This window comes from Amycolatopsis sp. NPDC051372 (assembly GCF_040682095.1).
Classification (GTDB): Bacteria; Actinomycetota; Actinomycetes; order Mycobacteriales; family Pseudonocardiaceae; genus Amycolatopsis.
Window position 1 is genome coordinate 55,419 of sequence record NZ_JBFBAF010000002.1, and the last position, 115,343, is coordinate 170,761.

Below are 115,343 nucleotides of genomic sequence, written 5' to 3' on the forward strand. Positions count from 1 at the left end.
GGCTCCGACGCCCCCGCGACGCCGGGCGCGGCTGGTGAGTCCCACGCCACGGACCCCGGCGCGTTCCCGGTCACCATCGAGCACAAGTACGGCTCGACCACCATCGAGAAGGCACCGCAGCGCGTCGTCACCGTCGGCCTGACCGAGCAGGACTCGCTGCTCGCGCTCGGCGTCGTGCCCGTCGGCACCACCGACTGGCTCGGCAACTTCCCCGGCGCCATCGCGCCGTGGGCCAAGGCGAAGCTCGGCAACGCGCCGCTGCCGACCGTCCTGAAGGACGCCGACGGTCCGCAGTTCGAGAAGATCGCCGCGCTGAAGCCGGACCTCATCATCGGCCTGTACTCCGCGCTCACGCAGGAGCAGTACACCACCCTGTCGAAGATCGCGCCGACGATCGCGCAGCCCAAGCAGTACAACGACTACGGCATCCCGTGGCAGGACACGACCAAGACCGTCGGCAAGGCCGTGGGCGAGGCGAAGGAAGCCGACGCGCTTGTGGCCGGGGTCGAGGACCAGTTCGCCAAGGCCCGCGCCGCGCACCCGGAGTTCGCCGGCAAGAGCGCCCTGATGGCCACCCAGTACGACGGCTACTTCGTCTACGGCAGCGAGGACCCACGCTCGCGCATCCTGACTTCGCTGGGCTTCAAACTGCCCCCGAACCTCGACCAGCTCATCGGCGACAAGTTCGGCGCGAACATCAGCGCGGAACGCACCGACCTCCTCAACGTCGACGCCCTGGTCTGGATCGTCGACACCATCCCGGGTGGCCAGGCGACCCTGGCGAAGGACAAGCTGTACTCGGGCCTGAACGTCGCGAAGCAGAAGCGTGAGGTCTTCATCGAGGACCCGAGCACCTACGGCAGCGCCACGTCGTTCGTCAGCGTGCTCAGCCTGCCCTACACGCTCGAGCGGATCGTCCCCCAGCTCACCGCCGCCGTCGACGGCGACCCGGCCACGGACGTGAAGCCCGCGGCCTGATCGCCGCGCGCGCCCCAACGCCCGGCCGGGAGACGTCCTCCGGCCGGGCGTTGTCGTGTGGTGCGCGGAATTCCGTTCTGGGTTCAGAGATTCGGCGACGCGGGAGCTCGGGCCGAAGATACGCAGCAGCTGCGCGTTCGCCGGACTGCCTGCTGAGTCAACTTGTGGGCGAGGCAGCGGACTCAGTCCGCGGCGGGGTACACGAGCCGATCCACGTGGTGACGATTTCGTCGAGAACGGACAGCGGCACCTGACCCTCGGAAGCACTGCCGCGTGGAAAGCGCGAAGGTCGAACCGGTTGCCGAGCGCGTGACTGGCCTGGTTGCGCAGTCGGCCGATCTCACGGCGGCCCACCATGTACGCCAGGGCCTGCCCCGGCTCCGACAGGTAACGGTCCACTTCGGACTCGATCAGGGCCGGCCGATCCGGTGCAGTTCGTCCGGCGAATGCCGGACCCACTCATGGTGTCATCCCGATCCTGATCGGTCGCGGGCACGCCCACAGCGTGGTGAGTCGTCCTCGACTGCGGTCCGGCGCACCGTGCGAGCCCCAACCCGAGAGAAGCCGTCGTCGTGTGGTGCGAGGGAATCTGACTCTTGTGCGGCCGCCACCGAGCCTGAAATACCAAACCGCCCGGCCGGATGTTCTCCGGCCGGGCCGTTTCGCATTGCCGTGCTAGGACTCCATGGCCTCGATGAGCGACTTGGGCCGAAGGTCGGTCCAGTTTTGTTCCACGTAGTCGAGGCACTGCTGGCGGGCGTCGGGGCCGAAGGCGGTGGTCCAGCCGGCCGGAACGGCCACGAACTGTGGCCACAGGCTGTGCTGGCCCTCGTCGTTGACGAGCACGAGGTAGGTGCCGTCGGGGTTTTCGAAGGGGTTGGTCACGGTGTTTTCCTTTCTCACTTCGAGTCTGGTCGATCAGCGGAGGCGTGGCGCACCAGGGCGCCCAGCGCGCGGAACCACGTTTCGGCCAGGTCGCGTACCCGCGCTTCGGGTGCGAGGGCCTCGGGCCACGACCAGTGGGCCGCCAGGGCGGGGCCGTCGGGCCGGTCTTCGGCCAGGGCGTTGACGGTCAGCGCGTGGGAGACGCGCTTGCCGGGATCGGCGCCGAGGTCGGCGGCGTCGCCCTCGGGGGCGTACTCCCAGTCGCCCTGGTCGGCGTGGCCGAAGCGGCCCATGTAGTTGAACTCGATCTCCGGGTCGGGCAGCGCGGCGAGCTCCGGCCCGGTCACGGGATTCAGGTGTCGCAGCAGCCCGAAGCCTGTGCCCGCGACGGGTGCGGCGTCCAGCTCCGCCCGCACGCGCTCGAGTGCCGTGCGCGCCGCCGGGCCGCCTGCCAGGGCGTCGGCGAGGTCGAGTTCGCCCAGGTCGAGGCAGACCGGCACGACGCTGGTGAACCAGCCGACCGTGCGCGACAGGTCCGCGCCGCCGGCGAGCTCGTCCTCGCGGCCGTGGCCCTCGAGGTCGACGAGCGTCGCCGTGCCCTCGCCCGCGCCGTGGCGGCGGCGCCAGTCGGCCACCGCGAGCGCGAGGCCGGTGAGCAGCACGTCGTTTACGGTCGCTCGCAGCGCCGCCGGCACGCGGCCCAGCAGCGGGCCCGTCACCGCCGCCGGCAAGGTCAGCGACAGAGCCGCCAACCCCGAATCGACGTCCACCTCCGGATCACGCGGACGCAGCAGTGGCAACGGATCTCCGCCGGCGAGCACCGAGCGCCACCGGTCCAGCTCCGCCTCGCGAGCCGGCTCCACCGCGCGCGCCGCGAGCTCCTCCGACCACTGCCGGAACGACACGTCCACCGGCGGCAGTTCGGGCTTACGCCCGGCGGCCACGGCCTCCCACGCCACCGCGAAGTCGGGCAGCAGCACCCGCCAGGACACCCCGTCGATCACGAGGTGGTGCACCAGCACCAGCAACCGGCCCCGCTCCGGCCCGGCGTCGAACCAGGTCGCCCGCAGCATCGCGCCGACGTCCGGGTCGAGCCGCGCCCGCGTGGCCAGGGCCTCCGCCGCGATCACGCTCTCCAGCTCGGCACCCGCGAGCCTGCGAACGTCCACTCGCGACACCCAGCCGCCCACGTCCACCGGCTCCGGGACCCGCAACGCCCACCGCTCGGGCTCCCGGTCGAGGCGCGCCCGCAGCATCGGGTGCCGGTCGACCACGGCCCGCAGTACGGCCGAAAGGCTTTCGCCCGTGACCTCGGCCGGCGTGATCAGCAGCGCCGCCTGGTGGTACCCGGCGATCGGCCCGCCCAGTTCCCGCATCGCGTGCATGATCGGCGTCAGCCCGACGGTGCCGGTGCCGTCGTCGGACACCGGCTTCACGACGCCGGCCTCGGTGGCCACCGCCGAGAGCCCCGCCACCGTCCGGTGCCGGAAGATGTCGCGCGGCGAGATCCGCAGTCCACCCGCGCGGACGCGGGCCACCAGCTGCATGGCCACGATGCTGTCGCCGCCCAGCGCGAAGAAGTCGTCGTCGACGCCGAGCCCCGGCACGCCGAGCACCTCGCCGACCATCGCGCACAGCTCGCGCTCCCGCTCGGTCGACGGCGCGCGGCCGCCGACCTGGGCCGAGAAGTCGGGCGCGGGCAGGGCCGCGCGGTCGAGCTTCCCATTGGCCAGCACCGGAAGCCGCTCAAGCACCACGAAGGCCGCCGGGACCAGGTGGTCGGGCAACGTCGAGACGGAGTACTGCCGTAGCTCCGCGGCGTCCACCGGCGCCGCCGGCACCACGTACGCCACCAGCTGCTTCACGCGCGCCTCGCGCACCATGACCACCGACTGCGCCACGGCCGGGTGCCGGTCGAGCGCCGCTTCGATCTCCGCGGGCTCCACGCGGAAGCCGCGGATCTTCACCTGGTCGTCGGCGCGGCCACCGAAGTCGAGCCGGCCGTCGGGCGTCCACTGCGCGAGGTCGCCCGTGCGGTACATGCGCGTGCCGGCTTCGCCGTACGGGTCCGCGACGAACCGTTCGGCCGTCAGCGCCGACCGGCCGAGGTATCCCCGCGCCAGGCCGCCACCGGCGAGGTACAGCTCGCCGGTGACGCCCGGCGGGACGGGCCGCAGCGAACCGTCGAGCACATACGCGCGGGTGTTGGCCACCGGCCGGCCCACGAGCGGCCGGTCGCTTTCCGCGATCCGCGCCACCAGCGCGTCCACAGTGGACTCCGTCGGCCCGTAGAGGTTGACCGCCTCGGTCCCGTCCAGCTCGGCCAGCCGGCGCCAGAGCGCGTCCGGCACCGCCTCGCCGCCGACGCCGACCACGGCCAGCGGGCACCGGTCGCCCTCGACCAGCCCGGCGTCGGCCAGCTGCGTGAACAGCGACGGCGTGACCTCGATGAAGTCGAGCCCCTCGCGCCGGATCAGGTCGGCGAGCATCTCCGGGTCGCGGCGCACCTCGTCGGGCACCACGTGCACGGCGTGGCCGTCGAGCAGCCACAATTGCGGCTGCCACGACGCGTCGAACGAGAACGACCACGCGTGCCCCACCCGCAGGTGCGCCCGCCCGGTGCGGGCCACGGCCGGCCGGTGCAGCATCGCCCGGTGGCTGTGGAACAGGTTCACCAGCCCCGCGTGCGGCACCACGACGCCCTTCGGCGTGCCCGTCGAGCCCGACGTGTAGATCACGTACGCCGGGTTCTCGGGCCGCAGCGGGCGCAGCCGGTCGGCGTCCGTCAAGTCCACTTCGGACGCGTCGGACACCTCGGCCGCCAGGAGATCCGGCAGCAGCACTGTTTCGTCGAACTCAGGCAGGGCACCGCGAACCTCCGTGACGGTGACCAGCAGCCCGGGCCGGGCATCCGCCAGCATCGCGGCGAGCCGTTCGGCCGGGTACTCCGCGTCGAGCGGCAAGTAGCCCGCGCCGGCCTTGTGCACGGCGAGGATCGCCAGCAGCACGTCGACCGACCTCGGCAACGCCAGCGCCACCAGCGTCTCCGGCCCGGCGCCGCGCTCGACCAGAGCCCGCGCGAGCCGGTTGGCTCGCGCGTTCAGCTCCGCATAGGTCCACTTCGCCCCGCCGACGACCGCGACGGCGTCGGCGTCGGGCGAGCGCCGCACCTGCGCCTCGAACAGCCCGGCGACGGTCGATGGCTCCACCGCTAGTGCGTTGTCGTTCCAGTCGAGCAGGATCCGTCGCGACAGCTCGGCCGGCAGCACCTCGACCGTCCCGGCCGGACGGTCCACTTCGGACATCATCGCACCCAGCAGCAGTTCCATGCCGGCGAGCAGGCGCTGCGCGTCGTCGTCGGTGAACAGGTCCGCGCGGTACTCGGCGGTGAGCCGGAGCCGCTCGGCCGGTTCGACGGCCCACGTCAGCGGGTAGTGCGTCGAGTCGCGGTGGTCCACGATCGTCGCCCGCAGCCCGTCGTCAGGGTCTTCCTCGGCGCCCGGGTAGCTCTCGAACACCACCAGCGTGTCGAACAGCTCGCCCAACCCCGCCTCCCGCTGGATGTCGGCCAGTCCCACGTGCTGGTGCGGCAGGAGCGCGGCCTGCTCCTCCTGCACGCGCTCCAGCAGCACCGACAGCGGTTCGGCCGGGTCGTGGCGCACGCGCACCGGCACGGTGTTGATGAACAGGCCGAGCATCCGCTCCACTCCGGGCAGCTCCGGCGGCCGGCCCGCGACCGTCGCGCCGAACACCACGTCGGTGCGCCCGGTGAGCGACGCGAGCAGCAGGCCCCACGCCGTCTGGACCAGCGTGTTCACCGTGAGCCCACGCTCGCGCGCCAGCTTCGTCAGCTCGGCTGTCGCTTCGCGGGGCAGCTCCAACGTCCGCTGCTTCGGCAACGCGGGCGCCCGATCCGGGTCCACGGGCGCGAGCCGAGTGGGCTCGGCCAGTCCCGCGAGCGAGTCGCGCCAGGCCGCCTTGGCCGTGGCCTCGTCCTGGTCACGCAGCCAGCCCAGGTAACCGCGGTACGGCAGCGCGGGTGGCAGCTCCCGGCCGGCATACAGCGCGGACAGCTCGGCCAGCAGCTGCGGCACGGACCAGCCGTCGAGCAGCAGGTGCTGGTGCGACACCACCAGCCGGTGGCGCCCGTCGGCGAAGCGCACGAGCAGGAACCGCAGCAGCGGCCCGGCGCTGACGTCGAACCGGCGGTGCTCGTGCGCGAGCTCCGCGTCGAGGGCGTCGTCGGTCGCTTCCCGCCACTCGGGCTCGGCCGACCGCGCGACGAGCGCGACCGGACGCCCGGAAACCAGGTACCGGTAGCTCGTGCGCAGGTTCGGGTGCCGCCCCAGCAAGTCCCGCGCCGCCTGCCGCAGCCGGGACGGGTCGAGCGGGCCGGTGAGGTCGAACCCGAACTGCACCGTGTAGACGTCCGGGCCCTCGGTGTCGGCCGTGGCCAGGAACAGCAGCCCTGACTGCAGCGGTGTGAGCGGCCAGACCTCGGCCGCGTCGGGTGCGCTCGCCTGCAGCTCCGTGCGTTCCGCCTCGGTCAGGTCCAGCAGCGGCCGGCCGTCGTCCGACGACGGCGTGGCCAGCACCTCCCCCGCGACCTCCGCGAGGCCGGTGACCGTGCGGTGGCGGAACACGTCCCGCGCGCCGAGCAGCAGCCCGGCGGCCCGGGCGCGGGCCACGAGCTGCATCGCCACGATGCTGTCGCCGCCCAGGCGGAAGAAGTCGTCGCGCACGCCGACGCGCGGCAGCCCGAGCACGCCGGCCACCAGCTCGGCGAGCACTTCCTCGCGGGGCGTGGCCGGAGCGTCGTCGCCGGCCTCGAACTCCGGTGCGGGCAGCGACCGGCGGTCGAGCTTGCCGCTCGGGGTGAGCGGCAGCGCGGCCAGCGGCACGACTGCGGCCGGGACCATGTGCTCGGGCAGCGTCTGCGCGACGTGCTCGAGAACGGCGCTGTCGAGCAGGTCGTCCGTGGCCCCGCTCGCGACGACGTAGGCGACGAGCTGCCGTCCTTCGTGGACGATCACGCGCGCCTGGGCGACGGCCGGGTGCGTGCCCAAAGCGGCCTCGATCTCGCCGAGCTCCACGCGGAAGCCGCGGATCTTGACCTGGTCGTCGGCCCGGCCCAGGAACTCGAGCTCCCCGTCCGCCGTCCAGCGCGCGAGGTCGCCGGTCCGGTACATCCGCCCGCCGGGCGCGCCGAACGGGTTCGCGACGAACCGCTCCGCCGTCAGGCCCGGGCGCGCGTGGTAACCGCGCGCCAGCTGCACGCCGGACAAGTACAGCTCCCCCGCCACGCCCGGCGGCACGGGCCGCAGGCGCGCGTCGAGGACGTGGGTGCGGGTGTTCCACACCGGACATCCGATCGGGACGCGGCCCGACGGCGCCACCCGCGCGGGCGCCGCGGTGACGTCGACCGACGCCTCCGTGGGCCCATAGAGGTTGTGCAGTTCGGCGTCGAGGTCGAACCGCGCCACGACCTCGGCCGGCAGGGCCTCACCGCTGCACAGCACGCGCCGCAGGCTCGGGCACACGCGGGCGCCCGGTTCGCCGAGGAACATCTCCAGCATCGACGGGACGAAGTGGACAGTCGTCACGCCTTCACGCCGGATCAGTCCCGCGAGGTACCCGGGATCCTTGTGCCCCTCGGGTTTGGCGACCACCAGCGTCGCACCGGTGACGAGCGGCCAGAAGAACTCCCACACCGACACGTCGAAGCTCGACGGCGTCTTCTGCAGCACGCGGTCGTCGGCGGTCAGCGCGTACTCGTCTTGCATCCACTGCAACCGGTTCACGATCCCGGCGTGCGGGACCACGACGCCCTTGGGCCGCCCAGTCGAGCCCGAAGTGTAGATCACGTACGCGGGCGCGTCCGGCGCAACCGTCAGCTCCAGGTTCGTGCTGTCTTGACCGGACGCGTCGACCGGGCCGTCGAGCACGACGGCCGGAGCGGTGTCGGCGAGCATGAACTCAAGCCGGTCGGCCGGGTAGTCCGGGTCGAGCGGCAAGTAGGCCGCGCCCGCCTTGTGGATCGCGTAGAGCGACACCACGAGGTCCAGCGACCGCGGCAGCGACACCGCGACCACGGATTCCGGCCCGGCGCCTTGCTCGCGCAGCCACCGGGCGAGCTGGTTGGCCCGCGCGTTCAGCTTCGCGTACGACAGCGACGCGCCCTCGAACACCACCGCGGCGGCATCCGGAGTCCGAGCGACCTGCGCCTCGAACAGCTCCGGCAGTGTCGCCGTGACCACGTCGTGATCGGTGGCGTTCCACGTCTCCAGCAGCGCCGATTCACCGTCCGACAGCACGTCGACCAACCCGACCGGCACCGAGGGATCCGCGGCCACCTGCTCCAGCACCCGCACCAGCCGCGTCGCGAACGACTCCGCCGTCGCGCGGTCGAACAGATCCGCGTTGTACTCCACCGCACCGGCGATCGCGCCGCCCGGCTGCTCCAGGAACCCGAACTCCAGGTCGAACTTCGCGACGTCCTGCGTCACGTCCTCGCGCACGACCTCCAGGCCCGGCAACTGCGGCGGGTCCGCGCCCTCCGGCAGGTACACGACCATGGTCTGGAACAGCGGGTGCCGCGCCAGGGAACGCTCCGGGTCCGCCGCCTCGACCACGCGGTCGAACGGCAGGTCCTGGTGCGAAAACGCGGCCAGGTCCGACACCCGCACCCGGCGCAGCACCTCGCCGAACGCGGGATCGCCCGCGAGATCCGTGCGCAGGACCAGCGAGTTCACGAAGAACCCGACCAGGTCCGTGAGCCGCTCGTCCGTGCGCCCGGACACCGGCGCGCCCAGCGGGATGTCGGTGCCGGCGCCCAGGCGGTGCAGCAGCGCGGCGACCGCGGCCTGGCCGAGCATGAACATGCTGGTGTCGTGCTCGATCGCCAGTGCGCGCAGCCGCGCCGTGAGCTCGGCCGGCACCTCGAACGTCACGGTGCCGCCGCGGTGGCTGGACTCCGCCGGCCGCGGCCGGTCGGCGGGCAGATCCAGCTCCTCCGGCAGCCCGGCGAGCGCGTCGCGCCAGAACGAGCTCTGGCTCTCGTGCTCGCCGTCGAGCACGGCCTGGTGCCACAACGCGTAGTCCGCGTACTGCACCGGCAGCGGTGTCCACTCGGGAGCGACACCGTCGAGCCGCGCGCGGTAGGCCGTCGCGAGATCGGCGAGCAGCGGGCCTTCCGACCACTCGTCGGTGACCACGTGGTGCAGCAGCACCAGCAGCACGTGCTCGTCGTCGGCCGCGGTGAACACGCGCACGCGCACCGGCGGGGCCTCGTCGAGCCGGAACGGAACGTCCACTTCGGACCGGATCCGCGCGGCCACCTCCGACACGCGCTTGACGGCGAAGTCCAGCGGCGCGCCGGCGAGGATCCGCTGCGCGGGGACCCCGTCGTGTTCTTCGAAGACCGTGCGCAGCACCTCGTGCCGGGTGACGACGTCGCCGAACGCCGCGCGCAACGCGTCGAGGTCCAGCGCGCCCCGCAGCCGCCACGTGTGCGGCACGGAGTACGTCGACGTGGGGCCGTCCAGGCGGTAGTGGAACCAGAGCCGTTGCTGCGCCGCCGAAAGTGGGAGCACCTCCGGCCGCGTCGCCGCCACCAGTTCGGGCCGCCCGGCCGACAGACCGTCGAGGCGGGTGGCCAGCTGCGCGACCGTCGGCGCGTCGAACACCGTGCGCAGCGGGACGTCGACGCCGAGGGCGCCGCGGATCCGGCTCACCAGCCGCATCACGAGCAGTGAATGCCCGCCGAGAGCGAAGAAGTCGTCGTCGACACCCGGCTCGGCCACGCCGAGCACCTCGGCGAAGAGCTCGCACAGCTCGGTCTCGCGCGCCGTCCGGGGCGCCCGGCCGGACCCGGCCGAGAACTCCGGCGCCGGCAGCGCGCGGCGGTTCAGCTTGCCGTTCGGGGTGAGCGGCAGCTCCGCCAGCTCGACGACCGCCGCCGGAACCAGGTGCGCCGGCAGCGTTTCCGCCGCCCGCGCCCGCAAACCGGCCGCGTCCAGCGCACCGGCCGGGACGACGTAGGCGACCAGCAGCCCGTCGCGCGCGGCCACCCGGACCTGCGCCACCGACGGGTCACCGGCCAGCGCGGCCTCGACCTCACCGGGCTCGATCCGGACGCCGCGCACCTTCACCTGATCGTCGGCACGGCCCGCGAACTCCAGCACGCCGTCGGCGCGGTGGCGGGCCAGGTCGCCGGCGCGGTACATCCGCGAACCCGGCGGGCCGAACGGGTCGGCGACGAAGCGGTCCGCCGTCAGGCCGGGCCGCCCGAGGTAACCACGGGCGAGTTGCGCGCCCGCGAGGTACAGCTCGCCGATCACGCCCGGCGGCACCGGCTGCAGGCGCGCGTCGAGCACATACGCGCGCACGTTCCAGCCCGGCCGCCCGATCGCGATCGGCCCGCCGTCGTCGGTCCAGGCCAGCACGTCGATCGACGTCTCGGTCGGGCCGTAGAGGTTGTGCAGCGGGATGCCGAACACCTCGCGGAACCGGGCGGCCAAGTCGCGTCCCAGCGCCTCGCCGCCGACGACGATCCGTGTGAGGCTCGTGCACCCGGCCGCGGCGGGTTCTTCCAGGAACAGCTGCAGCATCGACGGCACGAAGTCGGCGGCCGTCACGCGCTCGGACTGGATCAGCTCGGCGAGGTACCGCGGGTCGCGGTGCCCGTCCGGGCGCGCGACGACCACGACGCCGCCGACCGTCAGCGGCCAGAAGATCTCGCTCACCGACACGTCGAAGGTGATCGGTGTCTTGTGCAGCATGCGGTGCGTCGCGTCCAGCGGATACGCGTGCTGCAGCCAGCGCAGCCGGTTCACCACGCCTTCGTGCGGGACCACCACGGCCTTCGGCCGGCCGGTCGAGCCGGACGTGTAGAGGACGAACGCGGGGTTCGCCGGGCGCGCCACTCGCGTGGGTGCCGTGGCGGGGTAGCCGGCCAGCCGCCCGAGGAGCGCCGGGTCGTCGAGGACGCACACCGGAGCGGCGTCGGCGAGCAGGTACTCCACGCGCCCAGCCGGCTGGCCGGGGTCGAGCGGCAGGTAGGCGGCGCCCGCCTTGTGCACGGCGTACAGCGCCACGACCAGCTCGACCGAGCGCGGGAGCGCGACCGCGACCACCGATTCGGCTCCGGCGCCCTGCTCCCGCAGCCAGTGCGCGAGCCGGTTGGCCCACGCGTCCACCTCGGCGTAGGTCAGGGAAGTGCCCTCGAACACGACGGCCACGCCGTCCGGCGTCGCCGCCACCTGGGCTTCGACCAGCTCCGCCACCGTCGCCGGTTCGCTCTCGTGCGTGGTGTCGTTCCACTGGCGCACAACGAGATCGCGTTCGTCGTCGCCGAGCAGGTCGTACTCGCCAATCGTGGCGGTGGGTTCGGTGGCGACCTGGCCGAACAGCGAGACCAGCCGCGCCAGCACCCGCTCCGCCGTGCCCGCGTCGAACAGATCGGTCGCGTACTCCAGCTGCAACGTGATGTCGGCACCGGCGCCGTCGACCATCGTGAAGCTCAGGTCGAACATCGCGGTCTCACCGGGCACCTCGAGCCACTCGGTGGGCAGCCCCAGCACGTCCGGATCGCCGTCGGGCCGGTAGTGGTAGCCCGTCATGACCTGGAACAGCGGGTTGCGCCCCGGCACGCGGTCCGGGTTCAGCTGCTCGACCAGCCGGTCGAAGGGCAGGTCCTGGTGCGAGAACGCGGAAAGGTCCGCGTCGCGCAGCCGGGCGAGCAGCTCGGCGAACGTCGGCTCGCCGGACAGGTCGGCGCGCAGCACGAGCGTGTTGACGAAGAACCCGACCAGCTCGTCGAGCGCGGCGTCGGTGCGGCCCGCGATCGGCGCGCCCAGCGGGATGTCCTCGCCCGCGCCGAGCCGGTGCAGCAGCGTCGCGACGGTCGCGTGCAGCACCATGAACATGCTCGCGCCCGACGACGCCGCCAAGCCGTGCAGCGCCCGGGCGACCTCGGCCGGCAGTCCGGCGCGCACGGTCCGGCCGGCACCGCTCGGCCGCGCGGGCCGGGGCCGGTCGGCCGGCAGCGCCAGCTCGTCCGGCAGGCCGCGCAACGCCGTGGTCCAGAACTCCAGCTGCTCGGAACCGAGCCGGTCGAGCAGTGCCTCCTGCCAGAGCGCGTAGTCCGCGTACTGCACGGGAAGCGGCGCGAGCTCCGGCGAGCGGCCGGCCACGCGCGCCTCGTACGCGGCGGTCAGGTCCGCGAGGAACGGCCGGTCGGACCACTCGTCGGTGGCGACGTGGTGCAGCACGATCGCCACCACGTGGTCACGATCGCCCAGCCGCAGCACTTCGGCGCGCAGCGGCGGCTCGCGACGCAGGTCGAAGCGGTACCGGGCCAGCTCGCGCAGCCGCTCGGGCAGGTCGGCCTCCGCGCGGTCCCCGACCGTGAGCTCCGGCTCCGCCGCGGGGAGAACCCGTTGGTACGGCGAGCCTTCGTGGTCGGCGAAGACGGTGCGCAGCGACTCGTGCCGGGCGACAACGTCGCCGAGCGCGGCGCGCAGCGCCGCCATGTCGAGGTCCCCGCGCACGCGGAAGAACAGCGGGAAGTCGTAGGCCTCGCCGACCTCGCCCAGCTCTTCGAGCAGCAGCAGCCGGCGCTGAGCCGCCGAAAGCGGCACGCGCTCGGGCCGCTGCGCGCGCACGACCGAAGGCCGCGCGGGTTCACCACTCCCGGCCCGGGCCGCCAGCTCCGCGACGGTCGGTGCCTCGAACAGGTCCTTGATCGCCAGCTCGGCGCCGAGCTCGGTCCGCGCGCGGCTGATCAGGCGGGTGGCGAGCAGCGAGTGCCCGCCGAGGTCGAAGAACGAGTCCTCCACACCCACGCGCTCGAGGCCGAGGACCTCGGCGAACAGCTCGCAGAGCACCTCTTCCTCGCGCGAAGCCGCGGGCCGGCTCTCGGCCAGCGACACGGCGGGTTCGGCATCGGGCAGGGCACGGACGTTGAGCTTGCCGTTGTCGGTCAGGGGCAGGCTGCCGAGCGTCACGAACGCGGCCGGGACCATGTACTCGGGCAGCTGCCGCTTCAGCTCGTCGCGCAGCACCTGCACCAGCTCGGCGCTGCTGCGCGCGGCGGTGGGGCGGTTGGCGAACCGCGGGAGGTTCGTGCCGGTCGCCGCGGGCACGTACAGGCCCGAGACCGGTGCTTCCGCGCGGGCGAACACGGCGTCGAACACCCCGTCGACGCCGGTCGACCACGTCGTGTGCACGGCATAGCCCAGGCGCTCACCCAGGCGGTGCACCGCTTCGGGTTCAACGCCGTCACCGCTGCTGTGGAAGCGATCCAGCACGTCGAGCAGCGGCGCGCCCGCGTCGAGCGCCCGCATCGCGGCGAACTCCGCGGCGAGCCGCGCGTCCGGGATCCGGCTGACGCGCAGCTGGTCGCCGGTCAGCCTGTTCTCCAGCTCGGTGAGCGACCCGACCTCGTCCCACAGCACGCGCGGCGCCTGCGCCACCGGCACCTCGCCCGTGGTGTCCTTGGTGAGCACGACGTCGTAGCGGTAGCGGCTCAGCTCGTTGTGCAGTTCGGCCCGCTTCACGCGAATGCGCGCGCCGACGCCGGGCAGCGTGTGCGCGAGCGCCGTGAAGTAGTCCGGGTCGAGCAGGAGTTCCTTCTCCAGCGCCACACCGCGTTCGATCGCGCGGCGCAGCTGGGCGACGTCGGACGTCGCGTCGGCGCGTGTGAGCTGGATGGCCGTGTGGAACGACCTCGCCAGCCGCAGGTTCCGCACGTCGCCGACGAACAGCGAACCGCCCGGCGCGAGCAGATCGAGCGCCGTGCTCAGCACCTGCGTGAGGTAGTCGACGCTCGGGAAGTACTGGATCACGGAGTTGATGACGACGGTGTCGAAGTGGCCACGCGGCAGGTCGCCGAACTCGTGCGCCGGCTGCGCCCGCAGCGTGACTTTGGCGGCCAGCTGCGGGTCCCGCTCCAGCTCTCGCGTGAGCTTGCCGATCACCGGCGCGGCGAGGTCGGTGCCCCAGTACTCCTCGGTGTGCGGCGCGAGCTGCCCCATCAGCAGGCCGGTGCCGACGCCGATCTCCAGGATCCGCCGCGGCGCCAGCTCCCCGATGCGCGCGACGGTGGCCGCGCGCCACTCTCGCATGTGCGCCAACGGGATCGGCGTGCCGTCATAGCTGGAGTCCCAGCCGGCGAAGTCCTCGGTGAACAGCGCGGTCGGGATCTCGGTGTACTCGTCGGAGTAGATCTGCTGCCATTCGCCGACCTGGTCGGCCTCGGCCGCGTCGCGCTCGTCGCCGCTCAGCTCGGCCGGCACGACGTAGCCGACGAGCCGTTGCAACCCCGGCGCCGACGGGTCCGGCCGCGCGATCACGGCCGCCTGCGCGACCTGTGGGTGCCGCGCCAGCGCCGTCTCGATCTCGCCCAGCTCGACGCGGTAGCCGCGGATCTTCACCTGGTCGTCGGTGCGGCCGAGGAAGTCGAGGTTCCCGTCGGGCCGCCGGCGCACGAGATCGCCCGTGCGGTACATGCGCGCGCCGGGCCCGCCGAACGGATCCGCGACGAACCGCTCCGCGGTGAGGGCCGCCCGCCCGAGGTAGCCGCGGGCCAGGCCGGTGCCGGCGATGTAGAGCTCGCCGGGCACGCCGTCGGGCACCGGCCGCAGCCAGTTGTCCACGATGTATGCGCGGGTGTTCCAGATGGGCTTGCCGACGGTGGGTGTGTCGCTGTCGGTCGTGCCGCCGCCGAGGGTGTTGATCGTGTACTCGGTGGGGCCGTAGAGGTTGTAGCCGTAGACGCCTTCGGTGTCGCGCAGGCGGTTCCAGACCGATTCGGACACGGCTTCGCCGCCGAGCAGCACCAGCGCGGGCCGGTGGCTCGCAGTGTCTTCGTCGAGGGGACCTTCCTCGAGCAGGCCCTCCTCGATGAGCAGGTGCGCGTAGGTCGGCGTCACGTTCACCACGTCGACCTGGTGGCGGTCGCAGTACGCCACGAGCGCGCGGGCGTCGCGGCGCAGCTCCTCGTCGCACACGTGCACCTCGTGGCCCTCCACGAGCCACAGCAGCTCTTCCCACGACATGTCGAACGCGAACGACACGGTGTGCGCGATCCGCAGCCGCCGCCCGCCGGCCGACGCGATGGCCGGCCCGAAGATCGCTTCCTGGTGGTTGAGCTGCATGTTCGTCAGGCCGCGGTAGGGCGTGACGACGCCCTTCGGCTTCCCCGTGGAACCGGAGGTGTAGATGACGTACGCGGGGTGCTCCATGCGGCCGGCGCGGTCGCGGCCGAACAGCGGGCGCTCGGCGTCCACCAGTTCGCCGCCGGACAGCGCGCCGAGTTCCGCGCGCGTCTCCTCGCTGTCGAGCAGTACCCACGGCAGGTCCTCCGGCAGGTCCTGCGCGACGGCCGTGGTCGTGACCAGGCAAAGGGGGCCGGCGTCGTCGAGCATCAGCGCGAGGCGGTCGGCCGGGTAGTCGAGCTCGAGCGGCAGGTACGCGGCTCCGGTTCGCAGTACGGCGAACAGCGCCACGACCATGTCGATCGAGCGCGGCAGGCCGAGCGCGATCACGCGTTCCGGCTCGGCGCCGCGGGAAAGCAGCAGCCGCGCCATACGGTTCACGGCTTCGTCGAGCTCCGCGTAGGTCAGCGTCTGCTCGCCGAACACGAGGGCGGTGGCATCCGGTGTGTGGGTGGCCTGGGCGGCGAGCAGGTCGGCGATGGTGTCCCGCACCATCGGGTGCTCGGTGGCCGACCAGATCTCCGCCAGCTCCGCGCGGCGCTCGGCGGACACCGTCTCCAGCGAGCCGACGGGTGCGGTGAGGTCGCCGACGAGCTGCTCGACGAGCGCCGTGAACCGGCTCAGCAGCACGGCGGCCTCGTCGGCCGCGATCACGTCGTCGCGGTAGGACAGGGTGACGCGCATCGGCTGCCCCGGCGTGACGACCAGCGTCAACGGGTAGTGCGTGGCGTCGACGTTCACGAGGCTCGTGATGCCGTGGCGGTGGCGCAGCCCGGCGTAACGCTCGTCGCCGTCCGCGCCGCGGAGCACGAACAGCGTGTCGAACAGCACGCGGTGGCCGGCCTCGCGCTGCAGCACGCCGAGGCTCATGAACTCGTACGGCGTGAGGTCCATGCGCTCGGACTGGATGCGGCGCAGCAGGTCGAGCACCGGCTCGTCCGGTACGAGCCGCACGCGCGTCGGCACGGTGTTGAGGAACAAGCCGATCGTGGTCTCGATGTCCGGCACGGCGGCGGGCCGCCCGGCGACGGCGGCGCCGAACACCACGTCCTGGCGGCCGACCATCGTGGACAGCACGAGCGCCCACGCGGCGTTGAGCACCGAGTTCACCGTGAGACCGTGGCGCCGGGCCTCTTCACGCAGCCGGTCGGTCAGCTCGGGCGTCAGGTGCGCGTCGAGGTTGACCGGCGTGACGGGTTCCAGCCCCTGCGTGTCGGGGCCGATCAGCGTCGGCTCGCCCAGCCCGGACAGCGCCGAGCGCCACGCCGCCGTGGCGTCCTCGACGTCCTGACGGGACAACCACTCCAGGTAGTCCACGTAGGACCCGCTCGCCGGCTGTTCGCCACCTTCGTAGTGCGCGAAGAGCTGCTCGATGAACAGCCACGCGGACCAGCCGTCCCACAGCAGCAGGTGCCGGTTGAGCACCACGCGGTCGCGTTCGTCGCCGAGGCGCACGAGCGTGATCCGGAACAGCGGCGGGGTGCCGAGGTCGAACCGGGTCGTCCGGTCGCGCTCCATCAGCTCGGCCAGCCGCCGCTCACGGTCCGCTTCGGACAGCCCACGCAGGTCCACTTCGGTCACCGGCGGCGGGAAACCGGCGGTGACGAACTGCACCGGCCCGCGCAGTCCGTCACTGGTGAAGCCCGCGCGCAGGCTGGGTGTGCGGTCCATCAGCGCCGCGCACGCGGCACGCATGCGGGCGGCATCGAGGTGCCGGGCGAGGTCGATGGCCTCCTGGATCGTGTAGACGTCGATGCGCGACTGGTCGTAGCTGGAGTGGAAGAACAGCCCTTCCTGCAGCGGCGAAAGCGGCCAGATGTCCGACAGCGGCAGCGGGCTCAGCCGTTCGACGTGCTCGATCTCGTCCTGTGCCAGTTCGATCAGCCTGAGGTCCGACGTGGTCAGCCCGGCCGCGGCGACGTCCGTCGCGGCGAGGTCGGCCAGTGCGACGACCACGCGGTCGACGAAGTCCGGTGTGGCACCGGCGAAGGTGAGCACCAGCACCGGTCCTTCCGGCGTGTCCTCGCAGACCGCGCCGATGCGCAGCGCGTGCGCGCCGACGGGTGCGCCCGGGCCGGCCGCGAAGTCCCAGTCCCGCGCGCCGAACGGCACGTGGCCCGCGTACCGCAGCAGCACGTCGGCGCGGGCGAGCTGGGCGAACAACGGCGCGGCCTGCGGGTTGAGGTAACGCAGCAGCCCGTAGCCGACGGCGTCGGGGGCCGCGCGGACGAGGTCCTTCACCTGTTTGAGGTCCGGGTCGGTCAGCCGCACCGGACGCACGGTGTGCAGTGCGCCCACCGCGGCGGGTGTACCTTCAGGACGGTCGAGCACGTCGACGATCAGCTCGCCGCCGGCCTGCGCGAGGGCCGTGAGCAGCACGTCGGTCACGTCGCCGCGCACCGACGCCGGCAGCTGTTCGACGAGGGCCCGGCTCTTGTCGAGTGGGAACCGCACGGTGCGTTCGATCGGCGTCCCTGCGACGGGGACCGTCGCGGCGCCCGGTGCGAGCGTCGCGGCCCAGTGTTCCAGGTCTGCCAGCAGCTCCGGCGCCTGCGCCCGCTCGGTGACGGCGCGGGCGTGGGTGCGCAGCGAGGTTTCCACCGGGGCGAACACCGGCGCCCGCCCGGCCTGCACCGCCGTCCACGCCGTGGCGAGGTCGGCGGCGATCGTGCGCCACGACGGCGCGTCGACCACCAGCGGATGGGCCGCGAGCAGGAGCCGGTCGCCGGACCGGACGGCCTGCAGCAGGATCCCGGCGTCCGGGTCGAACTCGGCCGTGGTGTCCGCGGCCGTGGTGTCCGCGGCAGTGGTGTTCTCGGCGAGCAGCACCTCGGCGGCATCGACCGCGCCGGCCGGGCGCGTCTCGAGCGACCACAGCACGGACGCGACGCGGCTGCGCTTGAGCCGCAGCCCGTCGTGGTGGTCGAACACCGCCTGCAGTGCGGCCGCGAGACTTTCGGTGTCCGCGTCGGCCGGCAGGCGCAGCTGGATCGACTCGGCGCCGGCGTCGCCCAGTTCACGCAGGCGGTGGACCTCAGGCAGCAGCGGCACGTCGCCGACACCGTCCGGGTCGGACACCGGCCGCTGCACCACGGGCGTTCCGCCGAGCACCGCCAGCGCGGCGGGTGTGCGGTGGGTGAACACGTCCTTCGGGCTCAGGTCGAACCCGGCCCGGCGGGCCCGGCTCGACACGCTGATCGACGTGATGCTGTCGCCGCCCAGCAGGAAGAAGTCGCCGTCCGCGCCGACCTCGGCCAGCCCGAGTACGTCGGCGAAGATCGCCGCCAGGGCGGACTCGCGGTCGTCGCCGCGCTGCACCGTCGCCGCGGCCGCGGGGACGGCCGGCGCGGGCAGGGCGCGGGAGTCGAGCTTGCCGCTCGGGGTCAGCGGGAGTTCGTCGAGCACCACGAGGACGTTGGGCACCATCGTCGCGGGCAACGCCGCGGTCAATGCGGCCCGGAGCGCGTCGGCGTCCACGGCACCGGCTGCGTAACCGACCAGGGCGCTGTCGCGCACGACGACCGTGGCCGCCTGAACGCCCGGCTGCGCCGCGAGCACGGCTTCGATCTCGCCCAGCTCGATGCGGTTGCCGCGGATCTTCACCTGCCGGTCGGTGCGGCCGAGGTATTCGAGCTCGCCGTCCGCGCGGCGCCGCGCCAAGTCGCCGGTGCGGTACATCCGCGCGCCGGGCTCGCCGAACGGGTCGGCCACGAACCGTTCCGCCGTCAGCGCGGGCTGCCCGTGGTAACCCCGCGCGAGCTGCACGCCCGCGAGGTACAGCTCCCCCGCCACCCCCTCGGGCACCGGGCGCAGGCACGTGTCCAGCACGAGCAGGCGCGTGTTCCACACCGGACGTCCGATGGGGACAGTCGTTTCCGGACCGTCGCGGAACGGGAAGTACGACACGTCCACGGCCGCCTCGGTGGGGCCGTACAGGTTGTGCAGCGGCACCCCCGTCAGCCGCCGCCAGCGTGCCGCGACCTCGCCGGGCAGCGCCTCGCCGCTGGTGAACACGTGACGCAGCGACGCGGCCCAGTGCCGATCGTCGGTGACCTCCTCGACGGAAAGGAACGCGGCCAGCATCGACGGCACGAAGTGGAGCGTTGTCACACCGTGGGTGCGGATCACCTCGGCGAGGTACGCCGGGTCGCGGTGGCCGTCGGGCCGGGCGAACACCACAGCCGCGCCTTCCCGCAGCGCCCAGAAGAACTCCCACACCGACACGTCGAAGCTCGACGGCGTCTTCTGCAGCACGCGGTCGTCGGCGCCCAGCCGATACTCGTGCTGCATCCACGCCAGCCGGTTGACGATCGCGCGGTGCGTCACCACAACGCCCTTGGGCCGGCCGGTCGAACCGGACGTGTAGATCAGGTAGGCGGCGTTATCCGGCCCCGTGACCGGGCCGAGCTCGGCCGCGACGTCCGGACCATCGACGGGCACCTGCTCCGGGCCGGCCGGAACCTGCGCCGCCGTCGCCGGTTCGGTGACCACCAGCGTCGCTCCGGAGGACGCGAGCATGTACTCGAGCCGTTCGGCCGGGTAGTCCAGGTCGAGCGGCAGGTAGGCCGCGCCGGACTTCACCACGCCCAGCAGTGCCACCATCAGCTCGGCCGAACGCGGCACCGCGACGGCGACCACCGACCCGGGCCCGGCACCGCGGGCCCGCAACCGCCGGGCCAGCGCGGCCGCGCGCGTGTCCAGGTCCGCATAGGACAGTCGCTGGTCCTCGAACAGCACGGCCGTCACGTCCGGAGCCTCGGCCACGTGCCGCTCGAACGCCGTGAGCAGCGTCTGCTCCGGCATTGACACGGCGGTCGCGTTCAGCTCGCCCAGCCGTTCCAGCTCCGCGGCCGAGACGAGGTCCACGTGCGCCACCGGCACGTCCGGGGCCGTGGCGAACGCTTCGAGCACGCGCACGAACCGCTCCGCGAGCTGCTCGGCCGCCCGCGCGTCCAGGCGCGCCGCGTCGAACTTCAGCCCGAACTCCAGCGTGTCGCCCGGCGTGGCGATGAGCGCTACCGGGTAGTGCACCGCGTCCACGACCTCGACGCCGGTCACGCGCAGCGCGCCCGCGTCGTCGTTCTCGCGCGGGTAGTTCTCGACCACGACGAGCGTGTCGAAGAGCTCTTCCTGGCCCACGCCGGCGATCCGTTGCAGCTCGGCGAGCCCGAGGTGCTGGTGGTCCAGCAGCGCGGCCTGCTCGTCCTGCAACCGCCGCAGCAGCCCGGCGACGGTGTCGCCCCCGGTCCAGCGGACCCGCACGGGCAAGGTGTTGATGTACAGGCCGACGGCGTCCTCGATCCCCGCGACGCCGGGGTCGCGGCCCGACACGGTGCTGCCGAAGACCAGGTCGCCGCGGCCGGTCAGGCGGCCGAGCAGGAGACCCCACGCACCGTGCAGCACGGTGCCGAGCGTGAGCCCGTGCTCGCGCGCGAACGCGCCCACTCGGGCGGTGGTCGCCGCGTCGACGGCGAAGTGCACGCGCGAAGGACGCCGTGGTGCCACTCCGGCGGGCGTGGTCACCAGGCGGGTCGGTTCCTCGACGCCCGCGAGCGCTGCACCCCACGCCCGCTGTGCCGCGTCGTGGTCGCGTGCGGCCAGTCGGCGCACGTGCGCCGTCCGCGAGGCGGGCTCGGGCCGAAGCGCTTCGGTGGCGCCGTAGCGGGCGAGGATCTCGCGCACCATCACGGCGACCGACCAGCCGTCGGCGACGATGTGGTGGAACGTCAGGGCGAGCCGCTCGCGCCCGACGAGCGTGGCGCGCAGCAGTGGCGGCCGGTCGAGGGTGAAGCGGCGGTCGCGGTCGGCGGCCAGCGCGTCGGCGGCGGCCTCGGGCGAGACCTCCCGCCACGGCAGCTCGGCGTGTGCGGCCACGACCTGGACCACGCGGCCGTCGTCGAGCTGGCGAAAACCCGACCGCAGCGACGAATGGCGGTCGAGGAGGTTCTGCACCGCGCGGCGCAGCGTCGGCGGGTCCACCGGTCCGGCGAGGTCGAAGACCTCCTGGACGGTGTAGACGTCGTCGTCCTCGAATGCGGCGTGGAAGAAGAACCCTTGCTGCAACGGGGTCACCGGCAGCACCTCGGCGTGCGGGCCGAGGGCGGCCGAGTCCGTTTCCGACAGCTCCAGCAACGGCTCGGCCGAATCGTCGGCTGTGGTCACTTCACCGGCGCACGCGGCGAGCGCCTCCGCCGTGCGGTGCTGGAACACCTGCCGTGGCGTGATGGCGAGGCCGTGCCGGGCGGCGCCGAGCACGAGCCGGATCGACGAGATGCTGTCGCCGCCGAGCGCGAAGAAGTCGTCGTCCGCGCCGGCGGTGGCCACGCCGAGCACGTCGGCCATCACCGTGCACAACGCGACCTCGCGCGGAGTCCGAGGCGAGCGTCCCTGCGCCAGCGCCCCGAAGTCGGGCAGGGGCAGCGCGGCGCGGTCGAGCTTGCCGTTGGTCATGATCGGCAGGCGGTCCAGCGGCACGAACGCCGAGGGCACCAGGTAGTGCGGCAACGCCTCTTCGACGTGGGTGCGCAGATCCTTCATCAGCGACGCGGGATCGCGGTAGGCCACCGGCACGTTGGCGAGCGGACCGTCGGTCGCACCGAGGTACGTCGCGACCGGCTCCTCGCGCGACAGCACGAGGTCGAACGCCGTCGCCGTCTCCCCCGACCACGTGGCCGCCGCGCGGTAACCGGCCGCGCCGGCCAGCTCGGCCAGCACGTCCGGGTCCGTCGCCGCACCGCCGGCGGGCGCCGGCTCCCCGTCGAGCGCCCGCAACGCCGTGAGGTCCGGGATGAGCCGCTCGTTCGGAATCCCCGTCACGCGCAGCGCGGCCGGCTGGCGCTCGCCGAGGTGAGCCGAGAACGCCCCGGACGAGCCGAGCTCGGCCCACGGCACCGCCGGGACCTCGCGCGGGCCTGCGGATTCCGTCCGCAGCACGACGTCGTAGCGGTACCGGCTGAGCTCGTTCTCGTACGTCGCGCGCTTCAGCCGGACGTCGGCCTCGGTGAACGCACTGATCCGCCGCGGCAGCGCGGCGAAGAAGCCCGGGTCGAGCACCAGCTCGTCCTCGCGAGCGACACCCGCGTCGACCGCGGCCGGCGTCGCGTCCCCCTGCGCGGCCGCGATGCCTGCGCGCAGTACGCGCTGCAGGCTCAGGTTCCGCACGTCGCCCACGAACACCGAGCCACCGGGTGCGAGCAGCCCCGTGACCTGCCGCAACACGTCGACGAGGTAGTCCGCGCTCGGAAAGTACTGCACGACGGAGTTGATCACCACGGTGTCGAAGTGCCCCTGTGGCAGATCGCCCAGCTCGTGCGCCGGGCGCGCCCGCAGATGTACCTTTCCAGTCAGCTCCGCCCGGTCCGCGACGCGGCTTTCCAGCAGCCGCACCACTTCTTCGGACAGGTCCAGCGCCCAGTACTCGTCGGTGTCCGGCGCGAGCTTCGACAGCAGCAGCCCGCTGCCCACGCCGAGCTCCAGTACGCGACGCGGCCGCAGCGCCCGGATCGAGTCCACAGTGGATTCCCGCCACGCGCGCATGTCGCCCAGTGGCAGTGGTTCCCCGTCGTAGCTGGAGTTCCAGCCGGTGAACCCCTCGTCGAACTGGTCGCGATCGGCGACCGAGTAGAGCAGCTCGTGCACGTCCTTCCAGCGGTCGACCTGCGGAGCCTCCCGCGCCGCGTCCCGGTCGGCGCCCGGCGCCTGCTCCGGCACCACGTACGCGACCAGCCGCCGATCACCAGGCTTGACCTCACGCGGCACCACCGCCACGCGTGCGACGCCGTCGTGCGCCGCGATCACCGATTCGATCTCACCGGGTTCGACACGGAAGCCGCGGATCTTGACCTGGTGGTCGGCGCGGCCCAGGAAGTCGAGGTTCCCGTCGGCGCGCCAGCGCACGCGGTCGCCCGTGCGGTACATGCGCTCGCCCGGGCCGGCGAACGGGTCGGCCACGAACCGCTCGGCGGTGAGCCCGGCACGCCCGACGTACCCGCGCGCGAGGCCGCGGCCGCCCACGTAGAGCTCGCCCTCGAGGCCCGGTGGCACGGGGTTGAGCGCGGTGTCCAGCAAGTAGCAGCGGGTGTTGGGGTCGGGGCGCCCGATCGGGATCGGCCCGGTCCAGTCCGCTTCCGCGAGCCACAGTGTGGAGTTCACCGTCGCTTCGGTGAGCCCGTATGCGGCGACCACGCGCAGGTCCTTCGCCCAGCGCGCGATCAGCTCGGGCGGCACGGTTTCCGTGCCGATGATGAGCACAGCGCCCTTCGGCAGCTCGCAGTCGGCCGGCAGCGCGGCCACCAGCGAGGGCGGCAGGATCATGTGCGTGGCGGCGTTGTCGGCGATGTAGCCGGTGAGCTCGACGCCCGCGACGCGACGGTGCGAGGGCACCACGATCACGCGCCCGCCCACGCACAGCGACATCACGAGATCCCACACCGTCACGTCGAACCCCGCCGACGCGAACTGCACGACCCGGCTCTCGGGAGTGATCCCGATGCGCTCGGTGGCCGTGACGATCAGGCTGCCGATGCCGTCGTGCGAGAGCACCACGCCCTTGGGCTTGCCGGTGGAACCGGAGGTGTAGATGACGTACGCGGCGCGGTCGAGCCGCAGGCCGCCAAGGTCGACGGGCCCGCCGTCCAGAGCGGTGAGCTCCGCGCGCACGACAGGGTCGTCCAGCAGCACGACGTCGCCGACCACGGGCAGGTGGCCCGCGGATCGGGCGACCGACAGGACCACCCGCGCGCCCGCGTCCGTCAGCAGGTACTCCAGGCGGTCCTCGGGCAGGTCCAGGTCCAGCGGCAGATACGCGGCACCGGCCTTGAGCACGCCCAGCAGGCCCACGACCAGGTCGATCGAGCGCGGCAGCGCCACGGCGACCACGTCTTCGGCCCCCGCCCCGCGGGCGGCGAGCAGGCGCGCCAGGCGGTTCGCGGCGGCGTCGAGCTCGGCGTAGGTGAGCTGCCGGCCCTCGCACACCACGGCGACGGCCTCTGGCTGCCGCGCGACGACACGGGCGAAGGCCTCGGGCCAGTTCAGCTCCGGCGACTCCGCGGGCGAGGTCGCGAAGTCGGTCAGCACCAGCTGCCGTTCGCGTTCGGTGAGCAGGTCGATCGCCGCGATCGGACGGTCCGCGTGCGCGGCCATCGCGTCGAGCACGGCGAGGAAACGGCGTTCGTGCTCGGCGAGGGTTTCGGGCGTGCCGGCCGCGGCGAACTCGAGCCGCAGCGCGCCGCCCGCGCCGGCGTCGTGCGCGGTCACGGCGAGGTCGGTGACGGGGCCGAGCGCGACGCTGTGCACCGTCGCCGCGGCTTCGCCGAACGCGACCGAGACCTCTGGCAGGAAGTTGAGGCTCAGCCCGGTGAGCTCGTGCATCCCGCCGGTCAGGTTCGCCTCGCGCGCGAGGTCCTCACCACGGTAGCGGCCGTGGTCGAGCAGGTCGGCGACCTCGCGGGCGACCGCGGCGACCAGCTCCGCTGGCGTCGTCGAGGGCCGCGCGGAAACCCGCAGTGGCAAGAGGTTCGACAGCATTCCGGGCCGGTCGCGCAGCGCGACGTCGGCACGCGCCGCGACGGGCAGGCCGAGCACGAGGTCCTCGGCGCCCGTCACCCGGTGCGCGTAGGCCGCCAGCGCCGCGAGTGCCACGCGCGACAGGCGGGTGCCGTGGTTGCCGGCGAACTTCCGCAGCGCGTCGGCGCGGGCGGCCGCCAGCGTGACCGACCGCCGGACCACCTCACCGTCGCCGCCGGCCAGCCGCACCGAGTCGGGCCGACCGGCGAGCTTTTCGCGCCAGTACGTGCGATCCGCTTCGTAGGCGGCCGATTCCCGGTACTCGCCATCGGCGGCCACGAGCGGCGCCACCGACCAGTCCACAGTGGACTCGGCGCCGTCGTAGAGCTCCGCGGCCCGGCGGGTGAGCACCGCCTGGCCGTACGCGTCGGTCACCAGGTGGTGGAACGTCTGCGCCCACCACACGCGATCCGGTCCCAGCACCAGCACCGCGTGCGCGGTCAACGGCCCGCGCGCGAGGTCGACCGGCTCGGCCAGCGCCGCCCGCGCCCACGCGTGCGCCGCCGCTTCGGGGTCGGGCTCGCCGGACAGGTCCACCACGGGCACCGCGGCCGCCCACGGCGCCGGGTACTGCCGCGGCACGCCGGTCTCGTCGGCCTCGGCCCTCACGTGCAGCCCCTCGGCTTCGCCGACCGCCCGGCGCACCGCGTCCGCGACCCGTGCCGGATCGACGCGGCCGCGCACGTCGGCGTACCAGCCGATGCGGTACGCCGGGTCCGCCGGGGCGAGCGACTGCGCGAAGAAGACCCCGGCCTGCGCCGCGGTCAAGGGGGAACCGGGCACGACGCCGGTCATCTGGGAGCCTCCACCGTTGGACTGAAGCTGGACTGACTCTGGGCGCCGCGCCGTCAGCGCGTGCCGCTCACCGCGTACTCGGCCAGGTGCGCCACGGCGGCCCGGCGATCCACAATGGACCGCAGGATCTCACCGACGCGCACCGCGGTGTTGGACAGCAGCGACGACGTGATGCCGTGCGTGTGCTCGGTGCCGCCCTGCAGGTAGAGCCCGCCGCGCACGGCGGCGTCGGTGGTGATGCGGTAGTCGCGCTCCACGCGCAGCCGGCCTTCCGCGTCGCGCCGGCAGCCCGCGGCGAGCTCTCCGAGCAGCGGCGTCGGGTCCGCGGGCAGGTACCCGGTGGCGTAGACGACCGCGTCGGCGTCGAGCACCGCGCGTTCACCGGTGGTCAGCGATTCGACGGTCGCGCGCACGTGCGTGCCGTGGTCGGTCACGTCCACGGGCCGTGAGACGTTGAACAGCCGCAGCCGCTCCACGCCGAGCACCTTCTCCTGGTACACGCGGCGGTAGAGCTCGTCGATCAGGTCGAGGTCGACCGCGGAGTAGTTGGTGGCACCGTGGTAGCGCATGAGCCGGTCCTTCACGGGCTCACTGGCGCCGTAGAAGTGGTCGACCGCCTCCGGGTCGAAGATCCGGTTGGCGAACGAGCTGTCGTCGGCCGGGCTGTAGCCGTAGCGCGCGAAGACCGCGCACACCTCGGCGCGAGGGAACTCGTCGTGCAGCAGGGCCGCGACCTCGGCCGCGCTCTGGCCCGCGCCGACCACCACGAACCGCTTCGGTTCGCTGCCGCGCAACCGTTCGACGCGCGGCAGCAGCTGGCTGTTGTGCCAGATCCGCTCACCGCCGGTGACGCCCTCGGGCAGGTTGGGCCGCAATCCCGTGCCCAGCACGAGGTTGCGGGCGCGCAGCTCCACGATCTCGTCGCCGGATTTCGCGCGGACGTCGAAGAAGACCACCTCGTCGCCGTCGCGGACCGGCTCGACCGAGAGCACCTCGGTGCCGTAGGACACGACGTCGTCGACCTTGGCGGCCGCCCACTCGAAGTAGTCGTGGAACTCGATCCGCAGCGGGAACAGGTTCTTGTGGTTGATGAAGTCGATCAACCGGCCCTTGGCGTGCAGGTAGTTCAGGAAGCTGAACCCGCTCGTCGGGTTGCGCATGGTCGCGAGGTCCTTGAGGAACGAGACCTGCATCGTGGCGGTGTCGATCAACATCCCGCGGTGCCAGCCGAAGCGCGGCTGGCGCTCGAGGAAGTGCGCGGTGACCGTGTCACCGGACCCGGGCGCGGCGTTGTACTCGGTCAGCGCGATCGCGAGGGCGAGGTTCGATGGTCCGAACCCCACCCCGACCACGTCATACACCGGCACCCGGCCATCGACCACTGCTCGTGACATGAAAGTCCCCTAGCGCGGCACTGCCGCATCTCGGTTCGGCTCAGCTCCACTCGAAAAGCTCAAGCAACCCTAACCTAACTTAGGAGAGGCTCAGCTAGTACCTTGTGGGTGATGTTCGTCCCCTCGACCGTGAAAGGGATTCGCCGATGCGCGTGGCCATGTTCGGCTACCAGACCTGGGGGCACCGCACCTTGCGGGCCCTCATCGACGCTGGTCACGAGGTCGTCCTCGTGGTCACGCACCCCAAGAGCGACCACGCGTACGAGAAGATCTGGGACGATTCGGTGGCCGAGCTCGCCGAGGCCCACGGAATCCGCGCCCTGCTGCGCAACCGCCCCGACGACCCGGAGCTGCTGGCGGAGCTTAAGGCCGCGGAGCCGGAGCTGATCGTCGCGAACAACTGGCGGACCTGGCTGCCGCCGGAGATCTTCGACCTGCCGCCGCACGGCACGCTCAACGTCCACGACTCGCTGCTGCCCGCGTACGCCGGGTTCTCGCCGCTGGTCTGGGCGCTGGTCAACGGCGAACCCGAGGTCGGCGTGACCGCCCACATGATGAACGCGGAGCTCGACGCCGGCGACATCGTGGTGCAGCGCGCGGTGCCGGTCGGCCCGAAGGACACGACCACGGATCTGTTCCACCGCACAGTGGATCTCATCGAGCCGATCGTCGCGGAGGCTCTCTCGCTCATCGAGACCGGCACCGCGGTGCCGATCGCCCAGGACCGGTCGAAGGCGAGCTTCTTCCACAAACGCGCGCCACGGGACAGTCTGATCGACTGGACGTGGCCCGCTTCGGACATCGAACGGCTGGTGCGGGCGCAGTCCGACCCGTACCCCAACGCGTTCGCCTACCACCGCGGGGCGCGGCTGCGGATCGTGCGGGCGTCGGTGTCGGCCGGGCATTACGGCGGCACGCCGGGCCGCATCTTCATCAAGGAGGGCGACGGCGTGGTGATCGTCGCCGGTCCCGCGGCGCGGCGCGGTCACTCCCCCGGCCTGCTGGCGGAACGCGTGCGCACGGAGGACGGCACGGAGCTGGCGGCGGCCGACTACTTCACGACGATGGGCGGGTACCTCACCGACCGGCCGTGAGCGCGTTTTGGCGATCGGCTGAAACTGCCGGGTGAGCCGGGTTTGTCGGTGCGCCGGGTTACCGTGGCCGCAACCGTGACCCGGCGTGAGCGCGCCGGGCCCGACCACTGGAGGAACCCGAGATGGCCACCCCGATGTCCGCCGAACGCGCCCGCACTTTCCTCATCGAAGGCAGCCGCAGCGCCATCTTCGTCACCGTCCGTGCCGACGGCCGCCCGCACGCCGTCCCCGTCTGGTTCGCCGCCGACGGCGACGACCTGCTGGTCAACATCACCCAGGACAGCGTGAAAGGCCGCGCGATCGCCGCGTCGGCCGAGGTCGCGCTCACGGTGCACGACGACGTGCCGCCCTACAGCTTCGTCTCGGTGAACGGGACGGCCGAGATCGTCACCGACCCCGCACGTGTGCGCAGCGGTTCGGAACTCATCGCGCGCCGCTACCTGCCCGCCGAAGGAGTGGACCAGTTCGTCGGCTACGCCACCTCGCCGGGCAAGGTCCTCGTGGTGGTCCACCCGTCGCACACCACGGGGGTCGACGCCGTGGCCGGCTGACGCGTCTCGATCCCCGGAACGTCGCGCGGCACGCTCGCGCGCGGCCGATCCGCCGCCGCGCCGGACACGGCTCGCGAGGGCAGAACGGGCTTCACTCGCCGCCGCGGTGTTTCGCGCGACCTGACAAGCCTTCCGCCCTACGCCGTGGCCGGCTGACGCGTCAGGACTCGGTGACTTTCCCGTCCACCACTTCGAAACGCCGCGTGACCGAGACGGCGTCGAGCATGCGGCGGTCGTGGGTCACGAGCAGCAGTGTGCCGGGGTAACGGTCCAAAGCGGACTCGAGCTGTTCGATCGCGGGCAGGTCGAGGTGGTTGGTGGGCTCGTCGAGCACGAGCAGGTTCACCCCGCGCGCCTGCAGCAACGCGAGAGCGGCGCGCGTGCGCTCGCCCGGCGAGAGCGTGGCCGCGGGGCGCAGCACGTGCGCGGCTTTGAGGCCGAACTTCGCGAGCAGCGTGCGGACCTCGGCGTCGGGCAGTTCCGGGACCTCGCGCGCGAACGCGTCGGCCAGCGGGACGTCGTCGAGGAACAGCCGGCGCGCCTGGTCGACCTCGCCGACGACGACGCCGGGGCCGAGCGCCGCGCTGCCCTCATCGAGCGGCAGCCGGCCGAGCAGGGCGGCCAGCAGCGTGGACTTGCCCGCGCCGTTGGCGCCCGTGATGGCGACCTTGTCCGCCCAGTCCACCTGGAGGTCGACGGGACCGAGCGTGAAGGGGCCGCGGTGCACGACGGCACCCCGCAGCGTAGCGACGACCGCGCCGGCACGCGGGGCCGCCGCGATCTCCATGCGCAGCTCCCACTCCTTGCGCGGCTCGTCCACGACCTCCAGGCGCTCGATCATGCGCTCGGTCTGGCGCGCCTTCGACGCCTGCTTCTCCGTGGCCTCGCTGCGGAACTTACGGCCGACCTTGTCGTTGTCGGTCTGCTTGCGCCGCGCGTTCTTGACGCCCTTCTCCATCCACGAGCGCTGCATCTGCCCGCGCGCCTCCAGCGCGGAGCGAGTGGTGGCGTACTCCTCGTAGTCCTCGCGCGCGTGGCGGCGCGCGACGGCGCGTTCCTCCAAATAGGACTCGTAGCCGCCGCCGAACGTGTTCACCTGCTGCTGCGCGAGATCCAGCTCCACCACGCGGTCCACGGTGCGGGCGAGGAACTCGCGGTCGTGGCTCACGAGCACCGTGCCGGCGCGCAGGCCGGTGACGAACCGCTCGAGACGGGTGAGGCCGTTGAGGTCGAGGTCGTTGGTGGGCTCGTCGAGCAGGAAGATGTCGTACCGGCTCAGCAGCAGCGACGCGAGCCCGGCGCGCGCGGCCTGCCCGCCCGACAGCGAGACCATCGGCTGGTCGAGGTCCACGGCCAGCCCCAGCTCCGCGGCGACCTCGCCCGCGCGGTCGTCGAGGTCGGCGCCGCCGAGGGCGAGCCAACGGTCGAGGGCCGTCCCGTACGTGTCGTCGGCGCCGGCGACACCCTCGGTCAACGCTTCGGTGGCGGCGTCGAGTTCACGCTGCGCTTCGGCGACCCCGGTGCGCCGCGCGAGGAACTGCCGCACCGACTCCCCCGGCCGCCGCTCCGGCTCCTGCGGGAGGTGACCGACGGTGGCCGTCGGCGGGTTCAGCCGGATCCCCCCCGACTCGGGCGGCTGCAGGCCCGCGAGGGTGCGCAGCAGCGTGGACTTGCCGGCGCCGTTGACGCCGACCAGCCCGACGACGTCGCCGGGAGCGACGACCAGGTCGAGGCCGGAGAACAGGATGCGGTCGCCGTGGCCGGAGGCCAGGCCCTTCGCGACGAGTGTTGCGCTCATTTCCCGGCTGATTCTACGGGTGCCGCTCCGCGCCGCCGACGCGCTCCCAGTGTGTCGAGTGTCGTCTCGGTCACTGAACGTGGGTAGCCTGGGCGGGTTACGTACCACGGAGCAGTGAGGTCGGTGAAAGCGATGGCGGAACCCGCCACGTCGGTCACGCTCGGCCAGCGCACGAAGCAGCGGGAACCCCGCTCGGCGGCGCCGCGGCCGACGGTCAGCAGGCGCCGCGAGGTCAGCCACGCGAGTGCCCGGTCCCTGTTGATGACCGTGCTGGGCGAGTACGTGCTGCCCCGCGACCGTCCCGTGTGGACGTCCATGCTCGTCGAGGCGCTGGGGATACTGGACATCGAGGAGAAGTCGGCGCGCCAGGCACTCGCGCGCTCGGCCGCCGAGGGCTGGCTGGTGTCCGAACGCGTCGGCCGGCGCGTGCGCTGGTCGCTCACGCCGCCCGGCCGTCGGCTGCTCACCGAAGGCGCGGAGCGGATCTACGCGTTCGGGCGCGAGGCCGTCGCGTGGGAGGGCCGCTGGCTGATGCTGATCGTGTCGGTGCCCGAGGCCAAACGGGACCTGCGCCACCGGCTGCGCACGCGCCTGACGTGGGCCGGGTTCGGCTCGCCCGTCGCCGGCGTGTGGGTGAGCCCGGACCCGGGCCGGCAGCACGAAGCGCAGCAGATCGTTGCGGAGCTGCAGCTCGACGCCCAGGCGATGTCGTTCACGGCCGCATACGGCGAGGTCGGCGAGCAGGAGAGCATGGTCGAGCGGTCGTGGGACCTCTCGGAGCTGACCGACAGCTACGAGGACTTCATCGACCGCTTCACCGGCCTGCGCCCCACGGGCGACCCGGCCGTCCTGCGCGCGCAGACCGAGCTGGTGCACGAATGGCGGCGCTTCCCGTTCCTCGACCCGCGGCTGCCGGCCGAGCTGCTGCCCGCCGAGTGGAGCGGGCGCAAGGCGAGCGAGCTGTTCCACCGAAAGCACGTGGAATGGCGGCCCGCGGCCCAGGCGTACTGGGACAAGCTGCTGGACAACGAGGAGAACGCGTGACCCGGCTCGACCGCGAAGACGGCCTGGCGGTGCTGACGATCGACGCGCCGCCGCTCAACCTCTACACCGCTTCGCTGCAACGCGACTTGCTCGAAGCCGTCGCCGCCCTGGAAGCCCAGCCGGCGCGGGCGTTGCTCATCCGGGCCGAGGGCCGCGTCGTCAGCGGTGGCGTGGACGTCGCGCTGTTCGACGCGCAGGGCTCGCCGGCCGAGGCGAAGGTGTTCTTCGACGAGCTGCTCACAGTGCCCGACCGCATCGCCGCGCTGCCGTTCCCCACGGTGTTCGCCGCGCACGGCCTGTGCCTCACGTGGGCGTTCGAGGTCGCCGTGGCGTGCGACCTGCTGCTGGCCGCTTCGCGGGCCAAGTTCGGGCTCGTGGAGAAGGTGGTGGGCCTGACGCCGACGATGGGCGGCACCCAGCGCCTCGCCGCCCGCGCGGGAGTGGCCCGCGCCAAGGAGTTCGTGTTCACCGGCGACACCTACTCGGCCGAGACGCTCGAACGCTGGAACGTGGTGAACCGCGTGCTGCCCGACGAGGGCTTCGACGCCGCGGCGCGCTCCTTCGCGCGCGGGCTGGCCGAAGGCCCCACCCGGGCGCACGCGGCCACCAAACGTGTGCTGGCGCACTTCGAGCACGGTGGTGTGCCTGAGGCCAACGCCCACGTCACCGCGATCGCCGCCGAGCTGTTCGACACCGACGACCTGCGCGGCGCGGTGAAGTCGTTCCTCACCGAAGGGCCCGGCAAGGCGAGCTTCACCGGCCGCTGAGGCCTCAGCGCGGCAGCTGCCCCACGTGGTCGACGATTCCGTAGCCGACCACGGCGCCCTGCGTGGTGCCGAGGTAGGTGAAGGTCTTCGCGTCGAAGACCAGGGTCACGCCGTTGCCGGGCCAGGTGATGCCGACGCCCGGGCGGCCCGCCGCGTCGGTCACGTGGTCCACGGCCTGCAGCCCGGGCACCTTGGCGGCGGCGTCGAACAGGGCGGCCTTCGTCTGCGGCGGCAGGTAGGTCTCGCCGACGAGCATCTGCACGTCCTTGCCCATCGCGTTCACGTCGCCGGCGTCGCCGCTGTGGTTCTTGTTCAGGTAGCCGATCATCGCGGCGGTGGTGGTCGGCAGGTCGGTCCGGTACGCCGGCACCACGACGCACGGTTCTTCCGTGCCGTTGGCGGCCGGGTTGTTGGCGCCCTCGACGCGGTACTCGCCGTCGACGCAGGCCGGCAAGGGGAAGGCCTGGCCGTCCTGCTTGACGTAACCGTCGTGCTTGCCGTCGGCGGAGATCCAGGCTTCGCGGTCGCTGTAGGCGTACTGCGTTTTGACGTACACGAACTGGTCAGGCCGCGGCGGCGTGTCGGGCAGCTTCAGGGCCTCGGCCGCGGCGCCGTGCAGCACGCGCACGGGGTCGGCGGCCGCTTGCGGAGGGGTCAGCGGTCCGTCTCCGGTGGGCGCGAACGAGACTACGGCGGTGATGGCCGCCGCGAGCCCCAGCGTCGCGGCACCGGCCCGCCGAAGGCGTTTCCCGGTCTTGCGGCGAGGTTCGCTCGCGGCAGCCGAGAGCAGCCGGGCGCGGGCGGCGCCCAGCTCGGCCAGGTCGGGCAGCGGGACGTCGGCCGCGCGGTCGCGGACCAGCCGCAGCTCATCCATGGGACGGAACCTCCTTCACGTCGGGGTGTTCGGCACCGCCGAGGGCGGCGCGCAACTGGCGGCGGGCGCGGTTGAGCCGGGACCGCACGGGCCCGACGGGTATTCCCAGCGCCTGGGCGACCTCCTCGTAGGAGAGCTGCTCGGCGGCGATGAGCAGCACGACGTCGCGGTCTTTGGCGTTGAGGGCCGCCAGCGCCGCGCCGAGTTCCGGCCCGCGGGCCTGGGCACTGACCTGCACGGCCACGCGGTCGGCGTGCCCGTCGACCGCGGCCTGCGGGCCGACTGCGCGCAGCAGGCGGTACTGGCGCACCTCGTCGCGGCGGTGGCGGCTCACGATGTTGGTCGCGATGCCGTAGAGCCACGGCCGCGCGTCGGACCGGGTGCCGTCGTAGTGAGCCCGTTTGCCGAACGCGACCAGGAACGTGTCCGCCAGCGCGTCGTCGGCCACGTCCCGGCCCAGCCGCCGCGCGAGGTAGCGGTGGATGTGCGGTGCGTGCCGGTCGAAGATGGCGGCGAACAGGTCGGGCTCGGCCACGGACCGGCCGATCACCCCCGCGTCGTCCATCGATCACCCCTTCTCGGATGCAGTGTCACGGGTTATCCGCAGAAGCCGCCATTCGAGTTCATTCAGCGGGCTGAACACGTTTTTCGAATGCGAATTATGTCCACGTTCCTGCTTGACGTGAGGTGGTCTGGACCATGACACTGGTGCGCAGCGCTCACCGGTGATCGAGATCGACGACGACCTCCCTTCCCCCTCACCGAGGAGAGCCATGTCCTTTCGGGCCCGAAAACTCGCGTCGCTGGTCGCGACGATCCCCGTTGCTCTGGGACTGCTGGCGGCACCGGTCTCCGCCGCTCCGGCCACGTTCACCCACCCGGGCGTGCTCGTGAGCCGTCCGCAGCTGGACTTCGTGCGCGCCAACGTGAACGCCGGCGCGCAGCCGTGGAAGAGCGCGTACGACCAGATGATGGGCAGTAAGTACGCCTCGCTCACGCGCACGGCGAAACCCCGCGCCGTCGTGGAGTGCGGCTCGTACTCCAACCCGAACAACGGCTGCACCGACGAACGCGAAGACGCCATCGCCGCCTACACCGACGCCCTGGCCTGGTACATCACGCAGGACGCGCGCTACGCACAGAAGGCCATCGCGTTGATGGACGCGTGGTCCGCGACGATCACCAGCCACACCAACAGCAACGCACCCCTGCAGACGGGCTGGGCCGGCGCGTCGTGGTCGCGCGCCGCGGAGCTCATCAAGTCGACCTACACGAGCTGGCCCAACGCCGGCCGCTTCGCGACGATGCTGCGCAACGTCTACCTGCCCAAGCTCCTGGCCGGCTCCAACAGCAACGGCAACTGGGAGCTCGTCATGACCGAGGCCGCCGTCGGCATCTCCGTGTTCCTCGACGACAAGTCCAGCTACGACTCCGCCATGACCCGCTACCGCAACCGCGTCGCGGCGTACGTGTATCTGTCTTCGGACGGCGCCCTCCCGAAAACGGTGCCCGGCAGCGGACTGTCCACCCGCGACCAAATCGTCAACTACTGGCAGAAACAGTCCACCTTCACCACCGGCCTCACCCAGGAAACCTGCCGCGACTTCGTCCACACGGGCTACGGCATCGCCTCCATCGCCGACGTCGCCGAAACCTCGCGCATCCAGGGCCAAGACCTCTACGGCACCGACATCGGCGAACGCCTCCGCCAGGCCCTCGGCTTCCAATCCAAGTACGAACTCGGCGCCGCAGTCCCCTCGAACCTCTGCGGCGGCTCGTTGAACCTCGGCCTGGGCCCGGTGACGGAGGTGGGTTACAACGCGCTGCATGGGCGCCTCGGCATCGCCATGACCAACACCCAAGCCCTGACGGAACGCCAACGCCCGGCGGGGACGAACAACCTGTTCGTCGCCTGGCAGACGTTGACGCACGCTGAGAACCCGAACTGAGGTTGGGTGGTCGACGCCCCGGGGTTCACCCTCTGTGGCCGGGGTTTCCGCTGCTCAGGCCGCAAATATGGACCTCCCTGCAACCCCCCGATCGCGACCCGCTACAGTACTCACATCGCGCTTCACGGAGCACCTCCGAGGAGCACGGGTCCGGGCTGTGGCGCAGTTTGGTAGCGCACTTGACTGGGGGTCAAGGGGTCGCAGGTTCGAATCCTGTCAGCCCGACCGGGACAAAAGGGACGCTTGAGCGGTAAAACCGCAGCTCAAGCGTCCCTTTTGCGTTCATGGGTCATCGCGGTCATGATCCCCGCTGGGGACCATTTGGGGACATGCCTGACTAAGTGCCTGACTACGGTGCCCGGACCCTTCTGCCCACGATGCCGTCCATCGCCGTCGCAGCCTCAACCATCACCGGCCGAATCTGGCGCCTGCAGACCTGCCCAGTCACCGCCATCCCGCTGTGCCCGCACAGCCGCGCGACGCACGGGTTGCACACCGTAGACTTTACCGCTTCTGACCTGATCCACTGTTGGGCGGTCAGTACCGCAGCTGATCGGGAAGCACTGGACCGGCTGCCACCTGCCCCGTACGGGGATCGACCGTGACGAGTTCGGTGGATCCATCGTGATCACCAAGCCACGCGTGGCAGTGGATGCCCTCGGAGTCCGCGCCCGTGATGCTGAGGCCGTCGAGAGCCAGCCGAGGCGATTGCCATGCCAGGCCATTGACGCCGACTGCTACCAAGTCGAGGTCATTGGCCAGCAGCAGAAGCTGGTGTTCCTCGTCGGCGACTACGTGTTGCACCTGGTCCTGGACGATGACGGCACCGTCGATCGGCGAATCGACGCGGATGAGGTAGGCCATCCCTTCCGCGACCACACACAGCTGCCCGGGCCCGGGGCAGGCGAAGGTCTCATCGACTTGACCGAGCCCGCCGTTGGCGAACATACCGAGCCACGCTGGCCCCTCCGCGGGCTCGACTCGCGCGATCAAGGCCGTCCGAGATTCGAACACCGCGCGCGGGTGCGCCCGGCCGTCGGTGTCCACCTCGACGATCGGGCAATCCCAGGTCCCGTCAGGCGGGAACGGCGGGTCCACCTCGACCGTGTAGTTCGGTTCGAAGCCGAAGGTGTGGAACCGGCGGCGGTCATAGCTGTCCATCAGACGCTCTCTTGCTGGGTCTCTGGCATGAAACCTGTGATCCGACCGGTGATGTGCGACAGACTTCCGCCATCTGATGTGCATCGCCTAGCGTGATTGCAGGCGGTGATGTCGCGCTGTGGGGGGAACGCGCCCCCGGCTGCGCATCGCGTTGGTGGCGGGTGTTGAGGATGGCTTGGAGTTGTAGCCAGGTCGGGTCGGTCGTGGTTGCAGTGGTCACGGTTGCTAGGTCGTCTGCCGCCCACGCGCGGGTTCCGTCGGTCGTGACGAGCTGGTCCCACAAAACGCCATCGTCGGGAACCTCGGACGTGGCGTCCACAAAAGCTATGACGGCGTCTCGCATCGCACCACCGTTCAACGCTTCCGCATTCGCGGCGTCAGTGCGCACGGAGACGAGCGCCAGATCCCCCGCACCGCCGGCGACGACGAGGTCACCGCTGCTGAGAGCGCACAGCCCTGTCACCGGGAGTCCCCCAGTACGTCATGCTCCACGGCCTGCTGATCGTCCACGCCAGCAGGTCGAGGCATCCCGGGATCGAGGCGAGATCAGCGTGGAGGTACCGCTGCCTCAGTTCGCTGCCCGATCGCCCACCCTGTCGCATGTCGGTCAGGGAGTGCTCCACGTCGCTCGCCTCCAAGGCAACCCCTACCTGGGCGTGTCTTCATAGAAGACTGGGTGATGTCCCAGAAAGTCAGCATTCCAGACACCAGCTTGTCGCGCCGGCTCCTCGAGCTGGCCGAGGATTTCCCGGGCCTCTTGGTCCCAATCGGGACCGTGCATCAGGAGGTACCGGGCATAACAGAGCCTGGAGCGCACATCCTTGACCCCGAGCGCGAAGAGTCTTTCGTATGTCGTCTTGACCACATTCACTGGGAGACTGAGCCCGACGTCGTAACGCAATACCTCACCGAGGCGGTATGCGGGGGTTTCAGCCTTCACCAACCTAAGAAGCGCATCGGAAGCGCGGTCCCAATCCTGTGGCGTCCAGGTTTCAGAGGGGTCTACGTGTTCAGCCTGCCGCGAATACTCCCGGGCAAGTTCGATGGTGTCGTTCCACATTGAGTCATGTCCTTTTAATTCATGGTGTCGAAGATCGATTCGCCACGGCACAACGCAACACGATCCGCGCTCGCAGAGCGGCCCCGTTCATCCTACACCGACAACCTTTCGATGTTCGGTATCGAAGTTTTGGAAGGCTGCCAAGAAGTCTCATGCCAACATTCTTCCCCACGTCGTTGAACAAGTTTCGTTATGGCGAATATGAAGGCACATACATACAAGATGGCGAAGATGACTATCCCCCACGTCGGAACATTCCACAAATGTAGCGTGTGCCTGATCGGCGCGAGTGACTCCGATAAGATGCCAGCATGAACGATACATGGCGACGTGTGGAACTGCCAGGCGGGCGCTCCTTCCAGGCCCGCCGGGACAGTCCGGTGGACGCAGCGTTTCCCGAACACGGTGATGCTGACGTGCCGATGCCATGGAGCCTGGGCATGCTCGGCGACCTCATGTGGATGCGCCTGCCCGAGACCCGCCCGATCCTGGCCGAGCACATCGCTCGAGAGGTCGAAGACGCGATGGACGCGGGCCGCGAGCTCATGATGCTGGTCGGCAGCATCGCCCCGGACGCCCTGTGGTACCCCGTGATGGAGCCAACGCTGGAAGCCTACCCTCACACCAGAGATCGGGTCGCGGCCCAGCTGATGGTTGTCTGGGAGGCTTATCACGCCGAACACCCTGATCGAGACGCCACACAGTACGCGCTCGAGCAGTACGTTTTCATCAATCTGCAATATCCCCCGTACCGCGGCATCGTCGAAGAAATCCTTCCAGATCTGGCGACCCTGCTGGCGTCGCGAGAGTGGATGTGAACGACGCTCCGGGGAATTCACGCCTCGACGAGAGGTGTCGGGGTTCCCGCATACTACTCGTCTTCCTTTGTTGCGCGCCAGGTAATGACCAAAGCCGCTGCCCCGCACCCTCGGCACCAGCCGCTTCTCAACCACGTATAAGTGGGGCTCTTCGTCCATCCCGTCGACCTGGCGCCAGCCCGATCAGGTCTGTCAAGGGGGCACCTTCCACCTGTTGTGAGCGTGCCTGCGGTCCCCTTGACAGACCTGATAGCCCTTGTGGAGGTCGACGGGATGGACGACAGGCACACACGAACGCAACCGTCCTGCTCTTCTCGACCATCCTGGAGACCTGCCAGTCCGGCGAGGACATATCATTTTCTTTTCGCCTCTCCGGCCCACACGGAATCACGCTTTCGGCCCACATATCCCCTGCTCGGTAACAGTTCTTTGTCAGTGCCTGGTGTCGCCATCGACAGCATCGGAGCTGACGGGCAGCGATTTCGACAAGATCCCGCCGTCATGGGCACGCTTCGGTGTAGAGCAGACGTGCCGCTGGGTTGGTTGGCGACCGCGTCGGTGCGACCGGCCACTGGGAAGTGGCACATGGCGGACACCCCGGTCACGCAGCGGTTCGAGTCGGCGATCAAGGAAACGATCCTGGAGGAGTCGCCGGCAGCGGCGAAGCTACTCCAGCGTCGTCCGGTGCCGTACTGGCTGACGAGGCGGCCGGGCTGGCTGAAGCAAGGTTGCGACCTCGTCACACTGGTGCAGTGCCGCCAGGTCCGCGGCCTGCTGCTTGGCCACTTCGGTGAGGTCGTGCTCGCCGGTGACGTCGCGGTGCGCGTCCTCGACGGCAATGTGCTCGTTATGGGCGTCGATGCGCGCGCCGAGCTCGTGCCGCCACTCGCGCGAGAGCCGCCAATGGGTACCCGCCACGGCATGTACCACCGCGCGTCCTCGTCGGGGCTCACGGAACCGGCTTCGTTTACGGACCTGTCAAGACGCGCTTGATTTCCGAAACCCTCGGAGTTTCACGCTGGGTGAGCTCGTTACCGAAGTTTGGTTCCGTCCGGCATCCGGGATACGGCGGAATGGCGAACTCGGAAAGAGCGACGAACAAGAAATTGATTCACCTTCGTACGAGGGGTCGTAATCCCGCTGGAACAGGTGTAGGCAGGAGTCGCGGTGGGTCGTGGAGGTGTCGGATGGACACTGGTGGGCTGCCGGGGCGCGGTTCGTCCGCCCAGGTTGCCGTGCTGAGCGAGACCGGGCGCACGCGCGTCTGCCGAGTGTCCCTCGGGAAGCGGACCGTGGTGTGCAAGCAGCCGCTGGGCCCGGACGCACCCAAGCGGCTGCGGCACGAGCGCGCGATGCTGGAACGGCTTCGCGGGATTCCGAATGTCGCACAGCTGCTGGACGCGCCACGCTATGCGGGGTCGATCGTGCTGGCGGACGCGGGCGGCCGAAGCCTGGCCGGACGGGCGGAGCCACTTCCCGTCGACGTCCTGCTCGGGGTCGGGCTCGGGGTGGCCCGAGCCGTGGCGGCGATGCACCGGCGCGGGGTGTTGCACCGCGACATCACCCCCGCGAACATCGTGCTCTCCCCCGACGGCACTCCGTGCCTGCTCGACTTCGCGCTGGCCACCTCCCTCACCGACCCCCCTCCCCCCTCCCCCGGCCGCAGCGACATCGTCGGAACACTGGCCTACCTCGCGCCCGAGCAAACCGGGCGGACCGGCCGTCCGGTCGATCAACGCAGCGACCTCTACGCCTTGGGGACCACGCTCTACGAACTGGCGACGGGCGCGCCGCCGTTCGGCTCTGGGGACCCGCTGCGCCTGGTCCACGACCACCTGGCCCGGGTGCCTGCACCCCCGGTCGAGGTGAACCCGGCCCTGCCCTCGCCGCTGTCCGAGATCATCCTGCACCTGCTGGAAAAGGAGCCGGACAACCGCTACCAGACCGCGGAGGGTGTCATCGAGGACCTGGAACGGTTGCGCGACGCCTCGGCCGGGCGAGCCACGGAACCGATCCGGATCGGGCACCACGACTTCCCGCGCCGGCCCGTCGCCCCGGCCCGGCTGGTGGGGCGCGATACCGAGGTGACCGCGTTGCAGGCGGCGTTCGAGGACGCGCTGGCGGGCCAGTGCCGGGGAGTGCTGATCGGCGGCGCGGCCGGAGTCGGCAAAACGGCGCTGGTCCACGAGCTACGCCCGGCGGTCACCAGCCGAGGTGGCTGGTTCCTGGCCGGCAAGTTCGACCAATACCGGCGCGACCTGGAATTCGACGGGGTGTTCCAGGCGTTCCGCGCGCTGGGTCGGCTGCTGCTGGCCCAGCCGGAGAGCGAGCTGGCCCAGCTCCGGCATCGGATCACCGCCGCGATCGGCCCGAACGCGGGCCTGCTCACCGCGATCGTGCCGGAATTCGCCGCGCTTCTGGCCGTGCCGCCCGACCCCGGCGACCCGCTCACCGCACAAGTGCGCGCGCAGCACAACAGCGTCCAGCTTCTGCGCTCGATCGCCTCCGCGGACCGGCCGGTGCTGCTGTTCCTCGACGACCTGCAATGGGCCGGCCCCGGCCCGCTCGGCTTCGTCGATCTCCTGCTCGACACCGACCCGATCCCCGGCCTGCTGCTGATGGGCGTGCACCGAGGCAACGATGAGGAAACGGCACAGCCACCGACGCTGTCGCGATCACGCGACCGGCCCGGCGTGCGGTACCTGCAGCTGGAGAACCTGCCCACCTCAAGCCTGATCGCCCTGGTCGCCGAAATGCTGCACGCCGACGCAGCCGCGGCGGCGGGCCTGGTCGAGGTGATCGCGCCAAGCACGCGCGGCAACCCCTTCGAAACCGTGCAGCTGCTCACCGCGCTGGCTCACCACGCCGTCCTCACCGCGACCTCCGCGGGATGGCAATGGGACCCCGCAGCGGTGCGCGCCCACCTGGGCCCGGCGGAGGGCGGCCACCTGCTGACGTCGCGGATCCGGGCCCTGCCGCCGCCTTCGCGGCAGCTGGTGGAGGCGATCGCCTGCCTGGGTGGGCAAGTCGAGACAGAGGTGCTGCAGACCGCCACCGGCGAGCCGGCGAACGTGGTGGCACAGCGCCTGACCCCGCCAACCGATGAGGGTCTCCTCCTGCTGGAACGCGGCGCCGTGCGGTTCCGCCACGACCGCATCCGCGACGCCATCCTGCGCGGGCTCAGTCGCCGGCGGCGAAGCGCCTTGCAACTGGCCATGGCACGACGGCTGGCAGGAGCACCCGGCCTGTTCGCGGTCGCCGCCGAGCAGTACCTGCCGGTGCTCGACGCGGTCGAGGACCTCGCGGAGCGGCGAGAGGTGACCGAGCTGCTGCAGCGCGCGGCCGGTCAGGCTGCGCTGATCGGCGATCACACGCTGGTGAACGCGCTCCTGGTGGCCGCGTTGCAGGTGGTCGACCCCGCGGAGACCGCCTTGGCGCTCGAGCTGCGCACGGCCCGGCAGGCAGCGCTGTTCAGTTTGGGCCGCCTGGTGGAGGCCGACGAGGAGTACCGGGAGATCGAACGGGTCTGCCCGAGCACGCTGGACCGCGCGGGCCCGACCGCGATCCACGTGCGCAGCCTCAGCCACCAGGGCCGGTTCGGGGAGGCGATCCGCCTGAGCCTGCAGTCGCTGCGAGAGTACGGGCTCGTCGTCCCGTCGGCGGAGCGGCTCCCCACCGAAATCGACCGGCGGTTCGCCCTCCTGCACCACTGGCTGGAGCACAGCGAACCCGCCGACGACCTGGCCCGGCCGGACCTCACCGACTCCGTGCTCCTGGCTGCGTCCCACGTGCTGGACGCGGCTTTCCTGGCGGCCTACTTCGCCGCCGATTACGCCTCGGTCGCGTGGGTCGGACTGGAAGGCTTGCGGATCTGGATCGAGCACGGCCCCTGCCCCGCCTTGCTCGGACCCGCCGGCGCCGCTGCCTACTGCGCCGTCGCGCAGCGCGGCGACTACGTCGGCGGATACCGGGCGGCACGGCGGCTCCTGGCGTGGGCCGAGGCCCGCGGCGCCGAGCCCGGCACTTCGCGGGCGCGCCACAGGTCCGCCCTCCTCAGTTGCTGGCTGGAGCCGATCGAGAACGCAGTCCACGAAGCCCAGCGGGCCCGGGAGGGGCTGATCGCCGGGGGCGATCTGACGAACGCCAGCTACACCTACCTCTTGACAGTGCGGTCCCTGGCGGACTGCGCCCCCTCGCTGGAAAGCCTCCTCACCGAGGTCGACGGTGGGCTGAACTTCGTCCACCGGACCGGCAACGAGCAGACCGGACAGGTACTCGAGACCTACCGTTGGCTGGCCGACGTGCTCTGCGGCGAGAGCCCTGCCGACCCGATCACCCTCGACCGGTTCACCGACAACCCGCTCGCGCTTCTCCACGCGTATCTCGCCCGCGCGATCGCCGCCGCCGTCTCGGGGGATCTGGCCGGTCTGGTCCGAGAGAGTGCGGCGGGAATGCGGCTGCTCCCGGTTGTCGCCGGCTTCTACCCCGCCGCCGTGGTCCGCGCGCTGCACGGGCTGGCCCTCGCCGAGCGGGCCCGCGCGGCCGACGGCGACGAACGCGCCGCGCTGCTGTCCGACCTCGACGAGGTGACAAGCTGGCTGGCGGCCCGCGCCGCGGACGCCCCGGACAACTTCCTGCACCTGCTGCGGTGGGTGGAGGCCGAGCGGGCCTGGGCGGCGGGTGATGTGCAGGCCGCCGAGCTGGCGTTCGACGCGGCCCGCAGCGAGGTCTCCCGCCGCTCCCGGCCCTGGCACCGTGCGTTGATCACCGAGCGCGCCGCACGCTTCCACTTGGCCCGCGGCCTGGACCACGCCGGTCGCGAACTGCTCGCCCAGGCCCGTCGGCACTACGCCGCCTGGGGCGCGAGCGCCAAGGTCACCCAACTCGACTGGGCCTACCCCACCCTGCGACGACACTTCGAGGCGAGCCTCGGACCGGCCGTGAACCAGCCCGGCGAGCTGCTGAACCAACCCGGCGCGGTTACCACGGGCACCCTCGACCTGCTCGGCATTCTCTCCGCGTCCCAGGCACTGAGTTCCGAGACCAGCATCGAGCGCCTGCACACGCGAGTCGTCGAGGTGCTCAGCGCGATGACCGGGGCCACCGGCGTCCGCCTGCTGCTGTGGAGCGACGAACTGCAGAACTGGTTGCTGCCCGAACCCACGGGCACCCCTGGTGACGACCGCGCGGTGCCGATGTCGGTGCTGCGCTACCTCCGCCGGACCGAAACACCACTGGTGGTCGACGACGTCACCCACGATGAACGCTTCGCCCGCGACCCGTGCTTCACCGACCTCCCCGGCTGCTCGCTACTGGCCGTACCCATCCTCAGCCGCGCCACCCTACGAGCCGCGCTGCTGCTGGAAAACCGCCTGATCCGCGGCGCGTTCACCACCGACCGGCTCGACGCCGTCAAACTCATCGCCGGCCAACTCGCCGTCTCGCTTGACAACGCCCAGCTCTACGCCCAGCTCACCGCCTCCCGAGCCCGCATCGTCACCGCCGCCGACCAAGCACGCCAACGCGTCGAACGCGACCTGCACGACGGCGCCCAGCAACGCCTGGTCGCCCTCACCCTGCGCGTGCGCGCGATCCAAGCCGAAATGCCACCCGACGCCGGCCCCCTCACCACCGAACTCGACAACCTCGCCACCGAAACCACCGGTGTGCTGGACGAGCTACGTGAAATCGCCCATGGCCTCCACCCCGGCATCCGGGCCACCGGCGGACTCGCACCGGCCGTCCGCGCTCTCGCCCGCCGCTCACCGATCCCGGTCGAGCTCGACCTGCACCCGCTGCCACCCCTACCCGAACCCATCGAAGTCAGCGCCTACTTCATCATCGCCGAAGCGCTTACCAACGCGGCCAAACACGCACGCGCGTCCTCGGTCACCGTCACCATCGATCCCGACCCACCCACCGGCATCCTGCGCATCACGGTTCGCGACGACGGCGTCGGTGGCGCCGACCTCACCCAAGGCACCGGGCTGCTCGGCCTCAAAGACCGCGCCGAAGCCATCGGCGGCCGACTCCACCTCCAAAGCCCACCCGGCGCGGGCACCACCCTGCACGTGAACCTTCCCCTCGCGGGACCGGACCAGAGATCACCCCGACCAACCAGGGCACCGTCGAACCATGACCTGGGCTGACATGTACCGGGCGCGGACACTAGCGATCCTGACCGTGCCGATAGTCACTGAACTGCGGCGGCGAAATCACTGATTCGATTTTCGACAGCCGCGCCAAGAGCCGCGAAACGGCGAACAAGATCAACGGGAACCATCTTCAGGGAGATAACTGCCGACTACTTCTGCTCCATCTCGCCCGATGCGCTCTACAACGTCTACGAAGAGCCCAAAGAGCTCACCATTGGGCAGTTATCGGAGTCCGAAGAGCAAGTTCGGCAGCTTTTGGAGGGCGAGCAACCCCTCTTGCCTACTACCCTGTCTGGCCGGCGACCTGCTGCGCGCGCTGGGGTACACGGTGTGGACGAGATCCTCGGTGGCACTTCGCCGCTCGACCGCCTGGGCGAGCTGCTCACTGCCGCGGGGCCGCCGGCCGAGCGGGTCAACGCGGCGTGGCGGCACATCGCGGACCCGGCCCGGCTGCCCCACCTGCAGCTGTTCTTCGCGCGGTTCGGGATGGCCGCAGGCGTGCCGGGCCGGCACCCGGAGTTCCTTGCGCAGATGCGCGACCGGTGGATCGACGTCGTTGCGGACGCGCTGCGGAAGGACGCCGCGATCAGCCGGCCCGAGGACACCGCCACCGCGGTCGTCGCGTTGTGGCGGGGGCCGCAGATGCTGCTCATCTGCGGTACGCCGCAGGTGACGGTCGACGACGTGCACGCGCACGGTTGTGGTCGCCAGCGTCGTCCACTCGTGAGAACGGGCGGTGAACCTCCGTTGCTGGCCGCAAGGCACCCGGATTAGCTGCTGGTGCCACGGACGGGCACACCTCGCGCGCCTACGCTGAGGTCCACTGTGGACTCGTCCCTCAGAGGTTCTCGGTGAAGAAGCCCGCCAGTTTGTCCACCGCCGGGCCCACGTACTGCTCCTTGTCGTAGAGGTCGACGTGGCTCGCGCCTTCGACGTGGTGCAGTTCCTTGGGTCCGGTGGCCTTCTGGAACGCCTCGACGCTCATCCACGCGGTGATCGCGCGTGTACCGACGATCATCAGCAGCGGGCGAGGGCCGATCAGCGGCACGGCGGCGAAGGCGTCGAACGTGGCGAACTTGTCGACGCTCGTCCAGTCGAGGAACTCGGCGGAGCGCGGGTGGTGTCCGCGCGTGGTGCGGTAGTACTCGAAGCCCTCCGCGCCGTGCTCCCCGCCGAGGGCGCGGGCCTGTTCGACCGTCTCGGGGAACAGCGTGAGCGGCGCGGGCTTCTCGCCGGCGGCCGCCACGGTGCGGGCGTGGGCGGCGGCGTCCAGCATGCCTCCGAATACGGCCGCGTCCTGCGTGCCGTCGGCGCCCAGGCGGAACTGGCGGGCGATGTCGACGCCGCTGACCGTGGCGACGGCCTTCACGCGGCGGTCGCTGCCCGTGGCTGACAGCACGTAGCCGCCGGACGCGCAGATGCCGAGCTCGCCGATGCGGCCGGCGTCCACTTCGGAACGGGTGGTCAGGAACGACACGGCGGCCTTGAAGTCCTCCACGCGCTGGGCGGGGTCTTCGAGGCCGCGCGGCTCGCCGCCGCTCTCGCCCTGGAAGGCGGCGTCGAACGCCAGCGTGACGAACCCGCGTTCGGCCAGGCGGGTCGCGTAGAGCCCGGCGGCTTGCTCCTTCACGCCGCTGCCGGGGTGGCCGACGATCACGGCCGGGCTCGGGCCGTCGGCCTCGGCCGGAACGTAGAGGTGGCCGGCCGAGCCGGACGCCGGCGCTGTCGAAGGTGACGTCGATCTTCGGCACGGGGTGCTCCCTGGGAATCTGGGCCCGGCGGGGTGCCGGGGCCTTGCTCCACGATCCGGCCGTATCCGCGGGGCCACCAGAGACGGGTTTCCGGGTGGTCAAGATCCTGGCCCTCTTGCGCGCGGCGGGCCGGGCGCAGAATGAACCCATGACCACTCCGTCCGGCTGCGCGCGGCTCGGCGACTTCCTCAAGGCGCGCCGCGCCCAGCTGACCCCTCGCGACGTCGGGCTGCCCGAAACCGGCACGCGCCGCAAGGTCGCTGGGCTGCGCCGCACCGAGGTCGCACAGCTGGCCGCGATCAGCGTCGAGTACTACACGCGGCTGGAACAGGGCCGCGTCCAGGCGTCGGCGACGGTCCTGGCCACGCTCGCACGCGCCCTGCTGCTCGACGACGACCAGCAGACCTACCTCTACGACCTCGCCGGCAAGGCCGACGCCCGCCCGCGCCGCCGTCGCACGGTCCAACGGGTGCGGCCCGCCATCCGGCGCCTGCTCGACCAGCTCACCGAGACCCCCGCGATCGTCCTCGGCAAACGCCTCGACATCCTGGGATGGAACACCGCGGCGACCGCCCTGTACGTCGACTTCGCCCAGGTAGCGTCGGCGCGGCGCAATTACGTGCACCTGATGTTCAGCGAGCCGGCGTTCCGCGCCCTCCACCCGCACTGGCAGAACGACGCTCGGGTGGCCGTGTCCGCCCTGCGGATGGAAGCGGCCACCGACCCCGAGGATCCGGAGCTGGCGCGCCTGGTCGGCGAGCTTTCCGTGCAGGACGGCGACTTCCGCACGTGGTGGGCCGAACACCGGGTGACCAGCGCGGGCTTCGGCACCAAGAACTACCGGCACCCGCTCGTCGGCGACCTCACGCTCGACTGCGACACCTGGCTCAGCCCCGACGACTCCGGCCAGCGCCTGATGGTCCTCACCGCCGAGCCCGGCACCCCGTCGCGCGACGCGCTGGACATCCTGCTGTCCTGGAACGCCGAACACTCAGCGGCCGAGCGATGACCTGGACCGCTTCGGAACTGGCTGCACTTTCGGCCTCGGACTTGCTGAAGCTCAGTGCGGGGTCCTACGGTGACGCCTGGGTGGAGGTCGGTTTCGTCCTCGTCGACGGCGCGCTGTTCGTCCGCGCGTTCCGTGGTCCCGGGTCCCGGTGGTTCCAGGCCGCGTCGAACCACCACCGGGGCTGCATCCGGATCGCCTCGCTGAGCCGCGCCGTCGCGTTCGCTGCCGACGGCGAGGATCCGGTCGATATCGACGAGGCTTACCGCGCCAAGTACGGAGCCGCTTCGCTCGTCACCACTGCCCCCGCGCGAGCGGCGACGCTCCGGATCACCCCGGCGTAGCGCGATCGGCCGGCAACGACAGCGCTCAGCAGTCCTGCTCGTCGACGCGGTCGACGAGCAACGTCCGGAGGAGACTCACCGATGCGGGAGGCTCGGGGTGGGCCCGGCCCCACGCCGTGATGGCCCCGGCGACGGCTTTGATCTGTTCCGTGGTGGGGGTTATCGAACACGATCGCGGTCCCCAGCAGTCGCCACGCCGACTGCTCCACCACGGCATCGTCACCTTGCTGAACTGCGCGAACGCCGTGCCGATCACGGCCATCACCGCACCGGCCGTGAACATCGAGCCCTGCCCAGCGCCCCGACCATCCCGCACACCAGCGCCACCCCGGCGGCGACGGCGACCTGACCCGCCACGGCGCCGAGTCCCGGACACAGGACGCGCCGATGACTCCGCTCACGTCCTCACCTCCCCGATCCGCAGCAGAAACAAGCTACGCGGGAACTGGTATTTACTCCACTGTGGACGGACGCGGCCGGCAGGTCAGCACGTGAGACTGCGCGCGAGGACGTCCTTGCGCACCTTGCCCATTGCGTTGCGCGGCAGCTCCGGCACCAGCTCCAGGCGCGTGGGCCAGTACCACTCCGTCATGCCGAGCGTGGCGAGGTGGTCACGCAGGCCGGCGAGCGTCGGCGGCTCGGCAGCGGCCACGACGACCGCCGCGGGCAGCTCGCCGCCGGAGGTGTCCGGGTAGCCGACGAGCGCGACGTCGCGGACGGCCGGGTGCTCCAGCAGCGCGGACTCCACGTCGGCCGCCGGGATCATGAGCACGCCGCCGATGCGGTCGGCGTCGCGGCCCAGGAGGCGGATGCCGCCGCGGCCGTCGGGGATCGCGAGGTCACCCGTGTCGTACCAGCCGTCGTCGTGGTCGGCCGGCACGGTGAGCTCACCGGTGTCCCGCCCGACGGTGGCCAGGCAGACGGTGGCACCCCGGACGTAGAGCCGGCCCGGCCGTTCCGCGGTGATTTCCCCCAGGTCGGACCGCAGATCGAGTTCGCTGCCCCGGGAGATCCGGCCGACGCTGTGCAGCGCCCAGTCCGGCGGGTCGTCGGCGCGCATGAGGGTGCCGCCGCACTCGGTCATGCCCCAGCACGTGCGCAGCGGCACGCCCAGGACGCGGGCGACGTCCGTGACGAGCGCGGGGGGAGTCGCGGTGCCGAGCGTCGTCACGGTGCGCAGCCGGCCGGGCCGCGCGTACGGCAGCAGCTGGGTCAGGAACACCGGCGCGATCAGCAGCTGTGTCACGGCGGTGTCTTCGAGGTAGGCGCCGATGGCCTCGGGTTCCCAGCGGTCCGAGACGACCCCGCAGCCGCCGGTGAGCAACGGGCGCATGAGGCAATGGAAGATGCCGCCGGTGTGGGTGAGGGAGTGCGGGGTGAAGAACCGCTCGGCCGGCCCCTGGTCGTCGGCCGTGACGTGCGCGGGGGCGGTGGCGTACTCGGTGTTGAGCGTGTGCAGCGCGCCCTTCGGCCGGCCGGTTGTGCCGGAAGTGAACAGCACCAGGCACACCTGGTCGGGATCCGGCCGGGCGTCCTCCAGGGCGACGGCGTGCCGCGTTTCCCACGGTTGTCCGAAGTGCTTCGTGAAGTCGACCTCGTCCGCCGCGACCCGCGAGCCCAGCACGACCCGGTGGCGCAGCTTCGGCAGCCGCGGGGCGATCTCCGCCAGCGCCGCCGCGTGGTCGTAGCCGTCCCAGACGTCGGCCGTCACGCACACCGAAGCGCCGACCCGGGCGAGCACGCGCTCCAGCTCCCGCGACCGGATCGCCGGCATCACGGGCGCCACCAGCGCGCCGACCCGGAAACAGGCCAGCAGCAACGGATTGACCTGCCACACGTTCGGCAGCTGCACAGCCACGACCTGCCCCGGCCCCACGCCCAGCTCGGTCAGCGCCCCGGCGTACCGCTCCACGCACCGCGCGTACTCGCGATAGGTCAACCGCGTCGTGTCGCCCGTCGTCGTCCGAAGCGCGACGAGGGCGGTCGCGTCCGGAGTCTCGTCTCGCCACCGCACAAGGTCCTGCAGCGGATTTCCTTCCCGCCACACCCCTTCCGCGTGAAACCGGTCCACAACGGACGGTGGCGGTCTGAGGCTGAACACCGTCCGTCCCGGTCCTGGCGTGAACACGTCGGTGATGGCCGGCCCCTTCGGCTCGCAGGCGGTGAACGGCACGACCACGCTACGGTCCCCGCCCCACCCGGCCCGAGGCCCCGCCGGGCAGAGTTTTCCGGCCGACCGGGCAACGCGATCCGCCCTTCGCACGGATACCTCTCGAATCGAGGGGGGAACCGATGCCGACCCGACCAACGCCGAGATCAAGGCGGCCGGACGATGGCTGGAGAAGCACGACGTCCCGGCGAGTCGGCTTCACGCCGTTGCTCGCGCGGCGGCTCGGCGTGCGCGCAGGTGCGCGACCCGGGCCGACGTGGTCCGGAACGCTCGCCGGCCTGCTGGTGATCGCGTTCGGCTCGTTCGCGATGCAGTTCTTGGCACTGCTGCCCGGAATCGACCACGACGACCTGCCCGAGGGCCGCGCCACCTTCTGCCTCTTCGCCGGGCTGCAGCTCACCCTCTGGCTGCCCGTGCGGTGGGCCGACCGGCGAACCGCGGCCTGGCTCGGCGCCACGACGCCCGCGCAGCGACCTTCATGGCACGAGGTGCTGAACGGGTGGTACGTCGCGGCCGCCGTGGTCACGTTCGGCGGCGGCGCGGGCCTGGCGGTGGCGATGGTCGTGTCGTCCGGCAGCGTCTGGGCGCTGCTGTGGCTCGGGCTGCTGACGCTCGGTGCGGTCGTGGTGGCGGCGGTGCTGATCGGCGTACTGACGCGGCCGGTGCTTGCCGGCGACGAGCTCTCCCGCTCCGTCGACGGAATCCTCCGCCGTAACGAGCCCTACCTCGCGCTGCCGGCGTTCTACGCGCTGCCAGTGCTCGCCGACCTGGCGACGACCAACCGCCAGCCGCCCGGGTTCGTGCCGTGGCTGATCGCGTACGTCGTGGGTCGCCGTCGGCGCGCAGGCGGCAGGGCTGGTCCGGCACCGGCGCCGGGCCCTAACCGTGGCCGCGTGAGGCGATGGCGGGCGTCTCGGACCGGAAGCTGTGCCCGAGCTGCTCGCCGAGGCCGAAGTAGTGGCGGAAGTTGTAGATCAGCGGGCTCCACTTCGCGGGATCCACGTGCTGGGTGGCGGGCACGACCAGCTCCGGCGAGCAGTGCACCCGCAGCACGTCGGCCTCGATGACGAGGAACCCGGCGCGCTCGCGGACGGCGGCCGCGCGGGCTTCCGGCTGCAGCGGGCATTCGGCGATGCGCGGCGGCCGGACCAGCTCGGCCGGTTGCGGCCGCAGACCGGCCGCGGCGAACTTGTCCGGCTCGTGCCGGAATCGGTCGCGTTTGTGCTCGGGCACCGGGTCCGCGCCCGTGAGCGGGGCGAGCCGCTCCACCACGGCCCACTGGCCGGGGCCGGGCAGGTTGATCACGAGGTCGGGACGCGAGGTGAGGTTGCGCGCGCCGTGGCCACTGCGGGCCAGCCCGAGCACCACGACCTCACCGAGCGCCCAGGCCGACGACATCGGCGTGATGTTCGGGGAGCCGTCGGCGTTTTCCGTGGTCAGCAAGGCGACCGGAGTCCCGAAGTACAGGATGCTGGGGGCAATCGCGACATGATCGTTCACGAGCGCCCACGCTAGGGGCGCGGCGCTTCGGCCCCGGCCGAAGCGATCGGCGGCCTCAGAACTCCTCGGCGATCGACGACCAGAAGCGCAGTGCCGCTCGTTCCATTTCCAGCCCGAGCCGTAGCGGGATCATGCGGCGCGCGTACTTGGCCTCGGAACCGAACCGGCGCTGCATGTCCTCGTACACGGAGATGCGTTCTTCGTGCTGTTTGATCTGCTCGCGCGCCAGGTTCACGATGTTGCCGGAGTCGCCGAGCTCGTTGAAAAAGAGCTTCATCTCGGCGATGTCGCGCATCTCGAAATGCTCGTGCGTGGGCGCGGCGAGCCACGCGCGCACGGCTTCGCGACCTTCGTCGGTGAGGCTGTAGACCTTGCGCCGGCGCCCGGTCTGCTCGGTCTCGACCTCCAGCAGCCCCATGCGCTCCAGCCGCTCCGGCTCCGAGTACAGCTGCGCGTGGGGGAAGGACCAGAAGTACCCGACCGAGTGCCCGACGGCGCGCTTGAGGTCGTACGGCGTGGACGGGCCACGCAGCCCGATCGTCCCCAGCACGACGTACGAAGTCGTGCTCAACCGTCCGCTTGACATGCCTTCGACCCTACCGTAATTTCGCCAATAGTCCGAAACAGACGATGCGAATCGGACTGTCGATCTCCGGATCTCCGGGAGTGAGAGTGCGCCGATGGACTTGGTGAGATCTTTCCGTTGGACGGCCGAGCGGTACCCGCACCGCCGGGCCGTGGGTGGCCGGCATCCGATGACGTACGCCCAATGGGACGACCGCACCGACCGCCTGGCCGGCGCGCTGACCCGGCTGGGCGTGCGCCCGGGTGACCACGTCGCGCTGCTGCTCGCCGGCGGGGAGCCGCTCGCCAGCCTGCACCTCGCCGTGCAGAAGACCGGCGCGATCTCCGTTCCGCTGTCCACGCGCTTCAGCGCCGACGACGTGGCCTACTGCCTGCACGACTGCTCCCCCGCGCTCCTGATCACCGACAGCACCACCGACCACACGGTCGCCGGCCTTCCCGAACTGCCGGCCCGGGCGCATTCCGGAGCCGCGCTGGACACACCCGACCGGGTGACGCCGCTGGCGCGGCTGCTCGACTCCCCCGCGCCGAAACACCAGCCGGCCGAGGGCGACACGAGCGTCATGCTCTACACGTCCGGCACCACGGGCCGGCCGAAAGGCGTGCCGCGCCGCCACTCCGCCGAGCACGCGGCCGCGGTGGCGCACCTGATCCAGACCCAGCACCGCCCCGGCGAGGTCGCCCTGGGCGTGATGCCGATGTTCCACACCATGGGCATGCGTGCGCTGCTGGCCAGCATCCTCGCGGCGGGCACCTGGGTGCCGCAGGAGAAGTTCGACGCCGAGGAGTCGCTGGAGCTCATCACCGCGGAGGACGTGAGCGCGCTCTACCTGGTGCCCACCGCGTACTGGTCGCTGGTCCACACAGGACGGCTGGCCGAGGCGAAGTCCGTGCGGCGGCTGGCCTACGCGGGCGCGTCGATGACGCCCGCGCTCGCCGAGCGGCTCGACGCCGAGTTGCACCCGGAGGTGTTCGTCAACCACTTCGGCAGCACGGAGATCTACACCTTCACGATCGGGCCCGACGTGCGCCGCAAACCGGGCTGCGCCGGCCGCGCCGGGGTCTTCTCCCGCGTCCGCCTGGTCAGCCCGGCCGAGGGCGCGTCCCCGGACGACGTCGTCGCGCCGGGCGAACCGGGCCAGGTCGCGGTGTCGCTCGAGAGCCCGGAGGCGTTCAGCGGGTACTGGCACCGGCCCGACGCCGACGCGAAGTCGCTGCGCGCCGGCTGGTACTTCACCGGCGACCTCGCGACCGAGGACGAGGACGGCGACCTGTGGGTCGCGGGCCGCGTCGACGACATGATCAACTCCGGCGGCGAGAACATCTACCCCGAGGACATCGAAGACGCCCTCGTGCGCTGCCCGGCCGTCGCCGAAATCGTGGTCGCCGGGCTCCCCGACGACCGCTGGGGCAGCGCGGTCACGGCGTTCGTCGTGCCCTCGGCCGGGTACCGGCCCGAGGAAACGCTGGCACAGCTGGAGTCCTACGCGCGGGAACACTCCGGACTGCCGTCGCTGAAACGGCCCAAGCGCTACCTGGCCGTGGCCGGCATCCCCAAGTCGGCCGTCGGCAAGATCCTGCGCCGCGAGCTGACGGCGGGCCACTACCGCCGGCTGGCGCAGCTCGTGCCGGGCAAGGAGGAGCGCGCATGACAGCGGCCCGCATCGAGGACGTTCCTTTGCTGTGCGGCAAGGGGAAGTTCCTCGACGACCTCGACCCGATGCGCGGCTCGCTGGTCGCGGCGGTCGTGCGCAGCCCGCACCCGCACGCGCGCATCCGGTCCGTCGAGCTGTCGCGGGCGCGGGCGCACCCGGGCGTCGCGGTGGTCCTCGGCCCGGACGAGGTGCTCGCGGCGCTGAAGCCGTTCCCCCTCTCGCTCAAGACACCGATCCGCTACTACCCCACCGGGACCGACAAGGTGCGGTTCGTCGGCGAGCCCGTGGCCGTCGTCGTCGCGACCGACCGCTACACCGCCGAGGACGCGGCGGAACTGGTCGAAGTGGACTACGAGCCGCTGCCGCCCGTGGTCGACTCCCTGCGCGCGATCGCCGAGGACGCGCCGCTGCTGCACGAGGAGCTGGGCAGCAATGTCGCCACCGACCGCACTTTCAGCTTCGGTCCCGTCGACGAGATCTTCGCCGCCGCCGCGCACGTCGTGACCGGCGAATACCGGTTCCCGCGCTACACGTCGGCGCCCATGGAGTGCTATTCGGTCGTCGCGGAGTGGCTTGAGGACGCCGACGGACCGGGTGTCACGGCGTGGGCCAACTTCCATGGGCCCTTCTCCATGGTCCCGGTGCTGGCGGCGGGCCTCGGGCTGCCGACGTCGCGAGTGCGGCTGCGCGTGCCCGCGGACATCGGCGGCAGCTTCGGCATCAAGTCGGGCATCTACCCCTACGTCGCGCTGATGGCCTTGGCCAGCAAGCACTGCGGCCGGCCGGTGCGCTGGACCGAGGACCGCGTGGAGCACCTGCTGTCGAGCTCGGCGGGTTCGGACCGGTGGATGCGGTTCGAGGCCGCCGTCGACGCCGACGGCAAGGTCGAAGCCCTGCGCGCGGACCTCGTCGACAACGTCGGCGCGTACCTTCGCCCGCCCGAGCCCAGCACGCTCTACCGCTGCTTCGGCAACATCACCGGCGCGTACGGCATCGGCGCGGTGGCGATCCGGGCCCGGGCGGTGGTCACGAACAAGACGCCCACCGGCCTCAACCGCGGCTTCGGCGGCCAGCAGCTCTACTTCGGGCTCGAGCGGATCATGGATCGCGTCGCCCGCGAGCTCGACCTCGACCCCGCGGAGATCCGGCGGCGCAACCTGATCCAGGCCGGCTCGTTCCCGTACCACACACCCAGCGGGGGCGTGTACGACTCGGGCGACTACCCGCGGGCGTTCGAGCTCGCCCTGCGCAACGCCGACTACGAGAAGCTGCGCGAGCGCCGGCGGCACGCTCGTGAAGCCGGCGAGTACTTCGGCATCGGCATGGCGACGATCGTCGACCCGTCGGCGACCAACATCGGCTACGTCGGTCTCGCCACCCCGGCCGAGCAGCGCGCGAGCGGGCGCGGGAAGTCGGGCAGCACGGAGCACGTCCGGATCAGCGTCGACCCGCAGGGCGTGGTGTCGGTGCTGCTGGGCACCGTGCCGCAGGGCCAGGGACACGCCACCGTCGCGCGCCAGCTCGTGGCGCAGCGGCTGGGGCTGACGCAGGAGTCCGTACGGCCGGTGGTCGAGATGGACACGGCCACCACGCCCTGGACGATCACCTCAGGCAGCTACTCCTCGCGCTTCGCTCCCCTGCTCACCAGCGCGCTCGTCGCCGCGGCCGACAAGATCGCCGAGACGATCCGGGCCGCGGCCGGGGTGCTGCTCGACACGGATCCCACCGGGCTGGAGCTGGCCGACGGGTTCGTGCGCGAACGCGACGCACCCGATCGGCGCGTGGCCTTCCGGCACGCCGCCGGCTTGGTGCACTGGGACCCCGGGTCGCTGCCGGAAGGGGTGCCGGCGCGGCTGTACGAGGAGGCGGCGTTCAACCCGCCCCAGGCCAAGGCACCGTCCACAGGGGACCAGATCAACTCCAGCCTGTGCTACGGATTCGTCGCCGAGCTGGTCGCGGTGCGGATCGACCCGGTGAGCCTCGCCGTGGAGGTCGAGCTGGTGTCCACGGTGCACGACGCCGGCACGATCCTGAACCCGAAGCTGCTGGAGGGCCAGGTGCACGGGGCTCTCGCGCACGCCCTCGGCGGCGCGCTCTACGAAGAGCTCCGCTACGCCGATTCGGGCCAGCCCACGTCGGCGACCTTCATGGACTACCTCTGCCCCACCAGCGCGGAAGCCGGCTATCCGCTGATCAGCGACCACCTCGAGACGCCCTCTCCGTTCACCACGCTCGGCGCGAAGGGCTGCGGCGAGGGCTCGAGCATGAGCCTGCCGGTGGCGATCGCCAACGCGGTCACCGACGCACTCGGCGTCGAAGTCACGACCCTGCCCCTGCACGGCAATGTCGTGCACGAACTACTGGAAAGGAAGGCCTGATGGCGCTCACCGGAGGCGAGATCCGGCTCGGCCGCACCCACGACGGGCAGGTCGCCGAGCTGACGCTCTCCCACGGCCGCTTCACGATCATCACGTGGGAGATGCGCCAGCGGATGGCGGAGCTGTTCGCCGAGATCGACGCCGACGACGACGTGCGCGTGGTGGTGCTGAAGTCCGACGGCGAGCACTTCTCCTCGGGCGGTGACATCCCCGGCTTCATGGAGGTCGAGCCGGTCGGCTTCACCGATCTCGGCCACAACGTCACCGCGCCCGCGCGCAGCAGGAAGATCGTGGTCGCGGCCGTCGACGGCTACTGCTTCGGCGTGGGCCTGGAGCTCGTGCTGTCCACGGACATCCGCCTGGCCACGCCGCGCAGCCGCTTCGCGCTGCCGGAGATGAAGCTCGGCATGATCCCCGGCAGCGGCGGCACTCAGCGGCTCGCGCGGCTGATCGGCCTTTCACGCGCCAAGTTCCACATCCTCACCGCAGAGCGGATCACCGGCGAACAGGCGCTGGACTGGGGCCTGGTGGCCAAGCTCGCGGCCGACCGCGACGAGCTCTACGCGGAGACGGACAAGGTCGTCGAGACGCTGCTGGGCTACTCCCCCATGGCGGCGCGCACCGCCAAGGAGGTGCTCGACAAGGGCGTCGACGGGCCGCTCTACACCGGCATCGAGCTGGAGCGCAAGGCATACGCGATGCTGCGCGCGAGCCACGACTTCGCCGAGGGCGTGGCGGCGTTCAGCGAGAAGCGGCCCGCGAAGTTCCAGGGGCGCTGAGCCGTGAAAGCCGCACCGTTCGCCTACGTCCGGCCCGCGACGCTCGACGACGCCGTCGCCGAGCTCGTGCGCAGCGCCGGTGAGGGCAAGGTGCTCGCGGGCGGCCAGTCACTGGTGCCGATCCTGGCGATGCGGCTGGCTCGCCCGTCCACCGTGGTCGACATCGGGGCACTGTCCGAACTGGACTTCGTGCGCCGCGACGGCGACGAGCTCGTGATCGGGGCCCTGGTGCGTCAGCGGACGCTGGAAGGGCACCCGCTCGCCGCGGCCGTGCCCCTGCTGCGCCTGGCGCTGCCGTGGATCGGGCACCGCGAGCTGCGCAGCCGGGGCACCGTGTGCGGCAGCATCGCGCACGCCGACCCCGCCGCCGAGCTGCCCGCGGTGGCCTGCGGCCTGGGCGCGTCGCTCGAGATCGCCGGTCCGCACGGCCGGCGCACCGTGGCGGCGGCCGAGTTCTTCCACGGCGCCATGGCCACCTCCGTCGGCGCCGAGGACGTGCTGGCCACGGTGCGTTTCCCCATGGCCCGCCCGGGTGAGGGCTTCGGGTTCGCCGAGATCGCGCGCCGCCACGGCGACTTCGCGCTGGCCGGGGTGGCCACGCGAGTCCGCGTCTCGAACGGACGAGCGGCAGAGGCCGTGCTCACCGCGTTCGGCGTGTCCGATCGTCCGGTCACGCGCGACGTCACCGGTCTCGGCGACGACGAAGTGGCCGACCTGGCCCGCGACCTCGTGGACACCGCGGGCGATACCCACGGCTCACGCGAGTACCGGCAGCGGCTCGTAGCGGCGCTGGCCGTGCGCGAGCTGGCCCGGGCCCGGCGAGCGGCGGAAGGAGGAACGTCATGACGCTGCCGCGGCCGGTCCGCGCGGAAGCCGGCGAGCCCGTTGACGTGACGATGACCGTGAACGGCACGGAGGTGTCACTGTCGCTGCCCGCGCGCGTGACGCTCGCCGACGCGCTGCGCGACCACCTCGGCCTCACCGGCACGCACCTGGGCTGCGAGCACGGCGTGTGCGGGATGTGCACCGTGCTGGTCGACGGCTCCGCCGCCCGAGCGTGCCTGTTGTTCGCCTGCCAGCTCGACGGCGCGGACATCGTGACGGTCGAGGGCCTCGGCCGCCCGGACGACCTGCACCCGTTGCAGGAGGCGTTCGGCTCGCACCACGCGCTGCAGTGCGGCTTCTGCACGCCGGGGTTCCTGCTCAGCTCCTACGACCTGCTGGCGCACAAGCCGGACGTCGCCGAGGAGGACCTCCCCGTGGAGCTGTCCGGCGTGCTGTGCCGGTGCACCGGCTACCGCAACATCCTCTCCGCGGTGTCCGAAGTGGCCGGTGCGCACCGCGACGGGATCCCCGAGCCGCGCAACTGCGGGCACCACGTGCTGATGGGCCACACCGCGGCCAAGCCCGGCGCCGAGTCCGCGCCCGAGCCGGCGGGCGTCAAGGAAATCGAGCTGCCGCAAGGGGATCCGACGTTCACCGTCGAGGTCACCCAGGAGCTCACCGCGTCGCCGGAGAAGACGTGGGCCGTGCTCGACGACATCGACCTCGTCGCCGCGTGCCTGCCCGGGGCGGAGATCTCCGAGCACCTCGGCGACGACCGCTACCGCGGCCGGGCGCGCGTCGCCGTCGGGCCGATCCGGCTTTCGTTCGCGGGGCTGGCGCAGGTCACCGAACGCGACGCGCAGGCGCACCGCCTGCGGGTGATCGGCCAGGGCGAGGACGCCGGGGGCGGGCGCACCCAGGCCGACATCCTGCTCGTCGCGGAGGAAACCGGTGCCGGGACGAGGCTGCGGGCGACCGCGCAGGTGTACCTGACCGGCCGGATCGCGCACTTCGGCCGGGCGCTGGCCGGCGACGTCAGCCGGCGGATGTTCGAGCAGTTCGCCGCGGCCGTGGAGGAGACCGCGGTGTCCGGGGTGCGCACGACGGCAAGGAAGCCGCCGGGCGCACTGGCCCTCCTCGCAGCCACTCTCGCGGCGAAAGCCCGGGAATGGGGCCGGCGCCTGCGCCGGGCCGAGCACAACCCACCCACACATCCGAAAGGGACTCAACGATGAGTTCGACCGCCCCGATCGACAAGATCCTGAGCGACGCCGTCGACGCCGGCGACGTGCCCAACGTCGTGGCCATCGCCGCCGACGACAACGGCATCATCTACGAAGGCGCCGCCGGCCCGCGCGCCGCCGGCAGCGCCGACCCGGCGTCCGCGGACACGCACTTCCGCATCATGTCGATGACCAAGATGGTCACGACCACCGCCGCGTTGAAGCTGGCCGACCAAGGGCAGCTCGACCTCGACGCGCCGGTCGAGCGGTACCGGCCCGAGTTCGCCGAGATGAAGGTGCTCGAAGGCTTCGACGGTGACCAGCCGAGGCTGCGGGCGCCGGCCTCGCAGGCGACCGTGCGGCAGCTGATGACGCACACCTCGGGCCTGAGCTACTGGTTCTGGAACGACGACATCGTGAAGTGGGAGAAGGCCACCGGTATCCCCAACGTGTTGTCGGGCCGGAAGATCGTGCTGACCGCCCCGATGATCGCCGATCCCGGCACGAAGGTCGAGTACGGCACCAACACCGACTGGCTGGGCCAGGTGGTCGAGGCCGTCGCCGGGGTGACGCTGGACGTGTTCTTCAAGGAGCACATCACCGGGCCGCTGGGGATGACCGAGACGTCGTTCGCCCCGACCGGCTCGCAGCGCGGCAACCTGGCCCCGGTGCACGTCCTGGGCGAGGACGGCAAGTGGCTGGCCACCGACATCAACATCCCCGAGCAGCCCGAGTACTGGGCCGGGGGCCACGGCCTGTACTCGACGCCGCGCGACTACCTCAAGTTCCAGCGGATGCTGCTGGGCGGCGGCACGCTCGACGGCACCAAGGTGCTGGAACGGTCCACTGTGGACGCCGCGTTCACCAACCAGATCGGCGACCTGGACTTCCCGGCGCGCATCCCGACCGCGGACCCGACGTCGTCGTTCGACTTCGTCGCGGGGCCGGGCCACAAGTGGGGCCTCGGGCTCGTGCTCAACAGCGAGCAGCGACCGGGGATGCGCGCCGCGGGCAGCGGAACGTGGGCCGGGTTGTGCAACTCGTTCTTCTGGGTCGACCCGGTGAACCGCGTGACGGGCGCGATCTACAGCCAGTCGCTGCCGTTCGTGCCGCCGCCGTTCGTCAAGCTGTACGAGGACTTCGAGCGGGCGCTGTACGCGACGCGCTAGCTCTTGAGGCGGCGACGTCCCCGGCCGGGTGCCGCGACCATCCGGCCGGAGTCGTCCGACTCTTCGGGTCAGGCGGCCAGCGCCAGCCCGCCGTCCACGGCGAGGACCTGACCGGTGAGCCAGGCCGCGTGCGGGTCGGCCAGCCGGACGATCCAGGCGGCGACGTCGGCCGGATGACCACGCCGACCCAGCGGGATGCGCTCGGCCTCGGCCGCCTTGACGCGGTCGACCTCCTCCGGCGACAGCCCCGCCGACACCAGCGCTTCGCTCTCCGTCGGCCCGGGGGCGACCGCGTTGACGCGCACTCCGCCGGGCGCCAGCTCGAGTGCCCAGCTGCGCGTGAGGGATTCGACAGCCGCCTTCGAGGCGCCGTAGTGGGCCGCCCCGGCCAGCGGGCGGTGGCCGAAGGTGCTGGAGACGTTGACGATCGCGCCCCGGCTTTCCCGCAACGGCTCCAGCGCGGCGCGCGCGAGCAGGCTCGGCGCGACGACGTTGACCGCGAACAGGCGCTCGACACCCTCGGCGGTGGTGTCTGCGAGCGGCATCCCGGTGAAGATCCCGGCGTTGTTGACCAGCACGTCAAGCCGGCCCCAGCGGTGCAGTGCGGCGTCCACAACGGACTCCGCGGCCCCGGTCCGCGCCAGGTCGGCCGCGTGGACCTCGATCGCCGGATGCCGGGTGGCGGTCTCCGCGAGGGCTTCGGCCCGCCGGCCGACGACGAGGACTTTCGCCCCCGCGTGCGCGAACGCCTCCGCGCTCGCGCGGCCGATGCCCGATCCGGCACCGGTGACGATCACGACGTGTCCGGACAGGTCGCTCGACGTCGGGTCCACGGGCTCACTCCTTCGTTCGATGTTCTGCGAACGTCGAACGTAGCACGTTGTTCGACCGTCGTAGAATGACGGACGACGCTCCCCCGACGAACGGATCCGCATGAGGCACCCGACGCCCCCGCCGGCGCCCGAGGACATGAAGCTGGCCGAGGTGCTCACCGCGTTGAGCGACTCCGTCCGCCTCGGCCTGGTGCGCCAGCTCGCCGACGGCGCCGAACGCGGGTGGGGCGACCTGCGCGCGCCCGTCGCGAAGTCCACGCTCAGCCACCACCTGAAGACCCTCCGCGGCGCCGGCGTCACCGAAACGCGCGAAGACGGCACCCGCTGCTTCGTCACCCTCCGCCGTGGCGCGCTCGACCAGCGGTTTCCCGGCCTCCTGGACGCAGTGCTGAAGGCTGCCGACGAAGAGCAGATCGGCGAAGCGCCCGCGCTCGACAGGACTGCCCCGCGCCCCTAGCCTGACTAGAGCGATCGCTCTAGTGGGAGGCGCCATGCCGACGATCGAACTGTCCGCCGGGCCGATCGACTACGCCGACACCGGCGGCCCCGGGCCGGTGGTCGTGTTCACGCACGGCTTTCCGATGAACGAGACGCAGTGGCGCAAGGTCGTCCCACTGCTGGCCGGCTACCGCTGCGTGCTGCCGACGCTCCCCCTCGGCGCCCACCGCAAACCGATGCGCCGCGACGCGGACCTGTCCCAGCGCGGCCAGGCGCTGCTGCTCGGCGAGTTCCTGGAGCGCCTCGGCCTCGCCGATGTCACCCTCGTCCTCAACGACTGGGGCGGCCCGCAGTTCCTCGTGTCCGAAGGCCGCGCCGACCGCGTCGGCCGGCTGGTGCTCGTCGCGTGCGAGGCGTTCGACAACTTCCCGCCGCCACCCGCCCGGCCGCTGGCGCGGCTGGCCGAAGTTCCCGGCGGCGCCTGGCTCCTCATGCGACTGTTGCGCACGAAGTTCTTCCGCCACAACGAGAAAGCCTACGGCGGCCTCGCCAAGCACGGCATCGCCGACACCGTGCTCGACGACTGGTTCGCCCCGGCCACCCGCGACCGCGCCATCCGCCGCGACCTCGCCAAGTTCGCCGTCTCGACTCCGAGCCGCGACGTCCTGCTGCGGTGGACGGCACGGCTCTCCGACTTCGACCGCCCCGTGCTGGTCGTGTGGGCGCCGGAGGACCGCATGATGCCGGTGTCCCACGGCCGCCGCCTGGCCGAACTCTTCCCAGGCGGCCGGCTCGTCGAAATCGCCGACTCGTGGACGCTCGTCCCCGAGGATCAGCCGGACCGCCTGGCCGAAGTACTGCGGGAGTTCCTGCCCGCGGCTGGCTGAGTCGCTACTGCTGATACGGCCGGTGCTGCGGCTGGTATCCCGGCGGCGGCGGTTGCTGAAACCCTCCCTGCGGCGGGAATCCCGGCGGCTGCTGGTACCCCGGCTGTTGCTGGGACCCCGCCTGCTGCTGGTACGCCGACTGCTGCTGGGACCCCACCTGCTGCTGGTACGCCGACGGCTGCTGGGACCCCGGCGGCGGAGCGAAGCCGGGCTGCTGCACGGGCACGGGCTGGGAAACCGGGCCGGACCCCTGGTTGGCCCTGCGCCGGATCGCGACCACCAGCCGCCAACCGCACGCGGCCGCGATCCCCGCGCCGATCCCGAACGTGACCCACCGGCCGCCGCCCTCGAAGGTCTTCGCGTCGTCGATCGACTCCTGCAGTTTCTCTTCGTAGGTCTCGCTCGACGTCACGCCGTACTGGGTCCTGTCGCAGGTCTGCCCCGGCCGCATTTCGTCGCTGCCGCACAGCACCTTGCCGGATGACCCGGTGCCGAACACGCCGAGCGCCATCAACCCCAGCCCGAACAGCAGGCCGACAGACCACCAAACCACGCTTTTCATCCATCCCCCACTGCGTCATATCGGATAGCGAGGCATATCAGACCACAAATCGAACTGTGACGCACAGGCTTCCGACGTAACTTCCGAAAGAGTCAACCGCTCGTGTCCGTTTCGGTCCTTCCGCACGGGGTAAGCCGCGAAGGAACGCAGAGACGACGAAGGGAGCCCCATGAGCACCATCACCGAGTTCGTCGACGTGCACGTACCGGTTTCCGCGGCGTACAACCAGTGGACGCAGTTCGAGTCGTTCCCGCGCTTCATGGACGGCGTCGAGGAAGTACGCCAGGTCGACGACACGCACACGCACTGGAAGATCGCGCTGGGCGGGGTCACACGGGAGTTCGACGCGACGATCACCGAGCAGCACCCCGACGAGCGCGTGGCTTGGGCGTCGGACTCCGGGCCGACGCACGCCGGCGTGATCACGTTCCACCGGCTCGACGACGAGACCACCCGGGTGACGGCCCAGATGGACCTGGATCCCGACGGGTTCGCCGAGACCGCGGCCGACAAGCTCGGCATCCTCGACCGCCGGGTCAAGGACGACATGCAGCGGTTCAAGACGTTCATCGAGCACCGCGACGGCCGCGAAACCGGCACGTGGCGTGGTGACGTCGCTCCTCCGCCGCAGCGTTGACCCGGTTTCACCGTCCGTGCGCGGTGGTAACCGAGAGGCAGGAAGGGAGCCACCCATGACTGCCGACGAGAAGCAGCTGGACGAGCAGCTCGAGGAAGTGCGCCACGCGATCAGCGAGGCCAAGGACGCCGCCCAGGAAGCCCACGACTCGCGCCCGGACCCCATGGGCTCCGGGTCCGGGTCGGCGGACCCCGGCGAGCGGGAGGAGGACTCAACCATGAGCGACCCGGAAAAGCACGAAGAACGCGACGATCCCTACGGCGAATCCGCCGAGGAGCAGCGTGAGACCGTCCGCGGAGAACAAGGCACCTCGCAGGACCCGCATGACGACACCGACCCGCAGTCGGGCTCCTGACCGGTTTTACCTGCGCCGCAACGGGTGTCCGTCGGCCACGAAGGAGGAGCCGTGCCTCAGGAAACCTGGAGCGACAAGCGAGAGCGCCAGTACGAGCACATCAAGTCGGCACAGCAAGACCGCGGCGCGAGTACTTCGCGGGCCGAGGAGATCGCCGCCCGTACGTGAACAAGAACCGCGCCCGTTCCGCGAGTCCCGCACCGCGAGCAAGACCTCGATCCGCGACAAGAGCTCGCAGCAGCGCGGCGGGGAACGCAGCGGCAAAGGCCTCGGGCCGGGCGGGCCGACCAGGGCTCAGCTGTACAACGAGGCCAGGCAGCGCAACGTCAAGGGGCGCTCGAGCATGACGAAGAAGGAACTGCAAAGAGCCCTGGGCCGCTGACTGCCGGCCCGAGCCCGATCCCGTCGGCAGCCGCCTGCCGACGGGATCGGCGCGTCCACTCTGGACTTTCATCGCCTGAAGAGGGAGGCGGATCGTGAACAGCCGGCTGATCGCCGTCGCCATCGACTGCCGCAACGCCGAGGCACTGGCCGAGTTCTGGCGCGAGGCCCTGGACTACCCGGCCACCGAACGCTGGACCGACCACCACGGGCTGACCTACGTCGAGCTCAAGGCGCCCGGCCGCGTGTCGCTGCTGTTCCAGCCCGTGCCCGAGGGGAAGACCGTCAAGAACCGGCTGCACCTCGACGTCGCGCCCGGCACCGTCGAGCAGCGCGACGAGGTCGAACGCCTCGTCACCCTCGGCGCGAAAATCCTCGACGACCCGGACGACGAGCACTGGATCGTCCTGGCCGACCCCGAGGGCAACGAGTTCTGTGTCCTGCCGCGGCGCTGACCTCGGCCGGTTCCGACGCGAGTACCGAGGAGGGTCCATGCAGCGCGAACGACAGCCGGTCCTGGAAACGACCGAGCCGAGGCAGTCCGCCGAACCCCCGCAGTTCACCGAGGTGCACTACCGAATGTGGGCCCGCTTCGCCGGCCCCGCGTGGCTGCGCCGCCTCCTCGGCGACCGCAACGGCCTCCGCCTCGACGCAGAAGGTCTGTCCGTGCGCCTCGGCTCCTGGCTCGTCACGACGCCACTGGACAACCTCGCCGGCGCCCGGGTCACCGGGCCATACCGCACGTGGCGCGCGCTCGGCCCGCACCTGTCCTTCGCCGACCGCGGCCTCACCCTCGGCACGACCACCGAACGCGGCGTCTGCCTCGGTTTCCGCGGGCCGGTCCGCGGGCTCGACCCGTGGGGCCTGGTCCGCCACCCCAGCCTGACCGTGACGGTCGACGAGCCGGAGCTCGTCGCCGAGGTCGTCAACCGCGTCGCCGACCACGGTAAGTGACGCTTCACTCAGGCGGTTGACCCCATGCGGAGTGGGTACCCGACGAGGCGATGACGCTGGGAGCACAACCATGAGCACCGATGACCTCGTCTCCGTCCTCGCCGACGACCACCTGGAGTTGAGCAGGATCTGCACCGAACTGGAAACCGACCACGGCAGCCCGGAGAACCGCAGGGAAGTGGCCGATCACCTCATCGCCCAGCTCGTGCAGCACGAGGTGGCCGAGGAGCCGTTCCTGCCGCCCGGCCCGGCCCTGCACGGCGCGGACGACCTGATGCGCCGGATGGAAGGCCTGGGTCCGCAGGACGCACGCTTCGAGCGCCTGCTGGCAACCTTGATCCACACCGTCCGGCGACACCTGCGCGAAGCCGGGCCCGCGGTCACCGGGCTGCGCAACCGCTACCCGGCCGACCGGTTGCGGGAGCTCGGCCAGGACGCGCTCGAAGCCCGCCGGGGCGCGGACTCACTGCCCCACCCGGTCATCGCCGACCGCACACCCCCGAACGCGCTGCTGCGGACGGGGCCGGGGTTCGTCGACCGGGTCCGGGCGGCGCTGACCTCCGTCCACTGAGGACCGTGCGACACCAGCCTCGAACCGGAGGAATCGCGAATGACCACAGTGGAGGACGTACTGGCCGAGTACGGCACCACCCACGCCGAGCAGGCCGGCATCAAGCTCGCCGACAAACCGCAGCCGCTGTACCAGCTGCTCGTCCTCACCACGCTGATGTCGGCGCGCATCGGTTCCGACATCGCCGTGGCCGCCGCGAAGGAGCTGTGGCAGGCAGGCTGGCGGACTCCGAAGGCCATGCGGGACTCCGAGTGGACCGACCGCGTCCACGCGCTGGGGCGCGGCCGTTACGTGCGCTACGACGAGAGCACCGCCCGCTACCTCGTGGACAGCGCGGAGTTCCTGCACGAGCGCTACCAGGACGACCTGCGCAACCTCGCCGACGCCGCCGGCAGCTCGCCGGAACGGCTGGAGAAGCTGCTCACGGAGTTCCCCCGCATCGGTCCGACCGGCGCGCAGATCTTCTGCGAGGAGGTCCAGGCCGTGTGGCCGTGGGTGCGCCCGTACTTCGACAAACGGGCGCTGGCCGGCGCGAAGAAGGCCGGGCTGCCGGCGGATCCCGAGAAGCTCGCCAGCCTCGTCGCGGGCGACGACGTGGCCCGGCTCGCCGCCGCTCTCGTACAGGTGAACATCCACGCGAAGAAGGACTGAGAACCGACGCTGCCGGGTCTCGCGCCGGCAGCGTCGTCTCGATCACGGGTCCACGGAGGAGTCGGCGACCGCGGTGTGGGCCAGGGCCGCGACCGTCTCCTCGAGGCCGCGCTGGATCTCGTCGCCGGAGCCCTCGCGGACGCTGCTCAAGGTCACCTCCACGCGGCTGGCCGTGGGTCCGGCCTCGTCGATCGAGAGGGTGCCGTGGTAGTCGTCCGGGCCTTCGGCGCCCCAGGACAGGGTGCGGGTGCCTTCGTCCACTTTGAGCCAGGCGTCACCTTCGACGTGCCGGCCGTGGACCTCGGCCTCGACGTGGACGGTGTCGCCGCCTTCAGGGCGCGCCGCTTGCATCTGCGAGAAGTAGTGCGGCAAGTTGCGCGGTTCGCGCAGGTAGGCGAACAGCTCGTCGGCGGGCAGTTCCACCGTGGCGCTGTGCCGGTAGTCGGTCATGGGACCACCTCCTGGCCCGCCGGGTACCCACACGGTCCGCCGCGCCAACCACCGCCGGGCGGCTCCGCCGGCCGCGCGCGTTGCGGGACCACGACGTGCTTCAGGTTTCTGGTACGGCTGCGGCGCTCGAAGCGAACCGCGCCCGATGAAGGTTGAGCCGAAGCGAGAGCGGGAACCCGGGGACCACCCGGCGGCCCGCGCCGGAGGGCGACGCGACGATGGAGGTGCTGTGGTGACCGAAGAGGTGCAGCCGATTCCGCCGAAGGAACGCTCGTTCGGCGAGCTCGTCTCCGACCTCACCGACCAGGTGAAGCGGCTGGTGCGCGACGAGGTCCGGCTCGGGGTCCTGGAGCTGAAGCAGAAGAGCACGCGGATGGGCGTGGGCGCCGGGTTGTTCGGCGCCGCCGGACTCGTCGCGCTGTTCGGCGCGGGGGCGCTGGTGGCCGCCGCGATCATGGCGCTCGCGCTCGTGCTGCCCGGATGGGCGTCGGCGCTGGTCGTCGCGGGCGCGTTGTTCGTCGTCGCCGGGATCGCGGCGCTCGTCGGGCGCACGCAGATCAAGAACGCGACGCCGCCCGTGCCGCAGGAAGCCATCGAAGGCGTCCGCGAGGACGTCGAAATCGTCAGGCAGGAGGTGCGCTCGTGAACCGCGAGTTCCCGGATACCCCGGACGAGGTCCGCATCGACCGCGACGCCACTCGCGCCGAGCTCGCGCAGACGCTGGAAAGCCTCGAGCAGAAGCTCGACGTACGCCCGAAGATCAAGCAGGGCATCGACGACCGGCTGGACCAGGCCGAAGCCAAGGTCGGCACGGTCGTCGGCGAACCGACGGCCGCGAAGTTCCGCCAGGGCGCCGAAACCGTGCGCGCCAACCCGGTCCCGGTCTTCGCTAGCCTGCTCGGCCTGATCGTCGTGCTGCGGCTCATCCTGCGCCGGCGCTCGCACGAAGATTGAGCGGCCCCGCCGATGTTTGCCCGCCGCGACCCCGCGGTACCCGGGCGGAATGACCACAACCGTTGCGGACTACGTGTTGCAGAGGCTGCGCGAATGGGATGTCGAGCTGGTGTTCGGCTATCCCGGGGACGGGATCAACGGCCTCGTCACCGCGTTCGGCGCCGCGGGGAACGAGCCGCGGTTCGTGCAGGCGCGGCACGAGGAGATGGCCGCGTTCGAGGCCGTCGGGTACGCGAAATTCAGCGGACGCGTCGGCGTGTGCGCGGCGACGTCCGGGCCCGGCGCGATCCACCTGCTCAACGGCCTCTACGACGCCAAACTCGACCACGTGCCCGTGGTGGCGATCGTCGGCCAGACCGCGCGCAGCGCGATGGGCGGCAGCTACCAGCAGGAAGTCGACCTGCAGGCGCTGTTCAAGGACGTCGCGAGTGAGTACCTCGTCGAGGTCAACGTGCCCGAGCAGCTGCCCAACGCGCTCGACCGCGCCATCCGCACCGCGCTCGCGCAGCGCGCCCCCACGGCCCTGATCATCCCGGCGGACGTGCAGGAGCTGCCGTACTCGCCGCCCGAGCACGAGTTCAAGCACGTGCCCTCCAGCCCGCCCGGCCACCCGCGCGCGAAGGTCGTGCCGCCGGACGAGGAGCTGACGCGGGCGGCCGAGGTCCTCAACGCCGGCGAGAAGGTCGCGATCCTGCTCGGCCAAGGCGCGCGCAACGCCGTGACCGAGGTCCGCGAGGTCGCCGAGCTGACGGGCGCGGGGGTGGCCAAAGCGTTGCTGGGCAAGGACGTGCTGCCCGACGACCTGCCGTACGTGACCGGCGCGATCGGCCTGCTGGGCACGCGCCCGAGCTACGAGCTCATGCACGACTGCGACACGCTGCTGATCATCGGCTCCGGCTTCCCGTACAGCCAGTTCCTGCCCCCGTTCGGGCAGGCGCGCGCAGTGCAGATCGACCTCGACGCGCGGTACCTGGGCCTGCGCTACCCCACCGAGGTCACCCTTCTCGGCGACGCCAAGTCCACTTTGGAACAGCTCCTCCCGTTGCTGGAGCGCAAGACCGAGCGCGCGTGGCGTGAGCGGATCGAGAAGAACGTGGCCGAGTGGACGGACACCGTCACACGGCAGGCCATGCTGGCGGCGGACCCGATCAACCCGATGCGGATCGTCCACGAGCTGTCCGAGCGGATCCCCGAGGACACGATCGTCACCGCCGACTCCGGCTCGACGGCGAACTGGTACGCCCGCAACCTGCGCATCCGCGGGCGGATCCGCGCTTCGCTGTCAGGGACTCTCGCGACGATGGGCCCGGGGGTGCCGTACGCGATCGGCGCCAAGTTCGCGCATCCCGACCGCCCGGTGGTCGCGCTCGTGGGCGACGGGGCCATGCAGATGAACGGCATGGCCGAGCTGCTCACCCTCGCGCGCTACCGCGAGCTGTGGCCCGACCAGCGGTGTGTGATCTGCGTCTTCCACAACGGTGACCTCAACCAGGTCACGTGGGAGCTGCGCGCGATGGGCGGCGCGCCGAAGTTCGAGCCGTCGCAGTCGCTGCCCGAAGTGTCCTATGCGGACTTCGCCCGCGGCATCGGGCTGGGCGGCATCGCGGTCGACGACCCTGAGCGGCTCGGTGACGCCTGGACCACGGCGCTCACCGCCGACGTCCCGACCGTTCTCGACGTGCGGTGCGACCCCGAGGTGCCGCCGATCCCGCCGCACGCGACTTTCGAGCAGATCAAATCCATGACCGAATCGGTGCTCAAGGGCGACCCCCACGCGTGGCACCTGGTCGCCCAGGGCCTCAAGACCAAGGTCCAGGAGCTCCTGCCGACGCGCACCTGATCCCGCGCACCAGAAAGGAGTCCCTTGTGGACACCCACGACCTGCGTCCCCTCACGACAGCGACCGGACCGTTCGCCTCGGTCCACTTCGACCAGTCACACGACACGGAAGACGCGGCGAAGCAGCTTCGACTGCGGCTCAAGGAGATCAACGCGGCGCTGTCCGAGCAGGACGCCGACCCGGCGACGGTCGCCGCGATCACCGACGCGATCGAGGCCGCTCCCCCGCCCGTCGGGCAGGCCGGGCGGAGCCTGATCGCCGCGCACGGCGAGATCGTGGCCGACCGCCGGCTCGCCGCGCCTCCAGCCGCGCAGGAGGCGCGGTACTCGGACCTGCCGTACTTCCTGCCGGTGGTGACGCACGCCGAGAACGCGCCCGAGCACGTGGTGGTGCTCGTCGATCGCCACGGCGCGGACGTGGAGGTGCACCACCCCGACGGCACCGTGCGCGCGGAAACCGTGCAGGGCCCCGAGGACGACGTGCACAAGGTCCGCGGCGGCGGCCCGGCGCACCGGAACCTGCAGCACCGCACCGAGGAAGCCGTGCGGCACAACCTCGAGGACGTCGCCGCAGCCGTGGCCAAGACGGTCGAACGGACCGGCGCCCGCCTGGTCGTGCTGGCCGGCGAAGTGCAGGCCCGCGCCGAGCTGCTCGGCCTGCTGCCCGAGCCCGTGCGCGCGGTCACCGAGGAGACGGACGCCGGGGGCCGCGCCGCCGGCGCCGACCGGGCCGAGCTGGACGAGCACGTCCACGAGCTGCTGGCCGGCCGCCGCCTCGGCGAGCTCGACGACCTCGCCGAACGCTTCCGCGCCGAGGCCGGTCGCGGTTCAGGCCTCGCCGTCAGTGGCCTGGAGGCCGTCACGGCGGCGCTGTCCGAGGCCAACGTCGCCACCCTGCTCGTCGGCGACCCCGGCGACGCCGAGGTGCTGACCGGCCGCGAACCCACCCAGGTCGGCGTCGCCGCGCCCCGGCTGGCGGCGCTCGGCGCTTCCGAACCAGCACCCCACCGCGCCGACGAGGCCCTCCCCTACGCCGCCGTGGCCGTCGGCGCGGACGTGGTGGTGATGGACGAGCGCCTCGACCTGCCCGGTGGGTTCGCCGCCCTGTTGCGCCACCCGTGACCCCCTGACCCCGGGTGGTGCGGACAGGCGGCGGGGTGTGCCCGCACCACCCGGACACCACCAGATATCCCCCACCGGAGATCTCCGACCGGACATCACAGTGCCGAGGGCCGACCGGACACGCCGTTCCGGTCGGCCCTCGGCACTGCCTCAATCCTCCTTCGCAGCACCCGTCACCGCGCCCGCGACGGCTTCCACCACACCGTCGTCGAAGACGGTCGGCACGATGCGCTGCGGGGTGAGGTCGTCGGCGACGACGCCGGCGAGGGCGCGGGCCGCGGCGAGGAGCATGCGGCTGGTGACGCGGGGCGCGCCGGAGTCCAGCAGGCCGCGGAAGACTCCCGGGAACACGAGCACGTTGTTGATCTGGTTCGGGTGGTCGCTGCGGCCCGTCGCGACGATCTGCGCGTGCTTTCCCGCGACGTCCGGGTCGATCTCGGGGTCCGGGTTGGCCAGCGCGAACACGATCGCGCGGTCGGCCATCGCGGCGACGTCGTCTTCGCCGAGCAGGCCGCCGGCGCTGACGCCGATGAAGACGTCGGCGCCGGAGAGCGCGTCGCGCAGGCTGCCCTGGGCGGCCCCGTCGCGGTTGGTGTTCTCCGCGAGCCAGCGCTTCTCGCCGACGAGGTCACGGTCGGGGTGCAGCACGCCTTGGCTGTCGCAGACGGCGATCCGCTCGTAGCCGGCCTCGCGCAGCAGCCGTGCCGTGGCGCTGCCCGCCGCGCCCGCGCCGGAGATCACCACCGAAGTGCCGGCGGGCTCACGTTCGGTCAGCTTCATCGCGTTGTGCAGCGCGGCGAGCACGACGACCGCCGTGCCGTGCTGGTCGTCGTGGAAGACGGGGATGTCGAGCTCATCGTGCAGGCGGCGCTCGACGGTGAAGCACCTCGGCGCGGCGATGTCCTCGAGGTTGATCGCGCCGAACGAGATCGCGAGGTCCTTCACCGTCCGCACCAGGTCGTCCGGCTCCCGGCTGACCGGGCAGATCGGCCACGCGTCAACGTCGGCGAACCGCTTCAGCAACGCCGCCTTGCCCTCCATCACGGGCAGCGCGGCGGCCGGGCCGCGATCGCCCAGGCCGAGCAGCGCCGAACCGTCGGACACGATCGCGACCGAGTTGGCCTTCACCGTCTCTCGCATCAGCGCGGACGGGTCGTCGGCCACCCGTTCGGCCACCTCGGCGACCCCGGGCGTGTACTCCTTCGCCAGGTCCTCGGGTCCGTCGAGGCGGACCCGGGCCGAGATCTCCACTTTTCCACGGCTACAACTCATGTCCGCCGGATACCCCGGGCAGACATCGGGAAATCAGCCGCTTTTTCACCGGCGCTACGCCCGCAAAGCCGGCAACAGCTCCTTCTCCGCGAAGGCCAGGAACTCCTCCTGCCGGTCGCCACCGATCTGGATCAGCGCCAGGTCCGTGAACCCCGAATCCGCGAACTGCTGCACCGCTTCCCGGATCGGCCCCACCTCCGGACCACACGGGATACCCGCGGCCACGTCGTCCTGGCGCACGAACTGCGTCGCGCCCGCGAACCCGGCCGGCCCCGGCAGCTCCGAGTTGACCTTCCATCCCCCGCTGAACCAGCGGAACTGGTCGTGCGCTCGCCGGATGGCCGCGTCCCGGTCGGGATCCCAGCACACCGGCAGCTGGGCGACCTTGCGCGTCGGCGGGCCGAGGCGGGTGGCGTCCCATTCGCTGCACAGCGCCGGATCCGGCTCGACCGCGATCATCACGTCGGCCTGCGCGGCGAACCGGTGCACGGACTGCTTGCCGGACACGGCGATCCCGATCGGCACCCGCGTCGGCGAGAGATCCCACAGCTTCGCGGAGTCCACGCGGAAGTGCTTGCCGTCGTAGTTGAACGACCCGCCGTCGAACAGGCCGCCGATGATCTGCACGGCCTCGGCGAGCATGTCGTGGCGCACGTTCACCGGCGGCCAGCCCTGCCCGGCGACGTGTTCGTTGAGGTTCTCCCCCGCGCCGAGGCCGAGGGTGAACCGGTCGTCGGACAGCAGCTGGATCGTCGCGGCCTTCTGGGCGACGACGGCCGGGTGGTACCGCATCGTCGGGCAGGTCACGAACGTCATCAGGTCCACCCGTTCGGTCACCTGGCTCACCGCGCCGAGCACGCTCCACGCGTACGGCGCGTGTCCCTGCTCCGCGAGCCAGGGCGAGTAGTGGTCGCTGCAGACCTCGAAGTCGAAGCCGGCCCGCTCCGCCCCGGCCGCGTGGGCGACCAGCTCCTTCGGCCCGGCTTGCTCGGTCATCAACGTGTAGCCGATGCGCATGCGGTATCCCCCGCTCGGTCGCGGCGTGGCGAACCGCCGCCGGTTCGCCCTTCCTCCACCGGGGTTGCCCGGCCCCCGCCGGACGAAACCGGCCGTCCCCCCTCCCGGGAACAGAAGGAGGACGGCCAGGCGGTCACGGGGATCGCCGTCACCCGGCGCGGCGCGCTCCGGGGGCGTTTGCCGGGGTGATCTGGGAAGCTGCCTTCCATGGCTTCCCGGACGAGTTCTCCCTGGTTGCGGTGGACGACGATCGCCCCGGCGGTCGCGGTGGTCGTGCTGGCGGTGACGTGGGGGCGGGTGCTCGGGACGGTGCCGGTGATCATCGTCGCGGTGGTGCTGGCGGCCGCGGTGCTCGCGGCGGTGCACCACGCGGAGGTGGTCGCACACCGAGTCGGCGAGCCGTTCGGATCGCTGGTGCTCGCGGTGGCCGTCACGGTGATCGAGGTGGCACTGATCGTCACGCTCATGATCTCCGGCGGCCCGAAGACGGCTTCGCTGGCGCGGGACACGGTCTTCGCGGCCGTGATGATCACGTGCAACGGCATCCTCGGCCTGTCGCTGCTGGTGGGCGCGTGGCGGCGCAAGACGACGGTGTTCAACGCGGAGGGCACCGGCTCCGCGCTGGCCACCGTCGCGACGCTCGCGACCCTCAGCCTCGTCCTGCCCACGTTCACCACTTCCCGCAGCGGCCCGGAGTTCTCTCCCGGGCAGCTGGCGTTCGCCGCCATCGCGTCGCTGATCCTCTACGGGCTTTTCGTGGTCACGCAGACCGTGCGCCACCGCGACTTCTTCCTGCCGATCGACGTCGAAGGCGCCGTCGTCGAGGAGGATTCGCACGCGAAGCCGACGACGACCCGCACCGCCCTGTTCAGCCTCGGATTGCTGCTGGTGGCGCTCGTGGCGGTGGTCGGGCTGGCCAAAGTGGAGTCACCGGCGATCGAGGCCGGCGTGGCGGCGCTGGGGTTCCCACAGTCGTTCGTCGGCGTGGTGATCGCGCTGCTCGTGCTCCTGCCCGAGACGCTCGCCGCCACCAACGCCGCGCGGCGCGACCGCGTGCAGGTGAGCCTGAACCTCGCGCTGGGTTCGGCGATGGCCAGCATCGGCCTCACGATCCCGGCGATCGCGCTCGCGTCGATCTGGCTCAGCGGGCCGCTGCTGCTGGGCCTGGACGCCACGCAGATAGTGCTGCTGGTGATCACCGTCGTGGTCGGCGGCCTCACTGTGGTGCCGGGCCGCGCGACGCGCCTGCAGGGCGGCGTCCACCTCACGCTGCTGGCGGCTTTCGTGTTCCTCGCCGCCAGTCCTTGAACCAGTCCCCAGGCCACTGTCGAGCCGGGCCGCGCCCGTTCGTCCTCGGGGTGCAAGGACCTCGTGGAAAGGACGGACGATGGACACTTTGGCGTTGTACCGGCAGGCGCAGGACGGGTTCGACGCGGTGCTCACCGCGGTGCCGGCCGAGCGCTGGGAAGCACGTTCGACGTGCCCCGAGTGGTCGGTGCGCGACCTCGCGGGCCACGCGGTCTGGGGCCAGCACCAACTGCGCGCCTGGGCCACCGGAGAGGACTACGCCGACCGCTCGGGCGCACCGGGTTCGCCCCACCCCGCGCCGATCGCCGGCGACGACCCGCTCACGAGCTGGCGGACGGCCCGCACGGCCTGCCTCGCCGCGCTGACCCCCGAGGCGCTCGCGCGGACCACCACGATCCCGGGCCTCGGCGAGGTACCGGTCGCCGCCGTGGTGAGCCTGCTGACCACCGACCTGGTGGCCCACGCGTGGGACATCGGCCACGCCCTGGGTGCCGACGTGCGCCTCGACCCCGCCACGGTCGCCGCCGCCTTCGACTGGGCCCGCGCGCACGCCGTGCGCGCCCCCGGCTTCTTCGGCCCGGAACTCACGCCGCCGCCCGGGTCGGACGACCAGACGCGGATGCTCGCGTTCCTCGGCCGGGCCGCGTGGGAGCCGGTCGCCGCGTGACGCCGGCCGGTGGGTGTGTCCGATATGGACACACTCACCGGCACGCAGTCGGGGCTTTGCCACATTTCGAGCCAGGTCGAGGACTTGGCCGTGGTTCCGCTCGCGCCCCTGGTGTAGCCGGGCGCCAGGGCTTCCTGGCACCGGAAGAACCTTCGGGAGAAACCCTTGAGACGCCTGGTCACGGTCCTGTCCGTCACCACCTCGGCTGCCAGCACCGGCCTCGTCGGATTCCCGGCCGCGAGCGCGGCGCCGGCGAACGCGGTCCAGGACAGCGAAAGCGGCGCCGAGCCCGGTCCACGCCGAGCTGTTCGGCAATCAGCCCGGTCAGCAGATCGAGTATTCGGTGTACCTGCCCGATTTCGGCGGGTGGCAGCGACCCGGCAAGAACGGTCAGGAAGCGGGCACGACCGGGCTGAGCGAGCCGATCACCGCGCTGTGGGTCTCCAGCTCCTGACGCGGCGCCGGCTAACGGCGGGCGCGACTCCGGCCGTCGAGGTCTCGACCGCGCCGGGTCACTGGCCGACCGCCTTCCGGCCCCGGTCGAACGCGGCCAGTGCGGCGCCGACTGCGGCCGCGACCGTGACCTCGAAGACCTCGTCCTCGGTGTGGCCCGCGGCCAGCAACGCGGCGACGTCCGCGTCGGTCACACGGTAGGACGCCGTGCGGACGGCTTCGGCGTAGGTCTGCCACGGTTCGGCCACCGGCGCGTCCGCGATGAGCGCCGCGCGCAGGGCCCGGTCGGTGACGCCGCGGGCCTCGGTCACCGCGTGGCGGAGGTTCGAGACGACGTCGCCGTGGTCGGTGTGCGGACCGCCCGACAGCAGGAAGCCCGGGAAGCGGTAGCCGAAGCGGTGCAGCGACCGGGTGCCGCTCTCCAGCTGGCCGTCGCGCAGCTCGAAGCCGAACGCGTTGGCCAGGCGGTTGACCACGTCCCACACCAGGTTCACTCGCAGTGCCTCCAGCACGGCCGGCGCGGGCACGTCGGCGACCAGCGACGCGTCCGGCTCGCCGCCCGGCTGCGAAACGGTGTCGAGGAAGGCGCGCACCGCCCGCAGTTCCGGGCGGGCGGACGCCGGCTCGTCCGGGTCGACCTCGCCCTCGCCGGCGATGCGCGTGAGCTCCGCGTGGGTGACGATGCAGAACGGGCACTCGTGCAGCTTCGCGGTGCCCATCGCCAGGTACTCGCGCTCGCCGGGCGTCCAGGACGACGGGCCGCGCATGGCCGCCGCCGTGAGGTCCAGCAGGGCGCGGGTCATGAACTCCGGCCGGTACAGCAGCGTCAGCACGATGTCGGGACTGTCCACGCGGGACACCGCGGACGTGGCCGAGAGGAACAGCTTCGCGCGACGACGGTGGCCACGCTCCAGAATGGACAGTCTCACGGTGTCTCCCCAGTGTCGAGTGCGTCGAGGTCGAGCAGGCGGCCGGCGAGGAACCGCCGGTCCGCCGGCGTGTGGGCCAGTTCGTGGGCACGCCGGTAGGCGGTGGCCGCTTCGGCACGCCGGTCGAGGCGGCGCAGCAGGTCGGCGCGCGCGGCGTGCATCAGGTGGTAGTGCTCGAGGCCGTCGATGCGGTCGATCAACGCGAGCCCGTCGGCCGGGCCCCGCGCCATCGCGACCGCCACGGCGTGGTTCAGCGCGACGACGGGGGAAGGCGTGAGCTCCAGCAGCCGCGTGTACAGGCCCGCGATACCGGCCCAGTCCGTGAGTTCGGCCGACGGCGCCTGCGCGTGCAGCGCCGCGATCGCGGCCTGCACCTGGTACGGCCCGGGCTCGCCGTGGCGCAACGCGCGGTCCAGCAGCCCGAGGGCTTCCGCGATCTCGGCCTGATCCCACCGCGTGCGGTCCTGGTCTTCCAGCAGCACCACGTCACCTTCGCCGTCGTGGCGCGCGGCCGCGCGCGAATCGTGCAGCAGCAGCACGGCGACGAGGCCGAGCGCCTCCGGTTCGTCCGGCATCAGCGTGGCCACGAGCTTGCCGAGCCGGATCGCTTCCTGCCGCAACGCGGTGTGCTCGGGTGAGCCGGCCGCGGCGGTGTAGCCCTGGGTGAAGATCAGGTACACCACGGCAAGCACGCCGGCGAGCCGTTCGGGCAGCAGGTGATCAGGCGGGACTTCGAGCGTGATGCCGGCGTCGCGGATCTTGCGCTTGGCCCGGACCAGCCGCTGTGCGAGCGTGGCTTCACCGATCAGGAAGGTCCGCGCGATCTGCCCTGCCGTCAGCCCGACCACGGCCTGCAGCGTCAGCGCAACGCGCGCCGGCTCGGCGAGCGCCGGGTGGCAGCAGGTGAAGATCAGGCTGAGCCGTTCGTCGCCGACTTCGAGCAGGCGCCGGTCGGAGAAGTCGGACATCGGCACCTCCTCCGGCCGGACCCCGATCGCCGCGAGCTTCTCCCGGCCCAGGCGGGCGCGGCGCAGCCGGTCGATCGCGCTGTTGCGCGCCGCCGTGAGCAGCCACGCGACCGGGTCGTCAGGTACGGCGGCCCATTTGCGCAGGGCGAGTGCGCACGCCTCCTGCAACGCGTCTTCGGCGAGCTCGAAGTCGCCGAGCACGCGGATCAGCGCGGCGAGCATTCGCGCACGGTCCGCGCGGTAGACCCGCTCCACCGCAGCGGGCGCCGGCTCACTCAGCAGGGGCCGCCACGTCGACCGGCGCGTGGCTCACACCCGGGATCCCGACGACCGGCCGCACCTCGATCGACCCTTCCTCGGCCATCGGGCACAACGCGGCGAGTTCGAGGGCTTCGTCGAGGTTGCGGCAGTCGAACAGGTAGAACCCGCCGAGGTGTTCGTGGGTTTCCGCGAACGGGCCGTCGGTGATCAACGTGCGCCCGTCCCGCACACTCACGGTGGTCGCCGTCGACTCCGGCTGCAGCGGCTTGCCCTCCACCCACACGTCGCGGCGCCGGCACTCGTCGGCGAACGCGTTCACCCGCGCCACCGCCTCCTCGAACCCGGGGTCGCCTGGTTCGGGGCGTACGCAGTTGTAGATCAGCAGTATGTACTGCACGTGTCCTCCGCCTCATCTGGTCCAGCTCGTCCGAAGAGGATGACGAACAGCCCGACCGTAACTCGACACGGCGCGGCGAGCGTGGCGAAAGGTTTCTTCGGACCGGTTCAGCCGAGCAGCGACGGGTGCGGCTCAGGAGGCGCGCCGAGCTCGTCGCGACGGCTGCGCGGGGCGGTGCCGTCCACGTCGGTGACCCCGAGCCGCGCGCCGAGCTCCGCGCCGATGAGCGCGCGGCCCGAGTAGGCCATCAGGTCGGGCGACGCGTAGAGCGCGGCGATCACGCGGCCGGTGAACTGCGGCGACTCACGCGGGACGGCCGTGCGGGCGGCCGGTGGGAGCGTCGCGAGGTGCGCCTCGGCGCGTTCGGTGCGCAGGCCGCCCATCCAGATCGATACGGCGGCGACGTGGTGCGGACGCAGGTCTTTCGCCATGTCCGCGGCCATCTTGTCCGCGCCCGCCTTCTGCGCGCCGTAGGCCGGGCCCTGGTGGTAGGACACGGCGCCGTAGTGGCCCGTGTGGACGATCAGGCCGCGGCCGTTGGCCAGCAGCAGCGGCGCGGCGTGGTGGGCGGCGACGAAGTGCGAGCGCAGGCCGACGGTGATCAGGTCGGCCGCCTCGATCGGGTTGGCCCAGAACCCGCCGGGTCGCATCGGCTCGGCGACCTTCGCCGCGTTGTTCACGAGGATGTCGAGCCGGGCGTGCTCCCGCGCGACCCGGGCGAACAGCGCGGCGACGGCCTCGTCGTCGGCGTGGTCCACGACCACGGGCACGCCGGTGCCGCCGGCCTCGTCGATCAGGGCCGCGGTGTCGGCGACCGTGCCGCCGTGGGGCGAGTCGCCGGGCTTCGCGCTGCGGCCGGTGACGTAGACCGTGGCGCCGGTCGCGCCCAATGCCAGGGCGATGCCCTTGCCGGCGCCGCGGCTCGCGCCGGTGACCACGGCGATCACGGGGGCCATGGGATCTCCTCTCCATCCGGACGTCGTGTCCGTTTCCTGCCACCGACGATATGGACACGGCGTCCGGTTGTCATAGTGATAGCGGACACGGCGTCCGGATACACTGGCGGCGTGACCGGTCCGGCCAAACGCCAGCGCGCCGATGCGCGCCGCAACTACGACGTGCTCCTCGAAGCAGCGAAGGACGTCTTCGCGCGCCTGGGGACCGACGCACCGCTGGAGGTCGTCGCGCAGGAGGCGGGGGTCGGACGCGGCACGCTGTACCGGCACTTCCCGTCGCGCGAGCACGTGTTCGCCGCGATCATGCGCGAGAGCGCGGACCTGCTCGACGCGCGGGCCCGCGAACTGCTCGACGCACCCGACGGCGCCGGCCGGCTTCCGGAGTGGCTGCGGCTCTACGACCGCGCCGCTACGGAGTACCCCGGGATGAGCGGGCACGTCGGCGACGGGCTGGCCGACGACGGCTCCCCTGTGGCCACCACCTGCGCCCCGATGAAGACGAGCTTCGCCGCGTTGCTCGACCGCGCCCGCGCCGAGGGCCACGTCCGGCCCGACGTGACGGCGACGCAGGTGCTCACCCTCGTCGGCGCTCTGCCGAAGGACCCGGCGACGGGCCGCACCGCCGAGCCCTACCTCGACGTGGTGCTGGAAGGGCTTCGCATCACCAAGTGACGGGCAGCTCGTACACGCCGTATACGGAACCGTTGTGCTTGAAGGGAATCTCGTCGAGGCCGGCCGCGAGGGCGAGCGTCGGGACACGCCGGTAGAGCGTGTTGTAGACGACCTGCAGCTCCACCCGCGCGAGCGGCTGCCCGAGGCACTGGTGCACGCCGAACCCGAACGCCACGTGCCGGCGCGAGTCCGGGCGGCGCACGTCGAGCCCGTCGGGATCGGGGAACACGCTCTCGTCGCGGTTGGCGATGTCGTTGGCCATGATCAGGCCCTCGCCCGCGCGGATCGTCTCGCCTGCGATCTCGATGTCCTCGATCGCCACGCGGCGGCGGCCGTTGTGCGTGATCGTGAGGTAGCGCAACAGTTCCTCGACCGCACCGGCGATCACGGCCGGGTCGTCGGCCTCGCGGACCAGGGCGAGCTGCTCGGGGTGGCGCAGCAGGGTCAGCGTGCCGAGCGCGATCATGTTGGCAGTGGTCTCGTGGCCCGCGATCAGCAGCAGCACGCCCATCTGCGCGGCCTCGGCGCGCGTGAGCTCCCCGGCCTCGACGCGGTCGGCGAGGCCGGACAGCAGGTCGTCCTGCCGGTGGGCGAGCTTCTCCCCCATCAGCTCGTCGAGGTACCCCAGCAGCGCGCGGTGCCCGCCGGCGCGTTCGGCCGGGTCGGCGTCGCGCTTGATGATGACCTTGCTGTTGGTCTGGAAGAAGTCGTGGTCGCGGTAGGGCACGCCGAGCAGCTCGCAGATCACCAGCGAGGGCACCGGCAGCGCGAACGCCTCCACCAGGTCCACCGGGTTCGGCCCGGCGAGCATCTTCTCGAGCGAGTCGTCCACGATCTTCTGCACCGCCGGCCGCAGCGCCTCGATCCGCCGCACCGTGAACGGCGCCGTCACCATCCGGCGCAACCGCGCGTGCTCCGGGTTGTCCATCAGGATGAAGCTGATCGCGGACCCTCCCGGCGGCAACGGCGCGGGGCTCGGGTAACCCGGCCGCGTGATGTCCACGCTCACCCGCGCGTCCGCCAGCAGCGCCCGCTGGTCCGCGTACCGCGTGACCAGCCACGGCGTGCTGCCGTCCCACAGCCGCACCCGCGCCAGCGGCCCCGCCTCCTGCAGCTCGCGCGCCCGCGGCGGCGGGTCGAACGGGCACCCGGCCGCCCGGGCCATCGGAAACTCGGGCACCTCGTCGGCGCCCGGGGTGGCCTGGTCCAGCGTGCTCCTCATGCGTTCCTCCGCGGCGGGTGGGTTCGTCGGTCTGAAGTGGACGGTGGTGGGGTGGTCACCCGTGTGTTGTTACAGCGCAGGCGGGGCGCGGCCGGGGTGCCGCAGGCCCGCCGCGACGTCGGCGCTCGGCAGCGGCATTGCCCAGCCCGCGCCCACGACGCGCGGGGCCGGTGTGCTTGTCGCGCCGACCAGGCGCGCACATGCGCAGGCACAGCCGGCGCGCCTCCCATCGGCCATCGGTTGCCGCCCCGATAACCGAGGCGGCTGCAGAGCTCTCGCTGTGGCGCCCCAGAGCGCGTGCTCGAGCACAACTGGAGCGAACGCCATCGACCATCGGCTGCCGACCGCAGGGCCGGGCGCTTGCCCTGGCAACCCAGCACACGCGCGCGACCGGCACGAGCGTCAGCGGGCATCGGGTGTCGTCACCGTGGCCGGGGCGAGCCAGAGGCCGACGATGGCGTCGACGAGGCCTGTGCCGGCGGTGGGCCAGTCGGGGCGCGGGGTGGGGGTGGCTTCGGCGAGGGCGCGTTCGCGTTCGGCGCAGGTGTGGACCATCAGCAGGCGCGCCATGGCGTCGCGTTCGGTGCGGGCGGCGGGGGTGAGGTGGGGCAGGCAGGTGTCGAGGCCGTGGAGGATGCGGTGCAGCGCCGGGGCGCTGAGGGCCTCCTCGATCATGATCCCGCGCAGCGCGGGATCGGTCATCACCTGCGCGGCGAAGCGCGCGAACCACGTCGGGGCGCGCAGGGCGGCCAGGTGGTCGGTGACGGGCCGCACCAGGCACTCGACCCAGTCGCGCACGCCGGCGTCCTCGGCGACCCGCGCGACCATGCGCGTCCGGATCGCCTCGATGCCCTCCGCGTGCTTGCGGGCGATCGCGCGGACGAGGTCGGCTTTCGTGCCGAAGTGGTAGCCCACGGCGGCGTTGTTGCCCTGGCCCGCGGCCTCGCTGATCTGCCGGTTGGACACCGCGTACACGCCGTGCTCGGCGAACAGCCGCTCGGCCGTCGCGAGGATCCGCTCCCGCGTCGACTCCGCGCGGATCGCCTTCCCGGTCACTCCGGCCACCGTTGCTCCTCCCCGCGTTGGACCTGCGGTTCATGATCAGTCAACCGGATCTTCGCGAGTTAAGTCAAGCGCTTGAATTCAGGCCAGGGTGTGCGGCACCCAGGAAGCCGCGTCCTTCCGCGCGCACGACACCCACCGAATGCTGGTCGGCGAACCCCTCAGGAAGGCGACCATGACCGAAGCACTCGAGATCACCACGTTCCACCTCACCGGCGACTTCGGCGGCACCGACTTCGTCGCCGTGAACTCCGACGTGGACGCCTACCTCAAAACCCGCCCCGGCTTCCGCTGGCGGCGCATCACGCAGGACGAGGACGGCACCGTCGTCGACGTCGTCGCGTGGGACAGCGAAGCCGACGCACGCGCCGGCGCCGCCGGCATCATGACCGAGCTCGCCGGCTCCCCCGTACACGCGATGATCGACCAGACGACCGTCGACTTCCGGATCCTGCCGGTGATCCACCGGCTCGACTGACGGGGAGGCTACGCCGCGACGGGGTACCGGTTCTGGAAGTCCAGCCGGTGGCCGGACCCTGCCGCCAGGCGGTCGAGTTCTTCGTCGAGCTTCGGGAACGTCTGCACGGCTGCTCGCCGGTGGCATCGGCGAGCCGGTCGACGACGAGCTGCTCCAAGTCCGGGACCCGTTTCACTTTCCAGACCTTGCCGGCCAGGCTGACCAGCAGGTCGTCGAGCTTGTTGTCGGGCCGGTCCCAGCAGCCGTGCGTCCGCGCGAACCGCGCCAGCCGCCCGTCGACGCCCTGTGCGAGCAGCAGCTCGTAGCCGGCTCCCTCGTGATCCGAGCCGCACGTTCACGACGGAGTAGCGTCACACTGCGCGACAGCCAGCACGACAAGGAGGACCCGGCGTGACGCCGATCGACGCCACCTTCAGCCTCGTCGACCACCACGGCGCGGCGGTGACCGAGCAGGACTACCGAGGCAAGTGGGTGACGGTCTTCTTCGGCTTCACCCACTGCCGCATGGTGTGCCCGCGTGCGCTCGGCCGCCTTACGGCCGCGCTGGACGAGCTGGGGCCACTCGCCGACAAGGTGCAGCCGCTGTACATCACCGTCGACCCGGAGCGCGACAGTCCCGAGGTGATGCGCGCTTACCTCGAAGGGGACCACCCGCGCTTCACCGGCCTCACCGGCACGCCGGAGCAGATCGAGCGGGCCAAGCGTGCCTTCCGCGTTTTCGCGCGCCGCAAGGACGATCCCGAGGACCCTGACGGCTACGCGGTGCCGCACACCGCCATCACCTACGTGCTGAACCCCGGCGGCGCCTACGCAACGCACCTCACCGACGGCCTCGACGACAAGACATTCACCGAACGGCTGCGCGAAACCGTCACGCAAGAAGCCTGAAAACTGGGGTCCGGTTGCCGGAGCGGCCCTGCGGCCAGCTCCGGCAACCGGAGGTCAGCTCAGCTTCGCCGGCACGTTGTAGGCCTCCACCGACAGCCGCGGGGACTTCACGGACCGCCGCGGCGCGATCGTGACCGTGCGGGACTCCCCTGGCAGCAGCCAGAAGTAGTTGTCGCCGTAGATCGTCGGCAGCACGCGGTCCTTGCCGTTGTTCTCGCGCAGCGACAGCCGGACCATCGCGGCCACGGTCGTGCCCGTGTTGCGGATCGTCGCGGTGTAACCGTCCTTGCCCGCCGCACGAAGGCTGGTCGACAGCTGCGTGCGCCCCAGCTGGTTGAGCGCGCGCATCGCCGTGTCCGCCCGGTAGCGCCAGTAGGTGTTCTCCGAGACGACGGCGCCGTGCGAGTCCGTCATCGTCAGGCGCAGCAGGTGCAGTGCGGGCAGGTCCGCACCGAACGGCACCGTGAACGCGGCCGTGCCCGAGATCGGGGCCACGTCGACCTTCTGGGTCTGCGCCGCGCCCAGCGGCTTGCCGTCGAGCCCGTGCAGCTGCGCGGTCACGGTCATGCCGCTCATCGCGTTCGGCGTGTGGTTGATCGCCCGCACCTGCCAGGTCGTGAGATCCGCCTGCACGTGCCGCGACTCGCAGCCCTTGCGCGAGCCGTAGTAGCTGCCGTTCACGTCCAGGTCGTAGTCGTAGGTCTGCCAGACCGTGCTGTGCCAGGCCGGGTGCGACATCCACAGCAGCACGCCGGTGGCGTCGTTCCACAGCTTGGAGTTCCACGCCTCGAAGATCGCGCGCATGCTCTCGAAGTTCACGAACTGCGCCTTGCGGCAGAACTCCTCCAGGCTCGACGACGGCGCGAGCCGGGCGTCGATCGCCGCCAGGTAGGTCTGCGGCGACTGGTTGCCCTGCGTGGACCAGTCGTGCAGGAACCACGGCGCGCCGATCGGCCAGCCCGCGTCGCCCTCGCCGACGAGGTTGCGCATGCTCTCCACCACGGACACCGTGGGGATGCCGATCTCGCTCCAGAAGCCGGCCTTGCCGCCCGTCGCCTCACCGGTGAAGTACTGCTTCGGGTCGAGCCAGCGGTACGGGCCGTCGCCGGTGATCACGCCGCCGGCGGAGTTGCTCTGGTAGAGCAAGTCCGTGTTCTCCGTGACGATCGAGCGCAGCGCCTGGTCGATCACCGCCGGCGGGGTGCCCTCGTTGCAGCCGAACCACACCGCGACCGACGGGTGGGCGCGGTAGCGCAGCACCGTGTCCTTGGCCTGGGCCAGGAAGATGTCGTGGTTGGCCGGGTCCGTGGAGAAACCGTCCCAGAACTCCGTCCACACGAGAATGCCGTAGCGGTCGCACGCTTCGAACAGCTCTTCGCGGTAGGAGGAGCCGATCCAGTTGCGCAGCATGGTGAAGTTCATGTCGCGGTGCATCGCGACGACGTTGTCCACGCGCTCCGGCGGCATCCGGCGCAGCAGCTCGTCCCAGCCCCAGCTGCCGCCGCGGCAGAACACCTTGACCCCGTTGACGATGAACGTCAGCGGCTTCGCGGAGTTGTCCACCGACGCCGCGTCGGTCCAATTGTCGCCGTCGGCCGAGACCTGGATCCGGAACGTCTGCGCGTACGCGGTCTCCCACGCCAGCACGACGCGGTCGAACGACGTCGTGACGCCGAGGTCGACCTGCAGCCACTGGTTGTCGGCGTACTCCGAGGTCCAGCGCGTCTTCGGGTCGCCGTCGAACGCGTTCTGCGGCGGGTTGCCGTCCGCGACCGTGGAGCTGGTGCCCGTCTTGCCCTGGGCCAGGTCGGTGCCGGCGTTGGCACTGTCCACCACGGACATCGTCCAGAGCGAGAAACCCCAGCCGGTGGCGCGTTTGTCGCACTGCACGCGGACGTAGCGCGCCTGCTGCGGCGCGAGGTCCACGGTCTGGGAGGCGACACCGTCGACGGGCACGATCGGCACGTCGTAGGTGTAGGTGATCTGGCGGATGCCGAACTTGAGGCTCTTGCGGTCGCTCACCGCGGAGCCGATGGCGGCGGTCACGGTGAGGTCGTGCAGGGTGGCGTCGCCGTAGCCGTTGGGCCACCACAGCTTCGGGTTCTTGATCCGCAGCTGGCCGAACGCCGACGGCGCGAAGACGGCCGCGCCTTCCTCGCCAGGCGCGACGGTGACGGTGCTGGACAACGAGATCCCGTCGAACGCCGCGGTGACCTTCACGCGCTGGGCCACCGAACCGGCGTTGCGGACGGGGACCGTGATGGTCACCTCGGCGACGTCGGTCGCGGGCAGGTTGGGCAGCTTGGTGTCCACGCGGGTGTCACCCACCACGATCGCGCCGGTCGAGCGCAGCCGGACGTGGTTCCAGATGCCGGACGCGCGGTCGCGCACCGCGGGCATCCAGTCCCAGCCGGACACCGCGACGAGCGTGGGCGAGTTGGCGAACATCGTGCCGCCCGCGTCCACGAAGGACTGCCCGGCCGGCCCCTTGTCGCCCGGGCTGCCGGGGAACGGCATCGGCGCGATCTTCACGGCGACGTTCTGGTCGCCGGTGCGGCGCAGCGCGGCTGTGACGTCGAGGGCGGCGCGGCCGAACGGGTGCGCCAGGTTGCCGACGTGGGCGCCGTTGAGCCAGATGTCGGCCTCGTGGTTGACGCCGTCGAACTCGAGCCACACGTGCCGGCCCGCGGAGGTGTCGAGACCGCGCGGCACGGAGAACGTGCGGCGGTACCACCAGGAGTGCCGCGACAGGGCCTCCGGGATGTGCATGTTGCCCATGCCCTTGACCGGGTCGGGCAGCTGGCCCTGCTCCACGAGCGAGCCGAGCACGGTGCCCGGCACGGACGCCGGCAGCCAGCCGCGCGTGTCTACCGCGGTGCCCGACAGGACGGCGCCGTCGGTGCTCGGCGCCCAGTCCTGCATGGTGAGGACCCAGCCGGACTCCAGCGGCACGGAGCCGTCGGCGGCCACCGCCAGAGCGGGCGGGTTGTCGTGCCCGCGCACGGGGAACGACGTCCAGCCGCGGACCGCCGGGCGGTTGTCGCGGGTCGAGCCGTAGACCTGGAACCCGTTGAGCCCCAGCGGGTTGGTGGTCGAGCCGGCGGAGCTCGTGAGGCGGACCCAGCGCGCGGTGACGGCCGGCTGCAGCGGGATGGTCACCACGCCGCCGGTGCCCTGCGCGGTGCTGTGGACGGTGCGCCAGGACTTGCCGTCCTGGGAGATGTCGAGGTCGAACGCGGTCGCGTAGCTCGACTGGACCTCGGTGCCCTTGGTGTTGCTGCGCGAGGCGGTCGTGTCGAACGCCGGGTCGCCCGGGCGGGCCTCGAACGTGAGCACCACGGAGTCGACCTGGCAGCGGCCCTGCAGGTCCACGATGATCCACTGCGGGTCGCCCTTGGCCGCGCGCCAGCCGGAGCCCTGCACACCGACCTGCGCGAGGCCGTCCACCGCGAACTCGGCGGGGGTGGCCGCGTAGTCCGTGGAGGACACCTGCACAGGGCGGAACAGCGCCAGGTCGGTCGAGGTGTGCCCGTCGGTCACGGCGGGGGCCGCGGGCGCCGCCGAGGCCACGCCGGGCAGCACCGCCGTCAGGCCGAACCCGGCCAGCAACCCGGTGCCGGCGGCCAGCACGCCCCGTCGCGACAGTGCCGAATCCGCGCCCGGCGCGCCGCTCTGGTCCAACGTCATGGGATCTCCCGGTCTCGAGACAAAACCCGTCCACATGACGCGGGGACCGCAGGCGTCGACGTCGACGGGTGACAACGTTGCCAGGAAGCTTCCCGGCCGGTCACCCGCTCGTCAAGAAGACAAGAGAGACAAGAATCGGCCGTGATGACATCGATGTCGGGACCCGGGAGGGCGCCGGTCGTCAAGAGCCGGAGTGAAAGCCGAGGTGCCCGGTTTGTCCGGCCGGGCGCGTCCGGGTGGAGCGGACGCGCCCGGCCGGACGCGTCAGCGCACGAGCACCGCGTCGCCGATCGGGCGCTCGCCCGTGGCGTCCGACGGGTGGTTCACGAGCTGTCCCGCGACGGCCATGGCGGTGGAGCCGCCGCCGTCGAGGTTGAGCGCGTCGACCGCGCCGAGGCTGCGCATCAGCTGCGCGCCCTCCTCGATCGTCACGCCTTCGCTGACGCCGGGCTGACGGCCGTCGACGGTCACGAGGAGCAGGCGGCCCTGCGCGTCGAGCCCGGCCATCGTGCGCGGCTGGCGCTGCTCGGCCCACGCGTAGCCGAACGACAGGTCCTGCGGGTCCAGCACGCCCTCGGTCGCGGCGTCGATGGCCTGGCGGCCGTGCCGCAGCAGCACCGGCGCCGCGCTGACGATGCCGTCGCCGGCGCGGAGGTCGACCGGCCGGCCCGACGCGGTGCGCACGCGTTCGTCGACGGTCAGCTTGCGGCCGGCCACGGCGTGGGCGGCGAGCCAGCCGGCAGCCGGGCCGATGCCCTGCACGGCGGAACCGCCGGCGGGCACCGCGCCACCGCGCGCGCCCACGGTGAGCACGCGGCCGTTGCGGTCGAGCGTGACCTGCGTGCCCGTGCCGGTCGGCAGGGCGGCGCCGAACTCGGCGGTGAAAACGACGAGGTCGTCGACGGTGGTGCAGGTGAAGTCCTGCCGCGGCTTCGTGGTGGGCGTCAGGCCGGGCCGGCCGCAGTCGCGCACGACACCGGGTTTGCGGTTCACGCCTTCGACCGCGTGGGTCGCCGCGCCGGAGCGCAGCGTCACCGTGGACGTCAGGTTCTCGATGGACACGTCGCCGCGGCGGCCCAGGACCAGCGCGGCGCGGGCGCCGGACGACTGCGACTCGAGCTTGCCGTCGTACGCGGCGAGCCCGGCGGGCACGCCCTGGAAACCGTCGGCGTCAGCGGTCACGAAGAACCCGCCGTTCACGGCCACGAGCGCACCCATCTTCGCCGCGATCGACGACGTGGTTTCCCGCTGTGCCACCGTGCCGTCGTGCGTCGCCTCGATGCTGCCGTGGAAGCGGCCGCGGTCGATCACGGCGATGTGCACGCGTTCGGCGTCGGGCGCCTGATCGGCGTCGTAGCCCGTCCACTCCGCGACGGCGCTGAACCCGGCCGCCTTGAGCGTCGTCGCGGCCGCGGTGGCCGCCGCCTGCGTCGGGTAAGAGCCGGTGCGCACGCGCACACCCTCGACGCCGTGCGGAGTGTCGGAAAAGCCGGGCCAGCGGACGGTGTCCTGGCGCACCGGGTAACCCGCCGCCTTCAGCCGGGCGGCGGTGTCGCGCGCCCACGCCGCCGTGCCGAGCTCGGCTGTCGTCGCGGCGCCGGTGAGGATGTTCTTGGCCGGCGCGGTGATCGTGACCGTCCAGAACGGAGGGTGGGCCGTGCGGCTCAGCACGCCGGTGCGCACGGTGACGCCCGGCGCGACCGCGTCGGTGGTCCAGGTGTAGCCGGCGGGACCGGGCACCGAAGCGTCGGCGGCCGGCGTGAGAACCGCCGCCGCCCCTGCGACGACGACGGCTGCCGCGAGCACGCGCCGAGCGCGTGACGAGGTGAACACTGTGGGTTTCTCCCTTGCCTCAAGCGGATCCGGGTGAGTTCACTCGCTGCGGTCGACCCGGACCTGTCCGGCGGCTGGAGGTGCGGTGAACCTCTGCCGAACCGGGTGCGTACGTAATTTCTCCGTAGGACTCCCGATGTGCGAGCCAGGCTGAGACGCGAACCTGGAAGGGCAAGAAGCACCACCGACACGGAGGTTTTTTCGATGGCGATCGACTCCCCTCGCCAGCCGTGCCCGGTCTGCTTCCGGTCCACCGTCCTCATCAGTCACTGGTGGGGCCGGCAGTGGACGCACGTGGGTACCTGGCGCCCCGGCTGCGAGCCGGCCGAGCGTGACCGGGAAGCGTTGCACTCCCCCGCACCGGACACCAGACCGCCCGCATCGGATCTGGCTGCCTGAAAGAGAATCGCGCCCCCGCGGAAAGGAGGTCCTCACTCTCCCCCTGATCGAGTGAGCCGACCCGCTGGACCCCGTACCACGCAGCACACGACGTGGTACGGGGTTCGGTGCTGCCCGGATAAAACGGAACAACCTGACATCGGCCGCCGCGCGACGTAGTCTCACACCAAGTCGTGGAGGTGGTCTCGATGGGGACGCTGCCCGCCGAGCTGACCAGCTTCATCGGCCGGCAGCGGGAACTGGTCGAGATCCGCAGGCTGCTCTCCGCGGGCCGCCTCGTCACCCTGACCGGGGCCGGCGGCGTCGGCAAGACGCGGCTCGCCATGCGCGTCGCCGACCAGGTGGCGCACACGTTCCCCGACGACGTCTGGTTGATCGAGCTGGGCGACCTCCACGATCCCGCGCTGCTCGTGCAGACGGTCGGCGCGGCGTTCGGGATCCGCGACGCCGACGAGGACCCGCCGGCCCGGCTCGCCGATTACCTGCGCGACAAGAGCCAGCTGCTGGTGCTCGACAGCTGCGAGCACCTCGCCGACGCCTGCGCGCGGCTCGCGCGCGACCTCCTCGCCGGCGCGCCAGACCTCCGGATCCTCGTCACGAGCCGCCACGTGCTGGGCATCGAAGGCGAACGCGTCTACTCCGTGGCGCCGCTCGCGGTGCCGGAGGTCCGCGAGCTCGCCGACGCGATCGGGCTCGACTCGGTGACGCTGTTCACCGAACGGGCCGCCGCCGTGTCGAGCGGGTTCGCTCTCGACGCCACCAACTGGTCCACAGTCGTCGAGGTGTGCCGCCGCCTCGACGGGCTTCCGCTGGCGATCGAGCTCGCCGCCGTGTGGCTGCGCACCCTGGCGATCGACGAGCTGCTCGATCGGCTCGACGACACCTTCCAGCTGCTGAGCCCCAACCCGGTCGCGCCGCAGCGGCAGAAGTCACTGACGAGCACGATCGACTGGAGCTACCAGCTGTGCACGCCCCGGCAGCGCGTGCTCTGGGCCCGCCTTTCGGTGTTCGCCGGCGGGTTCCACCTCACCGCGGCCGAGGAGGTGTGCGGGGCCGGGGGAATCGAGCCCGGCGATGTGCTCGCCCTGGTGGCGGCGCTTGTGGACAAGTCCATCGTGGTCACCGCACCGGGCCGGGCGCCGACGCGGTTCCGCCTGCTGCAGACGATCCGCGAGTACGGCCGGCAGAAGCTGACCGAAGCGGGTGACGAGACCGCACTGGCCGACCGGCACAGCGCCTACTTCCACGGCCTGGCCGAACGCGCGCAGCACGACTGGGACACCGGCGTCGACCAGGTCAAGGTCTACGCGACCGTGCTGCGGGACCAGGCGAACCTGCGGGCAGCCATCGACCACGACCTGAGTGTCCCCGACCGGCACGCCGCCGGCCTCGACCTCGTGGTGACACTGCACTTCTTCTGGCTGCACTGCGGGCACGTCACCGAAGGGCGGCTGTGGCTGGCCCGAGCGCTGGCCGTGAATCCCCGGCCGAGCCGCGATCGCGCGCGGGCGCTGTGGATCAGCGCCTACGCCGCGTGCTTGATGGGCGAGCCCGCCGCGGCGCGGCCGTTGATCCGGAAGTCCGAGGAATGGGGCCGGCACGACGGCGACGCAGTCGTGCTCGGCTACGCGGACATGCTGACCGCCGCGTGCCACTTCCTCGAAGGCGATTTCAGCACGGCGACCGCGTTGTTTCACGAGGCGTACACCCGGTTCGAGGCGATCCCCGGGCACGTCAGCATCAAAGTGCTCAGCCTGGGCACGGTGTCGCAGTCCGAGGCGTGGGGCGGTGACCCGGCGACGGCCGTGACGATCGCCCAGGAGGGTCTGGCCGAGGCCGACACCACCGGTGAGCTGCGCGCCCGCACCCACCTGCTCTACTCGCGCTCACTCGGGCAGTGGATGCTCGGCGAGCACGAGGCGGCCGAAACGGGACTGCTGCGCGGACTTCGCACGGCACGGCTGTTCAACGACGTCCTCGGCGCGGCGCTGTCGGTGGAGCTGTTGTCGTGGACCGCCGCCGCGACCGGCCGGACCGAGCTGGCGGCTGAGCGCCTCGGCGTGGCGAACCGCGTGTGGCCGCTCGTCGGCGGCAAGGCGATGCTCGGGCTGTGCCGCATGATCGACGAACACGCCGCGTGCGAACGCGACGTCCGGGAAGCTTTGGGCGACGCCCGTTTTCGCACGGCGTTCAAGCGCGGCGTCGAGGCGTCGACCGGGTTCGAGGCCGCGCTCGCCCACCTGCTCGGTGAAAATGTCGCCCCGCCCCCGCCGGTCACACCCGTCCGGGACACGTCGGAGCCGGAGCTCACGAGCCGCGAGCTCGAGGTGGCCGAACTCGTGGCCGAGGGGCTGACGAACAAGGAAATCGCGCAGCGGCTGGTGATCAGCCGCCGCACGGTGGAGTCCCATGTGGACCACATCCTCGGCAAACTGGGCTTCAGCTCGCGCAGCCGGATCTCGGCGTGGCTCGCGCGGCGGCGCGGCCGCTGAGAATCACCTCGCCGGCAGCCGGGTCTCGATGCCGTCGAGGAGGAAGCCGAGGCCGAGGTCGAACTGCGCGTCGCGGGGCGGGCCGGCGGGGTTCGTGAGCCACGCGGTGAGCAGCGGCACGGCGGGGTCCGCGGCGCCGAGGTCGCGCACAGACGCCAGCGCCTCGGTGAAAGCTTCGCCGGTGGGTTGGTGGCGGGCTTCTTCGGCTTCCTGCACACCGCTGCCGAGGACGTGACGGTCGATCAGCGCGGCGTAGGTCATCGCGTCGGGCAGCGCGGCGCCGCGCGTGGTGAGGACGGCGAGCATGAACTCGAGGCGCCGCATGAGGTGCGGCCCGGCGGGTGGGCGGGTGTGGGCGAGCAGGGCGCACCACGGGTGGCGACTGAGCATGCCGCGCGTGTCGAGCGCGAGGGCGCGGAGGTCTTCACGCCAGTCGCCGCTCGGGGCGGCGGGCACGGGGACCTCGGCGACCACCGCGTCGAGCATGAGGTCGCTGAGGCCTTCGCGGCTGTGGACGTAGCGGTAGAGCGCCATCGACGTGTAGGGGCCGAGCCGGGCGGCCACGGACTTCATGGTGACCGCGGCGCCTTCGTCGGCCAGGGCGATCGCCGCGACGACGATCTCTTCCCGGCCGAGGGAGCGCTGGCGCGGCGGAGGCGGGGGCGATCCGGCCGCGCTGGTCGTCCTCGGCGGCTGCGGGTACGACGTGTTCTCAAGCGAACCCGGCAGTGAGCCGCGGCGGTTCTTCGACCACCTCGTGTCGGCGGGGCGCGAACATTTCGACGTGTTCAGTGCGCACCTCTACGGCGACCCGCAGACGGTGCCGTCCTCTGTGGACGCGGCTCGCGCGATGATGGCGGCCTACGGGGAGCCCAAGCCGATCGTGGCGGGTGAGCACGGCGGGCCGGTGCCGTTCGAGTTCCCGGAGCTGGAACCCGTGATGCAGCAGGCGTTCCTGAGTGCGTTCGCCGACGCGCCGGCCACTCAGAGCACAGACGAGCTGCAGGAACGCGCGGTGCGGGAGACGCCGGAGCGTGCCGCGATGCGATCGCTGTACGCGCGAATGGCCGAGCTGCCGCCGCGGCTGCGGATGTTCCTCGACGGCTGCCCGCCCGAGCTCGACGCGTTGCGCGACCGGATCGGCTGCCGCCAGCTCGTGGTGCGGACAGTACTGGCGCTCGCGGCGGGGATCCGACGCACGGCGTACTGGGACCTCGCGCCCGAGGTGCCGAGACCCGTCGACCCGCTGCAGATGATGCACCTGCTGTTCGGAAAACTGCCGCTGCTGGGCTACCGCGGCCGTTCGCTGGAGGTGCGGCGGCCGATGGCAGAGACGTTTTCGCTGGTCGCCGAGCGGTTCGCGGGGGTCGAGCGAGTGTCGCGAATGGACGCCGTGGTGCAAGCCTACGCCGTGGAGCGCGCCGGGCGTGGTCCGCTGGTGGTGGTGTGGGACCAGCGCGACCCGGTGGACGGGGAGCAGGAGCCGCCGGTCCCGGTGACGCTGCCGTGGACCGCACCCGAGGCGGTTGCCGTCGACGCCTTCGGTGCGCCCGTCTCCGTGCGTCTCGAGCGCGGCTCGGTGCGGCTGGACGTGTCGCTCACGCCGGTGTTCGTCAGGGGGCCGTGACGCGCGAACTACGATGCGCTGGTGGAACTGCGCCAGCTGCGGTACTTCGTCGCCGTCGCCGAGGAGATGAACTTCGGACGGGCCGCGGAACGGCTGCACATCGCCGGACCGTCGCTCTCCCAGCAGATCAAGGCGCTCGAGCGCGACCTGGGCGTGCGGCTGTTCGACCGGGACCGCCGTTCGGTGGCGCTGACCGCGATCGGCGAGTCGCTGCTGCCGGGCGCCCGCGCGCTGCTGCAGCAGGCGGACGACCTGCGCCGCCAAGCGGCCGGGCTGTCGGGCACCGAGGCCGTGCGGCTCGGCTGTGTGAACTGGCGCCCCGCCGACCTCGTCGAACGCACCGCGGGCGTCGCGCGCGTGCAGATCGACGCGTGGGTGCTGCCCTCGCACGCGCAGGCCGGGCGCGTCGCCGACGGCAGCATCGACCTGGCCATCTGCTGGGTGCAGACGCCCGACCTCGCCGACCAGGACCTCGCCGCCCGACTGATCGGCGCCGACCACCTCTACGCCGTGGCCACCGGCACCGACACCTCGCCCGTCGCGGCGAAGGACCTGGTGGTGCTGGTCGACTCCGACACGCTCAGCTGGTCGTCGTGGAACCTCTACGCCGGCCAGTTCGCCCGCGACACCGGCGCCACCGTCGTGGAGACCGACGACGGCGGAGTCACCGGCCCCGCGTTCTTCGAGCATGTCCGCCGTCTGCGCCGGCCCGTCGTCAACTCGCCGAAGGGCCAGACCACTCCCCTGCCGCCGGACCTGGTGCGCCGCCCCATCGTCTCCCCGACGCCGTGCTGGACCTGGTCGCTCGTCACCCGCCGCGACGACACCCGCGCTTCCGTACGCGCCGTCGTCGACGCTCTCACCGCGGACCTCGGCACCTTCGGCCTCGACGACTCCACCTGGCTGCCGGCCACCGACCCGTACTCCCGGCGCACCGCCGACCCCGTGTGAGCCGCGGCCTCCGACCTACGAGCGATCCGGTCGTGGCGCCGCGGGCCGGCGCGGCGCAGGATCTCCTTGTCGGAACGGCTTCCCGAGGAGACAGCCATGCAGGAGTTCCTGGTCCGCATCACCACCACCGTCCCCGACGGCACCGACCCGGCCGAGGTCGACCGCCGCCGCGCCGCCGAAGCCGTGCGCGCCCGCGAGCTCGCCGCCACCGGCCACCTCGGCCGCCTGTGGCGCCCGGTCGGCGAGCCGCGCAGCATCGGCCTCTGGCGCGCCGACACCGAAGCCGCCCTCCGCAGCGACGTCCTGGGCGAACTCCCGCTGCACGACTGGATGACGTTCGAGATCACGGCCCTCGAACCGCATCCGAACGACCGGGCCCGAAGGCCTGACCCCGGCCGCCGGCGCCCCGCCCCAACCACGCGCAGGCGGCGCGCCCAGCGACGAGTGCGGGAAGCTCCCGCCGCACGACCGGACCGGTTCCACCGCAACGGCGGTCGAGGACCTCGGCGCGGAGGCGGCGAGCGCGTCCGGCCGAAGCCCCGGCGGGGCCAGCTCCCCTGGGGGACCGCATCCACGCTGCGGAGACTTGCACCAACCTCAGCGGATCGGCTGCGTCCCGCCACGCGCGGGCGACTCGCACGATCCCGCGGAAGGTCCGGTCGGGTCAGTTCCCTCCCACAGCGCGCGAACGAGCCACGCTCAGCGCACTGCCTGCGCAGACTCCCTGCCGCGCGCCCAGCTCGGCGCGCTGGCCGGGCTCAACCTCAGCGCTGCGCGCAGCGTCCTGCGGACGCCCGGGTGGGAGCAGCTGCCTCGGCACCGCACCCAGAGCGCCTCGACGTCCGGCCTCAGCGGACCGGCTGCACCCCCGTTGCGAAGCGGGCCGAGGCGGCGAGCAAGGCGTCCAGTGCGGCGCGGATCCCGCTGTGTTCCTCCTCGCCCGCGCGGCAGATCGCGACGATCGTGCGCGACAACGCGGGCCGCGTGGTCAGGATGCGCACCCCGGCGGGCGGCGTGCCGCGGGCGAGGCGGGGCACGAGCGCGGCGCCCGCGTTGCCGGCGACGAGCGCCAGCTGCGTCGGATAACCGCCGACGGTGCAGCTGATCTTCGGCTCCAGCTGTTGCGCCCGGAGGACGTGGACGAGCCATTCGTAGCAGCCCGAGCCGGCGGTCCAGGCGATCCACGGCACGTCGTCGACCTCGGCGAGGTCGACGGTGCGGCGGTGCGCCAGGCGGTGAGTGCCGGGAAGGGCGAGGTCGGCGACATCGGAGAACAGCGTGGTGGCGGTGACCGTCGGCGGGAGCACGGTGGGGCGGTCCGCCCAGCTCTCGGCCACGGCGATGTCGAGGTCGCCCGCCACGACCTGGGGCAGGGTCTGCTCGGCCTCGCCCTCGCGCAGGGTCACCTCGAGGCGCGGGTGCTGGGCGGCGAGCGTCGCGAGGGCGGGCGGCAGGAGGGCGTGGATGGTCGTCGGGATGGCGCCGAGGCGCAGCGGGCCGAGCACGTCTTCGTTGAGCAGCTCCAGATCCGACCGCGCCTGCGCGACCTGGGCGAGAATCCGGCCGGCGTGCCCGGCGAGCACCTGGCCCGCGCGCGTGAGCCGCACGCCGCGGCCGCGGGGTTCGAGCAGTGCCTGGCCGGCCTCGCGTTCCAGCTTCGCGAGCTGCTGCGACACCCCGGACGGCGTGACGTGCAGCGCCGCGGCCGCCGCGGCCACCGAGCCGTGCTGGGCGACCGCGTGCAGGGCGCGCATCCGGTCGAGACTGAACACAGTAGTGATGCTACCGAATTCCGCTCAGGAACATTCGCTTGTCCTTGACAGTTGCGCACCGCAGGCTTGAGGGGTGACCACGACCGAGCTCCCGACCCCTCCCCCCGTGGCCGGGCCGATCACCGTTCTCACCGAACGGGTCGACCCGCGCCTGCTCGCGGCGGCCGGCAGCCTCTGCATCGCGTTGTCGTCGGTGTTCATCAAGGTGTCGGGCGCGAGCGGTTCCACGAGCTCGTTCTGGCGGTGCCTGCTCTCGATCCCCGTGCTGGCCGCGCTCGCCTTCTGGGAGTGGCGGCGGACGGGCGTGCGGCCGAAGATCCTGTTCCCGCTGCTGGGCGGCGTCGGTCTCGGCCTGGACTTCGTGCTGTGGGGCGAGTCGATTCCGCGCGTCGGCGCCGGGATCGCGACGGTGCTGCTCGGCGTGCAGGTCGTGATCGTGCCCCTGCTCGCGTTGCTGTTCCTCTCCGAGCGCCCCGGCCGCCGCTTCCTGCTGACGGCCCCGGCGCTGCTCGTCGGCATCGTGCTCAGCGGCGGGTTCCTCGGCAAGAGCGCCGTCGGCTCCGACCCGCTCAGTGGCGCGCTCCTCGCGCTGGCCGCGGGCGCCGGCTACTCCTGCTACCTGCTGCTCATCCGGCTCAGCAGCGGCCCTGCCACGCAGATCCGGTCGCTGCTGCTCGCGACGGTGTCGGCCGGCGTCGTCGCCGTCGCGCTCGGCGTGCCCACCCACCGGCTCGACTTCACGCCGGGGTGGCCCGCGTTCGGCTGGCTGGTGGCGCTCGCGCTCGTGGGCCAGGTCGTCGGCTGGCTGCTCATCGCCGCCGGGCTGCCGCGGATGACGTCCGCGACGGGCTCGGTCCTGATGCTGCTGCAGCCGATCGGCGCGGTCGTCTACGGCATCGTGCTGCTCGGCGAGGAGCCGACAGTGCTGCAGCTGGCCGGCTGCGCGGTCGTCGTGGCGGCGGTGTGTTTCGCCGGCCGCGCGCCGCGCGAGGTCAGCTCTCCGGGAACGCCAGCCCCACCGACGCGAGGATCGCGCCCACGAGCTCACGCGCCTCGTCGCGACGGAACTCGATGACGTCCGGCGTGCCCAGCAGCTCCTCCTCGAGCTGCTCGACCGGCCACGTCACGACGGTGCCGTGCCGCGCGAGCAGCAGCCCGAGGTCGCGGATCCGGTAGATGTCCCCGACGTCGAGCCACGCGTAGAGCAGCAGCTGCCACAGCCAGCGGCCGACGCGGTCCGGATCACGGACGCCGACCACGGTTTTCACGTCGAGCAGCGTCGCCGTGCCGTCGCCGATCCCGCCGGCCGGGTCGATCGCGCCCAGCAGCACGTCGCCGTCGGCCCAGCCGGGCACGATCGTGGGCCCGGCGATGCCGAGCTGGGCGCCGTCCAGCGGGTTTCCGCCCCTGCGGCGCAGCTCCCACAACGCGCCCCGGTCGTGCAGCCGCTTCGCGATTTCCGCCAGCTCCGAGACCTGGTCGCCGGTCGCCAGCCCGCGCAAGGCGTCGACGCTCGCCCCGCCGCCGTCGACGACCCGCGCCAGCCGCGGGTCGATCCCGCCCGAGCGGTAGACGTCCTCGCACGCCGAGAGCACGAAGTTCGTCCGCGCCAGGCCGGCCTCGACTCCCGGCGACCCGAGCGTGCCCGGGGGCGCGTACCGGTCCTGGTACGCCCGGGTGCGGTCGAAGAACTCCGCCCACGCCTCGGCGACTCCGGGCAGCGGCTCGGCCACCGCGCCGCCGAGCTGGTCGCCGAGGTCCAGCCACGTGGTCGCGGCGGGCCGCACGCCGAGCGCGCGGGCGCGGAACTCGGCCGGCAACCCGCGGTGCGTCGGGTACTCGGCGGCCTGCGCGTGCGCCCACGCCCCGGTGGCCCACTGCGCGCCGATGAGCCCGAGCAGCGCGTAATACGGCGGCGCCGGCTGCACGAGATCGGCCACGCGCTGCCCGAACGCGCCCCCGATCTCGGCCCAGTGGCGGCGCGGGACGTCGCGGGCGGCCGGACGGACCGGCCGCACGTCCTGCACCGCCGCCTCGACCTGGGCCGCCACGGCCGGGGTGCCGGTGAACACGCGGGCGCACCAGGACGTGAGAACGCTCGCCGGGTCGGCAAGCTCCGAAGTCAGCGACACGCGGTCATCCCGCGAGCGCCTGGCCTTCGCGGAAGAACGCGAGGAGGTCGTCGAGCTCCCGCACCGGGTGCGCGGCGCCGAACGGCGCGTTCCAGAACTCGCCCTCGCGCGGCTCGTGTGGGCCGACGTAGGCGTACGGCTCGGGCAGGTAGCCGTCGCCGGGCGAGACGCCGTAGTTGACCGCGCCGAGCGTGATCGCGACGTCGAAGTGTTCCGGCCACAGCACCGGGGTCTCGTCCGGCGCGAACTCGCGCAGAGCCCGGTCCCCGGCGGCGAAGGCGGACAGCAGGGTGGTCACCGCTTCGGCATCGAGCTCGATCGTCTCGTCGGCGCGGACGGACGGTCCGTCGGAGTAGACGTCGGCGAGGTCGCTCGGCTCCACGCCGATCGACGCCGCCACCTCGCGGTAGGTACGGCCGGGCAGCTCGACTGCCCCGGTCGGCGTACGCAGCCGGGTTCCTTCCACCGCCAGGTCGGGCTCGGTGATCGTTGCGAACCCCTCGCCCACCACCCGCAGCTCGATGCGCTCGGACGTGCGGAACTGTGGTCCGGCCAGCAGCAACTCGGCCACGCCGTGGAGGGAACGCCTGGTTGTCGTCAACGCCGTCATGCCCCGATCCTGCCCTTCGCCTGCGCGGCGGGCGAACCGGACACCCAGTACAGTCCCCGCGTGATCAAGAAGGCACCCCCCGCGGCCGTCGTACTCGCCGCGCTCCTCGGTCTCGTCGCCTGCACCAACCCCACCGGGAAGTCTTGGGCCATCAGCTACGAGGTCACCGGCAGCGGGACCGCGAGCGGGATCACCTACTCGCAGTCGGTCGACCGCTACCAGGACGACTCGACGCAGCACCAGCTCACCGGTCCGCTCGGGCTGCCGTGGAAGCAGGACGTGATCATCAGCGCGGGCCGCGACGCGTCGGTCACCGCCACGCCGACTGGCAACGTCACGCTGACGTGCCGGATCCTGCTGGACAAGCAGAAGGAGCTCGCGAAGGCGACTTCGCCCGCGCCCGGCAAGCCGGTGACGTGCAGCAAGACCACGGACGACTGAGCCGGCTTCCCCCGCCGCGCTGATCGGAGACGTCGGGACCGGTCCCGCCCGGATGTGGTGGTCTTGGCCGGTTCCTGCCGCCGTCCACCGGAGAGCGCCCCGCAGGGGTTTGTTCGGCGGACGTCCCCGAGAGGTGGTGCCCGCCGTGTCCGACCCGAATCCCTTCGAGCTGCCGGCTCAGCAGTATCCGTACGACGACGCAGACATCCGCCGCGCCGTCTCCTCGGCCCGGTGGGCGATGACCGCGCAGGCGACGCTCTACCTCGCGCTGTCGGTGTTCGTCTGGGTTCTCGTGACGAGCACCGCCGACACCGACGGCCTGGGCGGCGTCCTCGCGCTGGCCTCGCTCGACGCCGCGCTGGCCGTGGCGGTCGCGGTCTGCGCGGTACTCCTCGGTCGCCGCCGGCCCGCGGCGTGGTGGACGACGCTCGGCGTCGAGCTCGGCTTCGCGCTGATCCTCGTCGTCGGCGGCGTCATCACTCTGCTCTCGGACGCGGGCGGCAGCGCCGCGCCGGTCGGCATCTTCCTGTGGCTGCTCCTGGCGCAGGCCGTGCTGCGGCCGCTGCAGCGGCCCGAGGTTAAGGCGGCGTTCGGGCTGCGCGTCAAAGACGAAGAGTGGCGGCGAGCGGCGCGGCGAAAGCGGCGTTGACCCGCGCCGGAAACCGCGTCAGGACAAGAACTTGGCGACGGCCTCGGTGAAGACGGCCGGGTCGTCGATCCACGGGTAGTGGCCCGCGCCGTGCTGGGTCACGGTGTGCGCGTCCGGAAAGAGGGCCGCGATGGCGGCGGCGACGTCGGGTGGGGTGATCCAGTCGAGCTCGCCCGCGAGCACGAGCACCGGGGCCGTGACGGCAGCCAGCTCGGCTCGGGTGCGCGGCGGGTCGAAGGCGCCTTCGGAGTTGTAGCCGCGGGCGGCGCGGGCGTTGCGCTGGGCCGATTCGGTGGCGTGGTGGGCTTTCGCGGTGTCGTCCCAGCGGCCGTAGTACATCGGCGCGAGGGCAGCCCAGGCGGCGCTCGGGGCGCGGCCGGCGGCGATCTCTTCGTACGCCGCCGCGACGGCCGCTTGCCAGGGTTCCGCCGCCCGGCGGCCGATCGAGTGCCGGCGCTGGTCGGGAGTCTGTTCGAAGGCGACGGAACGGGCGCTCGGGGTGATCAGCGCGAGCCGGCCGACGCTCTGGGGCCGCGTGGCCGCGTACCGCATCGCCAGGCTCGCGCCCGCGGAGTGGCCGAGCAGGTCGAGGCTTTCGAGGCCGAGGTGCTCGCGCAGGGCCTCGACGTCGCCGACCTGGCGGTCGCAGCGGTAGGTGTCCGGATCTTCGGGCTCCGCGGACGCGCCCGTGCCGCGCAGGTCGAGCACCAGCAGGCTGCGGTGCGTGGCCAGTCCCCCGAGGTCGCCGAGGTACGCCGCGTCGCGCATCGGGCCGCCCGGCAGGCAGACGACGGGTGTGCCCGAACCGAGCACGCGGTAGGCGAGGGTGGTCCCGTCCGGCGCGGCGAAGGTCGGCATGCGCGGATCTTGGCACCGCCGGGTGACCGGCGGCAAATTCGGTGGTCGGACCGGGGTTCCCGCCGTAGCGTCCGCGTCGGCATCGAGCGCGAAGGAGCGGGACAGTGAGCACGATCCACCACGGGGAAGCCGACGAGCGGTTCGGAGCCGTCGCCGACGCGTTCGCGCGAAACTTCGCCGAGTTCCCCGAACTGGGCGCCGCGGTCACGGTGTTCGTGGGCGGTCGCAAGGTCGTGGAGCTTTGCGGCGGCGTCGCCGACGAGGCCACGGGGCGCGCGTGGGGACACGACACCGTGGTGCCGGTTTTCTCCTGCGCCAAGGCGATCGTGAGCCTGTGCGCACACTTGCTCGCGCAGGAGGGGAAGCTGGACCTCGACGCGCCGGTCAGCCGGTACTGGCCCGAGTTCGCGCCGGAGGGCAAAGAGGACATCACGCCGCGGATGGTCCTGGGGCACCGCGCGGGGCTGCCGGTGCTCGACAAGACCGTGCCATTCGAGGAGATCGCGCGATGGACGCCGGTGATCCGCGCGATCGAGGAGCAGAAACCGTTGTGGGAACCGGGAACCACGTACGCCTACCACGGCCACGTGTTCGGGTTCCTGCTCGGCGAGCTCGTGCGGCGGCTCACCGGGCTGACGCCGGGCGCGTACTTCCGTTCGGCGGCCGGCGAGCCGCTCGGGCTGCGCGCGTGGCTCGGCCTGCCGTCGACCGAGATGGCCGGGCGAGCCCGGCTGGCGGAAGCCGAGGGCCGCCCGCCCATGCCACCGCCCGAGCACATCCTGACCCGGATCGTCACGATGAACGGCGCGCTCGTGTTCCCGGGCCTCGACGAACCCCACGGCTGGAACGACCCGGCGCTGCTGGGCATGGAACTGCCGGGCCCGGGGGCGACCGCGTCGGCGAGCGGGCTCGCCGGCCTGTACGCGGCCGCGGTGACCGGCCTCGACGGCAGCCCGCGGCTGCTGTCGCCGGACACCGTGACCGACGCCGTCCGCGAGGTCTCCTCCGGCCAGGACTGGTTCGGCTTCGACGCGGGCGCCCGCTGGGGCTCGGGCTTCCTGCTCGATTCGGCGTTCCGCCCGATGCTCGGAGCGCGCAGCTTCGGCAACGACGGCGCCGGCGGCCAGTTCTCCTTCGCCGACGACGAGCACGGCGTGGGTTTCGCCTACGTCGCCAACCGCATGGTCGGCCACGGCGACGCGCGGGCCACCAACCTCGTCACCGCGCTGCGCGAGTGCCTGGGCTGACTGGGCTGCGTCACTGAACGTCCACATCGGACACCACCGGCGGCCGGTGTGGCTTCGCTCAGCGCGAGGAAGCGCCGGTCGCGGCGGGGAGTATCAGCGAGGACGCAGCACAGCATGCGTCGCCGCGAGTATCGGGCACGCGCCGACCGAGACAGCCGCGTCGGCAACACGCTCACCGAAACGGCAACGAGCGAGCGGCGACCACGCCCAGCGCGAGAAACCGCCGGACTGAAGGGTCAGCGCGGGCCTGGCAGCGCGCCGGTCGCGGCGAGGAACATCAACGAGGACGCAGCACAGCATGCGTCGCCGCGAATATCAGGCACGCGCCGACCGAGACAGCCGCGTCGGCAACACGCTCACCGAAAGGGCAACGAGCGAGCGGCGACCACGCCCAGCGCGAGAAACCGCCAGCCCGAAGCGTCAGCGCGGGCCTGGCAGCGCGCCAGCCGCCGCGAGGAACATCAACGAGGACGCAGCACAGCATGCGTCGCCGCGAATATCGGGCACGCGCCGACCGAGACGAGCGAGCGGCGGCCACGCCCAGCGCGAGAAACCGCCGGCCTGAAGCGTCAGCGCGGGCCCGGCAGCGCGCCGGTCGCGGCGAATTCGAGGCGCTTGGCGACCGACACGGTCTGGTCTGCGAAGCGTTCGTAGAAGCGGGTGAGCAGCGTGGCCGCGACGGCGGTGCGCTGGCCGTGGGTCCACTGCGCGGAGGTGATCGTGGCGAGGACGCGGGCGTGGAGGGCGTCGACGGTTTCGTCGGAGCGGCTGAGCTCCGCGTAGCCGCCTTCGACGCCGCCGCCGCGGATGAACTGGGTGAGGCGGTCGGCCATGCGGGCGGTGACGTCACCCAGTTCGGCGAAGACCGGCTCCAGGTCGGCGGGCACGGTGCGCTCCGGGTGGCTGCGCCGGGCCGTGCTGGCGATGTGGGCGGCCAAGTCGCCCATCCGCTCGATCTTCTCGGCGCAGTACACCACCGCGAGGACGCCACGCAGGTCGCCGGCGACGGGGGCCTGCAGGGCGAGCAGCGAGTACGCCTCTTCCTCGCACTCGGCGCGCTGGCCGTCGAGTGCGGCGTCGGCGCCGATGACCTGCTCGGCGAGCGCGAGATCCGCGGTCAGCAACGCGCGGGTCGCGGACCTCATCGCCGCGGCCGCGGCATCACCCATCCCGGCGAGCCGTTCGTCGAGCCGGTCGAGGTCGTCCTTGAAGCCTTCGCGCATGAATCGCGACTCTACCGAGGTCCGGCCGGCCTCGCCGCGTCGGCCAGTTCCTCGACGTGCTCGAGGTCCACGAGGTCAGACGGATGACCGCCCTCGTGCCCACCGGGTACGCGGCACACCGCGCCGTTTTCGGCGAGCGCGCCGCACTCCGCGCGGGCCTCCAGCACGCGCCGGCCCGGCCACCAGCGCAACCACCACCTCGGGCCGCCCGGCCCGTCACCGCGGACGCCCGCGACGTGCTCATGGCCGTGTCCTGCTTCGAGCTCGCAGTACAACGACGAGGACGCCCCGCGGACCGCAACGCTCCGCAGGACCGATCGTTCCCGCCCGGACAGCTCCAGTGGCTCCAGGCACAGCGCGCGATCCGCCATGACCGTAGAGCGTAGGCGCATTCGCCCGCGCCCACTTCCCTCCCCTGGTCCACCGGCGCGTCGTGCCTGGTCACAGACCGGGAAACCCTTGCGGTGAACCGGATTCCGCCGGGGTCCGTGATGGGCGGTGAGCCGGGCGGACGATCCGGCACCTCGAGAAAGGGTTCGTGTCCCATGCGCGTCACCACCGTGGCCACTGTCGTCTCCTTCGCCGCGCTCGCCGTGTCCCTCACCGCGTGCAGCGGCTCGACGGGTGGCGCGGCCTCGCCCGACCCGCTCGTCGCCCGCAACGCCACGGCGTCGGCCACCGCGCCCGTCACGGTTCCGGCCACCACCCAAGCCACCACCCGCGCCCCTTCGACGTCCGCGAAACCGCCTGTCCAGAAGGCCACCGCGGCCGAGACGTTCCACGCGGAGCTCACTCTGCAGCCGGACCAGAACGTCGCCCTCCTGACGCTCGAGAACCGCGGCAAGACCACCGTGACGCTCAAGGGCTGGCCGAAGCTGCGGTTCCTCGGCGCCGACGGCTCGCCCCTCGACTTCCCGATCCACGACGTCGAGATCCCGGGCGCGGCCATCCCCGTCACCCTCAAGCCCGGCACGACCGCGTTCGCCGGCGTGAAGTGGACGCTCGGTGACAAGGCCGACTCCGACGCGTTCGTGGCCAGCAACTTCGAGGCGACCCCGCCCGGCGCCACGGGAACCACGAACATCGACCTCATCGGCCTCGACGGTCAACCCGTTCAGGTGCCCCAGTTCCCGATCAAGTCGGTGGAGGTCGGCACGCTGCAGCCCGCCGCGCAGGGCGTGCTCGTCTTCTGAGTCCGCAAAGGACCTCAGCTGGGCGGCGCGACCAAGAGTTCCAGTGCCGTGCCCACCGACGCCAGCGAAGCGTCGTCGTGCGAAGCCAGCGCGACGACAAAAGCCCCTTGCAGCAACGCGAGCACGGCGTCGGCGAGCAGCTCGGCCGGCTGGTCCGCCCGCACGTCACCGCGCCGCTGCCCTTGGCGCAGCAGCTCGGCGATCCGTCCTTTCCAGACAGCCAGGTCCTCGGCCAGCTGTGCGCGGAACGCTTCGTGTTCCGCGCACAGCTCCGTGGCGAGCTTGCCCGCCAGGCAGGCGTCCTGGTGCCCGGAGGCGATGAACCGGTCGGCCATCGCGCGGAAATACCCCGAAAGCACAGCGGGTGTGGTCAGGTCCGCGCGGCCGCTCCACTCGCCGAGCTGGTCGAGTTGGAACTGCACGTATCGCGCGAGCACCTGCTTGGCGAAGCCTTCCTTGGAGCCGAAGTGGTGGTAGAACGAGCCCTTCGGCACGCCGGCGCCCTCGAGGATCGCGTCGATCGTGGTGCCGTGGAAGCCGTGGACGTAGAGCCGGCGCATGCCCTCGCGCAGCAGCTTCTCCCGGTGCGGGATCGTCGTCGACGCAGTCATCTGCACCTTTCCGCATCGGCCGGACTCGGGCCACGCGGAGCGTAGCGCCGGGCGCCGGGCCGGTCCAGCCGGCGCCGGAGGACTACGCGTGCAGCCCCGCGACCAGCAGTGAGACCAGGCGGCGCGCGTCGTAGCGGTCGTCGTTCTCCGCGCCGATGCAGAGGTTGCCGACACCGCGCATCAGCTCGTAGGCCTCGACGTCGGCGCGGATCTCCCCGGCCCCGGCCGCCGCGGTGAGCAGCTGCGCGCACACCGGCATCAGGCGATCGAGGAACAAGGAGTGCAACGCCTCGAACCCGGCCTCGTCCGACTGCATCGCACTGGCCAGCCCGTGCTTGGTGACGAGGAAGTCGACGAACAGCTCGATCCAGCGCCCCAGCGCGGCGTGCGGCGTCGGGCCTGCCGCGAGCAACTCCGGCCCGGCCTCCGCGCACGCCTCGATCTGGTGCCGGTACACGGCGACGATCAGCTCCGCCCGCGTCGGGAAGTGGCGGTAGATCGTGCCCATCCCGACCCCGGCTTTCGCCGCGATGTCGCGCACCGGCGCGTCGACCCCCGACGCGACGAACACCGCGGCCGCCGCGGCCAGCAGCGACTCCTCGTTGCGCCGCGCGTCCGCCCGCTTCGTCCGCGCGACGGGCTCCTCGTTCACCACAGCTCTCCTCACCGGCCTGAACGGAACAGTGTTCCGCCTGTCCATGATGCCACGGTGGCCCGGCTCAGACCGTGACCGTGCCACCTTCGCGCCGGGTCTCGTACTCGACGATCGCGAGCTCGCCGGCCAGGCGGATGTGCTCTTCGCAGGCGCGCCGGGCCTCGGCCGGGTCGCGGTGCACCGCGGCGGCCGTGACGATCGCCCGCACCTCGCGCAGCGACAGCTCCGCCCGCCGGTCGTCAACGAAGGCGAAGTGCCGGAAGATGCTGATCCGCGAATGGATCCCGCGCAGCTGGTCCGCGAGCACCGGGTTGTGCGCGCCGAGCAGCAGCAGCCGGTAGAACTCGTCCTTCTCCCGGCCGCGCGTGGTCACGTCGCCCGCGAGGAACGTCGACTCCATGTGGTCCAGCTGGGCCACCAGCGCCTCGGCGTCGGACTCCGACGCGCGCTGCGCGAACTTCTCCCCCGCGAGCCCCTCCAGATTCTGGCGGACCTCGTAGAGTGCTTCGATGTCCTCCGGAGTCAGGACCGTGACGATGGGCCCGCGGTTGGGCCGCATCGTGATCAGGCTTTCGGTCTCCAGCTGGCGCAGCGCCTCGCGCACGACCGTGCGGGAGACGTCGTACGCCTCGCAGAGGGCGGTCTCGACGAGCCGTTCCCCCGGTTTGCGCACCCCGTCCAGGATCTCGCCCCGCAGCTGCCGGACGACCTGCTGGCGCAGCGGAGCGGCGTGCCGCTCGAGGCTCATGAGCAGCCGACCTCATTCCATCCCTGGGAGTGACACCCCGGTCTCGGAACGGTCACCTTTGTGTTCATGCCCGCCCCCTCGTATGATTGTGTGATCGTATTACGCTCCCGTCCCTAAGCCTACCGCCGGAGTCCGACCGTGGCCCATGACGACGAAGTCAGCCGCATCCAGAAGGCGAAGGACGACTTCCTCGCCACGGCGGCACCCGAACGCTGGCACAACGTCGAGCTCATGAGCTCCTGGCAGCGTTCGCAGCTGGCCATCGGCACGCCGGAGAACGTCATCGACGTGCCCCACGTGCGGGAGGACCTGCTCGACGCGCACCTGCTCGACATGTTCCAGGCGCCGCTCGCGCGGTTCTCCGAGAGCCTCGACGGGACCGGTCTCGCGGTGCTGCTCGCCGACTCCAGCGGCCGGATCCTGCAGCGCTGGTGCCACGACACCACGGCGGCCGCGCACCTCGACCGCATCGGCACCTCGCGCGGCGCTGTGCTCGCCGAGAACGCGGTGGGTACGAACGGCGTGGGCACGGTGGCCGTCACCGGCAAGAGCGTGCAGATCCGCGGGGTCGAGCACTTCGCCGATCTCTACCGCAACGCCGTGTGCACCGGCGCGCCTGTGCTGCACCCGGCCACGGGAAAGCTCCTCGCGGTCGTCACGGTCTCGTGCGACGTCCGCCCGGGCACCGACTTCCTGCGGCCGCTGCTGCGATCGGTGACCACGCAACTCGAACAGCACGTGCTCGACGTCGAGCAGCCCTCGGCCCGGCACACGTTCAACGCGTTCCTCAGCGCCACGCGCACGCAGACCGCGCCCGTGCTCGCGTTCGGCCCGGAAGGGCTCCTGATCCAGAACCCGCAGTCGGGCAGTCTGTCCACTGAGGACATCGGGCTGATCCGCGAGCTGTGCGAGGACGGGATGCGCGACGGCAAGCACTCCGTGCCCCTTTCGCGTGGCACGGCCACGATCTCCGTGACCAACCTCGACCCCGGCAACCGGATCGTGGTGCTGCTCCCCCGCGAGGCGGGCACGCCGGTCGCCCGGCAGGCACCGGCGCCGGAGCGTCCGCGGCGCGACGAGCTCGCCGGGCACTCCGCGGACTGGCTGCGGACCGCGCGCGAGGTGGCCGCGCACCGCGAGGCCGGCACCCCGCTGATCGTCGCGGGCGAGCCCGGGGCGGGGAAGACTTCGCTCGCGCTCGGCACCCCGTTCCGCCCCGAGTCGCACGCGCGCGGCGGCCGGATCGCCGACGCCGCCGAGGCGCACGTCTGCGGCGCGTCGCCGTGGCTGCAGCAGGTGGCGAGCCGCCTGGCGGAAGCGGGCCCGCTGGTCGTCCGGGGCGTCGAGACGCTCGACGCGAAGGTCCTGGCGGGCCTGCGGTCGGTGGTGGAGTCGACGCCCGCGCGCGGGCCGGTGGTGCTCACGCTGACCGCGGCCGACGAGGCCGAAGCCGAGGCGTTCGCGCTCAAGCTCGGCATCGCGCACCTGTGGGTGCCGCCGCTTCGCGAGCGCCCGCAGGACATTTCCGTGCTGTGGCACGCCTTCGCGCTCGCGGCCGCGCCCGGCACGGGGCTCGTACCGAGCCGCGAGACCCTCGAGCTGCTGCGCGCCTACCCCTGGCCCGGCAACGTCCGCGAGCTGAAGTCCGTGTTCACCCAGGCCGTCAAGAGCCGCGGCAAGGGCCCGGTCGAGCCGGCCGACCTGCCGCGGGCGCTGCAGAAGGCGCAGGCGCTCACGATGATCGAGCGGATGGAGCTCGAGGCGATCCAGCGCGCACTGCAGGAGGCGGGCGGCAACCGCGGCAAGGCCGCCGAGATCCTCGGCATCTCGCGCGCCACGGTGTACCGCAAGATGAAGGCCTACCGGCTCACGGCGTGACCGGGGCCCGCCGCGAGCCGGCAGGCCCTGGTATCCCATTTCAGACCGCCGCGGGCAGCGCCGGATCCGACCGGAGCGGCCGCCGGACGAGCACCGGCTCGCGCGCCACCAGCACCGCTGACCGCGCGATCAGCTGCAGCTCGCGACCAGGGCCAGCCCACAACCCACCCACCACCATCACACCACCGCCGACAGCACTCGGTCCGGCCCACGCAACCGCCGCACGAGCACCGGCACCAGCTCGCGCGCCAGCACCACCGCCACCAGCACCACCGACTGTGCGATCAGCTGCGTCGAGTCGGGCCAGCCGACCGCGCGCAGCAGCTGGCCGAGCTGTGTCAGGAACAGCGCCGCGGCACCGGAGGCGACCACGCTGGCGAGCCCGCCCGTGAGCGCCGTGCCGCCGAGCACCACCGCCGCGACCGTCGGCAGCAGGTAGGAATCGCCGAGGAACAGCGGCGGGGTTTTCGTGTACCCGGCCAGCAGCACGCCCGCGAGCCCGTAGCAGACGCCGGCGAACCCGTAGGCCAGCAGCTGGTGCGAGGGCACGCGAATGCCGGTGGCGGCGGCCGCGCGCTCGCTCACCCCGACGGCGGTGAGCCGGTGCCCGAACGCCGACCGCTGGGCGACCACACCGGTGACGCCCACGACCACGATCGCGATGAGCGCCGTGTTCGGCACGCCCGCCGTGCGGTCGAGCGCGAACTGGTTCAGCCCCTCCGGCGCGCCGGCGGGCGTGCCGTTGGCCACCGCGAACACCGTGCCGAGCAGCACGGCGTTCATCCCGAGCGTGACCACGAGCGGCATCACGCGGAAGACGGTCACCAGCAGGCCGTTGAGCAGGCCCGCCACCGCCGGCGCCAGGACCCCGGCCGCGACGGCGGCGGAGACCGGCCAGCCGTGGTTCTGCGGCAGCCCGGTACCGAGCGCGGCGGCCAGCGCGATCATCCCCGGCACCGACAGGTCCAGGCCGCGCTGCTGTACCACGAGCGTCTGCCCCGCCGCGGCGATCGCGAGCACCGCCGCGAACGGGAGCATGCTCAGGATCGGCGCCGCACCCAGGCTGCCCGGGGCCACCAGCGGGCTGATCGCGAACAGCACCACGCACGCGGCCCAGATGGCGGCGGACCGGCCGCTGAGCAGGCGCGTCCACACGCGGTCCACGGCCGCGGTGTCCACAGTGGAGCGTTTTTGCGTCATGCCCGTTTCCTTCCGCCACGCAGCCGGGCGTACAGCAGGGCCGCGCCCAGCGTGATCAGGCCCGGCAGCCAGTACGACCAGGCCTGCGACAGCCCGAGGAACGGCGAAGCCGTGACCAGCTGCTGCACGAGCAGCGCCGCCGCCAGCACGCCCAGGAACGACCCGCGCCCGCCGAACACGCTGGCCCCGGCGAGCACGACGATCGTGATCGACGAGAGTGTGTAAGTGAGGCTGGGCCGCCCGTCGCCGATACCGATCTGCGCCATCACGATCACCGCGGCCGGGAAGCACAGGAGCGCCGAGGCCACGTAGGACAGCAGCTGTGTGCGTCCGAAGCGGACGCCGAGCTGCTCGGCCGCCGCGCGGTTCGAGCCGGCCGCCCGTAGCTCCACGCCCCAGCGCGTGCGCCGCAGCGCCCACTCCAGGACCACGATCAGCACCACCGCGCCGATCGTGACCACGGGCAGCACCCCGACGCGCAGCGAGATCTGGGCCGTCACGCCGTCGGGGAACACCCCGCCCGGGGTGCTGCGCAGCGTCAGGTACACGCCTTGCAGCGCCATGTACGTCGCCAAAGTCGCCACTACCGCGTTGACCCGGAACCTGGTGACGAGCAGGCCGTTGACCACGCCCACGAGCAGCGCGGCGCCGAACATCAGCGCGTACCCGATGCCCGCCGGTCCCCCTGCGACGACCCAGAACGACGCGATCACCACCAGGAGCCCGACGAGCGGGCCGACGGACAGGTCGATCCCGGCGCCGAGCACGACCACGTGCTGCGCGGTCCCCACCAGGATCAGCGGGGCCGCGGCGAACAGCAGGTTGTAGAGGTTGAACTCCGATAAGTAGCTGGTGCTCCCGGCTCCGACCACGAGACCGAGCAGGAGGAACACGAGCGTGAGCACGGCCGCGGGCGTGTGGTCGCCGCGCAGCCACCGATTCGCCGTGAGCCACCGCCCGGCCCGCGCCGCGACGCGCGCGCGGACAGTCGTCGCGGTCAGGGCCGCCTGCGTGATCGCGGCTTCGGAGACCTCGTCGCCCGCCAGCTCCGCGACGATCGAGCCGCGGGACATGATGAGCACGCGGTCGCACAGCCCTTCGAGCTCGACGCCGTCCGAGGAGAGCAGTAACACCCCCGCGCCTTTGTCGGCCGCTTCGCGCAGGATCCGGTAGATGTCCACGCGGGCGCCGGCGTCGACACCCTGCGTGGGCTCCTCGGCCAGCAGCAAGCGTGGTTTCGCGAGCATCGCGCGCGCCAGCACGACTTTCTGCTGGTTGCCGCCCGACAGCGCGGAGATCGGCGTGGCGACGCCCGGGGTCTTCACCCCGAGCCGCGCCACCTCTCCGCGCGCGACGGCGTCGACGCGCCGGCCGGACACCAGGCCGGCCGTGGTGACCTCGTCCAGCGTCGCCAGCACGGTGTTCTCCCCGACGGCGAGCGGCCCGAAGACCCCCTCGCCGTGCCGGTCGGCGGGCACGTACACGGCCCCGGCGCGCACGGCCGCCGCGTTGCTGCCGAGCCGCACCTGCCGGCCGGCGACCGTGACCGTGCCCTTGGCGGGCTCCAGCCCGGCCAACGCGCGCAGCACCGAGCTCTGGCCGTTGCCCTGCACGCCGGCGAGGCCGACGATCTCGCCGGGCCGCACGGTGAACGCCACGTCGGCGAAGTGCGCGCCGGACAGTTCCTCGACCCGCAGCAACTCGGTTTCGCCGGTGCCGCCGCCCTTGGGCGGGAACACCGTCTCCAGCGCCCGGCCGATCACGCGCTCGACGATCAGCTGTTCGTCCACTTCGGACGCCGCGAACGTGCCGCGCACGGCTCCGTCGCGCAGCACCGTGATCCGGTCCGCGATGAGTTTCACCTCGGGGATCCGGTGGGAGATGTAGACGACGGCCGCGCCCGCCCGCGCGCATTCGCGGACGCGGTCGAAGAGCGTCTGCACCTCGTCGAGACTGAGGTGCTCGGTCGGCTCGTCGAGGATCAGCACCTTCGGCCCGAGCGCGAGCGCCTTGGCGATCTCGACCACGAACCGCTGCTCCACGCTCAACTCCGCCACGCGGCTGCGGGCGCGGATGCCCATGCCCCACGGGTCGAGCTGCTCCTGCGCCCACGTCGGGGCGCGCCGCAGACCGCCGACGCGCCCGTAGCCGACGGCCACGGCCATGTTCTCCGCGACAGTCAGGTCCGGCAGCAGCGCCGGCTCCTGCCGGACGATGCCGAGACCGAGCTCGCGGGCGAGCTGGGGCGAGGCCGACGTGAGCCGCTCACCGCCGATGACCACGGTCCCCGCGTCGGGGGCCAGGACCCCCGACGCGACGGCCATCAGCGTGGACTTGCCCGCGCCGTTCTCACCGACCAGGGCGTGGACCTCGCCGGCCCGGATCTCCAGGTCCACGTCGGACAGCGCCCGGACGGGGCCGAACGACTTCGAGATCGAGGTCAGGCTCAGTACCGCCGGTGCGGCCGCGCCGACGGATTCGGCGGGCTCGCCGGCGCGTTCACCGACGACGGGGACTTCGAATTGCGTCACGGTCGCCCCTCTTCTCCTCGGGCCGGGGCGCTCACTTGAACAGCGCCTGCAGGTCGGGCACCGACAGCCCGGACGAGAGGATCGCGTCCGGCGGCAGCGACTTCTCGCACTTGGGCTGCTTGGCCGGGTCGGTCGAGTCCTCGATGATCTTCAGGTCGTAAGTGGACGGTTCGTCGTCGGCGATGCCGTTGGCCGCGGCGAGTCCCTTGTGGAGGGCGACGTTGACGATCCAGTTGCGCGAGGACTCCGTGGCGATCTGGTAGCCCGGCTGGGAGTTCTTGTACTGGTACCACAGGCAGCCGAACTCGTTGGAGTCGTTGGCCGACCACACCGGCAGCGGCTTGTTCGCCGCGATGAACGCGCGCACCCCGCCGACCGAGCCGCCGCCGTAGTCCGACACGATCCCGTCGATGGTGCCGTACTTGGTGATCAGCCCGGCCACGACCTGCTGGGTCTTGCCCGGCTCCCAGTCGGTGGCGACGGGGCCGTCGGTGTTGAGCAGCTTCACGTCCGGGTGCTTCTTCACCGCGTCGAGCACGCCCTGGTACACGCCCTGGGAATAGGAGTTGCCGGCGATGCCGCCGAGCATCACCAGGTTCCCCTTGCCGTGCATCGCGTTCACCGTCCACTCGGCGAGGGCGGAGCCGTAGGTCTTGATGTCCTCGGACACGAAGTCCACGTAGTCCTTGCCGGGCACCCCGCCGGGCGAACCGACGAAGGGCACGACCTTGACCCCGGCCGCAGTCGCCTTCTTGATCGTGGGCAGCAGCGCCTCGCCGCCGTCGACGAAGGTGACGATCACGTCCACCTTCTGCGCGACGAGGGAATTGAGGTCGGAAATGGCCTTCTGCGTGTCACCCTGCGCGTCGGTGTGAAGCACCTTCGTGATGTTCGGGCACTTCGCGGCCTCTTCCTCGAACAGCTTGCGCGTGATCTTGCGCCAGGAATTGCCGCCGAACCCGTCGGCGAACGCGACGGTGAGCGGTTTCGTGCCGCAGAACTTGCTCACGTCCTGGATCTGCTCCTGCGTGCCGACGACCCCGACTTTCTGCTGCAGGGCCGCGTTGTTCGCACCGGCCTCGCTCCCGCCCTGGCCGGTGGGAGCGCCCGTGGCGCAGCCGCCCAGGAACAGCGCGGCCGAAACGGCCACAATCGCGGTTCTCTTCTTGATCGCCATGTTCGCCTTCCCGATATTCCGCCCCCGAGTTGGCAAAAGTGTCGGCTACCGCAGGGGGTGCGGACCCGGTCAGTGTGAGACGCGGCTGTGTCAATTTGACACACGCCGCGGAATTTCCCGACCGTTTTCCGCGCGAGGCGGTAAAGGATCTCCGGCGCACGCGAAAAAGCCGGAGCCGCCCCGGTTGTCGGGGCGGCTCCGGCTTTTCGCCTTGTTCAGTCGCGCGGTCTCATCGCGGCCCGCAGCCGCATCAACCGCTCGTCGCGCCAGCTCACGCGGGCGTCCCACTCGTCCAGCGGCACGAGGGCTCTGCGCTGCTCGCTCGCGAGCGCGACGAGGTCGTCGGTCCACGGATCGTCCTGTCCGCGTTCGGCGCCCATCCGCGCGTAGGCGGGACCCATCCGCGCGGCGTGCGCGACGATGCCGCCCCGGGTGTTGAGGTCGACGGTCTCGAACGGGCCGATCACGCTCCACCGCGGACCGAGCCCGCTACGCACCACCTCGTCGATGTCCTCGACGTCGGCCACGCCGTCGCGCAGCAGGCAGTACGCCTCGCGCAGCAGCGCGCCTTGCAGGCGGTTGAAGACGAAGCCCTCGACCTCCTTGCGCACCAGCACGGGTCTCATTCCCGCCCCCTCGTACACCGCCCGCGCGCGGGCCAGGATGTCCGCACGCGTGTCCGGCGCCGGGATCAGCTCGACGACCGGCAGCAGATACGGCGGGTTGCCCGGGTGCGCGCCGAGCACCCGGCCGCCGAGCCCCGTGCCGAACGAACTCGGGACCAGCGCCGAGCTGGAACTGGCGAGCACCGTGTCCGGACCCGCGCGCGCGGCCAGGTCGGCGAACAGCGCGCGCTTCACCACCACGTCCTCGGCCGCGCATTCCTGCACCAGCGCGACGCCGTCGACGGCCTCGCCCAGCTGCTCGTGGTAGGAGATCTCCGCGAGTTTCCCGGGCAGCAGGCCGTGTTTCCCGAGCAGCGCCAGCCGATCGGCCACGGCCGCGCGGGCCCGGTCGTACGCCGCCGCGTCCGCGTCCCACGCCCGCACCGGGACCCCGGCCAGGGCGAACAGCACGAGGAACCCGACGCCGATCGCGCCCGTGCCGATGACCGCGACCGGGTCGACGGGGTCTTCGGTCACAGCTCCCACCACGTGCGGTCGTCGGCGTACCCCCGCTTGAGGATCTCGACGATCGCGGACTCGCTCAAGTCCCGCGGGTTGTTCGCCGTGAGGCGGGTCGCCAGCATCGCCTGCTCGGCCACGTAACGGAACTGGTCCGGTTCGAGGCCCAGGTCCTTGAGGTTCAGCGGCACGCCCAGCGCGCCGAGGATCTCCTCCGTGCGCTCGATGGCCGCGCGCGCCCGCTCGGTCTGAGACAGGGCCGGGTCGGTGATGCCGAACGCCACGCCGATCTCGGCGAACTCCGCCTCCCGCACCGGCAGGTTGAACCGCATCACGTACGGCAGCAGCGCACCGACACCGAAGCCGTGCGCGGTGTGCGTGAGCGCGCCGATCGGCGACTGGATGGCGTGCGCGCCCGCCGTGCCCGCGGTGTTGATGGCCATGCCCGCGCTCAGCGCGCCGAGCATCGTGTCGGTCCGCGCGGCCAGGTCCGCCGGGTCCTTCGCGACGCGCTCCAGCGAGCTGTTGAGCAGCGTGAACCCGCGCAGCGCGTACATGTCGGTGAGCACGTTCTTGCCGGCGTAGAGGTGGCGGTGCAGGTGCTCGGCATCGGGGTGCTTCTCGCGGCCGGTGAACGACTCGACCAGGTGCGAGAGCGCGTCGGCACCGGTGGCGGCGGTCAGCCCCGGCGGGCAGCTCAGCGTGAGTTCCGGATCGACGACCGCCGCGTACGGTTCGAGATACGGGCTCGCGACCCCGACCTTCATGCCCTTGTCCGCGTCGTAGACCACCGCGATGCACGTGACCTCCGCGCCGGTACCGCCGGTCGTCGGCACCGTGACCAGCGGCAGGCCCGGGCCCTCGACGAGGTTCTCGCCGTAGAGGTCCGCGACGTTCCCGCCGCGCTTGAGCATGATCGACGCGACCTTCGCGAAGTCCAGGCAGCTGCCGCCGCCCAGGCCGATCACCGCGTCGATCTCGCCGCCGTCCACCTCTGCGAGCAGCGCCTCCACGTTCTCGCGCGGCAGGTCCGGCTCGACGCGTGAGAACACACGCACGTCGAGGCCCTGGCCGGTCAGCGAGTCGCGGATCCCGGCGAACTCGGGGCTGCCGGCCATCCGCTCGTCGGTGCACACCAGCACCGTGCGGCCCAGCGGCTTCACCAGATACGGCAACTGCGCGCGGCGGCCGGGTCCGAACAGGACGGTCTTGGGCTGGCGCAGCAGGCCCAGGGTTTCGGAGCTCACGCGCCCATCTCCTCTTCGTTCACGGTCACGGCCAGGTACTTCGGCTCGAGGAACTCGTAGATGCCGTCGTGGCCGCCCTCGCGCCCGAGGCCCGACTCCTTGACGCCGCCGAACGCGGCGGCCGGGTCGGCCATGATGCCGCGGTTGATGCCGACCATGCCGAAGTCGAGCCGTTCGGCGATCGCGAAGGCGCGCGACAGGTCCTTCGTGAACAGGTACGAGGCGAGCCCGTAGTTCGTGTCGTTGGCGAAGTCCAGTGCCTCCTTCGCCGAGTCCACCGTGAACAGCGCGGCGACCGGGGCGAACAGCTCCTGGTTGCACAGCACGGGATCCGCCTCGCGCAGCCGCAGCACGGTCGGCTCGAAGAAGTTGCCCGCCGACTCGA

The 115,343-nt window shown here is 71.9% G+C and carries 87 protein-coding genes, 1 tRNA gene and 3 pseudogenes (2 of these 91 cut by a window edge); 48 read left to right on the forward strand and 43 right to left on the reverse strand.

The window, feature by feature from the left end; translation table 11 throughout:
* A protein-coding gene (locus tag AB0M56_RS04045; protein ID WP_364170863.1) for an iron-siderophore ABC transporter substrate-binding protein crosses the window boundary here: on the forward strand, nucleotides 1-978 show its 3' portion. It extends 99 nt beyond the left edge of the window; only the last 978 of its 1,077 coding nucleotides appear in the window; the start codon falls outside the window, past its left edge; the stop codon is at nucleotides 976-978.
* Nucleotides 979-1,299: 321 nt separating this feature from the next.
* On the opposite strand, the pseudogene AB0M56_RS04050 reads toward AB0M56_RS04045, so the two are convergent.
* The 4 genes and pseudogenes from AB0M56_RS04050 to AB0M56_RS04065 form a co-directional block, all read right to left on the reverse strand.
* Nucleotides 1,300-1,437: pseudogene (locus AB0M56_RS04050) on the reverse strand (DUF885 family protein); the annotation flags it as partial.
* A gap of 216 nt (nucleotides 1,438-1,653) precedes the next feature.
* The gene (locus AB0M56_RS04055; protein ID WP_364170864.1) at nucleotides 1,654-1,863 is read right to left on the reverse strand and encodes an MbtH family protein; all 210 of its coding nucleotides are present in this window, start codon (nucleotides 1,861-1,863) and stop codon (nucleotides 1,654-1,656) included.
* A 14-nt stretch (nucleotides 1,864-1,877) separates the two neighbouring features.
* Nucleotides 1,878-25,439 carry a non-ribosomal peptide synthase/polyketide synthase gene (locus AB0M56_RS04060; protein WP_364170866.1) on the reverse strand — a complete coding sequence of 7,854 codons (23,562 nt, stop codon included), beginning with the start codon at nucleotides 25,437-25,439 and terminating at the stop codon, nucleotides 1,878-1,880.
* Between the two features lie 53 nt (nucleotides 25,440-25,492).
* Nucleotides 25,493-26,833, reverse strand: coding sequence for a lysine N(6)-hydroxylase/L-ornithine N(5)-oxygenase family protein (locus tag AB0M56_RS04065; RefSeq protein WP_364170868.1), 1,341 nt, complete (start codon nucleotides 26,831-26,833; stop codon nucleotides 25,493-25,495).
* Between the two features lie 146 nt (nucleotides 26,834-26,979).
* Between AB0M56_RS04065 and AB0M56_RS04070 the strand changes: the two genes are divergently transcribed.
* Together AB0M56_RS04070 and AB0M56_RS04075 are read left to right on the forward strand one after the other, a co-directional pair.
* A complete protein-coding gene (locus AB0M56_RS04070) occupies nucleotides 26,980-27,927 on the forward strand; it encodes a methionyl-tRNA formyltransferase (RefSeq protein ID WP_364170870.1) in 948 nt (315 codons plus the stop codon).
* A 122-nt stretch (nucleotides 27,928-28,049) separates the two neighbouring features.
* Nucleotides 28,050-28,478 carry a PPOX class F420-dependent oxidoreductase gene (locus AB0M56_RS04075; protein ID WP_364170871.1) on the forward strand — a complete coding sequence of 143 codons (429 nt, stop codon included), beginning with the start codon at nucleotides 28,050-28,052 and terminating at the stop codon, nucleotides 28,476-28,478.
* 160 nt (nucleotides 28,479-28,638) lie between these two features.
* Here AB0M56_RS04075 and AB0M56_RS04080 read toward each other — a convergent pair whose 3' ends face one another.
* Nucleotides 28,639-30,276, reverse strand: a complete 1,638-nt coding sequence (locus AB0M56_RS04080) for an ABC-F family ATP-binding cassette domain-containing protein (protein WP_364170873.1) — start codon at nucleotides 30,274-30,276, stop codon at nucleotides 28,639-28,641.
* 132 nt (nucleotides 30,277-30,408) lie between these two features.
* On the opposite strand from AB0M56_RS04080, the gene AB0M56_RS04085 reads away from it, so the two are divergent.
* Both AB0M56_RS04085 and AB0M56_RS04090 read left to right on the forward strand, forming a co-directional pair.
* Entirely contained in the window at nucleotides 30,409-31,320 is a 912-nt protein-coding gene (locus tag AB0M56_RS04085; protein WP_364170875.1) for a PaaX family transcriptional regulator C-terminal domain-containing protein, read from the forward strand.
* Nucleotides 31,317-32,087 (forward strand): enoyl-CoA hydratase/isomerase family protein, encoded by a 771-nt coding sequence (locus AB0M56_RS04090; RefSeq protein ID WP_364170877.1) that lies wholly within the window; start codon nucleotides 31,317-31,319, stop codon nucleotides 32,085-32,087. The genes AB0M56_RS04085 and AB0M56_RS04090 overlap by 4 nt, the downstream gene beginning before the upstream one ends.
* 4 nt (nucleotides 32,088-32,091) lie before the next feature.
* Here the strand turns inward: AB0M56_RS04090 and AB0M56_RS04095 are convergent, their stop codons facing one another.
* Nucleotides 32,092-32,961: a CU044_5270 family protein gene (locus AB0M56_RS04095; RefSeq protein ID WP_364170879.1), complete on the reverse strand. Its 870-nt coding sequence runs from the start codon at nucleotides 32,959-32,961 to the stop codon at nucleotides 32,092-32,094.
* Nucleotides 32,954-33,526 carry an RNA polymerase sigma factor gene (locus tag AB0M56_RS04100; RefSeq protein WP_364170881.1) on the reverse strand — a complete coding sequence of 191 codons (573 nt, stop codon included), beginning with the start codon at nucleotides 33,524-33,526 and terminating at the stop codon, nucleotides 32,954-32,956. Before AB0M56_RS04100 ends, AB0M56_RS04095 begins: the two co-directional genes overlap by 8 nt.
* 208 nt (nucleotides 33,527-33,734) lie before the next feature.
* Here AB0M56_RS04100 and AB0M56_RS04105 point away from each other — a divergent pair, with 208 nt between their 5' ends.
* The gene (locus tag AB0M56_RS04105; protein ID WP_364170883.1) at nucleotides 33,735-34,910 is read left to right on the forward strand and encodes an alginate lyase family protein; all 1,176 of its coding nucleotides are present in this window, start codon (nucleotides 33,735-33,737) and stop codon (nucleotides 34,908-34,910) included.
* 151 nt (nucleotides 34,911-35,061) lie between these two features.
* Nucleotides 35,062-35,135, forward strand: a tRNA-Pro gene (locus tag AB0M56_RS04110).
* Between the two features lie 312 nt (nucleotides 35,136-35,447).
* On the opposite strand, the gene AB0M56_RS04115 is transcribed toward AB0M56_RS04110, so the two are convergent.
* Together AB0M56_RS04115 and AB0M56_RS04120 are read right to left on the reverse strand one after the other, a co-directional pair.
* Nucleotides 35,448-36,071, reverse strand: a complete 624-nt coding sequence (locus AB0M56_RS04115; protein WP_364170885.1) for a hypothetical protein — start codon at nucleotides 36,069-36,071, stop codon at nucleotides 35,448-35,450.
* 646 nt (nucleotides 36,072-36,717) lie between these two features.
* Nucleotides 36,718-37,131 carry a hypothetical protein gene (locus AB0M56_RS04120; RefSeq protein ID WP_364170887.1) on the reverse strand — a complete coding sequence of 138 codons (414 nt, stop codon included), beginning with the start codon at nucleotides 37,129-37,131 and terminating at the stop codon, nucleotides 36,718-36,720.
* A 311-nt stretch (nucleotides 37,132-37,442) separates the two neighbouring features.
* On the opposite strand from AB0M56_RS04120, the gene AB0M56_RS04125 reads away from it, so the two are divergent.
* The 4 genes from AB0M56_RS04125 to AB0M56_RS04140 all read left to right on the forward strand — a co-directional run bounded on the left by AB0M56_RS04125 (nucleotide 37,443) and on the right by AB0M56_RS04140 (nucleotide 44,878).
* Nucleotides 37,443-37,949 (forward strand): hypothetical protein, encoded by a 507-nt coding sequence (locus AB0M56_RS04125; protein ID WP_364170889.1) that lies wholly within the window; start codon nucleotides 37,443-37,445, stop codon nucleotides 37,947-37,949.
* A gap of 585 nt (nucleotides 37,950-38,534) precedes the next feature.
* Nucleotides 38,535-38,942 (forward strand): hypothetical protein, encoded by a 408-nt coding sequence (locus AB0M56_RS04130; RefSeq protein ID WP_364170891.1) that lies wholly within the window; start codon nucleotides 38,535-38,537, stop codon nucleotides 38,940-38,942.
* A 194-nt stretch (nucleotides 38,943-39,136) separates the two neighbouring features.
* The gene (locus tag AB0M56_RS04135) at nucleotides 39,137-44,098 is read left to right on the forward strand and encodes an AAA family ATPase (RefSeq protein ID WP_364170893.1); all 4,962 of its coding nucleotides are present in this window, start codon (nucleotides 39,137-39,139) and stop codon (nucleotides 44,096-44,098) included.
* Nucleotides 44,099-44,434: 336 nt separating this feature from the next.
* Nucleotides 44,435-44,878: a hypothetical protein gene (locus AB0M56_RS04140; protein ID WP_364170894.1), complete on the forward strand. Its 444-nt coding sequence runs from the start codon at nucleotides 44,435-44,437 to the stop codon at nucleotides 44,876-44,878.
* Nucleotides 44,879-44,942: 64 nt separating this feature from the next.
* Here the strand turns inward: AB0M56_RS04140 and AB0M56_RS04145 are convergent, their stop codons facing one another.
* Nucleotides 44,943-45,761, reverse strand: coding sequence for an alpha/beta hydrolase (locus AB0M56_RS04145; RefSeq protein ID WP_364170896.1), 819 nt, complete (start codon nucleotides 45,759-45,761; stop codon nucleotides 44,943-44,945).
* Between the two features lie 242 nt (nucleotides 45,762-46,003).
* Here AB0M56_RS04145 and AB0M56_RS04150 point away from each other — a divergent pair, with 242 nt between their 5' ends.
* Together AB0M56_RS04150 and AB0M56_RS04155 are read left to right on the forward strand one after the other, a co-directional pair.
* Nucleotides 46,004-46,864 carry a helix-turn-helix domain-containing protein gene (locus tag AB0M56_RS04150; protein WP_364170898.1) on the forward strand — a complete coding sequence of 287 codons (861 nt, stop codon included), beginning with the start codon at nucleotides 46,004-46,006 and terminating at the stop codon, nucleotides 46,862-46,864.
* Nucleotides 46,861-47,205: a DUF2255 family protein gene (locus AB0M56_RS04155; protein WP_364170900.1), complete on the forward strand. Its 345-nt coding sequence runs from the start codon at nucleotides 46,861-46,863 to the stop codon at nucleotides 47,203-47,205. Before AB0M56_RS04150 ends, AB0M56_RS04155 begins: the two co-directional genes overlap by 4 nt.
* Before the next feature lie 25 nt (nucleotides 47,206-47,230).
* On the opposite strand, the gene AB0M56_RS04160 is transcribed toward AB0M56_RS04155, so the two are convergent.
* The 4 genes from AB0M56_RS04160 to AB0M56_RS04175 form a co-directional block, all read right to left on the reverse strand.
* The gene (locus tag AB0M56_RS04160) at nucleotides 47,231-47,488 is read right to left on the reverse strand and encodes a hypothetical protein (RefSeq protein WP_364170902.1); all 258 of its coding nucleotides are present in this window, start codon (nucleotides 47,486-47,488) and stop codon (nucleotides 47,231-47,233) included.
* Nucleotides 47,489-47,689: 201 nt separating this feature from the next.
* Nucleotides 47,690-49,219, reverse strand: coding sequence for an AMP-binding protein (locus tag AB0M56_RS04165; protein ID WP_364170903.1), 1,530 nt, complete (start codon nucleotides 49,217-49,219; stop codon nucleotides 47,690-47,692).
* 1,035 nt (nucleotides 49,220-50,254) lie between these two features.
* Nucleotides 50,255-50,875, reverse strand: a complete 621-nt coding sequence (locus AB0M56_RS04170) for a flavin reductase family protein (protein ID WP_364170905.1) — start codon at nucleotides 50,873-50,875, stop codon at nucleotides 50,255-50,257.
* Nucleotides 50,876-50,930: 55 nt separating this feature from the next.
* A complete protein-coding gene (locus AB0M56_RS04175; RefSeq protein ID WP_364170907.1) occupies nucleotides 50,931-51,461 on the reverse strand; it encodes a PadR family transcriptional regulator in 531 nt (176 codons plus the stop codon).
* A 94-nt stretch (nucleotides 51,462-51,555) separates the two neighbouring features.
* On the opposite strand from AB0M56_RS04175, the gene AB0M56_RS04180 reads away from it, so the two are divergent.
* The 6 genes from AB0M56_RS04180 to AB0M56_RS04205 are packed head-to-tail and all read left to right on the forward strand — an operon-like array spanning nucleotide 51,556 to nucleotide 59,489.
* Complete coding sequence (locus tag AB0M56_RS04180) at nucleotides 51,556-53,112, forward strand: AMP-binding protein (protein WP_364170909.1); 1,557 nt, start codon at nucleotides 51,556-51,558, stop codon at nucleotides 53,110-53,112.
* Complete coding sequence (locus AB0M56_RS04185; RefSeq protein WP_364170911.1) at nucleotides 53,109-55,493, forward strand: xanthine dehydrogenase family protein molybdopterin-binding subunit; 2,385 nt, start codon at nucleotides 53,109-53,111, stop codon at nucleotides 55,491-55,493. Before AB0M56_RS04180 ends, AB0M56_RS04185 begins: the two co-directional genes overlap by 4 nt.
* Nucleotides 55,493-56,272, forward strand: coding sequence for an enoyl-CoA hydratase/isomerase family protein (locus AB0M56_RS04190; protein ID WP_364170913.1), 780 nt, complete (start codon nucleotides 55,493-55,495; stop codon nucleotides 56,270-56,272). The genes AB0M56_RS04185 and AB0M56_RS04190 overlap by 1 nt, the downstream gene beginning before the upstream one ends.
* A gap of 3 nt (nucleotides 56,273-56,275) precedes the next feature.
* The gene (locus AB0M56_RS04195; RefSeq protein WP_364170915.1) at nucleotides 56,276-57,118 is read left to right on the forward strand and encodes an FAD binding domain-containing protein; all 843 of its coding nucleotides are present in this window, start codon (nucleotides 56,276-56,278) and stop codon (nucleotides 57,116-57,118) included.
* On the forward strand, nucleotides 57,115-58,332 hold the full coding sequence (locus AB0M56_RS04200) for a 2Fe-2S iron-sulfur cluster-binding protein (protein WP_364170917.1): 1,218 nt from the start codon (nucleotides 57,115-57,117) through the stop codon (nucleotides 58,330-58,332). The genes AB0M56_RS04195 and AB0M56_RS04200 overlap by 4 nt, the downstream gene beginning before the upstream one ends.
* Entirely contained in the window at nucleotides 58,329-59,489 is a 1,161-nt protein-coding gene (locus AB0M56_RS04205) for a serine hydrolase domain-containing protein (protein WP_364170919.1), read from the forward strand. Before AB0M56_RS04200 ends, AB0M56_RS04205 begins: the two co-directional genes overlap by 4 nt.
* A 68-nt stretch (nucleotides 59,490-59,557) precedes the next feature.
* Here the strand turns inward: AB0M56_RS04205 and AB0M56_RS04210 are convergent, their stop codons facing one another.
* A complete protein-coding gene (locus tag AB0M56_RS04210; RefSeq protein WP_364170921.1) occupies nucleotides 59,558-60,322 on the reverse strand; it encodes an SDR family oxidoreductase in 765 nt (254 codons plus the stop codon).
* A gap of 100 nt (nucleotides 60,323-60,422) precedes the next feature.
* Here AB0M56_RS04210 and AB0M56_RS04215 point away from each other — a divergent pair, with 100 nt between their 5' ends.
* Nucleotides 60,423-60,779: an ArsR family transcriptional regulator gene (locus tag AB0M56_RS04215; protein WP_364170924.1), complete on the forward strand. Its 357-nt coding sequence runs from the start codon at nucleotides 60,423-60,425 to the stop codon at nucleotides 60,777-60,779.
* Between the two features lie 34 nt (nucleotides 60,780-60,813).
* Complete coding sequence (locus tag AB0M56_RS04220) at nucleotides 60,814-61,647, forward strand: alpha/beta hydrolase (RefSeq protein ID WP_364170926.1); 834 nt, start codon at nucleotides 60,814-60,816, stop codon at nucleotides 61,645-61,647.
* A gap of 4 nt (nucleotides 61,648-61,651) precedes the next feature.
* Here AB0M56_RS04220 and AB0M56_RS04225 read toward each other — a convergent pair whose 3' ends face one another.
* Entirely contained in the window at nucleotides 61,652-62,209 is a 558-nt protein-coding gene (locus AB0M56_RS04225) for a hypothetical protein (RefSeq protein ID WP_364170928.1), read from the reverse strand.
* Between the two features lie 169 nt (nucleotides 62,210-62,378).
* On the opposite strand from AB0M56_RS04225, the gene AB0M56_RS04230 reads away from it, so the two are divergent.
* From AB0M56_RS04230 to AB0M56_RS04260, 7 genes and pseudogenes are all read left to right on the forward strand, one after another.
* Nucleotides 62,379-62,846 (forward strand): SRPBCC family protein, encoded by a 468-nt coding sequence (locus AB0M56_RS04230; protein WP_364170930.1) that lies wholly within the window; start codon nucleotides 62,379-62,381, stop codon nucleotides 62,844-62,846.
* A 55-nt stretch (nucleotides 62,847-62,901) separates the two neighbouring features.
* A complete protein-coding gene (locus AB0M56_RS04235) occupies nucleotides 62,902-63,201 on the forward strand; it encodes a hypothetical protein (RefSeq protein ID WP_364170932.1) in 300 nt (99 codons plus the stop codon).
* Nucleotides 63,202-63,252: 51 nt separating this feature from the next.
* Nucleotides 63,253-63,583, forward strand: a pseudogene (locus AB0M56_RS04240) (plasmid stabilization protein).
* A gap of 94 nt (nucleotides 63,584-63,677) precedes the next feature.
* Nucleotides 63,678-64,037, forward strand: coding sequence for a VOC family protein (locus tag AB0M56_RS04245; RefSeq protein WP_364170934.1), 360 nt, complete (start codon nucleotides 63,678-63,680; stop codon nucleotides 64,035-64,037).
* Nucleotides 64,038-64,074: 37 nt separating this feature from the next.
* Nucleotides 64,075-64,536 carry a hypothetical protein gene (locus AB0M56_RS04250; RefSeq protein ID WP_364170936.1) on the forward strand — a complete coding sequence of 154 codons (462 nt, stop codon included), beginning with the start codon at nucleotides 64,075-64,077 and terminating at the stop codon, nucleotides 64,534-64,536.
* A gap of 70 nt (nucleotides 64,537-64,606) precedes the next feature.
* Nucleotides 64,607-65,107, forward strand: coding sequence for a hemerythrin domain-containing protein (locus AB0M56_RS04255; protein WP_364170938.1), 501 nt, complete (start codon nucleotides 64,607-64,609; stop codon nucleotides 65,105-65,107).
* 39 nt (nucleotides 65,108-65,146) lie between these two features.
* Complete coding sequence (locus AB0M56_RS04260; protein WP_364170940.1) at nucleotides 65,147-65,758, forward strand: endonuclease; 612 nt, start codon at nucleotides 65,147-65,149, stop codon at nucleotides 65,756-65,758.
* Between the two features lie 42 nt (nucleotides 65,759-65,800).
* Here the strand turns inward: AB0M56_RS04260 and AB0M56_RS04265 are convergent, their stop codons facing one another.
* The gene (locus tag AB0M56_RS04265) at nucleotides 65,801-66,208 is read right to left on the reverse strand and encodes an SRPBCC family protein (protein WP_364170942.1); all 408 of its coding nucleotides are present in this window, start codon (nucleotides 66,206-66,208) and stop codon (nucleotides 65,801-65,803) included.
* Between the two features lie 232 nt (nucleotides 66,209-66,440).
* On the opposite strand from AB0M56_RS04265, the gene AB0M56_RS04270 reads away from it, so the two are divergent.
* Genes AB0M56_RS04270 through AB0M56_RS04285 form a run of 4 tightly spaced genes read left to right on the forward strand, consistent with a single transcriptional unit; the run spans nucleotide 66,441 to nucleotide 70,123 of the window.
* Nucleotides 66,441-66,854 (forward strand): phage holin family protein, encoded by a 414-nt coding sequence (locus AB0M56_RS04270; protein WP_364170944.1) that lies wholly within the window; start codon nucleotides 66,441-66,443, stop codon nucleotides 66,852-66,854.
* A complete protein-coding gene (locus AB0M56_RS04275; protein WP_364170946.1) occupies nucleotides 66,851-67,162 on the forward strand; it encodes a DUF3618 domain-containing protein in 312 nt (103 codons plus the stop codon). The genes AB0M56_RS04270 and AB0M56_RS04275 overlap by 4 nt, the downstream gene beginning before the upstream one ends.
* A gap of 49 nt (nucleotides 67,163-67,211) precedes the next feature.
* Nucleotides 67,212-69,002, forward strand: a complete 1,791-nt coding sequence (locus AB0M56_RS04280) for a thiamine pyrophosphate-requiring protein (RefSeq protein WP_364170948.1) — start codon at nucleotides 67,212-67,214, stop codon at nucleotides 69,000-69,002.
* A gap of 26 nt (nucleotides 69,003-69,028) precedes the next feature.
* Complete coding sequence (locus tag AB0M56_RS04285; protein ID WP_364170950.1) at nucleotides 69,029-70,123, forward strand: Vms1/Ankzf1 family peptidyl-tRNA hydrolase; 1,095 nt, start codon at nucleotides 69,029-69,031, stop codon at nucleotides 70,121-70,123.
* A gap of 150 nt (nucleotides 70,124-70,273) precedes the next feature.
* Here AB0M56_RS04285 and AB0M56_RS04290 read toward each other — a convergent pair whose 3' ends face one another.
* Both AB0M56_RS04290 and AB0M56_RS04295 read right to left on the reverse strand, forming a co-directional pair.
* Nucleotides 70,274-71,374 (reverse strand): malic enzyme-like NAD(P)-binding protein, encoded by a 1,101-nt coding sequence (locus tag AB0M56_RS04290; RefSeq protein WP_364170952.1) that lies wholly within the window; start codon nucleotides 71,372-71,374, stop codon nucleotides 70,274-70,276.
* 75 nt (nucleotides 71,375-71,449) lie between these two features.
* On the reverse strand, nucleotides 71,450-72,412 hold the full coding sequence (locus tag AB0M56_RS04295; protein ID WP_364170954.1) for a TIGR03557 family F420-dependent LLM class oxidoreductase: 963 nt from the start codon (nucleotides 72,410-72,412) through the stop codon (nucleotides 71,450-71,452).
* A 207-nt stretch (nucleotides 72,413-72,619) separates the two neighbouring features.
* Here AB0M56_RS04295 and AB0M56_RS04300 point away from each other — a divergent pair, with 207 nt between their 5' ends.
* The 3 genes from AB0M56_RS04300 (at nucleotide 72,620) to AB0M56_RS04310 (ending at nucleotide 74,841) form a co-directional block, all read left to right on the forward strand.
* Nucleotides 72,620-73,720, forward strand: a complete 1,101-nt coding sequence (locus tag AB0M56_RS04300) for an ionic transporter y4hA (RefSeq protein ID WP_364170956.1) — start codon at nucleotides 72,620-72,622, stop codon at nucleotides 73,718-73,720.
* A gap of 79 nt (nucleotides 73,721-73,799) precedes the next feature.
* A complete protein-coding gene (locus AB0M56_RS04305) occupies nucleotides 73,800-74,387 on the forward strand; it encodes a TIGR03086 family metal-binding protein (protein WP_364170958.1) in 588 nt (195 codons plus the stop codon).
* Between the two features lie 343 nt (nucleotides 74,388-74,730).
* Nucleotides 74,731-74,841 carry a hypothetical protein gene (locus AB0M56_RS04310; RefSeq protein ID WP_364170960.1) on the forward strand — a complete coding sequence of 37 codons (111 nt, stop codon included), beginning with the start codon at nucleotides 74,731-74,733 and terminating at the stop codon, nucleotides 74,839-74,841.
* 58 nt (nucleotides 74,842-74,899) lie between these two features.
* On the opposite strand, the gene AB0M56_RS04315 is transcribed toward AB0M56_RS04310, so the two are convergent.
* The 4 genes from AB0M56_RS04315 to AB0M56_RS04330 all read right to left on the reverse strand — a co-directional run bounded on the left by AB0M56_RS04315 (nucleotide 74,900) and on the right by AB0M56_RS04330 (nucleotide 78,351).
* A complete protein-coding gene (locus AB0M56_RS04315) occupies nucleotides 74,900-75,769 on the reverse strand; it encodes a hypothetical protein (protein WP_364170962.1) in 870 nt (289 codons plus the stop codon).
* Nucleotides 75,766-77,016, reverse strand: a complete 1,251-nt coding sequence (locus tag AB0M56_RS04320) for a DUF6596 domain-containing protein (RefSeq protein WP_364171370.1) — start codon at nucleotides 77,014-77,016, stop codon at nucleotides 75,766-75,768. The genes AB0M56_RS04315 and AB0M56_RS04320 overlap by 4 nt, the downstream gene beginning before the upstream one ends.
* Nucleotides 77,009-77,395 (reverse strand): YciI family protein, encoded by a 387-nt coding sequence (locus tag AB0M56_RS04325; protein ID WP_364170964.1) that lies wholly within the window; start codon nucleotides 77,393-77,395, stop codon nucleotides 77,009-77,011. The genes AB0M56_RS04320 and AB0M56_RS04325 overlap by 8 nt, the downstream gene beginning before the upstream one ends.
* Nucleotides 77,396-77,502: 107 nt before the next feature.
* Complete coding sequence (locus AB0M56_RS04330; protein ID WP_364170965.1) at nucleotides 77,503-78,351, reverse strand: SDR family NAD(P)-dependent oxidoreductase; 849 nt, start codon at nucleotides 78,349-78,351, stop codon at nucleotides 77,503-77,505.
* 111 nt (nucleotides 78,352-78,462) lie between these two features.
* Here AB0M56_RS04330 and AB0M56_RS04335 point away from each other — a divergent pair, with 111 nt between their 5' ends.
* Nucleotides 78,463-79,023 carry a TetR/AcrR family transcriptional regulator gene (locus AB0M56_RS04335; RefSeq protein WP_364170967.1) on the forward strand — a complete coding sequence of 187 codons (561 nt, stop codon included), beginning with the start codon at nucleotides 78,463-78,465 and terminating at the stop codon, nucleotides 79,021-79,023.
* Here AB0M56_RS04335 and AB0M56_RS04340 read toward each other — a convergent pair.
* Nucleotides 79,013-80,245, reverse strand: a complete 1,233-nt coding sequence (locus AB0M56_RS04340) for a cytochrome P450 (protein WP_364170969.1) — start codon at nucleotides 80,243-80,245, stop codon at nucleotides 79,013-79,015. The genes AB0M56_RS04335 and AB0M56_RS04340 overlap by 11 nt on opposite strands.
* A gap of 402 nt (nucleotides 80,246-80,647) precedes the next feature.
* Complete coding sequence (locus AB0M56_RS04345; protein ID WP_364170971.1) at nucleotides 80,648-81,310, reverse strand: TetR family transcriptional regulator; 663 nt, start codon at nucleotides 81,308-81,310, stop codon at nucleotides 80,648-80,650.
* Nucleotides 81,311-81,482: 172 nt separating this feature from the next.
* Between AB0M56_RS04345 and AB0M56_RS04350 the strand changes: the two genes are divergently transcribed.
* Nucleotides 81,483-81,785 (forward strand): hypothetical protein, encoded by a 303-nt coding sequence (locus tag AB0M56_RS04350; RefSeq protein ID WP_364170973.1) that lies wholly within the window; start codon nucleotides 81,483-81,485, stop codon nucleotides 81,783-81,785.
* Between the two features lie 390 nt (nucleotides 81,786-82,175).
* Nucleotides 82,176-82,673 (forward strand): SCO family protein, encoded by a 498-nt coding sequence (locus AB0M56_RS04355; RefSeq protein ID WP_364170975.1) that lies wholly within the window; start codon nucleotides 82,176-82,178, stop codon nucleotides 82,671-82,673.
* Between the two features lie 54 nt (nucleotides 82,674-82,727).
* Here AB0M56_RS04355 and AB0M56_RS04360 read toward each other — a convergent pair whose 3' ends face one another.
* Nucleotides 82,728-86,360, reverse strand: coding sequence for a discoidin domain-containing protein (locus AB0M56_RS04360; protein WP_364170977.1), 3,633 nt, complete (start codon nucleotides 86,358-86,360; stop codon nucleotides 82,728-82,730).
* A 264-nt stretch (nucleotides 86,361-86,624) separates the two neighbouring features.
* Complete coding sequence (locus AB0M56_RS04365; protein ID WP_364170979.1) at nucleotides 86,625-88,193, reverse strand: phosphodiester glycosidase family protein; 1,569 nt, start codon at nucleotides 88,191-88,193, stop codon at nucleotides 86,625-86,627.
* Nucleotides 88,194-88,780: 587 nt separating this feature from the next.
* On the opposite strand from AB0M56_RS04365, the gene AB0M56_RS04370 reads away from it, so the two are divergent.
* Nucleotides 88,781-91,084, forward strand: a complete 2,304-nt coding sequence (locus AB0M56_RS04370) for a LuxR C-terminal-related transcriptional regulator (protein ID WP_364170981.1) — start codon at nucleotides 88,781-88,783, stop codon at nucleotides 91,082-91,084.
* A gap of 3 nt (nucleotides 91,085-91,087) precedes the next feature.
* Here the strand turns inward: AB0M56_RS04370 and AB0M56_RS04375 are convergent, their stop codons facing one another.
* Nucleotides 91,088-91,657: a TetR/AcrR family transcriptional regulator C-terminal domain-containing protein gene (locus AB0M56_RS04375; RefSeq protein ID WP_364170983.1), complete on the reverse strand. Its 570-nt coding sequence runs from the start codon at nucleotides 91,655-91,657 to the stop codon at nucleotides 91,088-91,090.
* On the opposite strand from AB0M56_RS04375, the gene AB0M56_RS04380 reads away from it, so the two are divergent.
* From AB0M56_RS04380 to AB0M56_RS04390, 3 genes and pseudogenes are all read left to right on the forward strand, one after another.
* The gene (locus AB0M56_RS04380) at nucleotides 91,656-92,711 is read left to right on the forward strand and encodes a hypothetical protein (protein ID WP_364170985.1); all 1,056 of its coding nucleotides are present in this window, start codon (nucleotides 91,656-91,658) and stop codon (nucleotides 92,709-92,711) included. The genes AB0M56_RS04375 and AB0M56_RS04380 overlap by 2 nt on opposite strands.
* A gap of 21 nt (nucleotides 92,712-92,732) precedes the next feature.
* Nucleotides 92,733-93,662, forward strand: a complete 930-nt coding sequence (locus AB0M56_RS04385) for a LysR family transcriptional regulator (protein WP_364170987.1) — start codon at nucleotides 92,733-92,735, stop codon at nucleotides 93,660-93,662.
* Between the two features lie 96 nt (nucleotides 93,663-93,758).
* Nucleotides 93,759-93,974 (forward strand): annotated as a pseudogene (locus tag AB0M56_RS04390) (muconolactone Delta-isomerase family protein); the annotation flags it as partial.
* Between the two features lie 536 nt (nucleotides 93,975-94,510).
* Here the strand turns inward: AB0M56_RS04390 and AB0M56_RS04395 are convergent.
* Complete coding sequence (locus tag AB0M56_RS04395) at nucleotides 94,511-95,434, reverse strand: LysR family transcriptional regulator (RefSeq protein ID WP_364170989.1); 924 nt, start codon at nucleotides 95,432-95,434, stop codon at nucleotides 94,511-94,513.
* A 73-nt stretch (nucleotides 95,435-95,507) separates the two neighbouring features.
* On the opposite strand from AB0M56_RS04395, the gene AB0M56_RS04400 reads away from it, so the two are divergent.
* Nucleotides 95,508-96,509: a DMT family transporter gene (locus AB0M56_RS04400; RefSeq protein ID WP_364170991.1), complete on the forward strand. Its 1,002-nt coding sequence runs from the start codon at nucleotides 95,508-95,510 to the stop codon at nucleotides 96,507-96,509.
* Here AB0M56_RS04400 and AB0M56_RS04405 read toward each other — a convergent pair.
* Together AB0M56_RS04405 and AB0M56_RS04410 are read right to left on the reverse strand one after the other, a co-directional pair.
* Nucleotides 96,427-97,566 carry a hypothetical protein gene (locus tag AB0M56_RS04405; RefSeq protein ID WP_364170993.1) on the reverse strand — a complete coding sequence of 380 codons (1,140 nt, stop codon included), beginning with the start codon at nucleotides 97,564-97,566 and terminating at the stop codon, nucleotides 96,427-96,429. The genes AB0M56_RS04400 and AB0M56_RS04405 overlap by 83 nt on opposite strands.
* Nucleotides 97,567-97,570: 4 nt before the next feature.
* Nucleotides 97,571-98,176: a hypothetical protein gene (locus AB0M56_RS04410; RefSeq protein WP_364170995.1), complete on the reverse strand. Its 606-nt coding sequence runs from the start codon at nucleotides 98,174-98,176 to the stop codon at nucleotides 97,571-97,573.
* A 60-nt stretch (nucleotides 98,177-98,236) separates the two neighbouring features.
* On the opposite strand from AB0M56_RS04410, the gene AB0M56_RS04415 reads away from it, so the two are divergent.
* Both AB0M56_RS04415 and AB0M56_RS04420 read left to right on the forward strand, forming a co-directional pair.
* A complete protein-coding gene (locus AB0M56_RS04415; RefSeq protein WP_364170996.1) occupies nucleotides 98,237-98,617 on the forward strand; it encodes a hypothetical protein in 381 nt (126 codons plus the stop codon).
* Nucleotides 98,618-98,762: 145 nt separating this feature from the next.
* On the forward strand, nucleotides 98,763-99,266 hold the full coding sequence (locus AB0M56_RS04420) for a hypothetical protein (protein WP_364170998.1): 504 nt from the start codon (nucleotides 98,763-98,765) through the stop codon (nucleotides 99,264-99,266).
* A gap of 18 nt (nucleotides 99,267-99,284) precedes the next feature.
* Here the strand turns inward: AB0M56_RS04420 and AB0M56_RS04425 are convergent, their stop codons facing one another.
* Nucleotides 99,285-100,124 (reverse strand): alpha/beta hydrolase, encoded by an 840-nt coding sequence (locus AB0M56_RS04425; protein ID WP_364171000.1) that lies wholly within the window; start codon nucleotides 100,122-100,124, stop codon nucleotides 99,285-99,287.
* 104 nt (nucleotides 100,125-100,228) lie between these two features.
* Here AB0M56_RS04425 and AB0M56_RS04430 point away from each other — a divergent pair, with 104 nt between their 5' ends.
* Nucleotides 100,229-101,371: a serine hydrolase domain-containing protein gene (locus AB0M56_RS04430; protein WP_364171002.1), complete on the forward strand. Its 1,143-nt coding sequence runs from the start codon at nucleotides 100,229-100,231 to the stop codon at nucleotides 101,369-101,371.
* Between the two features lie 569 nt (nucleotides 101,372-101,940).
* On the opposite strand, the gene AB0M56_RS04435 is transcribed toward AB0M56_RS04430, so the two are convergent.
* Complete coding sequence (locus AB0M56_RS04435; protein WP_364171004.1) at nucleotides 101,941-102,594, reverse strand: phosphate uptake regulator PhoU; 654 nt, start codon at nucleotides 102,592-102,594, stop codon at nucleotides 101,941-101,943.
* An 11-nt stretch (nucleotides 102,595-102,605) separates the two neighbouring features.
* The gene (locus AB0M56_RS04440; RefSeq protein ID WP_364171006.1) at nucleotides 102,606-102,965 is read right to left on the reverse strand and encodes a hypothetical protein; all 360 of its coding nucleotides are present in this window, start codon (nucleotides 102,963-102,965) and stop codon (nucleotides 102,606-102,608) included.
* A gap of 174 nt (nucleotides 102,966-103,139) precedes the next feature.
* Here AB0M56_RS04440 and AB0M56_RS04445 point away from each other — a divergent pair, with 174 nt between their 5' ends.
* Nucleotides 103,140-103,787: a DUF4232 domain-containing protein gene (locus tag AB0M56_RS04445; RefSeq protein WP_364171008.1), complete on the forward strand. Its 648-nt coding sequence runs from the start codon at nucleotides 103,140-103,142 to the stop codon at nucleotides 103,785-103,787.
* Between the two features lie 14 nt (nucleotides 103,788-103,801).
* Here AB0M56_RS04445 and AB0M56_RS04450 read toward each other — a convergent pair whose 3' ends face one another.
* The 3 genes from AB0M56_RS04450 to AB0M56_RS04460 all read right to left on the reverse strand — a co-directional run bounded on the left by AB0M56_RS04450 (nucleotide 103,802) and on the right by AB0M56_RS04460 (nucleotide 105,801).
* Entirely contained in the window at nucleotides 103,802-104,398 is a 597-nt protein-coding gene (locus tag AB0M56_RS04450; RefSeq protein ID WP_364171010.1) for a TetR/AcrR family transcriptional regulator, read from the reverse strand.
* A gap of 82 nt (nucleotides 104,399-104,480) precedes the next feature.
* Entirely contained in the window at nucleotides 104,481-105,050 is a 570-nt protein-coding gene (locus AB0M56_RS04455; protein ID WP_364171012.1) for a helix-turn-helix domain-containing protein, read from the reverse strand.
* Between the two features lie 67 nt (nucleotides 105,051-105,117).
* Nucleotides 105,118-105,801 (reverse strand): GntR family transcriptional regulator, encoded by a 684-nt coding sequence (locus AB0M56_RS04460; protein ID WP_364171014.1) that lies wholly within the window; start codon nucleotides 105,799-105,801, stop codon nucleotides 105,118-105,120.
* A gap of 138 nt (nucleotides 105,802-105,939) precedes the next feature.
* On the opposite strand from AB0M56_RS04460, the gene AB0M56_RS04465 reads away from it, so the two are divergent.
* Nucleotides 105,940-107,679 carry a helix-turn-helix domain-containing protein gene (locus AB0M56_RS04465; protein ID WP_364171016.1) on the forward strand — a complete coding sequence of 580 codons (1,740 nt, stop codon included), beginning with the start codon at nucleotides 105,940-105,942 and terminating at the stop codon, nucleotides 107,677-107,679.
* 177 nt (nucleotides 107,680-107,856) lie between these two features.
* Here AB0M56_RS04465 and AB0M56_RS04470 read toward each other — a convergent pair whose 3' ends face one another.
* The 6 genes from AB0M56_RS04470 to AB0M56_RS04495 all read right to left on the reverse strand — a co-directional run.
* Nucleotides 107,857-108,879 carry an ABC transporter permease gene (locus AB0M56_RS04470; protein ID WP_364171018.1) on the reverse strand — a complete coding sequence of 341 codons (1,023 nt, stop codon included), beginning with the start codon at nucleotides 108,877-108,879 and terminating at the stop codon, nucleotides 107,857-107,859.
* A complete protein-coding gene (locus tag AB0M56_RS04475) occupies nucleotides 108,876-111,410 on the reverse strand; it encodes an ATP-binding cassette domain-containing protein (protein WP_364171020.1) in 2,535 nt (844 codons plus the stop codon). The genes AB0M56_RS04470 and AB0M56_RS04475 overlap by 4 nt, the downstream gene beginning before the upstream one ends.
* Nucleotides 111,411-111,441: 31 nt before the next feature.
* Nucleotides 111,442-112,587, reverse strand: coding sequence for a substrate-binding domain-containing protein (locus AB0M56_RS04480; protein WP_364171022.1), 1,146 nt, complete (start codon nucleotides 112,585-112,587; stop codon nucleotides 111,442-111,444).
* A 215-nt stretch (nucleotides 112,588-112,802) separates the two neighbouring features.
* On the reverse strand, nucleotides 112,803-113,729 hold the full coding sequence (locus AB0M56_RS04485) for a 3-hydroxyacyl-CoA dehydrogenase (RefSeq protein WP_364171024.1): 927 nt from the start codon (nucleotides 113,727-113,729) through the stop codon (nucleotides 112,803-112,805).
* The gene (locus tag AB0M56_RS04490) at nucleotides 113,726-114,958 is read right to left on the reverse strand and encodes an iron-containing alcohol dehydrogenase (protein WP_364171026.1); all 1,233 of its coding nucleotides are present in this window, start codon (nucleotides 114,956-114,958) and stop codon (nucleotides 113,726-113,728) included. The genes AB0M56_RS04485 and AB0M56_RS04490 overlap by 4 nt, the downstream gene beginning before the upstream one ends.
* Nucleotides 114,955-115,343: the 3' end of an NAD-dependent succinate-semialdehyde dehydrogenase gene (locus AB0M56_RS04495; protein ID WP_364171028.1), read on the reverse strand. 1,102 nt of this gene lie beyond the right edge of the window; 389 of the gene's 1,491 nt are visible here — the last part of the coding sequence; its start codon lies beyond the right edge, outside the window — the gene reads right to left on this strand; the stop codon is at nucleotides 114,955-114,957. The genes AB0M56_RS04490 and AB0M56_RS04495 overlap by 4 nt, the downstream gene beginning before the upstream one ends.

Excerpts from the sequence above, each read along its gene's own strand:
- AB0M56_RS04060 (WP_364170866.1), bottom strand. The coding sequence starts at position 25,439 with ATGACCGGCGTCGTGCCCGGTTCCCCCTTGACCGCGGCGCAGGCCGGG.
- AB0M56_RS04065 (WP_364170868.1), bottom strand. The coding sequence starts at position 26,833 with ATGTCACGAGCAGTGGTCGATGGCCGGGTGCCGGTGTATGACGTGGTC.
- AB0M56_RS04070 (WP_364170870.1), top strand. The coding sequence starts at position 26,980 with ATGCGCGTGGCCATGTTCGGCTACCAGACCTGGGGGCACCGCACCTTG.
- AB0M56_RS04075 (WP_364170871.1), top strand. The coding sequence starts at position 28,050 with ATGGCCACCCCGATGTCCGCCGAACGCGCCCGCACTTTCCTCATCGAA.
- AB0M56_RS04080 (WP_364170873.1), bottom strand. The coding sequence starts at position 30,276 with ATGAGCGCAACACTCGTCGCGAAGGGCCTGGCCTCCGGCCACGGCGAC.
- AB0M56_RS04085 (WP_364170875.1), top strand. The coding sequence starts at position 30,409 with ATGGCGGAACCCGCCACGTCGGTCACGCTCGGCCAGCGCACGAAGCAG.
- AB0M56_RS04095 (WP_364170879.1), bottom strand. The coding sequence starts at position 32,961 with ATGGATGAGCTGCGGCTGGTCCGCGACCGCGCGGCCGACGTCCCGCTG.
- AB0M56_RS04100 (WP_364170881.1), bottom strand. The coding sequence starts at position 33,526 with ATGGACGACGCGGGGGTGATCGGCCGGTCCGTGGCCGAGCCCGACCTG.
- AB0M56_RS04105 (WP_364170883.1), top strand. The coding sequence starts at position 33,735 with ATGTCCTTTCGGGCCCGAAAACTCGCGTCGCTGGTCGCGACGATCCCC.
- AB0M56_RS04115 (WP_364170885.1), bottom strand. The coding sequence starts at position 36,071 with ATGGACAGCTATGACCGCCGCCGGTTCCACACCTTCGGCTTCGAACCG.
- AB0M56_RS04120 (WP_364170887.1), bottom strand. The coding sequence starts at position 37,131 with ATGTGGAACGACACCATCGAACTTGCCCGGGAGTATTCGCGGCAGGCT.
- AB0M56_RS04125 (WP_364170889.1), top strand. The coding sequence starts at position 37,443 with ATGAACGATACATGGCGACGTGTGGAACTGCCAGGCGGGCGCTCCTTC.
- AB0M56_RS04130 (WP_364170891.1), top strand. The coding sequence starts at position 38,535 with ATGGCGGACACCCCGGTCACGCAGCGGTTCGAGTCGGCGATCAAGGAA.
- AB0M56_RS04135 (WP_364170893.1), top strand. The coding sequence starts at position 39,137 with ATGGACACTGGTGGGCTGCCGGGGCGCGGTTCGTCCGCCCAGGTTGCC.
- AB0M56_RS04150 (WP_364170898.1), top strand. The coding sequence starts at position 46,004 with ATGACCACTCCGTCCGGCTGCGCGCGGCTCGGCGACTTCCTCAAGGCG.
- AB0M56_RS04155 (WP_364170900.1), top strand. The coding sequence starts at position 46,861 with ATGACCTGGACCGCTTCGGAACTGGCTGCACTTTCGGCCTCGGACTTG.
- AB0M56_RS04160 (WP_364170902.1), bottom strand. The coding sequence starts at position 47,488 with ATGTTCACGGCCGGTGCGGTGATGGCCGTGATCGGCACGGCGTTCGCG.
- AB0M56_RS04175 (WP_364170907.1), bottom strand. The coding sequence starts at position 51,461 with ATGTCAAGCGGACGGTTGAGCACGACTTCGTACGTCGTGCTGGGGACG.
- AB0M56_RS04180 (WP_364170909.1), top strand. The coding sequence starts at position 51,556 with ATGGACTTGGTGAGATCTTTCCGTTGGACGGCCGAGCGGTACCCGCAC.
- AB0M56_RS04185 (WP_364170911.1), top strand. The coding sequence starts at position 53,109 with ATGACAGCGGCCCGCATCGAGGACGTTCCTTTGCTGTGCGGCAAGGGG.
- AB0M56_RS04190 (WP_364170913.1), top strand. The coding sequence starts at position 55,493 with ATGGCGCTCACCGGAGGCGAGATCCGGCTCGGCCGCACCCACGACGGG.
- AB0M56_RS04200 (WP_364170917.1), top strand. The coding sequence starts at position 57,115 with ATGACGCTGCCGCGGCCGGTCCGCGCGGAAGCCGGCGAGCCCGTTGAC.
- AB0M56_RS04205 (WP_364170919.1), top strand. The coding sequence starts at position 58,329 with ATGAGTTCGACCGCCCCGATCGACAAGATCCTGAGCGACGCCGTCGAC.
- AB0M56_RS04215 (WP_364170924.1), top strand. The coding sequence starts at position 60,423 with ATGAGGCACCCGACGCCCCCGCCGGCGCCCGAGGACATGAAGCTGGCC.
- AB0M56_RS04220 (WP_364170926.1), top strand. The coding sequence starts at position 60,814 with ATGCCGACGATCGAACTGTCCGCCGGGCCGATCGACTACGCCGACACC.
- AB0M56_RS04225 (WP_364170928.1), bottom strand. The coding sequence starts at position 62,209 with ATGAAAAGCGTGGTTTGGTGGTCTGTCGGCCTGCTGTTCGGGCTGGGG.
- AB0M56_RS04230 (WP_364170930.1), top strand. The coding sequence starts at position 62,379 with ATGAGCACCATCACCGAGTTCGTCGACGTGCACGTACCGGTTTCCGCG.
- AB0M56_RS04235 (WP_364170932.1), top strand. The coding sequence starts at position 62,902 with ATGACTGCCGACGAGAAGCAGCTGGACGAGCAGCTCGAGGAAGTGCGC.
- AB0M56_RS04250 (WP_364170936.1), top strand. The coding sequence starts at position 64,075 with ATGCAGCGCGAACGACAGCCGGTCCTGGAAACGACCGAGCCGAGGCAG.
- AB0M56_RS04255 (WP_364170938.1), top strand. The coding sequence starts at position 64,607 with ATGAGCACCGATGACCTCGTCTCCGTCCTCGCCGACGACCACCTGGAG.
- AB0M56_RS04260 (WP_364170940.1), top strand. The coding sequence starts at position 65,147 with ATGACCACAGTGGAGGACGTACTGGCCGAGTACGGCACCACCCACGCC.
- AB0M56_RS04265 (WP_364170942.1), bottom strand. The coding sequence starts at position 66,208 with ATGACCGACTACCGGCACAGCGCCACGGTGGAACTGCCCGCCGACGAG.
- AB0M56_RS04280 (WP_364170948.1), top strand. The coding sequence starts at position 67,212 with ATGACCACAACCGTTGCGGACTACGTGTTGCAGAGGCTGCGCGAATGG.
- AB0M56_RS04295 (WP_364170954.1), bottom strand. The coding sequence starts at position 72,412 with ATGCGCATCGGCTACACGTTGATGACCGAGCAAGCCGGGCCGAAGGAG.
- AB0M56_RS04300 (WP_364170956.1), top strand. The coding sequence starts at position 72,620 with ATGGCTTCCCGGACGAGTTCTCCCTGGTTGCGGTGGACGACGATCGCC.
- AB0M56_RS04305 (WP_364170958.1), top strand. The coding sequence starts at position 73,800 with ATGGACACTTTGGCGTTGTACCGGCAGGCGCAGGACGGGTTCGACGCG.
- AB0M56_RS04330 (WP_364170965.1), bottom strand. The coding sequence starts at position 78,351 with ATGGCCCCCGTGATCGCCGTGGTCACCGGCGCGAGCCGCGGCGCCGGC.
- AB0M56_RS04340 (WP_364170969.1), bottom strand. The coding sequence starts at position 80,245 with ATGAGGAGCACGCTGGACCAGGCCACCCCGGGCGCCGACGAGGTGCCC.
- AB0M56_RS04350 (WP_364170973.1), top strand. The coding sequence starts at position 81,483 with ATGACCGAAGCACTCGAGATCACCACGTTCCACCTCACCGGCGACTTC.
- AB0M56_RS04360 (WP_364170977.1), bottom strand. The coding sequence starts at position 86,360 with ATGACGTTGGACCAGAGCGGCGCGCCGGGCGCGGATTCGGCACTGTCG.
- AB0M56_RS04370 (WP_364170981.1), top strand. The coding sequence starts at position 88,781 with ATGGGGACGCTGCCCGCCGAGCTGACCAGCTTCATCGGCCGGCAGCGG.
- AB0M56_RS04380 (WP_364170985.1), top strand. The coding sequence starts at position 91,656 with ATGGTGACCGCGGCGCCTTCGTCGGCCAGGGCGATCGCCGCGACGACG.
- AB0M56_RS04375 (WP_364170983.1), bottom strand. The coding sequence starts at position 91,657 with ATGAAGTCCGTGGCCGCCCGGCTCGGCCCCTACACGTCGATGGCGCTC.
- AB0M56_RS04410 (WP_364170995.1), bottom strand. The coding sequence starts at position 98,176 with ATGACGGCGTTGACGACAACCAGGCGTTCCCTCCACGGCGTGGCCGAG.
- AB0M56_RS04425 (WP_364171000.1), bottom strand. The coding sequence starts at position 100,124 with ATGCCGACCTTCGCCGCGCCGGACGGGACCACCCTCGCCTACCGCGTG.
- AB0M56_RS04435 (WP_364171004.1), bottom strand. The coding sequence starts at position 102,594 with ATGCGCGAAGGCTTCAAGGACGACCTCGACCGGCTCGACGAACGGCTC.
- AB0M56_RS04440 (WP_364171006.1), bottom strand. The coding sequence starts at position 102,965 with ATGGCGGATCGCGCGCTGTGCCTGGAGCCACTGGAGCTGTCCGGGCGG.
- AB0M56_RS04445 (WP_364171008.1), top strand. The coding sequence starts at position 103,140 with ATGCGCGTCACCACCGTGGCCACTGTCGTCTCCTTCGCCGCGCTCGCC.
- AB0M56_RS04450 (WP_364171010.1), bottom strand. The coding sequence starts at position 104,398 with ATGACTGCGTCGACGACGATCCCGCACCGGGAGAAGCTGCTGCGCGAG.
- AB0M56_RS04460 (WP_364171014.1), bottom strand. The coding sequence starts at position 105,801 with ATGAGCCTCGAGCGGCACGCCGCTCCGCTGCGCCAGCAGGTCGTCCGG.
- AB0M56_RS04470 (WP_364171018.1), bottom strand. The coding sequence starts at position 108,879 with ATGACGCAAAAACGCTCCACTGTGGACACCGCGGCCGTGGACCGCGTG.
- AB0M56_RS04480 (WP_364171022.1), bottom strand. The coding sequence starts at position 112,587 with ATGGCGATCAAGAAGAGAACCGCGATTGTGGCCGTTTCGGCCGCGCTG.